We start from the raw sequence: 113,685 nt of genomic DNA, 5'->3' as shown, positions 1-113,685 counted from the left end.
CAGACCGGCGTCGCGCAGCAGATCGCGTCGATTCGACAGGGCTCGCCGCCGCCGGGCAGCGACGGCGACGTGCACGTCACGACCTCCGTCACCGTCAGCGGGACGACGCTCTACGTGAGCGTCGGCTCGTCGTGCAACGCCTGCACCGAGATCGACCCCACGCGCGCGACGGTGCAGAAGATGGGGCTCGACGGCAGCGGGATGACGACGCAGGCGACGCAGATCCGCAACGCGATCGCGATCACCACCGATCCGAGCACCGGCAACGTGTGGGCCGGCGGCGCCGGGCAAGACGATCTGCCCGAGTATCATCCGTACGAGTACATGGATCCGGTCTCGACGCATGCGGCGCCGGCCAACTACGGCTGGCCCGCATGCGAGGAAGATCACGTCGCCTACACCAGCGGCGCGAACTGCGCCAACGAGGTCGTGCCGGCGCTCGAGTTCCCGGCCTACTCGACGCTGATCGGCGCCGCGTTCTACCCCGCCTCGCAGAGCGGGCCGTACGCGTTCCCGAGCCCGTGGAACGGCGGCTTGTTCGTGAGCGCGCACGGCTCGTGGCACGCCGACAGCAACAACGTGCCAATCGATCCGCCGCACGTCGCGTTCGTGCCGTTCACCGGCGCGCTGCCGACGACGGCGGTCAATTGGAACGATCCGACCGTGCAGTGGCACGACTTCTTCACCGGCTTCCAGAACGCCGGCGGTGCGCGCGTCGGCCGGACGGCCGGCGTCGCGGTCGGCCCGAACGGCAGCTTGTTCGTCGCCGACGACCAAGACGGCGTCGTGTACCGCATCCGGCCGGTCGGCACGGGGACGCAGGCGAAGCGGCGAATCCGCTGAGCGCCATGCGCTTCACCGCCCTCGTCCCCGCTTTGGCGCTCGCGCTGCTCGGCGCGAGCGTCCCGCCCGGCTTCACGCTCGAACCGATCGCGCACGTCGCCGGCGCGCGCGAGCTGACCGTCGCACCGAACGGCGACCTGTTCGTCGGCACGTCCGGCAGCGACGTCTACGTCGTGCCCGACGCGCAAGGTCACGCCGGCGCGCCGCAGGTGTTCGCGACGCTTCCCGATCACCCGGTCGCGGGGGTCGCGCTGGCCGGCGATTGGCTCTACGTCGGCGCGCAGTTCGGGGTCTACCGCATCCCGTACCGCAGCGGCGATCGCACCGCGCGCGGCAAGCCGGAGAAGATCGCGTCGGTCCGCACCAGCGGCATCTCGCGCGATCACGTCACCACGACCGTCGCGCTGACGAAGGGCATGCTGTTCGCGTCGGTCGGATCGTCGTGCAACGTCTGCGACCCCGAGCTCGACGCGACCCGCGCGACGATCCAGCAGATGGCGCCCGACGGCGCGGGGATGAAGCCGCGCGCGACCGATATCCGCAACGCGATCGCGCTGGCGGTCCAGCCGGACAGCGAGGACCTGTGGGCCGGCGTCGCCGGCCGCGACGACCTCGAGCACGGCCAGCCCTACGAGATCTTCGACGACGTCAGCGCGCACCCGGGCGTCCCCGACTACGGCTGGCGGCGCTGTTACGACGACCATCGCCCGATCGGCAACGCCGGCTGTGCGGGCGTCGTGATCCCCCTGGTCGTCTTCCCGGCCTACGACACCCCGATCGGCGCCGCGTTCTACCCGACCGCGCCCGGCGGGCGCTATGCCTTCCCGGCCCCGTACCGCGGCGGCGCCTTCGTGGCGCTGCACGGCTCGTGGCACCAGCCGCCGGTCCCGCCCCGGGTCGCCTTCGTTCCCTTCGCCGGCCGCAAGCCGGCCAAGGCGGTGGACTGGAACGACCCGGGCGCCCAGTGGCACGAGTTCCTGAGCGGCTGCCAGGCCGCCGACGGGAGCCGCAGCTGCCGCCCGACCGGGGTCGCGGTCGGGACCGACGGCTCGCTGTTCGTCAGCGAGGACGCGGGCGGAACGGTCTGGCGCATCCGCCCCAGCGGGCGTTAAGCGCCGCGCATCACCCGGCGCGCCACCGGCAGCACGACCGAGGTGGTCGTGTTCCCGGCCTCGCGGCGGACCTGCAGGTCGTTACCGAAGGTAGCGATCAGGAACAGCCCGCGGCGCGTCTCGGACAGGTTCTCGGGCAAGCGGACCTCTTCGATCTGGTACCCCGGACCGTGATCGATCACTTCGAGGATGGCGCGCGGCCCGTTCCAGCGCAGCCGCACGTCGACCGGCCCCGGCGCGTGGCGCGCGACGTTGCCCAGCAGCTCCCCGAAAATCAGTTCGGCGGCGTAGAGGTCCGAGCCGGGCTCGACCTGGGCGGCGAGATACGCCCCGAAGATGCGCCGGGCGTTGTGCGCCAGCGCGGCGTCGACGATGCGAAAGGAAAAGCCGCGGTGGTCCGCACGGAGGGACCACGCGCCACTCGTCACCGCCGGGTCATCACCCATTCGGTCGTTGTCGCGCACGCTGCTGGGGGCCCTATTCCCCGATCGAGCACTTCAATCGCTCTTCTGCTGAAGCTGCTCGCAACCGTGGCAGTGTTAGGCCACTCGGATGACGCTGTGGTCGAAACTCGGTGAGGCGCTGCTGTTGGCGGCGGGGATGGCGTGGCAGGTCGGCTGGAGCCTGATCCTCGGCTTCGCGGCCTCGGCGGTGATCCAAGCCGTCGTCTCCAAGGAGCGGATGCAAGCGCTGCTGGGCCGCGACGGAATCCGCGAGATCGCCCTCGCGACCGGCTTCGGCGCCGCGTCCTCGAGCTGCTCGTACGCGGCCGCCGCCATGAGCAAGACGCTCTTCAAGCAGGGCGCCGCGCTGATCCCGAGCCTGGCCTTTCTGTTCAGCTCGACCAACCTCGTCGTCGAATTGGGCCTGGTGCTGTGGTTGCTGCTGGGCTGGCAGTTCACCGCCGCCGAATGGATCGGCGGTCTGGTGCTCATCGCGATCATGGCCGTGCTGGTGAAATTCACCTATCCGCGCGCGCTGGTCGAGGAAGCCCGGCGGCGACTGGACGCGGGGGGCGGTCACGACCACGGCTCGATGGAAGGCGCGGGCGCGACGGTCTGGGCGCGGCTGCGCGAACCCGCCACCCGCGTCGCGATCGCGCAGAACTTCGCGATGGATCTCTCGATGCTGTGGGTCGACCTGCTCGGCGGGTTCCTGATCGCGGGCGCGCTGGCTGCCTTCGTGTCCGACGGCGTCTGGCGCGCGGTGTTCTTCAACGGCGCGAACCCGGTGGTGCGCACGCTCGGCGACGCCGTGCTCGGCCCCCTGGTCGCGGTGGTGACGTTCGTCTGCTCGATCGGCAACGTGCCGATGGCCGCGATCTTGTGGACCAGCGGGATCTCGTTCGGCGGCGTGCTGGCCTTCCTGTACGCCGATCTGATCGTGCTGCCGCTGCTCGACGTCTACCGCAAGTACTACGGCTGGCGGATGATGCTCTACATCGCCGGCGTGTTCTTCGTGACGATGGTGCTCGCCGCGCTGGCGATCGACGGGGCGTTCCACGCGCTGCACCTGGTGCCGCGCCCGAACCCCCACCTGCGCGTCGCGCTGACGACCTTCTCGCTCGACGCGACGTTCTGGTTGAACCTCGTCTTCGGCGCGCTCGCCGTCTGGCTGCTCGTCGTCTCGAAGCGGCACCCGATGGAGCACGGCTGCCACCACCACGACGACGCGCACGACGAGCATGCCGTGCACGACCACGTCGTGCACGACGCCGCCGGTTAGACTTCGGTCAGCGAACCCTTGGTCGAGGGGATCTCGCGCGAGCCGGTCTGCTGTTTCGCTTGGGCGAAGGCGCGGGCGAAGGACTTGAAGGCGGCTTCGCAGAGGTGATGGTTGTTGGTGCCGGCCCAGCGCAGCAGGTGCAAGTTGAACTTGCCGTGGTCGACCACGCTGCGGAAGAAGTGCGGCACCAGCTCGGTCGGCAGCGCGCCGAGCACCGGGACCGAGAGCGGGACGTCGTAGTTCAGGTACGGCCGGCCGCTCAGATCGACCGCGCACTGCACCAGCGCGTCGTCGAGCGGAATCGCGATCGAACCGAAGCGCGCGATCCCGCGTTTGTCGCCCAGCGCTTCGTCGATGGCGGCGCCCAACGCGATGCCGACGTCCTCGACGAGATGATGATGATCCATCCCGTCGCCGCGCGCTTCGAGCTGCAAGCCGACGCCCGCGTGCGTCGCGAACGCGTTGAGCATGTGGTCGAAGAAGTCGACGTCCGTCGCGACCGAGACCGGCCCGCCGTCGAGCGCGAGACGCAGGTCGATCCGCGTCTCCTTCGTTTCGCGTTTGCGGTGCGCGACGCGCTCGGTCAGCGCACGGCTCCGGTCGCGGCGGCGTTGCCGTTGGCGGAGAGATCGTGCGCCGGGCGCTCGGCCAGCGGCTCGAGCGGGTGCACCGCCGGACCGACGTAGGCGGCCTGCGGCCGAATCAAACGGTTGTGCGCGTACTGCTCGAGCACGTGCGCCGACCAGCCGGCGACGCGGCTGCAGGCGAAGACGCAGGTGAACTCGTCCTTCGGCCAGCCCAGATCCGCCAGCAGCGGCGCGGTGTAGAAGTCGACGTTCGCGTAAATGCGCTTGCCGGGCTTCTCTTCTTGCAGCACCTTGTTGGCGGCGCCCTCGAGCGCGACGGCCAGCTCGTACCACTGCGAGCCGGTCTGCTCGCCGACTTCCTTCGCGTTGCGGTCGAGCTCGGCGGCGCGCGGATCGCGCACCTTGTACTCGCGGTGGCCCATCCCCATCACGCGTTTGCCGCGCCCGAGCAGCGCGCGCACGTACGCCTCGGCTTTGTCGGGCGTCTGGATCGCTTCGAGCGTGTCCATCACCTGCGAGGGCGCGCCGCCGTGCAGCTCGCCGGTCAGCGTCGCGACCGCCGCGGTGATCGAGCACCACAGGTCGGCGTTGGTCGAGGCGGTGACGCGCGCGCTGAAGGTCGAGGCGTTGTACGAGTGATCGGCCAGCAGCACGAAGTACGCGTCGATCGCCTTGGCCTGTTCGGGGGTCGGCGTGCGGTCGGCGCACATCGCGTAGAAGTTGGCGGCGTGGCGCAGGTCGGCGCGCGGGGCGATCGGCTCCAGGCCGCGGCGCAGCCGGTTCCAGGCGGCGACGACGGTCGCGGTCTTGGCGATCAGCCCGAGCGCGGCATCGACGTCGGAGACGTGCGCGCCGGAGGGCTCGTGCGGCAGCCCGTGCGAGAGCGTCGAGATGCCGGTGCGAAGCACGTCCATCGGCCACGCGTCGCGCGGAATCTTGCGCAGGATCTCGAGCGTCGTCGGCGGCAGCGCCCGCAGCCCGGCCAGCTTGGCGGCGAAGGCGTCCAGCTCGCTCTGCGAGGGCAGCACGCCGTAGAACAGGAGGTGCACCACCTCTTCGTACGTGACGTTCGGCGCCAGATCGTGGATGTCGTAGCCGCGATAGGTGAGCCGGCCGAGCTCGCCCTCGACGTTGCTGAGGACGGTCTCGCCGACGACGATGCCTTCGAGACCCGGGTTGACGACCATGGACGCCATGACATCCGAGACTTCTCGCTGGGGGGCGGTTCTCCCCACGATAGGCATGGCTGATCGACCGATCGAGGAACGTCCGACTTTTGTCGAAGGAGGCACCATGGCGCTCACCGCTACCCCGCTCCACCAGCACTTCGTCGGCGAGCTCCGCGGCGTCGACCTGCGCGAGCTGGACGGCCCGGCGCTCGCCGAGATCCGCGCCCAGCTCGACCGCTTTGCCGTCCTGGTGGTACGCGACCAGCCGTTCGCGGACGAGGAGCAGATCGCGTTCGCCCAGCGGCTCGACGGCGAGTTGGTGACGCTGGTCGCCCGCAGCATGGTCGAAGGGACGCGGCGGCTCCCGCACGCGGCGATGACCGATATCTCGAACCTCGACGAGAACGGCCAGCCGTTCGCGCGCGAGGACCGGCGGCGGATGTACTCGCTGGGCAACCGCCTCTGGCACACCGACGCCTCGTTCCAGAACCCGTCGGCGCGCTACTCGATGCTCTCGGCGCGCAGCGTCCCCGGCAGCGGCGGCGAGACCGAATACGCCGACATGCGCGCCGCCTACGACGCCCTGCCGGACGCGCTGCGCGCGCAGATCGCCGGGCTGCGCGCGTTCCACTCGATCCTCTACTCGCGCGAGACGATCGGCTTCACCGACTTCTCCGACGCCGAGCGCGCGCAGTTCCCCGGCGCGGAGCAGCCGCTGGTGCGCGTCCATCCCGGCTCCGGGCGCAGCTCGCTCTACCTGGCCTCGCACGCCTCGCACGTCGTCGGCTGGCCGGTGGCCGAAGGGCGCATCCTGTTGCGCGAGCTGATGGCGCTGGCGACGCAGCCCCAGTTCGTGTATCGCCACGCCTGGCGCCGGCACGATGTGGTGATCTGGGACAACCGCTGCACGATGCACCGCGGCCTGGCCTTCGACGAAACCCAAACCCGCGATCTGCGCCGCGTCACGACGCTCGATCTCCCGGTCCGAGAAGCGGCCGCGCTCTAGTCACGGGACAGTTGGCCTGAGGGGCCGGCTCGCGCCGAGCCGAAGCAATCGCGATGGTGACGCAAAGTCTCGAGGTCGACACCACCGCGCCACTGCGGGCGCGGGTCACGATGCTCGGGCGCGTGGTCGGCGACGTGCTGCGTTCGCACGCTCGGCCCACCACGTACGCGTTGGTCGAACGCTTGCGTGCGGCCACCCGGGCGCGGCGCGCGACGCCCGATCCGCGGTTCGACGCCGAGATCGACGCCGTTCTGAGCGCGCTCGCGCTCGACGACGCGATCGACGTGCTGCGCGCCTTCGGGCTGTACTTCCAGATGGTGAACCTGGCCGAGCAGCTGCACCGCGAGCGCCGCCGGCGCGAGCGCGCGCGCAGCGGTCAGCCGCCGCTGGCGGGTTCGCTCGAGACGCTCACCCCGGCCGCCGCGGCGCAGCTCGACCGGGTCGCGGTCACGCTGGTCTTCACCGCGCACCCGACCGAAGTGCTGCGGCGCACGACCAGCGAGAAGCTGGCCACGATCGCGCACCTCTTGCGCGACCTCGACGAGCGCGTGCTGACCGACGAGGAGACGCGCGCGATCGAAGCCGAGCTGCACGCGCAGATCGTGCTGCTCTGGCAGAGCAACGAGCTGTATCGCACCGCGCCGACGGTGCACGACGAGGTGCGCAACCTGGTCGCGCGCTTCCGCGAGTCGCTGTTCGACGAGGCGACGCTGCTGTTCGAGCGGCTCGAGGAACGCGTCGGTGCACCGGTGCGCACGGTGCTGGCGTTCGGCAGCTGGATCGGCGGCGACCGTGACGGCAACCCCAACGTGGCGCCCGACGCGATCGCCGAAGCGCACGAGCAAGCGCGGCGCTTCGTGCTCGAACGCTACGTGGAGGGCGTCGAGGAGCTGCAGGCGCGCTTCTCGCAGGACGTCGCGCGCGGCGGCGCCTCGGCCGCGCTGCTGGACTCGGTCGATCGCGAGCTGCACCTGTTGCCCGACGTGCGCTACGCGATCGGACCGCGGCAAGACGCCGAGCCGTACCGCCGCAAGCTCGCGTTCATGCACCGCCGGCTGCGGCTGACGCTGGCCGACGCCGAGGGCGGCTATCCCGACCCGGCCGCGCTGCTGGCCGACCTCGATCTCGTGCTCGAGAGCGTGCAAGCGCACAGCGGTGCCGACGTCGCGCGGCCGGCGGCGCGGCTGCGCCGCGCGGTCGCGCTGTTCGGCTTCCACCTGTGCGCGCTCGAGTGGCGGCAGCACCGCGACCGCGTCGTGCGCGCGCTCGACGAGATCGTGCTGGCCGTCGAGCCCGAGCTGCCGCCGCTCTCGCAGCGCGACCCGGACGCGCGCCGGGCGTGGTTCGCGCGCGAGCTCGTGACCGCGCGGCCGCTGGTCCCCACCGACGCGACGTTCTCGACGGACGCGCAGGACGTCATCGCCTCGGTGCGCGCGGTCGCCGCGCTGCGCGCGCGACGCGGTGCGAGCGCGGTGGTGAGCTTCATCTTGGCGGGAACGGAATCGGTCGACGACGTGCTCAGCCTGCACGCGTTCGTGCGCGCCTGCGGCGGGCTGGCCGCTGGGCCGGCGCAGATCGTCCCGCTGCTCGAGAGCGCGAGCGCGCTGGCGAACGCCGAGGCGCTGTGCGACGAGCTGCTCGCCTTCGCGCCGTTCCGCGCGCTCGTCGGCTCGAACGGCGAGCGCTGGGAGATCATGCTCGGGTACTCCGACACGACCAAGGTCGCCGGCGTCGTCGCGAGCATGTGGGCGCTGTACCGCGCCCAGCTCACCATCGCTGCGGTCGCCGCGCGGTACGGCGTCACGCCGCGCTTCTTCCACGGCCGCGGCGGTTCGGTCGGGCGCGGTGCCGCGACGGCGCGCGAAGCCGTCGACGCGCAACCGCCGCAGGCGCACACCGGCGAGCTGAAGGTGACCGAGCAGGGCGAGGTCATCGGCGCGCGTTACGGCCTGCCATCGCTGGCGCGGCGCAACCTCGAGCTGGCCGTCACCTCCGTCGCGGCGTCGCTGGTGGCGCCGGCCGTCGCGACGCCGCCGGACTGGTTCGCGCTGCTCGACCGGCTCGCGCGCGACGCGCGCGCGGCGTATCTCGCGCTGATCGACGACCCGGCGTTCCTGGTCTACTTCGCGGCCGCGACGCCGGTCGACGAGATCGGCGACCTGCAGATCAGCTCGCGCCCCGGCCGCCGCGGCGCCCGCCGCTCGATCGAGGACCTGCGCGCGATTCCATGGGCGTTCGCCTGGACGCAGACGCGCGGGATGCTGCCGGGCTGGTACGGTTTCGGCACCGCGATCGCGGCCGCCGGCGACGCGCTGCCGACGCTGCAAACGATGGCGCGCGAGTTCCCGTTCTTCACCACGCTGCTGCGCGCGATCGAGCGCGCGCTGGCGGTGGCCGACCTGACGATCTGCGAGCGCTACGCCGAAGCGCTGGTCGACGACGCCGCGCTGCGCGCGCAGTTCACCTCGCGCATCCGCGCCGAGTACGACGCGTCGGTCGCGGCGCTGCTGCGCATCCTGGGGGCCGACGCACTCTTGGCCGACGACCCGACGCTGGCGCGCAGCATCGCGCTGCGCAATCCCTACGTCGACCCGATGTCGTTCCTGCAGATCCGTCTGTTGCGGGCGTACCGCGAGGACCCCGACCCCGCGCTGCGCGATGCGATCCGTCTCAGCGTCAACGGGATCGCGGCCGGGCTACGGGTGACGGGCTGAGCTTGCCGGAGGGTGCTCGATTCTCCGCTCACGTGTAGCACCTTTCTGGGGCGCCGTTCTGTGGCTGGCGACCGTTCTCGCCGACGCGTCGTTCGCCTCGGCGACGCCGTCGCCGCCCGCCGCACGGACGTTGGGCGCGCTCGGCGACGCGGCGATGACGACGCTACGCGCCCGCCTCGTGGTGCCGCAGGGCCGCTGGCAGCTATGCGCGCGCCTCCCGTGCGGCGCGAGCGACAGCGACTGGGGCGCCGACAGCCTGACCGCGGTGCTGGCGCTGCGCTGGCACGCGACGCACGCGCCGGCACTGCGCGCGTATGCGCGCGCGCTCGAACGAGGTGCGCCGGCCTATCGCGTGTGCCGCGGCCGCGGCTGTACCGGATGGAGCGACGTCCCGCTGTGGGACGCGGTCTCGGCGATGCGACGCTACGGCGTGACCGACGAGCCGCTCGCGCTCGCCCACGCGCGCGCCGCCTACGCGAGCGTCGCGCGGACCGACCTCTACGCACGCGGCGCGTGTCCGGAGATCGACTATCAGCGGCCGTTCGGCGGCGGCGGCGGGCTCAAGACCCTCGAGACGGACGCCAACCGCGTCCTCGCCGCCGCGCTGCTGGCGCGCCGGACGGGCGACGCCGCGTACCTCGCCGACGCGCGCCGCCACTATGCGGCGATCCGCCACTGGTTCTTCGACCGGCGCGCCGGCCTCTACACGGTGTACGTGTTCGACGACGGTCACGCGTGCCGCCCGTTGCGGCATCGCTTTTTCGCTTCGGTCAACGGCATCATGATCGACGCGGGCCGCGCGCTCGCGCACCTGACCGGTGATCTCGGCTACGCGCGCGACGCTCGGGACACCGCGCGCGCGACGGCGCAGCTCGACGACGCGCGCGGGATCTTCGTCGACCTGCAGGCCGGCAACGACGTCGTCGAGCCGCTCGTGCGCGCGCTGGCCGGTCTGGCCGACGCCGGCGACGGGTGGTCGCGCCGGTGGCTGATTCGCAACGCGCTCGCCGCCGCGCACGCGCGCGGCGCCGACGGCGAGTACGATCGGTTCTTCGATGGTCCGCCGCCGGCCGGCCCGGTCACCGCGTGGCAGACCAGCGGCGGCCTCGCGCTCGCCGTCGCCGCGGGCGCGCTCGCGCCGGCCGTGCGCGTCACGCCCGACTCCGCCTGGCGACGAGCGCGGCCGCACCCGGTCGCGATCGACCACGTCCCAGCCACGTTGCGCTTTTCCGGCTCGGGGATCGCGCTGCTCGGCGCGATCGGCGAACGCTGCTGCGAAGCCGGCCGTGCACGGGTGGCGATCGACGGCCGGCCGACGTTCGACGCGACGGGCATCTGGCAGAACAAATCGAGCGCGGGCCGCACGCTGCCGCACAGCGTCTTGTTCGCATGGCGCTGGCCGCGTGCCGGGCAACACGTGCTGCGCTTCGAACCGGGGACGCCGAACGCGAAGGAGGGCGGCGCGTTCCTGCACGTCACGGAGGCGTGGATCGTGCCCTGAGCCAACTCCCGGCCGCATGGCGATTCCGCAAGCCGGTATCTTCGCGATCGGCGAACCCGCGCACATCTTCCTCGAGCTCGCCGTCGCGCCCGGCGTCGATGCCGCGGCGGTGGCGAAGGCGGTCGCCGACGTGCACGAGCCGCGCACGACGGTCGGCGGCATCAACTTCGTCGCCGGCTTCCGTCCCGAGCTGTGGCGTGCGATCGCGCCCGACGACACGCCCGCCGCGCTGACCGGATTCAACGCGCCGCTGCAGGGCACCGGGTCGTATTCGATGCCGGCAACCCAGACCGACGTGTGGCTATGGTTCGCCGGGGCCTCGTACGACGTCGTCTTCGACGCGGCGACGGACGCTTTGCACGACTTGACGGGCGTGCTCACGATCGAGCGCGAGCAGAGCGGCTGGTCGTATCGTCACAGCCGCGATCTGACCGGCTTCGAGGACGGCACCGAGAACCCGTCGTTGATGCAGGCGCCGCTGGTCGCCTGCGTTCCCGACGGTTCGCCGGGCGCGGGCGGCAGCGTGCTGCTGTTCCAGAAGTGGCGTCACGACGGACACCTCTTCGTCGACTTGCCGGTCCCCGAGCAAGAGAAGGTCATCGGCCGCACCAAGCTCGACAGCGTCGAGCTGCCCGAAGCCACGATGCCCAAGGACGCGCACGTCCCGCGCACCACGGTCGACGTCGACGGCAAAGAGCTGGACATCTTCCGCCGCAACGTCCCGTACGGCACCGTCGTCGACCACGGCACGGTGTTCATCGGCTTCTCGCAGGACCAGCTCCGGCTCGACAAGATGCTGCGCCAGATGGCCGGCAGCGACGACGGCATTCGCGACGCCCTCACCCGCTACACGACGCCGCTCACCGGCGCGTACTACTTCGTCCCCTCGCTCGACGGCCTACGCCGCTTCGCCACGCCCGAAGACGACGACTGACCGCTACTTCAGATGCTGGTCCATCCAGCTTACCCACAGCGTGTAGACGTCGGCTTGCCGGACCGGGTCGCCCGGGAAATGACCGCTGACCGGGATGCCGACGAAACGGACCGGGATGTGGTTGTCGGCCAGCGCGTGGTACATCGCGTAGCTCTGCGCGATCGGCACCCGCACGTCGCCGGTGTCGGAGATGATGAGCACCGGGCAGCGCGTCTGCGCGGCGTACGTGATCGGGCTCTGCGCGACGTAGTCGCGCATGTTGCCGCCCACGTAGGGTGAGCCTTTGAACGAGAAGCCGATCTGGTAGTTGGCGTCGCCCAGGTCGTACATCGCCACGAAGTCGTTGACGGCGGCGCCGGAGATGGCGGTCTTCCAGACGTGATAGTGCGACATCAGCCACGAGGTCATGTAGCCGCCGTAGCTCCAGCCGCTCACGCCGATGCGCGCGGTGTCGACGATCCCCATACCCTCGACCTTCGCCAGGCCCGCCATCACGTCGCGCCCGGGGCCGGCGCCGGCGTCCATGTAGATCGCCCGCTCGTAGGCGTTGCCGCCGTTGTCGCTGCCGCGGTAGTTCGGCTCGAAGACGAGGTAGCCGTGCGCCGCCAGCAGCTGGTCGAGCAGGTTGAACTGCGCAACCGACGCGGCCTGCGGGCCGCCGTGCGGCAGCACCACCAACGGATACTTCTTGCCGGCCGTATAGCCGACCGGATACGTGAGCACGCCGTCCTCGTCGTAGCCTTCGTTCGTCCAGGTCACCGTCTCCATCTTGCCGAGCTGCAGGCTCGCCGTCGCACCGTTCACGTCGCTCAGACGGCGCGGGGCGGCGGCACCCGGCGCGAGCACCCACAGCTCCGTCGGCCGTTCGATCTGCGAGCCAGGAAACGCGATCGTACCGTTCTTCGCGATCGCGGCGTCGATCCAGAACGACCACGCAGGGTTCACGTCGCCGGTCTCCAGGCGCGTGAAGCTGCCGTCGAGCGCCAACCGGTAGAGCACCGTGCGCGTGCCCTCGTGCGAGCCCACCAGCAGCGACTTGCCGTCGGGATACCACTGCACGCGATAGATCGCGCGGTCGAGCTTCCGGCTGACGTCGACGCCCGCGCCGCCCGCCGCATCGGTGACGAAGACGTCGTTCTCGTTGTTCGGGTCGCCGTCGCGCGAGTAGAGATACGCGATCTTCGCGCCGTCCGGCGAGTACTGCGCGAACCCTTCGAAGCGGTCGTGACCGGTCACCGGGACGATCTTGCCGCTCGCGACGTCCAGGCGCTCGATCTGCGAGCGGTACGCGTCGCCGTCGCGCGTGTTGGGCACGCGCGTGAACAGGATCTCCTTGCCGTCCGGCGACCACGAGAGCGGCGATGCCGGCGGCGAGGGCGGGTACGCGGTGGCGAAGCTCCAGCCGCCCGCGGTGAGCCGATGCGCGTGCGACCCGTCGCGATCGACCAGCCACAGGTGCGAGGCCGGCGTGTACGAGGTCGTCAGGTAGTCGTCGTCGGCGAGGTCGACCTCGTCGTGGTGCGCGTCGATGGCCTTCTTGCGCGGGTCGGGATCCTGCGTGACGTAGGCGATCGTCGCCCCGTTCGGACGCCACGCGAACTGCTGCACGCCCTGGGCCGTCGCCGTCACCGCCTTCGCATCGCCGCCGTCGAGCGGCAGCACGTAGACCTGGCCGTGGTGCTTCTCGTCCTGCGCGAGGAACGCCAGCGACGTACCGTCGGGCGCGAACTGCGGCGCCGCCACCCCGGCGCGGTCGACCGTCAGCGACCGCTGCGCGCCGGTGGCGAGGTCGGTGAGCACGATGGTCCCCTCGCGGCGATCCTTCGCGACCGCGACGTGCCGCCGCACCGACGCGATCGTCGTTCCGTTCGGCGAGAAGACGACGTCGCTGACGGAGACCAGCTTATAGAGGTCGTCCGGCTGCAGCGGCCGCGCCGACGCGGCGAGCGGAATCGCGACGAACGCGGCGAGCAACGAAAACGCGAAGCGCGGCATGGGCCCGCGCTTCGTGCCGGCCGCTTGCGTCCCTGCGACGCGCCGGCCCTGGCCGAGCAGGTGCCGGACGGTTCGCGGCGACAAAGGTGGCGACGCATGGACGGCCGCACGCTGGCCCGCCTCGGCCGCGAGACGTACGCGAAGTGGAGCGCCGACGACGGCTGGCTCTATGCGGCGGCGATGGCCGCGTTCGGCGCGTTGGCACTGGCGCCGCTGTTGCTGATCACGTTGCGCATCGCCGAGGCGTTGGGGACGGAACGGGTGGTCCTGCACGGCTTGGCGCTGGTGATCGATCCGATCGTCGGCCACGGCGGCGTGCGCGCGCTCGACCTCGACATCAGCAGCCACGGCATGGCGCAACGCGTCGTGCCGACGGTCGTCGCGGCGGTGATCGCGCTGTTCGGCGGAACGCGCCTGTTCTACGCGGTGCAGCGCGCGCTGCACGCGATGTGGGAAACACCCCTGCGCCGCAGCCCGTCGCTGCCGGCGACGATCGTGGCGTTCATCGCCGCCGGCGCGCTCTCGGTGGTCGTCATCGGCGGCCTGACAGTGCTGGTGTTCGGCAGCGCGGCCGCGGCCGCCGCCGTGCACGCGATCGGCGCGCACGGCGAGCTGGCCGCGCTCGGCGTGCGCGCGGCGATCGTCGTCATCGGCGCGCTGATCCTCTTCCCGATCGTCGCCGCGCTCTTCCGCTGGCTGCCGGGCACCTCACTGACCTGGGGTGACGTTGCCATCGGCGCCGCGGCGACGACGATCGGCTTCTCGCTGGCCCAGTTCGCGATCGGCGAGTACCTGCACCGCGTCAACCTGCCGTGGACCTACGGCAGCGCCGCCTCCGTGATCCTGATCCTGCTGTGGCTGTACTACTCGTCGTACCTGTTCTTGCTCGGTGCCGAGTTCACGTACGTCTACGCCCGCGAATACGGCTCGCAACGCCGCAACGGCCGCGCGCGCTAGGGGGTCGCGGACTCGAGCTGACGGCCCAACGCGTAGTGGACGAGGCGATCGACCAGCGCTTCGTACGAAACGCCGATCTGCGCGGCTTCGTCGGGGACGAGGCTGGTCGGCGTCATCCCCGGCAGCGCGTTGATCTCCAGGATCGTCGGACGGCCTTCTTTGGTGACGATGAAATCCGTGCGCGAGATGTCGCGCAAGCCCAGCAGACGGTGGACGGTGAGCGCGAGGTTCTGCAACCGCGCGGTCAAGTCGTGGTCGATCGGCGCGGGGACCAGATGGCGCGAACCGCCGGGCTTGTACTTCGCGTCGTAGCTGTAGAACTCGTCCGTCGAGACGATCTCGACGACCGGCAGCGCCTCCTCGCCCAGGACGCCGCACGAGAACTCGCGGCCGGCGACGTATTCCTCGGCGATGACCTCGGGCATCCGCTCCGCCGCATCGACCATCGCCTTCGACCACGCTTCGTGCGTGCGCACGATCGAGACGCCGGCGCTCGAGCCGCTCGATCGCGGCTTCACGACCAGCGGCAAGTTCAGCGAACCGGGCAGCAGCGGCAGCGTTCCGCCGGTGAGATCGAACACGTCCCAGGCCGGCGTCGGCAGCCCTTCGGCCGCCAACAGCTTCTTGGTCAGGTGCTTGTCCATCGCCAGCGCGCACGCACACAGGCCGCTGCCCGTGTACGGGATGCGCAGCCAATCGAGGATGCCTTGGATCTGGCCGTCCTCGCCGCCGGTGCCGTGCAGCGCGTTGAAGACGACGTCGGGCTCGATCTCGCGGATCGCGTCGACGAAGCGCGCGTCGAAGTCGAGCGAACGCGCGTCGTAGCCGAGCGACGCCAGCGCGCGCATCACGCCGGTCCCGGATTGGATCGAGACGTCGCGCTCCGCGCTGGGACCGCCCATGACGACAGCGACTCGCAGTGGCATCAGTTGGCCGTGAACTCTCCGACGAGGTGGACTTCGAGGTGGAGGGCGACGCCGAACCGTTCGTCGACGGCCCGGCGGACCCGGGCCAGCAGCGTGGCGACGTCGCATGCCGACGCGCCGCCGGTGTTGACGATGAAGTTGGCGTGCAAGGGGGACACTTCGGCCCCGCCTTCGCGCCAGCCCTTGGCCCCGACTGCTTCGATCAGCCGGCCGGCGTGATCGCCGGGCGGGTTGCGGAAGCACGAGCCCGAGTTGGGGATCGCGACCGGCTGGGTCGCCTTGCGGCGGACGAGCCGGGACTGCAGCCGCTCCCGCACCGCCGCCGGGTCGCCGCGCTCGAAGCGCAGCGTGGCTCGGGCGACGATCGCGTCGAGCGGAATCGAGGTCTCGCGGTACTTCCAGCCGACCGGAATCGCGTGCGGCTGCGGCTGCGCCGGCGTCTGCACCACGACCTCGCGGGCGAACTCGCCGATCTCGCGGTCGGTCCCGGCGTTCATCCGGATCGCGCCGCCGACGCTGGCCGGGATCCCCGCCAGGCCGTCGACGCCGACGCCGCCGAGGCCGGCGACCTGGGCGCACAGCGCCGGGAGCGAGGCGCTTCCGCCGGCGGCGACCGTGACGCCGTCGCCGTCGGCGCGAACGTCGAGCGCGGCGAAGGCGCCACCGAGCCGCAGCACGACCCCGCGAATCCCGCCGTCACCGATCAGCAGATTCGACCCTGCGCCGAGCACGAACATCGGCAGCCGGCGCCGCCGCACGTGCGCGAGCACGACCGCCAGCTCGTCGCTGGTCTCGACGTCGAGCAGCGCGTCGGCGGGACCCCCGATCTTCCACCACGTGTAGTCGGCCAGCGACGCGTCGAACCGCGCGCGCTCACCGAACGTCGCGCGCAACGCGTCGCGATCGGCCTCGTCGAGCAGCGGGACCGTCTTCACCGCGCGAACGCGGCGTCGACCCGCTCGCCCAACCGGTGCGCGACCGCGGAGATCGAACCGGCGCCGAGCATCAGCACGAGCGCACCGTCGGGCGCCTCGCGGGGAATCGCGTCCAGCAGCGCGTCGACCTCGTCGACGTACGCGACCGGCGTGCCGCCCGCCGCCAGCGGTTCGCCGATCGAGCGCGCGCTCACGCCGGCGATCGGCGCTTCGGAGGCGGCGTAGATGGGCGCCAGCACGACGCGGTCGGCGGTCGCGAGCGCCGCCGCGAAATCGTCCTTGAGGTAGGTCGTGCGGCTGTAGCGATGCGGTTGAAAGGCGACGATGATCGGTTTGTTGTGCGCGAAGCGGCGCGCCGCCGCGATCGTCTCGCGAATCGCCGTCGGATGGTGCGCGTAGTCGTCGACGACGGTCAGCGCGCCGCGGCCGACGATCTCGAAGCGCCGCTGCACGCCGTGGAAACCGGCCAGCGCGCGCGCGACCGCGTCGAACGGGATCCCGGCCGCACGCGCCGCGCCCATCGCCGCCAGCGCGTTCTGGACGTTGATCTCGCCGGGCACGAGCAGCTCCAGCTCGCCCAGCGGCGCGCCCAGCTCGCAGACGGTGAAGCGCGAGCCCAGGTCGACGTACCGCACGTCGGTGACCGTCAAATCGGCCTCGGCGCGCGTGGCGAACGTCGTCACCGGCGCGCGCGCCTGTTTGCCGACCACGACGCTGCCGCGGTTGTCGTTGCCGACCAGCACGCGGCCGTGCGCGGGCACTTTGTTGGCGAACAGCACGAATTGCTCGAGCAGCTTGGGCAGCTCGGCGTCCGAGGCGATGTGATCGTTCTCGACGTTGGTGACGATCGCGATGGTCGGGCTCAGGTGCAGGAACGAGCCGTCGGACTCGTCGCTCTCGGTGACGAACCATTGTCCGGCGCCGGCGCGCGCGTTGTCGCCGGTGTCGACGCGAATCCCGCCGACCACGACGGTCGGGTCGTAGCCGGCCTGCTCGAAGATCGACGCCAGCATCGCGGTCGTCGTCGTCTTGCCGTGCGTGCCGCCGACGGCGACGAGCTTCTGTCCTTGCGCCAGCTCGGCCAGCATCGCACCGCGGGTCACGATCCGCAGCCGGCGGTCGACGGCGGCGACGAACTCGGGATTGTCGCGCGCGATCGCCGACGAGACGACGACCGTCGGCGCGTCGCCGAGGTTCTCTTCGCGATGGCCGATGGCGATCTGCACGCCTTCGCTTTCGAGCGCTTCGATCAGCGGCGTGCGACGAACGTCGGAACCGCTCACGTGCGCGCCGCGCGCGCGCAACAGCCGCGCGATCGCGCTCATTCCGATCCCGCCGACGCCGACGAGATGGTACGCGGCTTCCTTCACGACTCGGCCTCGTTCGCGGCGGCCGTGCCGGCCACCCGCGCGGGAATCGCTCGCTCGATGCGGGCCACGATCGCATCGGCCGCGTTGCGCGGTGCCAGCGAGCGCGCGGCCGTCCGCATGGTGCGCAGCCGGTCGGTCTCGAGGATGTCCCGCAGCGCCCACCACAGCCGGTCGCCGTCGAGCTCGGCGTCGGGGATGACGATCGCCGCGCCCTGTTCGGCGAACAGCGCGGCGTTGTGCGCCTGGTGCCCGTCGGCGGCGTGCGGATACGGGATCAAGATCGCCGGCGTCCCGGTCACGGCCAGCTCCGCCAGCGTCGAGGCGCCCGAACGGGTGATCGCGACGTCGGCGGCGGCATACGCATCGGCGGGATCGGCCAGATAGGGCACGAGCACGACCCGGTTGCCCGGCGCCGGTTCACGCTCTTCGGCCTGCATGTATTCGTAGTCGCGTTCGCCGCTGACGTGCAGCACCTGCCAGCGATCGCCCAGGGTGCGCCTCGTCACCAGCGCCGCGACCGCCTCGTTGATCGAGCGCGCGCCTAGGCTGCCGCCCATCACGACGATCGTCGTGCCGTCGGGATCGAGTCCGAGCCGGTCGCGCGCGCTGGGCGCGTCCTTGACCTGCTGCAGCGACGCGCGCACCGGCGCGCCGGTCTGGATCGCCTTGCGTCCGAACCACGCCTCCGAGGCGGCGTAGGTGGTCCACACCTCGTCGACCAGCGGCGCCAACAGCCGGTTGGTCAAGCCGGGCGTGACGTTGATCTCGAGCAGCGCGATCCCGCAGCGCAGCACGCGCAGCGTGCGCAGGATGCGCGCCGCGACGACGACCGGAAAGCAGACGAAGCCGCCGGTGGCGACCACCATCAGCGGCCGGAAGCGCGCCAGCGCACCGAGCGCGACGACGATCCCGGCGACGTTGAGCGCGAGCGTGCGCAGCATCCCCAGCGAGAAGCGGCGCTGCAGCGGCGCGCTCGGGACGAAGGTGATCGGCATCGCCGTCACCAGCTGCGCCTCGATGCGGTCGCGGTTGCCGAAGAAGTGCGCCTGGTACGCGTCGGGCCGGTACTGCGCGCGCAGCACGTCGTCGATCGCCAGCGCCGGATAGACATGCCCGCCCGTGCCGCCGCCGGCGAATGCGACCCGCAGCGCCGGCCCGACGCGTCCCATCGTCAGCGGGTGCGGTACCGGCCGACGTTCGCGATCAAGCCGACGGCGATCAGCGAGACGATCAGCGAGGTGCCGCCGAAGGAGATGAACGGGAGCGGGACGCCGGTGACCGGCCACGACGACGTCACCACGCCGATGTTGATGAAGGCCTGGAGGACGATCAGGAACGTGCAGCCCATCGCCAGCAGCATCCCGAAACGATCGGGCGCGCGCAGCGCGAGAACGGTCGCGCGGACCGCGAAGACGACGAACAGGGCCAGCACGACGATCGCGCCGAGCATTCCCAGCTCCTCGCCGAGCACGGCGAAGATGAAGTCGGTGTGCGCTTCGGGGAGATAGAAGTACTTTTGGCGCGAGTGCCCGAGCCCCAAGCCGAAGATCCCGCCGCTGCCCAGCGCCAGCAGCGACTGCACGATGTGGAAGCCGGTGTTCTGCGCGTCCTTCCACGGGTCGAGAAACGCGAACACGCGCGCGCGCTTGTAGGCCGACGAGCCGACGGCGAGAATCGCCGGCGGAATCATCACGAACGCCGCCAACAGCAGGTGCTCGATCCGCGCACCGGCCGTGAACAGCATCGCGAAGGCGGTGAAGATCAGCAGCGAGGCCGTCCCCATGTCGGGCTCGGCGAGGATCGGGACGCCCAGCAGCAGCACCGCGACCAGCAGCGCCGGGACGACGCCCTTCGAGAGCGAGCGCACGTTCTCGCCCAACGACGAGAGCTTGGCGGCCAGGAACAGCACCAGCGCCAGCTTCGCCAGCTCCGAGGGCTGGAAGGAAAGCGCGCGCAAGCCGAGCCAGCGGCGCGCGCCGCCCGAGGCGAAGCCGACGTGCGGGATCAGCGTGAGCACCAGCAGCACGCAGGTCGCCATGACCAGGCCCGGCGCGATCCCCTTGAGCTTCCGGTAGTCGACGCGGTACGCCGCGTACGCCAGCGCGAGCCCGACGATCAGATAGACGAACTGGCGCTTGAGGTAATAGGCGGTGTCGTGATAGATCGCGTACGCCGTCGCGCTCGAGGCGCTGAACACCATGACCAAACCCAGCGCGACCAGGAACGCGACCGAGCCGAGCAGCAGCGCGTCGGCCGGGTGCGTCGCACGCGGCAGCACCTGCTCGCGCGGCGCCCGCGCGCGGCGCGCGGGCGCGCCGGCCGCGATGCTCCTAACGTGCACGGGCGACCGGGTCGGTGCCGCGCACGGCGTCGGCGAACGCGTCGCCGCGGTGCTCGGCCGAACGGAACATGTCGAACGAGGCGCAGCCCGGCGAGAGCAGCACGACGTCGCCCGAGTCGGCCAGCGCGCGCGCACGTTCGACCGCTTCGTCCATCGAGTCGGCACGCTCGATCTGCGCGCGCTTGACGACCGCGGCGATCGTGTCCGCGGCCTCGCCGATCAGCACGACGGCCTTGGCGCGCGAGCTGATGACCTTGCCCATCTCGGCGAAGTCGGTGCCCTTCGCCTTGCCGCCGGCGATCAGCACGATCGGCTTCTCGAACGAGCGCAGCGCCGCGATGACCGCGCCGGGATTGGTCGCCTTCGAGTCGTCGACGAACTGCACGCCGTTGATCTCGGCGACCGGCTCGAGCCGATGGCCGAGCGGACGGAACGCGCGCACGCCCTCGCGGATCGCCGCGACGTCGATCCCGGCCGCCAGCGCCACCAGGATCGCGCCCATCACGTTCTCGACGTTGTGGCGGCCGAACAGCGGGATCTCGCTGACCGGCATGATGTCGACCGGCCGCGGGTCGCCGGTCGGCGGGGCGTAGACGATCGTCTTGCCGCCGCGCAGGTAGAGCGCGGTGTTGCGGTGCGGCTCGCCGGCGAACCACAGTTGGCGCGCTTTGATGCGGTTGTTGTCCTCGCCGGGCGCCTGCGTGACGAGCGGGTCGTCGAGGTTGCCGACGAACCAGTCCTGCGGTCCTTGGTTGGCGAAGATGCGGAACTTCGCTTCGGCGTACTCGTCCATCGAGTGGTAGCGGTCGAGATGATCCGGCGTGATGTTGGTGATCAGCGAGATGCGCGGTTTGAACGAGCGGATCGACTCGAGCTGGAACGAGCTGACCTCGGCGACGACCCAATCTCCGGGCGCGGCGAAGGCCGTTTCGCGGATCAGCGCGTTGCCGATGTTGCCGCCGACGTGCGCGGTCTTGCCGCCCGCCGTCAGCAGCGCGCCGATCAGCGCGGTCGTGGTCGTCTTGCCTTTGGTCCCGGTGACGGCGATCAGCGGCGCCTTGCCGATGCGGTACGCCACCTCGACCTCGCTGAACACCGGCACGCCGGCGGCCTGCACCCGGCGCACCAGCGCGCCGTTGAGCGGGATGCCCGGCGAGAGGACGGCGACGGTCGTCTTCGGCAGCACCTCGGCCAGCTGCTCGGGCGCGACGAACGGGACGTGCGCCGCGTCGAGCTCCGCCAGCGCTTCGCCCAACCGCTCGGGCGGCGCTTCGTCGGTGGCGACGATCGAGCCGACGCGGCCGCGCAGCACCTCGACGCTCGCCCGCCCGCTGCGACCGAGGCCGATGACCAGGACGTGATCGGTGCGGTCGAAGTGACCGCTGGTTCCCATAGCGTTCATGCGGTGCGCGCGATCAGGGCGAAGCCCAGCAGCGAGAGGACGAGCGAAGCCAGCCAGAACGAGGTCGTCACGCGCGTCTCCGGCCAGCCGCCCTCTTCGAAGTGGTGGTGCAGCGGGCTCTTGCGGAAGACGCGGCGGCGCGTCGTCTTGTACGATGCGACTTGCACGATGACGCTCAAGGTTTCGGCTGCGAAGACGCCGCCGATGACGAGCAGCAACAAGTGTGCGCCGCACAGAATCGCACCGCCGGCGAGCGCGCCGCCGAGGGCCAGCGAACCGGTGTCGCCCATGAAAACGCGCGCCGGGTGACGGTTGTAGAGCAAGAAGCCGAGCACCGCGCCGAGCGTGGCCAGATCGAACGCGGCGACGTCGCCGATCTGCAGGCGCCAGGCCAAGACCGCCAGCACGATCAGCGGCGGCACGATCGTGCCGCTGGCCAGCCCGTCGAGCCCGTCGGTCAGGTTGACGGCGTGGGTGGTCGCCAGCACGACGCACACCGAGAGCACGTACCACAGCCAGACCGGCACGACGCCGATACCCAACAGTACCGGCGGCTGCGGTCCGGCGACGGCGAGGAAGACGACCGCGGCCAGCGCGGTTAGCGCGAACTTCGGCAGCGCGCGCAAGCCGCGGTTTTTCTGCTTGCGGATCGACGCGACGTCGTCGACGGCGCCGATCGCCATGCAGGCGACGACCAGCACGGTGAGCGCCAACACGCGCCGGTCGGGCGCGAACAGCAGCGCCGCCAGCGGCGCGGCCAGGAACAGGACGCCGCCCATCGTCGGCGTGCCGGCCTTCGCGCGGTGCGTTTGCGGCGCCAGCTCGTAGACCGTCTGTCCGAACGCAAGCCCGCGCAGCCGGGCGATCAGCGTCGGCGCGACCAGCGCGACGACGATCAGCGCGACCAGGAACGCTTCGAGCAGCCGGATCATGCGCGCACCAGCGGATGCGGGCCCGCGCCGCGCCAGGTCAGCACGACCAGCGGCGTCTGCTCGTCGCCGTTGCCGTGCGGGTTGCCGAGCAGCGCGCGCTCGACGCGCTCGCGCTCGAGGGCGGGCGAAGCGCCCAGCGTCTTGGCGCGACGCAGGTCGTTGGCGTCGACGATCGCGATGTGGACGCCCAGCGCCTCGGCCACGGCGCAGGCCACGCGGTCGGGCTCGGCCGGCCCGAGCACGATCGCGCGCTCGTAGGGCGGCAGCGTGCCGGTGTAGCCGTCGATGGTGGCGATCTCCTCGCCGAGGATCTCGTAGAACGCGCCGCGTTTGCCGCGCAGCACGCCCAGCACGTGCGCGATCCCGGCCCAGATGACTTTGGCGACGCCGGCCTGATCGATGACCAGCTGCAGCGACTCGGGCTGGTTGACGGTCGCGAGCGCGCCGGCGTGGCGGCAGAGCGTGCGCGCCAGCCACGAAGGCCGGATGTACTCGGCCGGGATGAAGCGCGACTGCGCGATCGCGACGGCGGTCTCGGCGACGGCGACGACGTCGCCGGGACGCGCGATCCCCTGGATCGCCTCGCCGATCAGCGCGACGAGATCGTCGCCCGGAACGATCAGCCGCGTGCGCACCGGAATCGCGACCAGCCCGTCGGGGACGCCGGCCTCGCGAATCGCAACCGGAATCACGCAAACACCTCGGCACCCAGGCCGCGGGCGATCTCCTCCATCTTGTACATGCGCGAGCCCTTGAGCAGGACCGCGTCGCCGGCGCGCACGTTGGCGCGCAGCCAGCGCGTCGCCTCGTCGTTGTCGGCGTAGCGCACGACGGTCCCGCCTTCGGCTTCGACGCCGCGCGCGACGTCGTCGCGGAATCGCCCGCCGGCCAACACGAGATCGAGCCGCGCCGCCAGCGCGCCGATGCGTTCGTGCATCGCCGGCGCGTCGTCGCCCAGCTCGGCCATCGAGCCGAGCACCGCGATGCGGCGCCGTGCCGGCTGCCGGCCGAAGGTCGCCAGCGTGGCCAGCGTCCCCGACAGCGAGGCGTTGTACGCGTCGAACACCAAGGTGATCGCGCCCGGCAGCTCGACCACCTCGTAGCGCCCGTGCGGCAGGGCCAACTGCGCGACGGCCGTCGCCAGCGCGGCCGGCTGCGCGCCGCACAGCACCGCGGCGGCGAACGCGCCGGCCAGGTTGCGGCGGTTGTGGTCGCCGGGGAAGCCGATCCGGATGCGGTGCGTCTCGGTCGTGCCGTCCGCGGCGACGCACCACACGGCCTCGGTCTCGACGACGATCGCGCGTTGGCCTCGCGGCGGCCGTTCGCCGTCGATGCCGTACCACAGCGGCGGCGCCGCCAGCGTGTCGGCGCGGGCGCGCGACGCCTCGTCGCCCAGGTTGAGGACCGCGTGCCGCGCGCCGGCCGGCAGCGCCCACTTCGTCTCGGCGATCCGTTCGCGCGTCCCCATGATCTCCAGGTGCGCTTCGCCGACGTTGGTGAGCACGCCGACGTCGGGGCGCGCCGCCGCGACCAAGACGTCGAGGTCGCGATACTTGCGCGCGCCCATCTCGACGACCGCGACGCGGAGATCTCCGGCCTCCAGGCCGCACAGGAACTTGGCGACGCCGACCTCGTTGTTCTCGTTCTCGGGCGTCGCCGCCGCGTCGACGCCCGCGCCGCGCAACAGGCCGAGCAAGAACTGCTTGGTGGTCGTCTTGCCGGTGCTGCCGGTGATCGCGACGACCGGCCCGCGCAGTGCCGTGCGCGCCAAGCCGGCGAGATCGAGATAGGCTTGCAGCGTGTCGGCGACGACCAGCGCCGGCCGGCCGACGGGCACCACGGCGGCGTCGTCGACGATCGCGCAGACCGCGCCGCCTCGGAACGCCTGCGCGACGTACTGATGACCGTCGAAGCGCTCGCCGCGCAAGGCGAGGAACGTGCTGCCCAACGAGAGCGCGCGCGTATCGGTTTCCACCAGCAGCGTGGGTGGCAACGCATCGGGCACGAGCGCCTGCGCGTTGGTCGCCTCGATGGCCGCCGCCGTATCGAGCAGCATCAGGCTCGCAGGCCCTGCGCGCGTGCGTCGAAGGCCATGCGCACTTCGTCGCGGTCGTCGAACGGGCGCGACTTCGTGCCGACGATCTGGTACGTCTCGTGGCCCTTGCCGGCGATGACGACGGTGTCGCCGGGGCGCGCGTCGCCGATCGCGCGGCGAATCGCCGCGCGGCGGTCGAGCTCGATCTCGGCCTCGATCCCGCGCGCGATCGCCTGCGCGATTGCCAGCGGGTCTTCGGTGCGCGGGTTGTCCGACGTCACGATGACGCGGTCGGCCAGCTGGGCCGCGATCTCGCCCATCTCGGCGCGTTTGCCCGGGTCGCGGTCACCGCCGCAGCCGAACACGACGATCAGCTGCCGCCGAGTCGTCTCGCGCGCGGCGCGCAGCACGTTCTCGAGCGCGTCGGGCGTGTGCGCGTAGTCGACGATCGCGTCGATGCCGAAGGCGCCGATCCGCTCCATCCGCCCCGGGACGGCGCGTGTCGCGGCCAGGCCGCGCGCGATGGTCGCCCGGTCGATCCCCAGCGCGACGCCGATCCCGAACGCCGCCAGCGCGTTGCGCACGTTGAAGCGGCCGGGCAGCGCGATCGAGACGGCGGCGCCGTCGATCAAGAAGCTCGAGCCGTCGCCTTCGAGCTGCAGCTCGGTCGCGTGCAGCGTGGCGTTGCGGTCGTCGACCGCGTAGGTGAGCGCGTCGGGCAGCGCGGCCGCGAACGTGCGGCCGGTCTCGTCGTCGAGGTTGAGCACCGCTTTGGGGGCGAGATCGAACAGGTGACGCTTGGCGGCGATGTAGCGTTCCATGGTGCCGTGGAAGTCGAGGTGGTCGCGGGTGATGTTGGTCAGCGCCGCGACCACGAAGCGCACGTCGTCGACGCGGTCGAGCGCCAGCGCGTGCGAGGAGACCTCCATCGCGACCGCGCGCGCGCCCGCGTCGCGCTGCGCGGCGAGGAGCGCGTGCAGCTCGATCGCCAGCGGCGTCGTGTTCGTCAGCGGCCAGCTGCGCTCGCCGAACGAGCCGCCCAGCGTCCCGACCAAACCGCACGGGATGCCGGCCGCCTCGAGCACGTCGCGCACGAGGTGCGTGGTCGTCGTCTTGCCGTTGGTGCCGGTGACGCCGACGATCGTGAGCGCTCGCGAGGGATGATCGTAGAACGCGTCGGCCAGCTGCGAGGCCGCGCGCCGCGTGTCCGGTACGACAATGGTCGGCACGTCGGTTTCGACCTCGCGCTCGACGACCAGCGCGGCCGCGCCGCGCCGCACCGCATCGCCGACGTACGCATGGCCGTCGCTGCGTTGACCGCGCAGTGCCACGAACAACGTTCCGGGCCGAACGGCGCGCGAATCGCTCGCGAGCGCGTCCACCGCCGACGGGAGCGTCCCGACGACGCGTGCCTCCTCGAGGGAAGCGACGAGTCCGGCCATCTCTCGCATCAGCGCTTCGCTTTCGACGCCGCCGCGTGGCGGACCAAGCGAGGAGGCGCGGCCGGCATGATCCCGGCATGGAACATCGCGTCGCGCGCCAGTTGCGCGAACACCGGCGCGGCGACGGTGCCGCCGTAGTACGCGCCGCGCGGCCGGTCGATTTTGACCAGGATGACGTAGCGCGGCGACTCGGCCGGGATCATGCCGATGAACGACGCGACGTAGGCGCCCGGCTCGTACACGCCGTGTTCCTCGATCTGCGCGGTTCCGGTCTTGCCGGCCGTCGTCCAGCCAGGCACGCGAGCGGTCGGATTGCCGGTGCCGCGCACGACGACCGCGCGCAGAAAACCGCGCAGGATCGCCGCGGTGTGTTCGCTGATGACGCGCCGCTCGATCTCCGGACCGTACGTATAGATGGTATCGCCCTTCGCGTTCTCGAACGCGTGCACGATGCGCGGCCGCAGCAGCAGCCCGCCGTTCGCGATCGCGCAGTACGCGCGGATCAGCGCCAGCGGCTCGACCGAGATCCCCTGGCCGAACGCGATCGTCGCCAGCGACGAACCGCTCCAATCGGCCAGCGGCGGCACGATGCCGGGGTTCTCGCCGGGCAGCTCGACCTGCGTCGGGTCGCCGAAGCCGAAGCGCGCGATCTCGTCGGCCATTGCGTGCGCGCCGATCTTGAGCGCGATCTCGGCCGCGCCGACGTTGTGCGAGTACGCGATGACGTCTTCCATCGACTCGTTCGACGACGTACCCGCCAAGAAGCCGTCCTCGGCGTTGTGAATGGTATGGCCGCCGACCGTGATCTGGTCGTGCGTGGGGAAGCGCGACGCGGTGGTGACCTTCCCGCTCTCGAGCGCCGCGGCGGCCGTGATCAGCTTGAACGTCGAGCCCGGCTCGTAGGCGTCGCTGATCGCCCGGTCGCGCCACGTGTCCGACGAGGACCGGGCGAAGTGGGAGGGGTCGAAGTCGGGGACGTTCGCCATCGCCAGGAGCTCGCCGGTCCACGGGTCCATGACGACGACGGAGCCGCTGGCGGCGTGCCACTGCTTGACGTCGGCGGCCAGCAGCCGTTCCGCTTCGTATTGAAGGTAGGGATCGAGCGTGGTGACGACCGTCGTCCCCGGGACGGCGCGCTCGATGACCTGCGTCTCGCCGAACGGGATGGCGTGGCCGAACTCGTCGGCTTCGATCCGCTCGCGTCCGGGCGTCCCGCGCAAGACTTTGTCGAGCGAGTACTCCAGGCCGTCCAAGCCGTTCTCGTCGGTGCCGGTGAACCCGATGACGGTCGAGGCGAGGCGGCCGGCGGCGACGAACCGGATCCCCGTCTCTTCGGGCTCCGTCGCGATGCCGGTCAGCCCCAGCGCGCGCACCTGCTCGGCGACCTCGTGCGGCACCTTGCGCGCCAGCCAGCGAAATTGCCCGTCACCCTGCAGGTCCGCTTCGACCGCGGCGACCGGACGATGCAGCAACGGCGCCAGCGCGACCGCGCTCTCGTGCTTGTTCGTGACGGCGTCGGGGACGGCGTAGATCGATTCGGACGGCAGCGAGCGCACCAGCACGCCGCCGTCGCGGTCGAGGATCGCACCGCGCCGGGCGAACGTCTCGTGCGTCTCGTCGTGCTGCGCGAGCGCCTTGCGCGCCAGCGCCGGCCCTTCGCGGATCTGCACGTCGGCGAGCCGCGCGACCAGGCCGAGCGCGAGCAGCAGCACGATCGCCAGCGACACCTTCGCGCGCACGGGGGCGACGCGCGCAAACGCACGCGCCGCCATCAGTGACCGCTAATCCACCCGAAGAACGCGAGCCCCGACGGGGAGGGCTGCACCTTCGGCTCGGGGAGGCGCACGACCGCGTAGACGTGCGGATCGTGCAGGTGCAGTTTGGCGGCCATTGCCGCCAGCCGGTCGGGCGACTCGAGCCGCGCGATGCGGTCGTCGAGCCGCTGCGTCTCGTCGGCCAGCGCGCTGCGGTCGTGCTCGACGCGCGCCAGCGAAAAGCTCAGCGAGGTGACGTTCGCGCACAGCGCGACGTAGCCCATCAACGGAAGCAGGACGGCGACGGCCAGCCCGACGACGGCGAGGGCCGGCGCGTGGAAACGGCGCCGTTTGCGCCGCGTGCGCCGCTGAGTCGCCTCGCGAATGCGCTCGGAACGCCGCGGGCCTTCCTCGAGGATGCGTTGCGGGGCGATCATGCCGCCACCTCGACGCGCTCGGCGACGCGCAGCTTGGCGCTGCGCGCGCGCGGGTTGATCGCCAGCTCCTCGTCGCCGGCGACGATCGGCTTGCGCGCGACGGGCCGCACGCGCGGGTCCTCGCGGAAGGTGTGCTTCACGATGCGGTCCTCGAGCGAGTGAAAGCTGATCGCCGCGATGCGCCCGCCGATCGCGACCAGGTCGAAGGCGGCGTCGAGCCCGGCGCGCAGCGCGCCCAGCTCGTCGTTGACGGCGATGCGCAGCGCCTGGAAGGTGCGCGTCGCGGGATGGATGCGGCCCGAGCGCGGCACGACCCGCGCCACCACGGTCGCCAAGTCGACGGTGTCGCGCACGGGCGTGCCGGCGTCGCGCAACGCGACGATCGAGCGCGCGATGCGGCGCGAGGCGCGCTCCTCGCCGTACTGATAGATCGCGTCGGCGATCTCGCGCTCGTCGTGCGCGTCGAGCCACTCGGCGGCGCTGAGCCCGGTCGTCGGATCGAGCCGCATGTCGAGCGGTGCCGCGGTGCGGAACGAGAAGCCGCGCTCGCCCTCATCGAGCTGCATCGAGCTCACTCCCAAATCGAACAGCACCCCGTCGAGCGTGCTGATCCCGAGCGCCGACAGCCGTTCGCGCAGCTCGCGAAAGTTCGCGTGCAGCAGGGTGAAGCGGGGGTCGTCCGGGACGCGCTCCGCGGCACTCGGATCGAGGTCGAACGCCACCAGCCGGCCCGACGGCCCGAGCGCAGCCAGGATCAACGCCGAATGGCCGCCGGCGCCGAAAGTCGCATCGACGTACGTCCCATCGGGCCGAATCGCCAGCGCGTCGATCGTCTCGCGCGGCATGACGGGCAGATGCGCGGGCTGCATGTCTAACGGCGCTCCGCCCACGGCTGCGCGCCCCCCACGCGCTTCGCGCGCGGGTCCCCCCGACGAGGCGCGGCAGAACGAAAGGGAACGGGGCGCGGTCCCCCGTGGGCCGCGCCGCGAACACAACCTCGCCTGGCACGATGGCGATCGCTCCGCGATCGATCAAACGGAACGTCAAAATAGCCCCAGCTCGGTGGCGAAGTCGGGGAGGTCGCCGCGGTCGCGCACGTGCTTGGCGTGCTGATCCTTGGCCCAGACCTCGACCCGGGTCAGCGACCCGATCGAGACGACGTCCTTCTCGATGCCGGCGTAGCTCCGCAGCGCGGCCGGGATGACCAGGCGGCCCTGCGCGTCGCAGCTCAACTCTTCGGTGTGCGCGAACAGGTGGCGCACGTAGCTGCGGTAGCGCGCATCCTTCACCGGCGCCGCTTCCAGCCGGGCGCAGACCTCGGCCCAGGCGCCGGCGGGATAGAGCGCCAGGCACGGATCGGGCTCGGCGATGGTCAGGAAGAACCCGGCGCCCAACCGTTCGCGGAAGCGGGCGGGCACGACGAGGCGACCCTTGTCGTCAAGGCTGTGGTCGACCGAACCGGTGAACAGCGGACGATCCCCCACAGGGAATCCCACTAGACCCCACACTCATCCACTGTCACCCACTATATCCCACCACATGCCATGCGGCAACCGTCATGGGATACGAACATCTGTTCGGTCACGTGCGAAGCTGGTGAGGGAGCGCTGCGCTAGGAAGTCGGCCGCCGGCTGACGCTCATCGCGAGCCAAACTCCTGGCGGACGCCCATCGCTTGCATGAAGCGGTCGCGGATCTGCGGCGGGTCGCGGTCGGGTTGACCGACCGCGGCGCTGCCGTCGATTTTGGCGGCGATCAGCGCGGGTCCGTCGGCGTCGAGCGCCTCGCGGACCAGGCGCGCGAAGGCGTCCTCGTCGTCGGCCCAGCTGCTGCGCGCGATGCCGGCACCGCGCGCCAGCGCGACGAAGTCGGCGCCGCTCGCGCTCGCGCTGGGCTGGCCGCCAGTGATCTGGTAGGAGCTGTTGTCCATCACCAGCAGCGTGAGGTTCGCGGGCGCCACCATCCCGATCGTCGCCAGGCAGCCGAGGTTCATCAGCAGCGAGCCGTCGCCGTCGATCCCGATGACGCGGCGCTGCGGCTGCGCCAGGGCGACGCCGAGCGCGATCGGGAACGCCAGCCCCATGCTGCCCAACATGTAGAAGTTCTGCTTGCGGTGGCCGGCCGCGAACAGGTCGAAGTTCGTGTTGCCGATCCCGCCGATCACCGCCTCGTCGCCGAGCGTCGCGACGAGCCGGCGCATCAGGTCGATGCGGCGCAGCCGCGCGCTCACGCCGCGAACACCTTGCCGCCGGTCAGCAGCGGCGAGAGCACCAGCGCCGCCGGCTGCTGCGTCGCCCAGGCCTGTTTGATGGTGCGGTCGAGGATGAAGCCGACGTCCGCGGCGCGCTCGATCACGTGGTGCGGCACGCCCAGCGCGTAGCAGACCGGCTCGACGACGCGGCTCGACCAGACCTGGCCGACGTTGAACTCGCCCAGCGAACCGCGCTCGGAGATCAGCAGCACGACCGGGATCTGATACGCGACCGCCAGCGACGCGAGGGCGTTGGGCACGTTGCCGAAGCCGCTGGTCTGCATCATCAGCACGCTGCGCATCCCGCCCAGCCACGCGCCCGCGCAGATCCCGAGCGCTTCTTCCTCGCGCGTGGCGGAGAAGGCGGTGAAGAACGGGTCGGCGTGCGCGCCCTCGATCAGCGGAATGAGGATCTTGTCGGGCACGTAGGTGACCAGCCGCACGTCGTTGGCCTTGAGCGTCGCCAGGACGACGTCGGACCAGCGCTCAGTGCTTGCGGAGGGCATCTTCGATCACGCTCTTGGCGACCAGGCTGTCGTAGGGGTACTCTTGCGTGATGAGGCCCTCGGCCAGGTGGAACTTGATCGCCTTCTCGTAGCCTTGGCGGTCGGGAATCGGCGAGCTCGGCACGGCGCGCAAGCGGAAGACCTGGAACGTCAGCTCGAGCGCGCGCGGCTCCATCCCCGGGTAGAAGCTCGTGAGCACCTCGCGCGCCTTGACCGGCTCGTTGATGATCGTCGAGCACGCGCGCGCGTAGCCGCGGATGAAGCCTTCGATCGCCTCGCGCTTGTGGTCGATGACGTCTTGCGTCGCGTAGATGACGCCGTGCATCTGGTGGTCCATCGCCGGCACGTCGCCGCGCGCCGGGCTGATCAGCGTCTCACCGATGCCTTCGACTTGCGCCTGTTGGCCCAGCGGCCAGGCGAACGAGACGGCGTCGATGCGGTTGGTGCGCAGCGCCGCCAGCACCGAGGCGATGTTGGCGCCGACGTTGATCAGCTGGACGTCGCGGGTCGGGTCGATCTTCTGCGTCTCGAGCAAGTACTTCACCAGCGCCTCGGTCCCGCTGCCGGGCCCGGTGATGCCGATGTTCTTGCCGCGCAGCGCGCGCACTTTGTCCTCGAGCGGGCTGTCGGTGCGCAGGTTCGCGCTCTGCATGAGCTTGGTCGACGCGATCAGGTCGACGTAGAAAGCCGCCATCGAGACCGCGATGATCTTCGCCGAACGGCCCGCCTTCGCGAGCGAGAACACGTCGGTGATCGGTGAGGACCCGACGTCGATACTGCCCGAGGTGACCGCGGTGCCGACCAGTGCGCCGGTCGAAAGCTCCGTCGGCTTGCCGATGTCGACGCCGTTCTGGCCGAAATAGCCCTCCTGCTGGGCCAGATAGAGCGCGAAGTGCGCCATCGAGTGGCCGATGGTGCCGACGTTCAAGCGCGTGGTGGCCGCCAAGGCAGGCACGCCGCCGGCACCGGCGAGCAGCGACGCCGCGGTCGCGGAGCGAACGAAATCCCGGCGCGAAACGAATGGCATCGTGATGAACCTCAGTTCGGGCGCAGCGTAAGGTTGGCTTCGGTCTTCCAGCGGGACGTGTAGCGGTCGATGACGTCGACCAGCGCGTTGAGCAGCGTCGCCAGGATCGTCAGCGTGATCAGCGCGGCGAAGACGCCGGCGGTGTCGAATCCGCTGGCGGCCGAGGAGATCAGGTAGCCGATGCCGCGGTTGCTGGCGATCAGCTCCCCGATCACCGCGCCGATCAGCGCGTAGGGGATCGCGATGCGCGCGCCGGTCAGCGCCGAGCTCATCGCGTGCGGGACGATGACCTTGAACAAGATCGTGCGCGACGACCCGCCCATCAGCCAGACCGCGTTGACCAGGTCCGCGTCGACGTTGCGCACGCCGGCGACCGTGTTGAAGAACACGATGAAGAAGACGGTCACCGTCGCCAAGATGATCTTCATGCTCAGGCCGACGCCGAACCAGACGATGAAGAGCGGCGCCAGCGCGACCTTGGGGATCGAGTAGACGGCGATGATGAACGGGTCGAGCACCGCACCCAGCTCGCGGCGCGGTCCGATCAAGAAGCCGAGCACGATCCCGCTGATCGCGCCGCACAGAAAGCCGGCGACGGTCTCCTCGACGGTGATCGAGGTGTGGAACCAGAGCGAGCCGTCGACCGCCCACTGCCACTCGCGCGCGCCGATCGCGCTCGGGCTGCTGACGTAAAAGCTGACCGCCTTCGAGGTGCCGACGAGCTGCCAGACCGCGAGCGTCACGACCAGCAGCACCAGGCGCCAGAGCGTGATCCGTGTCAAGCGACGGACTCCGGCGCGCGCGCCGTCATCAGCGCCTCCCAGAGGTGCTCTTCGATGGCGCGGTACTCCGGGGTGCGCCGGACCGCGACCGCGTCGCGCGGACGCGCGAGCGCGATCGTCTCGTCGCGCCGCACGCTGCCGCCCGGCCCCAGCACGACGACCCGGTCGCCGAGCACGATCGCTTCGTCGAGGTCGTGCGTGACGAAGACGACGGTGCGGCCCGTTCCGTACCACAGGCGCCCCAGCTCGTTCTGCATCTCCAGCCGCAGCTGCGCGTCGAGCGCGGAGAACGGTTCGTCGAGCAGCAGCAAGTCCGGCTGCGCGATCAGCATGCGCGCCAGCGAGGCGCGGCGCGCCATCCCGCCCGAGAGCTCGCGCGGATACGCGCGCTCGCGCCCGCCCAACCCGACGCGCTCGATCAGCTCCGCGGCCCGGCGCTCGCGCTCCGCGCGCTCGACCCCGCGAATCTCCAGCGGCAGCGCGATGTTCTGCAGCACGTCGCGCCACGGCAAGAGCGTGTCCTTCTGGGTCAGATAGCCGACGTTCATCCGCGGGCCCGCCACGACCGCGCCGGCGTGCACGACGCGCCCGCTGTTCGGCGCGATCAGCCCGGCGATCAGGTTGAGCAAGGTCGACTTGCCGCAGCCGCTCGGCCCGACCAGCGAGACGAAGCTGCCGCCCTCGATCGTCAGCGAGACACCGTCGAGCGCGCGCTGGGTGCCACCTCCGCGCGTGAACGTACGCGTCACGTCCTCGACCGCGACCAGCGTGCTCATCGGCGCCCGGAGCTCAACGCACCAGCTTGCGCGTGTTGACGACCGTCATCGTGTGGATCTCTTGCGGCGTGAACCCGGCCGCCAGCATCTTGTCGGCCATCAGCGCCATCCCGTCCTCACACGGCGGGTTTCCGAGCTGGCCCAGATCGGTCGAGACGTAGGAGTGCTCGACGCCGACGCCGCGGATGTTCTCGAACATCGTCTCCCACGAGACCTTGCCGGTGTGGGCGGTCGTGAAGCAGCGTTCGAGCAGCACGCCGTCGGCCGCTAGGGCGCGCTGGTCGGCAAGCCCGATGTTCTGCGAGGGAAACTCGGGGTGCGTGATCGCGATGCGCTTGACGCCGGCTTCCTTGGCGCCGCGCACGAGGGTGAAGATCTCGTCGCGCGAGAGGTGGCCGGTCGCCAGCACCAGATCGTGGCGCGCGATGACGCGCAGCACGTCATGGACCTCCGGCAGCAGCGCGCCGTGCTCGTCGACGACGCGCACCGGCTCGGGGCGGAAGCCTTGATCGCGCAGCTCGTGCTGCATCTTCGCCCATACCGGGACCGGAACGCCCGGCTTCGCCGCCGTGCGCCCGAGCGGCTCGTTCTCGGCGTCGAAGGTCGGGAACCACACGATGCGGGCGTGCTCGCGCGCCGCGATCTCGACCGCCAGCGCGTTCATCCCGCCGACCGGCGCGTTGAGCGTGATCGCGCCGATGACGTCCAGACCCGTGAGCTGGCTGACCAGCGTCGCCCGCTCGGCGGTCGGCGTGTAGTGCGACTTGAGCGCGAAGCCGCTCAGCGCGCGCTCGCGGTGTCCTTGCGCCAGCGCCATGTCGTCGATGCGGCGTTCGATGACGTCGGGGTTGATGTGCACGTGCAGGTCGTAGGCGCCGCGCACGATCTCGGCCGCCTGCGCCGAGGGTCGCGGCTCCGGCCCGGCCAGGCCGCTGGGCGCCGCAGGCGCGCACATCAGGCGTTCACCCCGTCACGTGCCAACTGCTCGAGCGTCTGCGCGGCAGCCTGTGAGACCGGCCCCGGCAAGCCGTACTCGTGCAAGAGCGCGACGACCTCGTGCATCTCGTGCGCGCGGCGCACCGCATGGGTGCGACTCCCTTCGACGAGGCGGTCGACCAGCGCGGCATTGGCCGCTTCGAACGTTTTGGCGATGTCGGCGTACATCCAGTCGTAGATTCCTCCGGCGCGTGCCGCCTCCAGGCTCTCGCACACCGCCGCGGCCATTCCTTTGAAGAAGACGCTGCGCACCAGCTTCCGTGCGGCGGCCGCCCCGGGCTGCTCGCCGACGATCTCGATCGGCATCCCGTACGGACGAAAGACGTCGGCGAAGCGCCGCGCGCCGCTGCCGGCGACGAAGACCGGGACCCGCACGCCCAGCGGCGGGACCGGCGACATCATCGCGACGTCGGCGAACGCGCAGCCGGCCGGCTCGACGATGGCGGCCAAGCGCGCCTTGAGCGTCGGACCGGAGGTGTTGTGGTCCGCGTACAGGGCGCCGCGTTTGATCCGGGGCAGGGCCTCCCGCGCGACGTCTTCCGCGACGCTGGCCCAGTTGACGCTCACGATCACGTCGGCGCCGTCGATCGCGGCGGCGAAGCCGGCGGCCAACGGGATCTCGTCGATCGCGCCGTGCGGGTTCGGATCCCAGCCGACGACGTCCGCACCGGCGCGCACGAGGTCCGTCGCGATCAAGGAACCGGCTTCACCCAAACCAAGTACGGCGATTCTCATGTTTGACACGGTCACGAAAATTGTACGACAATAATGTCGGACAAAATGGAGATTTCCTTCCCGCACCTGTTCGTGGGCGGCGCGTGGGTCGAGCCCCACTCCGGCCGCGCGATCGACTCGATCGATCCCGCGACGGAAGAGGTTTGGGCGCAGGTCGCCGAGGCCGACGAGGTCGACGTCGATCGCGCGGTCGCGGCCGCGCGTGCGGCGCTCAAGGGACCCTGGGCGAAGCTCACGCCGAGCGCGCGCGGGGCGCTCATCCACCAGCTCGGCACGCTGATCCGCCGTGACGCGCAGCGGCTGGCGACCGTCGAGAGCCGCGACAACGGCAAGCCGTTGCGCGACACGCTCGGCGAGATGCAGCGCGCCGCCGACTGGCTGATCTTCTTCGCCGGCGCCGCCGACAAGGTCTACGGCGACGTGATTCCCTATCGGCCCGACGCGCACGCGTTCACGCGGCGCGAGCCGGTCGGCGTCGTCGGCGCGATCCTGCCGTGGAACTCGCCGATCAGCCTCTACGCGTGGAAGCTCGGGCCCGCGCTGGCGGCCGGCTGCACCGTCGTGCTCAAGCCGGCGGAGCTGACGCCCGTCAGCGCGATCGAGCTCGCGAAGCTGGTCGCCGAAGCGGGCTTCCCGGCCGGCGTCGTCAACGTCGTCCCCGGCTACGGCCACCTCGCCGGCGCGGCACTCGCCGCGCACCCGGACGTCGACAAGATCACGTTCACGGGCGAGCACCGCACCGCGCAGGAGATCATGCGCGCCGCCGCCGTCAACCTCAAGCGCATCGCGTTCGAATGCGGCGGCAAGTCGCCGCACATCATCTTCGCCGACGCCGACGTCGAGCGGGCCGCGACGGTCGCGACCCACAGCGCGTTTCGTTCCACCGGACAATCGTGCTCGCTCGGCTCGCGGCTGCTCGTGCAGCGCTCGATCTACGCGCGGGTCGTCGAGATATTGCTCGAGCGCACGGCGCGCATCCGCGTCGGCCTGCCGCTCGACGACCGCACGCACATCGGACCGCACACCTCGGCCGAGCAACTCGCGAAGACGAATCGTTATATCCAGCTCGGCCGCGACGAAGGCTACCGGCTGCTCTACGGCGGCTCGCGACCGGCCGGCTTCGAGCGCGGCTACTTCGTCGAGCCGACGATCTTCGGCGAGGTCGACAACCGCTCGCGGCTGGCGCAGGAAGAGATCTTCGGTCCGGTGCTGGCGCTGATCCCGTTCGACGACGAAGCCGAAGCGATCGCGATCGCCAACGACGTGCAGTACGGCCTGGTCGCCGGGCTGTGGACGCGCGACGTCGCGCGCGCGCACCGCGTCGCCGCGCAGCTCGAAGCGGGGCTGGTGTCGGTCAACACCTATCGTCCCGTGCACTGGATGCTGCCGTACGGCGGCTTCAAGATGAGCGGCATCGGCCGCGAGAACGGCCTGGAAGCGATCGACGCGTACCTCGAGACGAAGACGGTCGTCGTCGACCTCTCGGAGGCGCCGCCGCCCGATCCGTTCGCGGACTGACCGCCCGGTTGGGTCGGTTCGGGACTGCACGCTGCCGTCCAGGTAGGACCCGGACCCGGGCATGGCCCCCCGGGTACCGCGGCGAACCGTGAGGAGACGTGTCTCCCCGCGCCGCTTGGTTGACGTTGTGTTTCGTCGTCGCTGGCCTCTCCGGCTGCAGCGGCAACAGCTTTGTGCCCGGCGGCGCGCACCAGATGGCGTCCGACCAGCTGCAGGCGTTGATTCGCAACGCCTCCTCGGCGAACTCGGTCGACCCGAAACTCGTTGCCGCGGTAATCGATGCGGAGTCTGGGGGCGATCCCAGCGCCGTCTCCCGCGTTGGAGCGCAAGGGTTGATGCAGCTGATGCCGGACACGTGGACGCAATACGGCGTAGGAAACCCCTTCGATCCCGTCGCCAACATCGACGGCGGGACACGGTACCTGCACGACCTCCTGCATCGGTACCGGGGGAACGTCAAGCTCGCGGTCGCGGCGTACAATGCCGGTCCGGGAGCGGTCGACGCGGCGCACGGCATCCCGCGCTTCGCCGAGACCCGCGCCTACGTCGAGCGCGTCGTCGCCGCTCTTCGGTAGCCACGTGGCGACGTACCCCGGCGCGCGTCCCGCGGTGATCGCGCGCTCGCCGTGGCCGAAGATCGGCCTGCCGATCCTCGACGCCTATCTCATGCGCGAAGTCGCCGGACCGTTCACGTTCGGACTGGCGGCGTTCTTCCTGTTCTGGTTCGCGAACATCTTCGTGCTCGCGGCCGACTACCTCGTCAACAAGGGCGCGCCGGTCTTTCTCGTGCTGCGCTTCCTGGTGTTCCGCGTGCCACAGGCCACGCCGTTCGCGTTCCCCTTCGCCTGCCTGTTCGGCACGCTGCTCGGCTTCGGCCGACTGGCCGCCGACAACGAGATCTCCGCGCTGCGCACGTCGGGCATCTCGTTCTGGCGGATCGTGCGGCTGCCGCTGATCGCCGGCATCCTGGTCGCCATCGCGTCGTTCGAGATCAACGAGAACATCGCGCCGGTCACCACCGATCTCTCGACCCGCAGCTTCTACCAGATCCTCTACAAGTCGCAGACGCTGCCGATCGAGCCCAACATCTTCCGCTCCGATCCCACCACCGGCGACACGTTCTACATCAGCTCGGTCTCTCCGGACGGCAAGACGATGCAGAACATCGAGATCTGGCAGCCGCAACACAACAGCCCCTTCCAAACGTTGCTCACGGCAAAGACCGCGCGCATCGAGGGGACCGACATCGTCTTGGAGCACGCCGTCCGCACACAGGTCAACGCCGACGGGACCGTCGGCAGCGTGGTGGTCCTGGCACAGGAGCTCAAGCTCTCGCTGCCGATGGGCGACAATGGTCAGAACTTCCTGAGCAGCTCCTTCAACGACACCTACACGATGAATACGAAGCGGCTGGCGCAAGACATCAAGTTCCGCAAGGAGACCGGACAAGGCGGTGCCGATCTGGCCTCGCGTGAGCTCACGCTGGGCAGCAAGTACGCCTACCCGTTCGCCTCGTTCATCGCGGTCATCATCGCGTTGCCGATGGCCGTGCGTTTCGGCAAGCGCGGCCGCACGCTGGGCATCGTGCTCTCGGTGATGCTGCTGTTCGTCTACTACGCGATCAGCGCGCTGGCCGGTGCCCTCGGCCGCGCCGGCACGCTGGACCCGTACCTCGCCGCCTGGCTGGCCAACATCTTGGCCGCCGTCGCCGGCAGCTGGATGATCTGGCGCGTCGATCGGTGAGGGAGCTCTGCCGCCGGATCGGCGTGACGTGCATCGCGCTCGCGCTGGTTTTGGTCGAGTTGCCCGGTGCCGCCCAGGCCGCCCCCCCGCAGGCCGACGGCGCGCACGCGCTCGCGCTGCTGAACAACGGCTGTGGCGCCAGCCCCGACGTCGCCGTCTCGCGGACCGGCGCCGCACGCGCCGCCTCGGCCGCCGCGCAGGCCGCGACCGCCGAGTACGCCGCCGATCCCGGTCCGGCCGTCGTCGCGCAGGACGAGAGCCCCAGCCCCGAGCCGACCGAGTCCGCCGCGGCCGGTCCGACCGCGACCCCGACCGCGACGCCGACGCCGCTGGTCGGACGCCCGTTCGCGCCGTCGGGTCCGCAGCAGCTGCTGCCGCCGCCGCTGCCGACCCCGGCCGTGCCGACCGTCCCGCCGGTTCCGACCCCGACGCCCTCGCCGGGCTCGCCGCCGCCGGCCGCGGTCCAGCAGTACACCGCGCCGCCGTCGATGTCGCCGATCCCGTTCGCGAACCCCAGCAGCGGGCCGGTCAGGCCGACCCCGACCGCCTCGCCCACGCCGGTCCCCGAGGAGACACTGGGTCCCAGCGACTACGCGATCCTGGGCGACAAGCTGACCGGCACCGACAAGCCCGGCAAACCGTACGACCTCGACGGCCACGTCACCCTGGTCTACCAGGACGGCGTCGTCGGCGGCGATCACGCGCACTACGACGGCGTGCGCTACATCGACATCACCGGCAACACGTTCGTGCGCAACCGCGAGAGCGACACGGTCCTGTATGCCGACGCGATCCGCTTCGACACCCTGACCGAGCGCACGACGCTGATCCACGGCCGCGGCGAGTCCACGCAAGGCGTGCAGAGCGGCAAGCTCCACTTCACCGGCTCGAACATGGTGACGACCAGCGACGGCGTCACCCACGTCGAGCGCGCCAACTTCACCACGTGTGAGAACCCGCGCGGCGGGTATCACATGGAGTCGAAGACGCTCGACATCTATCCCGGCAACAAGGCCGTCGCGAAGTCCGACGTCCTGTATCTGGGTGCGCTGGCGGTGCTGTGGCTGCCGATCGTCGTCATCTCGCTAGCGCCCGACCGCGGCGACCGCCGCCACCAAGCGCGCTTCATTCCGCTGATCGGCTACGACGCGACCGAAGGCTTCTGGATCAAGGCGCAGATCGGCTTCGCGCCCAGCCAGAACTACTTCGGCTACTACCGCGTCGAATACTATACGAAAGTCGGGCTGGGCCTCGGGTACGTCGCCACCATCCGCAAGAAAGACGGCCGGCGACAGACCGACATCAACTTCTTCAACCAGCAGAACCGGTTGCAGGGCGGGAACCAAACCAACTTCCAGCTGCAGGACCAGGAAGCGTTCTCGCGCACGACGCGTGCGCAAGTCCAGCTCAACTATCAAGGCAACTACGGTCCGCTGGTGACGCTGCCGGCCGAAGAGCAGATCACCGCGGCCGTCGATCACGGCGACGCCAAGGGCGACCGCGAGGACTACAGCTTCAACCGCACCTCGAACGGGTCGGTCGACGTCAACGACGACTACGGGTTCACCGACCATCGCCAGTTCTCGCAGAACTTCACCAACGACCTGACGCTCTCGTACACGACCAGCTCCTCGAGCGGCCTGTTCGGCGGCACGACCAGCGACACGCTGCACTTCGAAGACCTGCTCGACGACCGCACCCCGTACGCCGACTACAGCCTGACCTTCGACAAGTACGACGGCGCCGGCGCGGGCAGCATCGACAAGGAGCCGGAGCTGCTGGTGCGGCCGATCGCCGACCTCTTCCCGCACATCAACTGGCTTCCCGTGACCGGCCAGTACACGGCCGGGTACTACTACGACACCGAAGCGGATCTGGCCACCGGGCGCATGGACGGCAAGTTCCAGGCCGGTCCGGTACTGGCCCACTTCTTCGACAGCGACTTCTCCGGCGAGGTCACCGTCGAGCAAGACCTCTACGCGACCGGCGACGAAAAGGCGAACATCCAGCAGCAGTTCTCGCTGACGACGCCGATTTGGGGTCACATCGTCAACGAGATCCAGTACACCGAGTCGCACGTCAACGGCCCGTTGGCCGAGCCGTTCCAAGAGCTGGACGTCTTCGCGCAGGGCCTCAAGCAGGCCAGCGACGTGCTGCGCATCTTCAACGACAGCGTCTACACCGTCTCGCTGACCGGTTCGACCTACTTCAACCGGCAAGCGCAGTCGGTCGGGTATCAGGTCACCATGCAGCCCTCACCGCGTTCGGTGCTGCTGCTGGGCGGCGATTTCGAACCCGGGCCGGGCGAGGGCTTCGACCGCACCAGCGTGCAGATGGCGACGCCGTTCGGGCGCGACAGCGAGCTGCAGATCTCGACCTTCATCGACTGGCGCAACCACATGCGGCTCGAGGACAAGGACATCTACTATCGCCACATCGTCGGGAACTGCTACGAGATCCAGATCGACTACAATCAGGACCTCAAACAAGTCAGCCTGAGCATCTCGCTGTTGGCCTTCCCGACCGAGGGAGCGAACTTCGGGATCGGTCAGGCACCTTCGCTCAACGGCATCATCCCGCAGAGCTTCAGCTCCTCCACCGGCTTCACCGGCGGCGCCGCCGGCGCCGGCATCTAACCGCAAATCAGGAGCGGCACGATGGAAGAAAGGTACACCCAGCCCTGCGAGTACGAACTGTGCAAGTGCCAGGTCACCGGTGGCCTGGAAGGCGCGGCGTACTGCAGCGACGTCTGCGAGTCACGCGACTCGAGCGACGAAGAGTACGAGGATGCCTGCGAGTGCGGGCATCCTCCGTGCGATTCGCCCTGAGCCGATCAGGGCGTGCTGTAGACCTGGATGCCGGCGATCTCGCCCGCGGCGCCTTGCTGCACCGGCGTGATGTTCGCTTTCTCTTGATACGACCCGCTGGTGATCAGCTGCCCGGTATTGATCGTGAACGTCACCGAGGTATCGCTGGGCCCGTTGTTGCCCAGCGAGTCGACGACCGTGCCGGTGTTGTCGACGGTGAAGATGTTGATCGCCCACGCCTGGTTGATGAACACGAAGGGCGGGCAGATCGAGGCGGGGTTCGGCGAAGGCTGCGGGCTCGTCGTCGGATTCGGGAGATCGAGCAGGCAGCGGTTGAACTCCACCGCGAAGCCGTTCTGGAACAAGCCGCCGCTGAGCGAGCGCAGGACCAGCGAGTTGGTCGGGTACACCACCGCCCGCGTCGCGTAACCGACCGATACCGACGGATCCGTATAGAACTGATAGAGCAGCGGCGAGCTGACGAACGCGGAACCGCCGGTGAAGCCGGGGTTCGATCCGCCGACCTGGATCACGTACGACCAGTTCGTGTAGTTGGAGTTCGAGCCGAGCGCGTAGGGCTCGTTCTGATTGCCCTGCGTGTTGAGGACGATCAAGTAACTGAAAAGCTGCGGGTTGATCTGCGCCTCGGTCCCGAAGATGATCTCGGTCTCCCCGCTGGGGACCAGCCCGCCGCTCTTGCCGAGCCCGGTGACCTGGCGGCCGCACGCCGCTAGAGAGATCGTCGTGATCGCCAAGGCCGCGCCGACGACCGTCAGCGCGCGCAGCAGGTTGGTCGCCTTCGTCATCGCAAAGTTCTTCTCGCTAGGATACATGCTCCACCTGGACGCCGGCACTACGCTGTCCGGCGTTCGCTAGGGTTACCATCATCATCGCCGCAACGACGGCGGCCAGCACGCGCCGCACCCCGCTCTCGTCCGTCACCGCCCGGGCCACGGCGCTTTCGATCCTCGCCGTGCTGGCGTTGCATTTGGCGTTCCCGTTGACGGATTGGTGGTGGATCGCGCCGTTCGCGCTCGCGGGGCTGTTCGCGTCGTGGTGCATCGTCGAACCATGGCCGGCCGTCCTCGTCGGGTTCGTGAGCGGGCTCGTGTTCTTCACCTGGGGTTTCTCATGGTTCGGTCAAACTGCTGGGACGCTGCTGGGACCGTTCGCGTGGGTGCTCAGCGTGGGCCCAGCAATTTTGGTAGGTTTCGCGTTCCCGCTCGCGGCGGTGCTGACGTCGTTGGCCGCGCGGCGCTGCGATGCGCGCGCGGTCCCGCTGGTCGCGGCGGCGGCGTTCGCGCTGGCCGAAGAGCTGCGCTCGGTCGGCGTGATGGGGAACCCGTTCTCGCAGCTCGGTGTTGCCGAAATCGACTCACCGCTGCGCGCGCTGGCCGCGTACGGCGGCGGCTACGCGATCACGTTCGCGACCGCGCTGCTGGGCGCGTCGCTGGGCTGGTGGCTGCTCGCGACGCGCGATCGTACGCGTGCCCTGACCGCGCTGACGGCGTGGGCCGCGGTCGCGTTGCTCGCGCTGGGCGCTTGGGCGGCGTGGCCGGCGCGCCACCATGCGCCGCCGACGCGACGCGTCGCGGCGGTGCAAGGCGGCATCTCGCAATCGCTCAAGATGAGCGCGAACGGCGTCGCGCTCGCCGTCGACCGCTACACGGCGCTGACGCGCACGCTGCGCGGCGCGCACGTAACGCTGGTGCTCTGGCCCGAGACGGTGATCCCGACCGACCTCCTCGACGCGCCCGGACTGCGCTCGCAGTTCGCGCAGCTGGCGAACCAGGTCGGCGCGCCGCTGTGGGTCGGCGCGTGGGGCGACGACCGCGAGCAGTGGCCCGACGACCAGCCGCGCTCGTGGACGAACGCGTTGTACCTGTTCCGCCCCGGCGTGCCGGGCGGTGTGCCGAGCGCGATGTACGCCAAGGCGCACTTGGTGCCGTTCGCCGAGTACCTGCCCGGACCGCGCTGGCTGCGCGCGCTGCCCTTCGCGGACCAGATCGGACACTTCGCGCCGGGCGTGAACGCGCGTACGACGTTCGACGGCGCGACGCCGTTGATCTGTTGGGAGTCGCTGTTCGGCGACATCGCGCACGCGCGGCTCGCCGACGATCCGAGCTTGCTGATGATCGCGACCGACGATGCGTGGTTCGGCGACACGCAAGGCCCGTACGAGCACGCGCAAGCGGCGACGCTGCGCGCGGTCGAGACGGGGCGCTGGGTGCTGCGCGCGGGCGCGACGGGGATCAGCGGCATCATCGCGCCGGACGGGACGTGGACGCGGCGCACGACGCTCGGCACGAGCGCGGTCGTCGTCGGCGAGGTCGGCGCGCCCGCGCCCGGCCCGTACGCGCGCATCGGACCGGCGCCGGTCGGCATCGCGCTCGCCGCGTTGATCGCGCTCCCGTTCTGGCGGCGGCGCCGGTGACGTTCCCGTGGCGCACCCTGCTCGCGCTCGCGGGCCTGGGCGTGCTGGCCTGGATCGGTTTCGAGATCGGCATCGCCGGCACCGACGTCACGCCGCCGCGCTTCACCGGACCGGCGACGCTCGACAAAGGCGTCATCTCGGGGCGGCGCATCGACGGCAAGGACTGGTCGCTCGACTACGACACGGTGACGATGAGTCCGGACGGCAGCTTCGTCTCGATCGCGCACGTGCGCGACGGCCGGCTGCACCAGCGCGGGAAGCCCGACGTGACGATGCAGGCCGACGGCGTCACGTACAACCTCTCGACCAACGATCTGTCGGTGACCGGGCCCGTGCGTTTCCGCCAAGACGACGGACACGGGCACGTGCGAACCTTCCGCAGCACCGGCGCGGAGTACCTGGGCGCGTCGAAGACGCTGGTGCTGGCCAAGCCCTCGACGATCACCGACGGCGGCGCGGTGATCCACGTCTCGCGGATCGAGATCAACTTCTCGACCGGGCAGACCAACTTCGGACGGATCACCGGGATCAAACCGGGAACGTCCTAGCGATGCTCGCTCCGTTGCTGCTGACCGCCGTCGTCGTCCTGGCGGACGCCAGCCCGCCGCCGACCACGCTGGCGCGCCGCGGCTTCCAGACGACCTTCCCGGTCGCCGTGCGCGCGATCCGCTTCCGCCCGTTCATGCCGGACCGCCCGCTGACGGACGTGGCGCTGCTGACCCCGTTCCACGGCGAGTCCATCTCGCAGAACGAGGGCGTCGGGCTCGAGTACGAGCGCGACGGGCGGGCCTGGATCCTCTCGGAGTGGCCGCGCAACGGCGGGACCCTGGCGGCCTTTCAGCCCTGGCCGGGCATGGCGTCCTGTGCGGACGTTCACGCCGTGGGCGGACGGAACCAACCGCGGGGCGTCGTCTGGTCGACGCCGCACGGGCTGGTCCTCTCACTCACTCCGGACGGCAGCGCGTCGCCGGGCACCATCGCGGCGGAGTTTCGCCGCCTGGTGAACCTCGGCGCGTGCCGTTAGGTCTCCGGCTTCGTCTCTTCTTGGGCGTTGCGTTTCGCGTCAGCGATCAGCTTTTTGACTTTTTGTCCGCCCTTGTGACCGATCTGTTCGTAGAACTCCGGGCCGTACTTGTCTTTGACGACCTTGCCGCCTTTTTGCCCGATGGACTCGTAGAACTCGGCCCCGTGACGTTCACGCGTGGCCTGTCCACCTTTGCGGCCGATCTCTTCGTAGAACCCGGAGCCGTACCGATCTCGGACGGTGTCGCCGCCCTTTTTCCCGGCCTCACGAACCGACATTTCGCCGTCGACCTTCTCCACCCGCGGCTTCGCCGCGGGCTTTTTCGGGTCGGCCATGCTCTAGCCGGCCGTCTTGGTCGAGCGTTTCAGCTTCTGGCCGCCTTTGGCTCCGATTTCCTCGTAGAACGAAGGGCCGTACTTGCTCTTCGTGGCCTCGCCGCCTTTGCGGCCGATCGCCTCGTAGAACTCCGACCCGTACTTCGCCTTCACACGGTCTCCGCCGCGCTTCCCGGCCTCGCGGACGCTCATGCCCCCGCCGTTCGTCGTCGTCACGTTGTCGTTGGTCGCCATGTTGGAAATAGTCCCCCTGAGCTGTCAGCCCACCGTTCGCCCTGTACCCAGCGAAAGCTAGGTTAAACGCTGTTCTGGTCGATCTTCGAGAGCCCGCTGGTCCACGACGGACGCGGTGGAGCACCATTTACCACGGACGTCGCGGTCGCCGAGGGCCGGGTCGCTGCCGTTGGAGATCTCTCCGACCGCGACGCCTTCGAGCGTATTCCGTGCGCCGGTCATGTACTTGCGCCGGGCTTCATCGATGTCCATTCCCATTCCGATGAACTCTGGCTCATCGACGGACGTTGCGAAGGAAAGATTCGTCAAGGTGTGACGACCGAGATCGGCGGGAATTGCGGTACATCTGTATCACCGCTGCTGGGGGAAGCCCTGGCGGCGAAGCGCGCCGACGCGCGCGCGTACCGCTTCGACGTCCAATGGACGACCTTCGACGCGTTCTTCACGCTGGTCGAGCGCGAAGGCGTGGCGCTCAACGTCGCCTCGCTGGTCGGCTTGGGGACGACGCGCCGTTGCGTCGCCGGCGACGATGTGCGTCCGCTCACGCGCGAGCAGCTGACGGCGCAAGAGCGCCTGATCCGCGGCGCGATCGAAGAAGGCGCGCTCGGCGTCTCGAGCGGGCTGATCTACGAGCCGGGCCGCCACGCGGGCCTGGACGAGCTGGTCGCGTGCGCGAGCGCCGCCGCCGCCGCCGGCGCGCCGCGCTACGCGACGCACCTGCGCAGCGAAGGCGATGCGCTCGAAGACGCGGTGATCGAGGCGCTGACCGTCGGCGAGCGCGCCGGCGCGGCGGTGCAGTTCTCGCACCACAAGGCCGCCGGACGGCGCAACTGGGGCAAGGTGCACCGCACGCTCGAGATGATCGATCGCGCGCGCGGCCGTGGGATCGACGCCGCGTGCGACGCGTATCCGTACGTCGCGTCGTGGACGCAGCTCGACACGCTGCTGCCCGACGCGCTGCGCGACGGCGGCGCCGCCGCGACGCTCGAGCGGCTGCGCGAGCCCGCGCAGGCGACCGCGACCGCGCTGGCGCTCGAGCTGGCGCGCGATCCCGCCTACGGCGGCGACGGCTGGGACACGATCCTCATCACCGGCGTCGGCAGCGAACGCAACGCCGAGCTGGCCGGCGTGCGCATGGACGCGCTGGCACGCCGTTGGGGGATGAATCCCGCGCACGCCGCGATCCGCTTGCTGGTCGACGAAGCGCTGCGCGTCGAGTGCGCGTTCTTCTCGATGCGCGAGGACGACGTCGCCACCGTCTTCGGCGCCGGCTTCTGCTGCGTTGGCAGCGACGCGTCGGCGCGCGCATACGAGGGGATCACCGTGCAAGGCGTCCCGCATCCGCGCACTTACGGCACCTTTCCGCGCGTCTTCGGCCGCTATGCGCGCGGGCTGCGCGTCTTCGATCTGGGCGAGGCGATCCGGCGCATGACCGCGCTGCCGGCCGAGCGTTTCGGCCTGCGCGAGCGTGGCGTCGTCGCGCCGGGGATGCACGCCGACCTGGTCGTGTTCGATCCGGAGCGCGTCGTCGATCGCGCCACCTACGAGCATCCGTGCGTCCCGCCGGAGGGAATCCGCGACGTGTTCGTCAACGGGCGCGCCGTGGTACGAAACGGCGAGCGCACGGGCGCGCGACCCGGGCGCGTCCTGCGGGGCGGCCGATGACGCGGGCGGGCTTCCTGGCCGGGGGCGCGTTGGCGTTCGTCGCCCCGCGGCCCTCCGCCACGCGCGGCGTCACCGCCGAGGTCACCCTCACCCGCGAGGGGACGGCGCTGCTGACGCCCTTCACGGTCACGATCGTGCTGCACAATCCGACCGGCCACGTCGTGCAGCTGGTCTTCCCGACCGCCGATCTGTTCCGCGTCGACGTGCTGCGCGACGATTTGCCGGTCTGGTCGTCGGTCAACGGCCACAAACCGATCCCGATCACGCGCCAGATCGACGTCGCGCCGGGCACGCTGCGGCTCGCGGCGATGATCGTCGACTCGACGACGATCGACCGCCGCGCGTTCGAGCCCGGCCGCTACGTCGTGCGCGTCTCGATGCTCGGCACCGACTTCGGGACCGTCGTCGACAAACCGATCGTGTTCGATCCGCCGGCGACCGTCGCGCAAGCACTGGCCGCCAAAGCGGGCTCGGTGATCACGATCGCCGGCGTGCCGTACGAGGACGGCAGCATTCCGCGGCTGCGCGACGACACCGGCTCGATCCGGCTCTCACACCCGCTGGCGTTGCGCCCGAGCGGTGTCTACGTCGTGCGCGGTTTCCTCGACGCGATCGGTGACGAGCGCGTCTTCGACGTCGGGCGCAGCGCGCCGGCCTTCGACAACCCGCCCCTAGCTCCAGCGCAATAGGAGCCCGCACTCGACCAGACCGCCGCCGAAGCCGTACAGCAGCACGCGGTCGCCCGCGCGCACGCGACCGTCGGCCAGGGCCGGCGCGAGCGCCAGCGGGATCGACGCCGACGAGGTGTTGCCGCACAGCTCGTAGCTGGTCAGCGTCCGCTCGAGCGGGATCCCGCTGCGCTTGCAGATCGACTCGATCATGCGTCCGTTGGCGCTGTGCGGCACGAACCAGTCGACGTCGTCGGCGCGCAGTCCGGCTTGGGTCAGCAGCTCGGCGATGCCGCCGCTCACGTGCGTGACCGCCCATTCGTAGACGGCGCGTCCGTTCTGGCGCAGCCTGCGGGCCGGATCGACGATCCCGCTAATCTCCGGACGCAGCCCCGTGCAGTACAGCTCTTTGCCGGCCTCGCCGTCGGCGTCGACGCGGCGCGCCAAGAGCGTCGAGCTCGCGGCGTCGCTCTGCGTCACCAGCGCCGCGGCCGCGCCGTCGCCGAACAGCACGCAGGTCGTGCGATCGGTGTAGTCCGTGATCTTGGTCAGCGTCTCACCGGCCACCACCAGCACGGTGCGCGCGCGACCCGAACCGATCAGCGCGTCGGCGAGGTCGAGCGCGTAGACGAATCCCGCGCAGGCCGCGCCGACGTCGATCGCGCCGACGCCGTGCAAGCCCAGCCGGCGCTGCACCTGCGTCGCGACGCTGGGAAAATAGTAGTCCGGCGTGATCGTGCACGCGATCACGTAGTCGACCTCGTCGAGCGAGCCGCCGCGCCGGCGGAGATCCTCCACCGCGGCCACGCACAGGTCGCTGGTGTACTCGTCTTCACGCGAGATGCGCCGCTCGCGCATCCCGGTCCGCGAGACGATCCACTCCTCGCTCGTATCGACCATCTTCGCGAAGTCGGCGTTGGTCAGGCGCCGCTCGGGCAGATACGTGCCCAGCGCCGCGATGCGCAGCGAGGACCGCACGGTCCGTAGCGCAACGGGGGACGCCAGTGCTTGCTCCATCGTTCAGCCTTCGGCGCGCCCGGGCGCAACCTCTGTCGGCAGGGCCACGCCCGGTTGCCCAGGGTCCGCATGCTCGGCGAGTCCGCGCAGCGACCGGTACATGCCGGTCAGACCGATCGCGAAGAACCCGTAATAGGCGATGTTCAGCAGGAACGCGAGCGCGATGCACGCGCCGCCGACCACGAGCAGCGTCACGGGGGGCATCTGTGGCGGCACGCCCGAGCTGGGCCCGTATCCGAAGAGGCCGAACGCGAGCGAGAACGGCGCGAACACCAGCGAGATCGCGTATTGCAGCGCGACCAGGATGAGGATCGTGAGCGCGGACTGTCCCGGCCAGCGACGAACCAGCGCGAACGACTCTCTGAACGCCTCGATGCCGTTGCGATCCGCCGTCACCGCGGGGATGACGTAGATCGAGAAGAGCAAGAGCGCCCACACCGACGCCGTCAGGGTCGGAATGGCGAGCACGAGCGCGAGGATCTCGAGCACGACGAAACAGACGCTCGCGACGATGAGGTGACCGATGCGCCGCAGCGTCGTCGAGACGCCCGCGCCGACCGACGCCGCGCCGCGCGTCCAGAGCGCGTTCGCCATCGCGAACGCCGCCGCCGTCCCCAAGCAGCACAGGAGCACCGTGACGGCTGCGCCGAGCACGCACGCCAGCACCAACCCGGCGGCGTAGTCGTCCAATTGCGCCTTCGGGTGCGCCACGGCCCAGGTCAGGAGCAACGCGAACGGCACCATCAGCGGGATGACGAGCAAGAACGGCACGGCGATCGGGACGAGGATCGTCGGGTTCGCGCGAAACAGGCGCCACGAGCCGCCCAGCAGCGCGTCGATCGAGAGCGGTTGCGGCGCGGTGGGGTTCATCGCAGAGCGTCCTCTTCTTCGTCGAGATCGTGCAGGAGCGCGCCGTAGACGCTCGCGCTGCGGGCTTGCAGCTGCGCGAGGTCGCCGTCGTTCTCGATGACGTAGTCGGCCATGACGCGCGCACGCTCCGGATCGATCTGGGCCGCCATCCGGCGCTCGACCGCCTCGCGCTCGGTCGCATCGCGCGCGATGACGCGCGCGATGCGCACGTCGTGCGGCGCGACGACCAGCACGGTGCGATCGCACGCGCGCCAGAAGTCGCCTTCGAACAAGAGCGGGACGACGTGCACGACGACGCCGGGGGGCGCTTCGCGCTCGCGCAGGTCGCCGAGCGCGCGCACCAGCGGGTGGGTGATCGCGTTGAGCGCGGCGCGCGCGGACTCGTCGGCGAACACGATCGCGGCGAGGGCCGGGCGGTCGAGCGCGCCGTCGGCACGAACGACCTGCGGCCAGCGCGCCGCGATCGCCCGCAAACCGGGGCTGCCGGGCGCGACGACGTCGCGCGCCAACACGTCGGCGTCGACGATCGTCGCGCCGAGCTCGCCGAACGCGGTCGCGACGGCGCTCTTTCCGGAGCCGATTCCACCGGTCAGGCCGACGCGCAGCTTCCTCGCCCGCACGGGCCAACGTTTGACGGACGACCGTCCGTTCGCTCCTCGGCTCGTAAAAACGAAGATTTTAGGCCGGCTCGCTCGTCCCGAGAGTAGTGACACGGTGCGTGCCGAAGGGCGTCCGAACATCATGGATCAGTCGACCCCCATCGCCGCCGCCGAACCGCCCGTCCCTGAACCGGTCGGGCGGGACCCGATCGCCTCGGACGTCGCCGCGGTGACGGACGTCGAGCCCGAGCCGAGCGAGGTGCTCGCGGTGACCGACGTCGCGACGCCGCTCGCGGCGGCCGAACCGGCGCTGACCGACGTCGCGGCGGACGCTCCGCCCGAGCCCGCACTGAGCGACGTCGCGCCGGTCGCCGAGCTCGAGGTCACCGTCCCGGTCGCGCCGGCCGAGGCCGCGCCGGTCGAGGCCGCGCCGGCCGAAGCCGCCGAACCGGCGGTCGAGGGTGCCGCGCCGGCGCCGGCCGACGGTGCCGCGCCCGCGGCGCCCGCGAAGAAGCCCGGCGACGAGCAGCGGCGGTTGCGGGCCCAACAGGCGTGGGATCGCGTGGTGGCGGCCAAGGCGAACAACGACGTGCTGACCGGCACGGTGACCGTCGCCGTCAAGGGCGGCCTGCTGGTCGACGTCGGCGGCATCCGCGGCTTCTTGCCGGCCTCGCAAGTACGCGTCGTGCCGGGCGCGGCGATCGAGACGCTGGTGCGGACCAAGGTGCCGCTGCGCGTCATCGACGTCGACAACGACCGGCGCCGCATCGTCGTCTCGCACCGCCGCGCCGTGGAGGACGAGCGCCGCGCCAAGCGCGCCGAGGTGCTCAAGTCGCTGGCCGTCGGCCAGGTGCGCGAAGGCATCGTCGCCCGCATCGCCGACTTCGGCGCGTTCATCGATCTGGGCGGCATCGACGGCCTGGTGCCGGTGCGCGAGCTGGCCTTCGAGCGCGTCGACAAACCGTCGGACGTCGTGCAGATCGGCGAGACGATTCAGGTCGAGGTCCTGCGCATCGAAGAGAACGGCAAGAAGATCTCGCTCTCGCGCAAGAACGCGCTGCCCGATCCGCTGCGCGACCACGCGGCGCTGCTCAAGCCGGGCAACGTCATCGAAGGGACCGTGGTCGCGAAGGAGCCGGGCCTGCGCGTCGAGATCGCGCCCGGCGTGGTCGGCGGCGTGCGCGAGAGCGACGCCAATCCCGAGGACTACGAGCTCGGCGAGAAGATCGAGGTCGCGGTGCGCTTCGTCGACCGCCGCACGCGCCGCATCAGCCTGACGATGCCGCATCTGCAGCGCGAGAACGTCCAGCAGCAGCAGACCTACGCGACCTCGAGCGGCTTCGCGCCGCTGGGCGTCGAGCTGAGCACGCGCGGCAACCGCCGCTGAGTGGCTTCGGGCTTCGCCCGATCCGCCCGGTCGAAAAACGAGAACGGGGAGGCATCGCTGCCTCCCCGTTCTTTTCGTCCGCGCGAGCGGTCAGGCGATCAAACCTGGCCGAGCTCCACGCCGAGCGAGCCGAAGCCGTCCTCGACCGGGAACTCACCGATGTCCTCGAGCGGCACGTCGGCGACGTGCTGGATCGAGCCGGTGATGCGGCGCGTGCCGTTGTTGATCGTGAGCAGCGTGACCTCGACCTCTTGGCCGGGGCTGTACTGCACGGTGGCGTCGAACTCGCCCTTCGGCACCATCGCCAGCACGCCCGGGACGATCTCGACGAGGAGATAGTTCGGGGTGACCTTGACGATCTGCGCGATGAGCTTGTTGCCTTCCCACAGCTTGTCGGCGTGCTCGACCCACGGGTCGGGCAGCGCGTGCTTGAGGGAGAGCGAGACCTTCTTCGCCTCGGGATCGAACTTCATGACTTCGACCGAGACGGTGTCGCCGATCTTGACGACCTCGGACGGGTGCTTGATGCGCGCGTACGAGAGCTCGCTGTTGTGGATGAGGCCGTCGATGCCGCCGAGGTCGACGAACGCACCGAACTCCGCCAGACGCACGACGACGCCGTCGCGAATCTGACCGACCTGCAGCGTGCCGAGCAGCTCTTGCTTCTTCGCGTTGAGCTCTTCCTCGAGCACTTGGCGCTGCGAGAGCACCACGCGGTGGCGCTTGTGGTCGAGGTCGATGACCTTCAGGCGCAGCTTCTTGCCGACCAGCTCGTCGAGATTGCCGACGGGCTGACGACGGATCTGCGAGGCCGGAACGAACCCGCGCATGCCGAGGTCGACGAGCACGCCGCCCTTGACGACCTGCGTGACGGTCGCTTCGATCACTTCGTCGTTCTCGTGCGCTTCGATGACCTTTTCCCAGGTCTTCAGCGCGCGCGCGCGACGCTCGCTCAGATACAGCTGACCGTCCTGCTCATCGATCCGGTGGATCATGACTTCCAGGGTGTCGCCGACCTTGAGTTCCTTCGGCTCGATCGCGAGCGAGAGCTCACGAAATGGAAGGATGCCTTCGGACTTGCCGCCGATGTCGACCAGGAGCTCGTCCTGATACTTGGCGACGATGACGCCCGTGAGGACTTGGCCCTCGTCGAGGACCTTCAAGGACTCTTCGTACAAGCGCTGCTCGAGCGCGAGTTGGTCTTCTTCTTCGTTCACCGCCGGCACCGGCGGATCGATCGTGGTGGAAATGAGTGTTGACTTCCTTCGTCTATATTTTTATTTTTGGCAGCCTCGGCACCACCAGGTACCGCGCTGACCGAGGACCGTGCGTACGATGGGTTTCCCGCAGCGATGGCACGGTTCGCCGAGGCGACCGTAAACGGCGAGCTGATTTTGAAACCCGCCGCGCAGCCCCTCAGCGTCGACGTAATCGTCGACGCTGGTCCCGCGGGCCGTGATGGCACGCTGGAGAACGTCTCGGATTGCGCCATGGAGCCGGCGCCTGGCCGGCTTGCTGATCGAATGGGACGGTCGGCTCGGCCGGATCCCCGCTTCCCATAAGGCCTCGCACGCGTAGATGTTGCCAACCCCCGCAATACGCGATTGGTCGAGCAAGAACGCCTTGATCGGCGTGCGACGCCCGTCCAGCATACTCACAAAGGCCTCGCTGGTAAACCCCTCAGAAAGCGGCTCGATCCCGCCGTCGGCGTCCCAGGCGTCCCCGGCAGCAAGCAAGCGCATGCGGCCGAAGGTGCGGGCGTCGGCGAACGCCAGGCGCGTCCCGTCGGTGAACGTGACCAGGACGTGCGTGTGTGGGTATGGCTCGGTCGCCCCTTCCGGCTGAACGATCAAGCGTCCGGTCATCCGGAGGTGGACGGCCAAGCGCCGGCCCGAGGCCAGCTCCATGACCACGTACTTGCCGCGCCGGCCGACCGCGGTGATCGTCTCTGCGGCCAGGGCCTTGGCGAAGTCCTCGCCCGCCGGGGCAACGACGATCCGCGGCAGCGTCACCCGCACGGACGCCACCGTCTTGCCGGCGACCGCGCCGGCGAGGCCGCGCGCGATCGTCTCGACTTCCGGAAGCTCTGGCACCTCGTACCAGAACCACCGGCTGGCCGCGGCCGTTGCGGCGCGCTACTCGGCCGACAGGTGCGGGAGCGCCAGCTTCACGCCGGGGGTGATGCCCAGCCGGTCGGCTTCGCCGGACGCCAACTCGATCACGTAGGCGCCGCTGCCGCCGCGGCGCGGGATCTGGGCGTCGGGCGTCTGCGGCGTGGTGGACGGCACGTTGGCGGCGATCGACGAGACCGTCCCGTCCTGCTTGACGAACACCATGTCGAGCGGCGTGATCGTGTTCTTCATCCAAAACTGCAGCGGCTGATCGCCGCCGGCGAACACGAACAGCATCCCTTCCTTGGCCGGCACGTCTTTGACGAACATCAGTCCCTGCTCGCGCAGCTTGCCGCTGGTGACGACGGCGAGCTTCATGGTGTCGCGCGGCGCCTTGACCGCGAGCGGCGCGCAGCCGCTGGACGGCAGCGGGATCTGCACGCAATAGGGCACGTTCAGGTGCGCTTGCGCGGTGGCGAGCGGGAGCAGCAGCAGCGCGGAAGCGAGACGGAGCGGCGTTCGCACAGCCGGCCCTTCGCCAATTGGCCAAGAGGGCTCCCGCCCGGCTCACGAAAGTTTCAGCGATGCTGACGGATGCCGAGCGCGACAAGCTCTTGTTGAGCTACGCCGCCGAGCTGGCGTGGCGGCGACGCGGTCGCGGCTTGCGGCTGAACTACCCGGAGGCCGTCGCGGTGCTCAGCTCGTTCGTGCTCGAAGGCGCGCGCGACGGCGCGACCGTGGCCGACCTGATGGACCGCGGCCGCACGCTGCTCTCACGCGAGGACGTCATGGACGGCATCCCCGAGATACTGACCGAGGTGCAAGTGGAAGCGACCTTTCCCGACGGCACGAAGCTCGTCACCATCCACGAGCCGATCCCGTGATCCCGGGCGAGATCGTCACCGCCGAGGGCACGATCGCGCTGCGCGCCGGGCGCGCGCGGACGCGCGTGCTGGTCAACAACTCGGGTGACCGGCCGATCCAGGTCGGCTCGCACCTGCACTTCGCCGACGTGAACGACGCGCTGATCTTCGACCGCGACGCGGCACGGGGGATGGCGCTCGACGTTCCCGCCGGAACGGCGGTGCGCTTCGAGCCGGGGATCGAAAAAGAAGTCGGGCTGGTCGCGCTGGGCGGCGAGCGGCGCGTCGTCGGGATCCGGTTGCGGTGAACATCGATCGGGCGGCCTACGCGCGTTTGTACGGACCGACGGTCGGCGACCGCATGCGACTCGCCGACACCGATCTGTGGATCGAGATCGAACGCGACTACGCCGTCTACGGCGACGAGATCGTGTTCGGCGGCGGCAAGGTCATTCGCGACGGGATGGGACAGCACCCGACCGCCACGCGCGCCGGCGACGGCGTGCTCGACACCGTCATCACCAACGTCGTCGTCGTCGACGCGGTGCTCGGGATCGTCAAGTGCGACGTCGGCGTGCGCGACGGACGCATCGCCGGGATCGGCAAGGCCGGCAACCCGCTGCTGCAGGACGGCGTGACACCCGGCATGATCGTCGGCGCCTCGACCGAGGCGATCGCCGGCGAGGGGATGATCCTGACCGCCGGCGCGATCGACGCGCACATCCACCTGATCTGCCCGCAGCTGGTCGACGCCGCGATCTCGAGCGGGGTGACGACGATGCTCGGCGGCGGCACCGGGCCGGCGTCCGGCACGGCCGCGACGACCTGCACGCCCGGCGCGTGGCACCTGCAGACGATGTTCGCGGCCACCGACGCGTTACCGGTCAACGTCGCCTTTCTGGGCAAGGGCAACGCCTCGGGGGCCGACGCCTTGCGCGAGCAGGTGCGCGCCGGCGCCTGCGGCCTCAAGCTGCACGAGGACTGGGGCTCGACGCCGGCCGCGATCGACACGGCGTTGCGCGTCGCCGACGAGCTCGACGTCCAGATCGCGATCCACACCGACACGCTCAACGAGACGGGCTTCGTCGAGGAGACGCTGCGCGCGATCGCCGGGCGCACCATCCACACCTACCACACCGAAGGCGCCGGCGGCGGCCACGCGCCGGACATCATTCGCGTCGCCGGCGAGCCGAACGTGCTGCCGTCGTCGACGAATCCGACTCGGCCGTACACCGTCAACACGCTGGCCGAGCACCTCGACATGCTGATGGTCTGTCACCACCTCGATCCGGCGATCCCCGAGGACGTCGCCTTCGCCGACTCGCGCATCCGCGGCGAGACGATCGCCGCCGAGGACATCCTGCACGACCTGGGCGCGATCAGCATGATCAGCTCGGACTCGCAAGCGATGGGGCGCGTCGCCGAGGTGATCATGCGCACCTGGCAAACCGCGCACAAGATGAAACTGCAACGCGGCTCGTTGGCGGGCGACGGCGAGCGGCGCGACAACGAGCGCGTGAAGCGCTACGTCGCCAAGTACACGATCAACCCCGCCATCACGCACGGCTTCTCCGACCACCTCGGCTCGGTCGAGGTCGGCAAGCTGGCCGATCTGGTGCTGTGGAACCCGGCGTTCTTCGGCTTCCGGCCCGAGCTGGTGCTCAAGGGCGGCATGATCGCGTGGGCCGCGATGGGCGATCCGGCGGCCTCGATCCCGACGCCGCAGCCGCGCCGCATGCGGCCGATGTGGGGCGCGTACGGCCGCGCGCCGCAAGCGATCGCGCTGACCTTCGTCTCGCAGGCGGCGCTCGACGACGGCCTGCCGGAGCGCTCGGCCGGCGGGCGCCGCTTCGTCGCGGTGCAGCGCACCCGCGCCATCGGCAAGACGGCCATGATCCGCAACGACGCGCTGCCGCACATCGAGGTCGACCCGCGCACCTACGACGTGCGCGCGGACGGCGAGCTGCTGCGCTGTGAGCCGCTGGCCGTACTGCCGCTCGCGCAGCGCTACGCGCTGTTCTGATGCTGGCGCTGCTCGAAGCCCCACTGGGCAATCTGGCAACCTTCCCGCTCGGCGCGCGCGCGCTCGAACGGGTCCCGGTGCGCAGCGACGACTGCGCGAAGCGGCTGCTGCGCTTGGCGTGGAGCGGCGGGGAGATCGGCTTGCGCTTCGGCGGCGAGCGTCGCCTGCACGACGGCGACATCGTCCACGCCGACGAACGGCTGGTCGTCGCGGTCGCGGTCGAGGCCGACGACGTGCTGGTCGGACGGCCGCCGACGATCGCCGCGGCGCTGGCGCTCGCGCACGCGCTCGGCAATCGTCACCTGCCCGTGCAGGTGGTCGACGACGCGATCGTGGTGCGGTACGACCCGCTGTTGACCGCGCTGTTCGGCGAGCACGGCGTGCCGGTCGTGCGCGAAGCGCGCGTGGTGCCGCCGTTCCGCCATGCGCACGCGCCGCACGGTCACGACGACGACCATGACTGAGCTGACGGCGCTCTTGCAGCTGGCGGACGCGGCCTTTCCGGCCGGCGCGTTCGCGCACTCGTTCGGCCTGGAGACGGCGATCGCCGACGGACGCGTCGGCGACGAAGCCGCGCTGCGGGCCTGGATCGCGGACTACCTGCGTGGCATCGTCGCGCCGCTCGACGGCGCGGCGTTCGTCTTGGCGCTGCGCGACGGCGTCGCGATCGCGGCGCTCGACGAGCGATTGGCGGCCGCGCAGGCCAACGCCGAGCTGCGCCGCGGCAACGCGCACCTCGCGCGCGCGACGCTGGCCAGCTACGCGGCGATGGAGCTGCGCTCGCCGGCCCTGAGCGCCTACGCCGACGCCTTGGCCGCGCAGCGCTGCGCCGGCCAGCACGTCCTGGCGGCCGCCCTGGGCTACGCCGCCTGCGGCATCGGCTGGCAGACCGGGCTCACGGCGCACGTGACGACGACGGTGGCGACGCTGGCGTCGGTCGCGGCGCGTGCCGTTCCGCTCGGTCAGCGCGCGGTCGCGCACGCGCGCTGGGCGCTGCGCGCCCAGATCGACGACGCCGTCGCGCGGGCGGCGCGGGTCCGTTCGCTCGACGAGCTGGCGATCGGCGCGCCCGCGCTCGAAATCGACGGCTTGCGCCACCGCCGCCTCCACGGCCGGCTGTTCGCGTCGTGAGCGCCGCACGCGTCGGAATCGGCGGCCCGGTCGGTGCCGGCAAGACCGCGCTCGTCGAAGCGTTGGCACGGCGCCTCTATCCGCGCGTCGACCTGGCGGTGGTGACCAACGACATCTACACGCAAGAGGACCGCGACATCCTCGTGCGCAGCGGCTGCTTGCCGCCCGAGCGGATCGTCGGCGTCGAGACCGGCGGCTGCCCGCACACCGCGATCCGCGAGGACGCGTCGATGAACTTGCAGGCGATCGCCGACCTCGAGCGCCGCTTTCCCGCGTTGGCGCTGACGATCGTCGAGAGCGGCGGCGACAATCTGGCCGCCACCTTCAGCCCCGACCTCGCCGACGTGACGATCTACGTGATCGACGTCGCCGGCGGCGACAAGATTCCGGCCAAGGGCGGTCCGGGGATCAGCCGCGCCGACCTGCTGGTCATCAACAAGATCGACCTCGCGCCGCACGTCGGCGCCAGCCTCGAGCGGATGCGGCGCGACGCCGCCGCGGCGCGCGGCACGCGCCCGTTCGTCTTCACCGATCTGCGCCACGGCGTCGGCGTCGACGACGTCGTCGCGTTCGTCGAACGCGCGGCGTTGCTCGACGCCGCGCGGTGAGCGCGAACCGGCTGCTGCTCGAAGCGCGCGCCGCGGGCGGGCGCACGCTGGTCTCGCGCATTCGCGCCGACGGCTTGCTGCGCGCCAGCCGGCCGTTCCGTGAGGGAACGGCCAGCCGCGTCGTCGTCGCGCACTTGGGACCCGGGATGATCCGCGGCGACGCGTTCGCGATCGGCGGCGAGGTCGCGCCCGGCGCGCACCTGGTCGTCGCCGGACAGATGGCGACGCGCGTGCTCTCGGGACCGGAGCCCGCGACGCACGACGCACGCTGGCACGTTCACGCCGGCGCACGACTCGAGCTCCGACCCGAGCCGGTGCTGGTCAGCGGGGGCGCGGCCTACGTCGGAACGACGACGCTCGTGCTCGAGGACGGCGCGAGCGCGACGGTCAGCGAGATCGTGCTGCGCGAACGCGGCGCGGCGGTCCGCACGACGATCGTCGTGCGACGCGCGACGCGCCTCGCGCTCGTCGACGCGCTCGCGATCGACGCGGAGGCGCCCGCGGCGCCGGCGGTCGGCACGCTGCTCTTCCTCGCCGACGTCGACGTGGGGGCGCTCGATGCGTGCGCCGACGCGATGCCGGACGTGCGCGTCGGCATCGGCACGTTTCGCGAGGGGGACGTGCTCCTGCGGGTCACCGGGGCCGGCGTGCGTGAAATCGACGCGGCGCTCCGTGTCTTGCGCGCCATGGCTCAAAAGGGCTAGAACACGCCTGCTTTGTACGGCTACGTACGCCAGCGGTGGTATGCCACAGATGCGACCTACGTCGCATCTTCATATTCCTCCCACCAAGCCTGGGAGCGGGCGCAGGAATCCTTAACGCTAATCAAACATTGTGCGGCACGCCTCGCTGACCCGGCATAAGTTTGGTGGCAGGGGCGTTGCTGCGCGCCCTATTCGGGCGGCGGAGGCTTTGAGCAGGGTGTCTTTCATTCGAACACTGCGACGTTCTGCACGCGCTGTCGCACCAATGCTGGTGGTTTCACTAGCGCTGTCTGCTTGCGGCGGGCGGATGGGATCGTTGCCCTCGGCTGGTACGCCGAGCGGGACGAACCCCGATGCGACCATGCGCACCGCGGCGTCGATCTCGGTTCCCCACACGTTTGGGTCCCTTGCCTTCACTGACGCTGGCCGGCGCGCGGCAAGCGCTCCCACCTCCATCGCGATCACGCTCCAGTACAACCACCAGGCGGAGCTGGACGCTTTCGTCGCGGCGGTCAGCGACCCGCACTCGCCGCAATACCACCAGTTCCTCACCCAGGCGCAGTTCAACGCGATGTACGCGCCGACGCCCGAGCAGGAACAAGCGGTCCTGAGCGATCTGCAAAAGGCCGGCTTCACGATCACCAAGCGCTATCCGAACCGCACCGTCATCGACGCGACCGCGCCGAGCTCGACGGTGGAGCACTACTTCAACACCCAGATGCACACGGTGCAGCAAGGCAAATACGGCACGCGCTTCGCGAACCTGACGGCCGCCACCGTGCCGAGCACGATCGCGAGCCTGGTGAACACGGTCTCGCTGAGCAACGTCGTCATCGCGCGCACGCAAGTCGAAGCGGCGCAAGACGCGTTGGCGCAGGCCAACCGCACCGCGATCGCGCCGCAGCGCACCGTCAGCGCCGCCTCCGTGCGCAAGCCGATGGCGATCGGCAAGAACGCGACCAACGTCGTGCAGGATCCGGGCTTCGAGTCCGGCGGGTTCACGTACTGGTCGCAGTGCGGCAACGTCAACGCCAAGATCTCGACCGCCAACCCGCACACCGGCAAGTACTCGGAGCTGAGCGGGTCGACGACCTCGGAGCCGAACGGCGACGCGGGCGTCTGCCAAGCCGTGACGATTCCCTCGAGCGGCGTGCTCTCGTTCTGGGTCTGGCAAGAGACGAACGAAGTCAACACCGAGTACTCGTGGCAGGAAGCCGACCTGCTCAACTCGAGCGGCGATATCGTTCACAACTTCTACACGACCGTCAACAACACCAAGACCTGGACGCAGCTGAGCTACAACGTCTCGGCCTACGCCGGACAGACGCTGTACCTGTACTTCGGCGTCCACGGCGATCCGGACGGCACGCTCTACCAGAACTTGCAGTACGTCGACGACGTCTCGCTGACCAGCGGCTCCGCGACGCCGACGCCGACGCCGGCTCCGACCGCCACCCCGACCGCGACGCCGACGGCCACCCCGACGCCGAAGCCGACCGCGACGCCGACGCCGGGCGGTTCGCCGACGCCGACGCCCAAGCCGACGGCCACCCCGACCGCGACGCCGGTCCCGACGGCCACGCCGACCGCGACGCCGACGCCGACCAGCGGCTGCAACGGCTCCGCCGCCGACAACGGTCCGCTCACGAACTCGAGCGGCACGCTCGCGACGGGTGTCGCCAAGGCGTTCGACTTCCCGGTCCAGCACGGCTGCAACGGCGCCGGCTACACCGCGGCCGTCATCATCGACGACCCGGTGAACACCAGCTACGTCGCGAGCTACCTGAGCGCGGCGCAAGTCACGCAGACCGGCACCATCACCAACGAAGCCGTCGACGGCGGCGGCAGCGGTGACGATGCCGAGACCGACCTCGACGTGCAGACCATCTCGGGCCTGGCGCCGGGTGCGAACATCATCGTCTACGACATGGGCTCGCTCGCCGACCAGAACATCGAAGACGCCTACAACCAGGCGCTCAGCGATGGCAAGGCCAGCGTCGTGAACTCGTCGTTCGGTGGCTGCGAGTCGAGCGACACCTCGTTCGAGAGCGCGACCAACTCGATCGCCGAACAAGGCGCGTCCGAAGGCGTCACCTTCGCCGCGTCGGCCGGTGACTCGGGCAGCAACGAGTGCGGCAGCGACGACAACGCCAAGGGCGTCAGCGCCCCGGCCGGCGACCCGTACTTCGTATCGGTCGGTGGGCTGAACTTCACCGAAACCTCGGCGGGCGTCCTCGAGACGGTCACGATGGGCAGCGAGAGCGGCTACTCGGGTGGTGGCGGTGTCTCGACGGTCGTCGCGCTGCCGAGCTACCAGAGCGGCATCACCGGCATGATCACGACGGGCCGCAACCAGCCGGACATCTCGCTCCCGTTCGACCCGGTCGCGGTCTACACGGGCGGCGCGTTCGGCGACTACCTGGGCACCTCGTGGTCCTCGCCGCAGTTCGTCGCCCTGATGGTCACGGCGAACCAGGAACACGGCTCCAAGCTGGGCTGGGTGAACCCGACCCTCTACAGCCTGTTCAAGTCGACCGGCTACAGCGACTACTTCACCCCGTGCACGTCCGGCAGCAACGGAGCGTACTCGTGCAGCGCCACCGAGTACAATCAGGCCGCCGGTATCGGGGCCCCGAAGGGCTGGGCGCTCGCGCAAGCCCTCTGATCCGAATCGCCGCGGCGGGTGTCGCGGCGAGCGCGGAAACGCGGGCGGGGTCGTGCTACGGCACGGCCCCGCTTCGCTTTTCAGCCGAGCTCAGCCGACGGTCTCCTCGATCGCCTCGTCGACGTCGTAGCTCTCGACGTCGTACCAATTGGCGCCGCTCTTGAGCGTCGCCTCGATCGGAACGCTCAGCTCGAGCGCGTGCTCCATCTCGTAGCGGACGAGCCGCGCGACGGCGTCCAGATCGCGCTCGCCGACCTCGAAGATCAGCTCGTCGTGGATCTGCAGCAGCATGATCGCGTCCAAGCCTTCTTCGCGCAGTCGCCGGTCGACGCGTACCATGGCCAGCTTCATGAGGTCCGCGGCCGAGCCTTGCAGCGGCGCGTTGGTCGCCTCGCGCTCGGCGGCGGCGCGCAGCATGTAGTTCTTCGCGCGCAGGTCGGGCATGTAGCGCCGGCGGCCCAGGATCGTCTCGACGTAGCCGCGCTCGCGCGCTTCGTCGAGCGAACGCTCGATGTAGTCGCGCACGCTGGGGAAGCGCGCGAAGTACGCCGTCGTCATCTCCTTGGCTTGCGCGCGCTCGATCTCGAGCCGCTGCGCCAGACCGAAGTCCGACATCCCGTAGAGCAGGCCGAAGTTGACCGACTTGGCCATGCGGCGCTGGTTGCCGTCGACCTCGGCGAAGGGGCCGACGTCGAAGATCTGCCGCGCGGTGAAGTCGTGGATGTCCTGACCTTCGAGGAAGGCCTGTCGCATCGCCGGATCGCCGCTCAGGTGCGCCATCAGGCGCAGCTCGATCTGCGAGTAGTCGGCGGCCAGCAGCACGCGGCCGGGCGGCGCGACGAAGGCCTTGCGGATGCGCCGGCCGATCTCGCTGCGCACCGGGATGTTCTGCAGGTTGGGGTTGGTCGAGCTGAGCCGCCCGGTCGCGGTGGCCGTTTGGCGGAAGACCGTGTGCAGCCGTCCATTCGCGTCGACCAGCTCGGGGAAGACGTCGATGTAGGTGTTCTTGAGCTTGGAGACCTCGCGGAACTCTTGCAGCAGGCGCGCGATCGGGAAGCCGCGCAGCCGCTGCAGCTCGGCGTCGTCGGTCGACCAGCCGGTCTTGTTCTTCTTGCCGGCCGGCAGGTTGAGCTTATCGAACAGGATGCGGCCGAGCTGCTGCGTGCTGCCCAGGTTGAACTCTTCACCGGCCAGCTCGTAGATCTCGGCGCGCAGACGGTCGACCGCGGCGTCGACCTCGACCGCGATCTCGCGCAAGGCGGACGGGTCGAGCGCGATCCCGACTCGTTCCAGTCCGGCCAGCACGCTCGCCAGCGGCAGCTCGACGTCGGCGTACAGCGCGAGCTGATTGCGGCGCTCGAGCTCCTCGCGCGTGGTGCGCGCCAAGAGGCCCGCCGCATCGGCCGCCGCCGCCGGTTCCTCCGGCAGCACGCGGTCGAGAAACTCGCTGGACGCTTGCGCCTCGTCGACGAACGCGCGCGAGGGGTTGAGCAGATGGGCCGCCAGCATCGGATCGTCGCCGAGCGCGCGGATCGGCAGCCCGAGCGCGCCGATCATCGCCTTGGCGTCGTACGCCACCAGCTGCGGCACGTTCTCCCACAGCCGGGTGAACGCGGCCCGCACTCCGCCGACCTCGAGCGTGGAGCGCAGGAACGCGAACGCCTCATGGTCGTCGGTCGAGACCGCGATCGCATCGCCGCGCAGTGCGAGCGCGACCCGCTCGCGCCGCGCCGCCGCGTCGAGCAGGGTCGCGATCCGCGTCGCGTCGGCCGGTTCGGTGACCGCGGTGTAGCTCTCGTATCTTCCCGCCAGCAGCTCGTCGGACGCGATCGGCACCGGCTCCGCGGGCGGCTCGAGCTTGGCCAGCAGCGTCTTGAACTCCAGCTCGCGGTAGAGCTCGTAGAGGGCGTCGTTGCCGGGCTGCACGTAGCGCGCGGCGTCCCAGTCCAGCGCGATCGGCAGGTCGCGCTTGATGCGTGAGACGTCGCGGCAGACGCGCGCCGTCTCGCCGTGCTCTTCGATCGCGGCGATCAGCTTGGGCGTCCCCGCCAGCGCGGGGTTCGCCAACAGCGCGTCGAGCGAGCCGGCCGCTTTGATCAGCTTGATCGCGGTCTTCTCACCGATGCCGGGGATGCCGGGCAAGTTGTCCGACGGATCGCCCTTGAGGCCGCGGTAGTCGGGCAGCTGGCGCGGCTCGAGCTCGAAGCGCGCGCGCACCGCCTCTTCGTCGTATCGGCCCAGCTCGGTGATCCCGCGCCGCGTCGTCAGCACGGTCGTGCGCGCGTCGACGACCTGCAGCAGGTCGAGATCGCCGGTGACGACCAGCACCTGTTGGCCCTGTTCTTCCGCCTGCTGCGCGAGCGTCGCGATGACGTCGTCGGCTTCCTCGCCGTCCATCTCGACGACCGGAATGCCGTACACGGCCAGGATCTTGCGTACCAGCGCGAACTGCGAACGCAGCTCGTCCGGCGTCTCGGTCCGCTGCGCCTTGTACTGATCGTAGAGCGCCAGCCGCGCCGCCGGCAGCCCCTTGTCGAAGGCGGCGATCACGTGCGTCGGCTTCTCGTCGTTGATGATCTTGGTCACCATCATGGTGAAGCCGTAGGCGGCGTTGATCGGCACGCCGCGCGTTGTCGTAAGCGAGGGCAGCGCGAAGAACGCGCGATAGACCAAGCCGTAGGTGTCGAGCAGCATCAGCCGCGCGCCTTCCGCGGAGAGTCCCAGCTGCTCGGCCTTCGCCATCACTGCACCTCCAGCGCCAGCGTCGCCGCGCCGACGTCGCCGTCGTCGGACACCTTCAGCACCGAGACGACGTAGCGGCCGGGATCGGTCGGCAGCGTGAGGTCGAAGCCCTCGCGATCCGAGCGGTCGATGCGCCACACCAGCGCGCGTTCGGCGGCCGCGCCCAGCACCTGCGCGCTCTGCTCGCCGCGTTCGCTGGCGGCTTGGTCGAGCGCGGTCGAGCTGCGCGGCGTCACCGAGCCGTGCCAGGCCGGATCGGGTGAGGCCGGATTCTGCGTCGTCGTGCCGGTGCCGGCCAGCACCTGCGGCGCGTCCTCGAACGACGCCCCGCCCGACGCGCGCGCATCCGCCAGCCGGATCGCCAACGTCGCGCCCGCGTGCTCGCCGTTGTCTTCGATCGCGACGTGCGCGACCGCACCCGGCGCGTAGGACGTCTGCGCGGTGGTCAGCGTCGTCGCGCGTGCGTGGCCGGGGCCGTCGATCGCGATGCGGTGGGTGGCGAACTCGAGTGCGCCGTCGCGCACGAACGCGACGCCGACCGCCGCGTCGCCGACCGTTTCCGGCACGACGAACGACGCGCCGGCGTGGCCGCCGCTCGCGGAGACCGTCTGTTCGCCCATCGACCGGGCGCCTTCGAGGTCGATGAACGCGTCGCCCACCGCGCCGCTGAGCGAGGCCTGCACGGTCACCCGCTCGCCGACGGTGTAGCGCTGCTTGTCGGTGACGATCGACGTCTCGACGCTGCTCTGCGAGCCGGCGTCGCCGAGCAGCGCTTGCGGCGCGACCGTGACGGCCGCGACGTCGAGCGCCGACGCCGCGCCCACCGTCGCGCGCGCGTACACGAGGTTCGTGCCCGGCACGATGTTGCGGAAGATGGCGTGGCCCTTGCCCTCGGCGTCGAGCGTGATGTGCTGCTCCTGCTGCATCGGTCCGTGCGCGATCTCCACCGTCACCGCGAGGCCGGCGATCGGCCGGCCGTCGGCGGCGTCGAAGCCGCGCACGTCGATCGCGGCTGGCTCGTCGAGCGCGAGCTGCGCGCGCTCGGCGCTGACCGCGAGCGCGAACGGGGCCGTCGGCGTGACCACGCGCCCCGAGGCGCTCGCCGCGCCGCTGGTCGCCAGGATGCCGTAGGTCGACGCCAAGCCGTCGCTGGGCGCGGGGATCGTCGCTTGCGCCACGCCCGCGGCGTCGGTCTTCACGTGCAGGTCCGCGATCTGCGTGGTCGCCCAGCCGCCGGCGTTCTGGGGCGTGCCCGGCGCCGCGACGTGCGGTGAACGCACGACCTGGACGCGCACGTCGCGCCCGGCGATCGGCGTGCCGTCGGGATGCTTCGCGGTGATCGCGATCGGAATCGGCGAGGCGGCCGGACAGGGGCCGCCGCACGCCGGCGCGATCGCCAGCACGACGTCGGCTCCGACGCCGTCGACGTGCACGGCCGCGCCGCCGCTCGCGCCGGCGACGGTGGCGAGCACGGCGGCGTCACCGGCCGGCGCGTCACCCGGCACGACGAGATCGACCGCGAACGCGCCGGCCGCGTCGAGGTGCGCGTTCGCCGCGGCCAGCGAGCGGCCGCGCACGAGCAGCGAGACGCGCGCCTCGCCGGCGGCCGGCCGATACGCGGTGCCGACGCGGTGCCGCGCGAAGCCGACCACGCGCAACGAGTCGCCCGCGCGCACGTCGCCGCGATCGGTTCGCACGCCGACCAGCGTCGCCGGGACGGGCGCCTGCGGCAAGAACGAGACGAACGTCTTGCTGCGCCCCCATTCGGCCAGCGCGAAGCGCGGCCGCTGCGAGCCGCTCCAGCGCGCGATCCCGTGCGCGTCGGTCTTGCCGTACTGGAACGCATTGCCGACCAGATAGGTGATGCGCATGCCGCTCAGCGCGCGGCCGGTGCCCAGGTCCACGCCGTAGAGCAGAATGCCGCCCGGCGACTCCTTCGTCAGCAAGCCGACGCGGGTGACGTCGAGCCACGTCTGCTGCACCGCGGCGCCGCGACGCGCTTCGATCACGAAGAAGCCTTCGTGATTCTGCAGCGGCACGTCGACGTCGTTGGGCGTGTACCGCTGCCCGGCCGGCGGCGTGAAGCGCCAGCGCGCGACCGGCGTGCGGTGGGTGGTGTCGAGCGGCCGCGAGCGCGAGCCGCCCGCGATCAGCACTTCGGCCGGGTCGACGTCGTAGGCGGCGAAGTCGACCGGGGCGCCGCTGTAGGTGTCCAGCCGTACCGAGATGCGCTTCCACGGCACGCTGACGTCGCGCGCGTACAGCGCGAAGGTGCGATCCCACTGACCCGAGTCGGGTAACGGCCGCGCCGCGCGCACCGGAGCGATCGCCGAAGCGATCAGCAGCAGCGCCAGCAGCGCACTCAGTCGCGCGCGCATGCTACGGATCGTACTCGATCGTCCCGGACAGGCTCGGATCGGTGGTGCGGAATCCGAGCACGTACTCGCGCTTCTCGTTCACCAGCAGTCGCTGGCGCGAGTTGCTGATGCCCAGCAGGGCCGACGAGCCGGTGTCGGTCGCCTGATAGCGGTTGCCGGCGCGATCGATCAGGAAGAAGTGCGCGATCTGCGGGGTGAGGTCGTGGCCCAGATCGTTGGTCAGCTCGACGCGCGCGACGACGTAATCGAGCGTGCCCCCGCCGGTCTGTGCCGAGGCGTCGGTGCTGGGGACGACGTGGGTCTCGATCACCCGGACGTCGCCCAGGCCGCGAAACGGCGGCGCCACCGGGGGTGCGCTGGGCTTGCCGACGGCGAGCATGGCGAGGGACGCCACCAGCGCCGCCACGCGGGAAAGGGACATCGCGCTCGCGGCGTTCGGCGGCTCGCCGGAACCGTCCCGCGCCGAGGTAGTCCTCGCCGAATCCGGGAACACAGTGACGGTGGCCGATGACACCTCGGCGGGGAACCAGACCTCGACCCGCTGCCGTTCTTGCGGTACCGCCGATACGGACCGTCGCTCGCTCGACTTGGACGAGCACGGGACGACGTTCCAAGTGATCGTCGCCTGCGCGTCCTGCGGCGCCGTCTTCGCGGCCCTCTCGAGGAACTAAAAGCAACACCCGTGCGTATCGTCCTTCTCTCCCTCGCGCTGCTCGTCGCGACCGCCGCCGCGGCGCCGGCGGCCACGCCCGCTCCCGCGCCGAAGCGCATCAACGTCGAGGCGCTGCAGCCGCGTTCGCTGCTGCCGAAGAAGCCGCTCCACACCGAGTTCGTCGTCGAGGTGAACAAGTACGGTCAGGTGACGCGCGTGCGCTCGGGCAAGGCCAGCAGCGATGCCGCCTACAACTCGCACACCTACGGCAACGCGCTGCAGATGTTCATCCGCACCGACGACGGTCGCGCGATCTCGGGCCTCTACCGCGTCACCTACGACTACAACCCCAAGACCGCGCGCATCCGGCGCAACGTGACGATCGTGCGCGCCGGCGGCACCGACCCCAACGCGATCGGCGCCGCCAACGCGATGATGGCGGTCGCCCGCAAGTACGGCCAGAAGGCGAAGAACGCACCGACGGTGCAGGCGACGCCCGTGCCGCTGATGACGATCAATCCCAAGCGGCTGCCCGACTTGCCGCAGGTCATGAAAACGCCCGCGCCCTAGCAGAGCGACGATGACGGCGGCGGAGGGGACGGGCTGATGGGGCGCCGGTACCGACCGCAAAAGACGCGCGGGTCGGCCGCCGACGACCTGATGGCGTGGTACCTCAAGGACCGCGCCCGCACCGACGCGCGCATCGACGCCGATCTCGAACGCTCGTGCACCTCGAAGCAGCAGTATGCGAGCGAGGCGGACGCGCACGCCCACGCGCTGATGAACGGCATGGGCAACGTGCTGTACTCCTACGAGTGCCGCTACTGCGGCTTCTGGCACCTCACCCGGCGACCGACGTGACGCCGCTGCGCGTCGCCGCGCTGCTCGCGATCGTGGCCGCGCTGGGCTGCGTCGCCGAGCCGGCGGCGCCGCCGGAACGCCCCGCCGCCGATCCGGCCGCGAGCGCCGACGCGACCCGCGCGCTGGGCGGCAAGACCTCGCTGCGCTTCCACGTCGCGCGCGCCTGGTATCTCGACGCGCACGCCGAGGAGTTCGACGCGATGCGCGAGTTTCGCGCCGCCATCGCCGCCGGCGAGGCGATGCCGCCGGCGCGCGTCGACGGCTATGCCCGCCTGCCGCTGAGCGTACGACTCTACCGCGCCGGCGACGTCGCCGGGGCGCGCGCGCAGTGGCAGATCTCGCTCGGCGACGCGGTCGCCTACGACGAGGGCGAACCGGCGACGCAGGCGCCGTGTCCGCCGGCGCAGGTGCTCGCCGCACGCGCGGCCGGCAAGCGCAGCGACGTCGAGCGGACGCGGGACGCGTGGCTGACCGTGCTCGATCTCGACGAGCACGGCCGCGTCGCGCCGTGGCGCGCCGAAGCGCTGCGCGCGTTACTTCGGCTCACGGCGGACCGCGCCGACGCCGCTAACTCGGTGCGGTCGTCTTGACCTTGTCGGCGTTGGCGGGGTCGAACGTCCACCGGTCGTCGACCTCGAAGATCTCGAACCAATTGCGCAGCTGCGGGTACTCGTTGAGGACCGGATAGCGCGGGAGCACCTGCGCGAAGTGCTCGTCGTCGCGGATCGCGCGCACCCGCAGCCGTTCGTTGATCTCCGTGAAACGCGTCACGTCGACGCGAGCGACCAGCCAGGCCAGCACCTCCTCGTCGCTCGACGCGTCGCGCACGGCGGCGGTGAACTCGTCCTCGGTGATGCCGAGCCACTCGAACAGGTAACCCGAGATCCCGGGCGCGACCTTGTAGTAGCCCAGCGTCCCTTGCAGCTTCGCCCGCACCTTGTCGATCGTGCGCGGGAGAAACAGCAATCCGCCCAGTTCCGCGCGCGGACTGCGCGGCGGATGCGTGCGCAGGTCCGCGTCGGGATACGGCAGCGCGATCTCCGCGTTCACGGCGCCTCTTGCTCGCTGCGATAGGCGCCGATCGCGCGCAGCACCGGTGCGTCGTCGAAGCGGAACAGGTACGCGTCGGTGGCCGGCGTGTGCTGGTACCGCGTCCAGGCCGGGACGCAGAACGTGTCGCCGCGCTCCCAGCGCAGCGTCGTCTCGCCGACCTTGGTCGTGCCGTGCCCCTCGTAGACGTGATACACGACGCCGGCCGTCTCACGGCGGAGCGGAGAGCTGGTCTTGCCCGACAGACGTTCCGCGGCCGCGCCGATGACGCTCGAGATGGCGCCGCCGCGATCGCGGTGGCGGTACTCGGCGTACCCGAACGGCCCCGGCTGCTCGTCGAGCACGGCCTGCATCTCCGCCCACGGGTACTTGAGGTGCGAGTCGCCCGCCGCGGGCGTGGACGGATACTGCTCGGATGAGTACGGCTGCGCGAAGTTGGCCGGGAAGAACTGGTAGACCGGCAGGTCGAGGCCGTCGAGCCAGATCATCGGCGTCTTGCCCTCGTGACCGTGGTCGTGGAAATCCCACTGCGGCGTGAGGATGACGTCGCCGCGCGCCATGGTGACCTTCTCGCCGCCGACCGCGGTGAACGCACCGTCGCCTTCGATGATGAAGCGCAGCGCGAACGCGACGTGGCGGTGCGCGCGCGCGATCTCACCCGGCAGGATCAGCTGCAAGCCCGCGTACAGCGTGTCGGTCGTCTGCGGCGCTTTCAGCGCCGGGTTGACGAGCATGAAGACGCGGCGTTCGGCGTCCTTGGTGCCGACCAGCCGGCCCGAGCGTTCGAGCAGCGGCCGCATCTCGGCGTAGCGCCACAGGTGCGGGACCGCCTTCGGTTCGGGGAACGGCGGCACCATGGATTCCATCTGGGTCCACAGCGGCTGCGCGTCCTGACCGGCCGCATCGGTGAAGAGTTGGTCGAGCGAATCGGTGGCGATCATGGTGTGCTCCTGCGGGATGAAGCGAGCGCGAGCGGAAGCGGGCCTGGGTGTCGAGTGTTCCCGAACAGCCGCGCCGACGAGCGGGGGTGCAGTCGGTCGAGGTGGGTGCCGCGCTGCTGCGCGCGCTGGCCGACGCCGACGGACCCGTACCGCTGGGCGCGCTCGCGCGCGCGGCCGGGATGTCTTCGGCGAAGGCGCACCGGTACTTGGTGAGCTTCGTGCAAGCGGGGTTGGTCGTGCAGAGCGAGCGCAGCGCCGCCTACGATCTGGGGCCGCTGGCGGTACACCTGGGCTTGGCCGCTATCGAGCGCTTCGACGTCATTCGCGCGGCCGGCGAGCGGCTGGGCGCCCTGCGCGACGAGCTCGACCGCACCGTCTCGCTGGCCCTGTGGACCGACGCCGGACCGGCCGTGGCGCGGATCGAGCTGAGCCGCCGACCGGTGACGCTGGCCGTGCGGGTCGGGACGACCTATCCGCTGCGCACGACGGCGACCGGGCGCATCTTCCTGGCCTACTCGCGGGCGGCCGAGGCGGTCGCCCTGGCCGAGACCCCCGGCGAGGCCGGCGCGATCGCGGCGCTCCAGGAGGAGGTGCGCGCCAACGGCGTCGCAACCGCGGTCGAGTCGTTCCTGGTCGGCGTGTGCGCGATGGCGCTCCCCCTGTTCGGTCACGACGGCACCATGGCAGGCGCGGTCACGGTCGTCGGCTGGCCCGGCGAGCTCGATCTGGCCCCCGGTGGGACGACGGCGAGCACGCTGCGCCGCTTCGCCGCCGCCGCGGGGGCAGGGCCACGGTGACCGTGGTGGCGGAGGGGCTGTCCGCTTCCGCATCGCAAGACGAATTTCGCAATCCGTAGTCGGAGGTCCCTGCTGTGCGTCTCGTCTCCTTCAGCACCCCCTCGTCCGGCCCGCGGCCGGGCATCCTCGAGGGCGACTCGATCCGGCCGCTGGTCTCGGTCGAGTCGCTCGACGCCCTGGTGCGCCTGGGTCCCGAGCAGCGCGCCGCCGCGCTCGGCGTGACCGGGCCGGCGGTCCCGCTCGCCGATGCCACGCTGCACGCGCCGCTCCACCCCCACAAGAACGTCTTTTGCATCGGCCGCAACTACCTCGCGCACGCCGAGGAAGGCGCCCGCGCGCGCGGCGAGGAGCTCAAGCTCCCGCCCGTCCCCGACATCTTCACCAAGGCGCCGACGGCCATCGCCGATCCGGACCAGGTGCTGCGCCTGAGCTCGACCGTCTCGCAGAAGTACGACTGGGAGGCCGAGCTGGCGATCGTCATCGGCAAGCCGTGCAAGGACGTCGCGCAAGCCGACGCGCTGGACGTGATCTTCGGCTACACGTGCCTCAACGACGTCACCGCGCGCGACCTGCAGCGCGCGTCGACGCAGTGGTTCAAAGGCAAGACGCTCGACGACACCTGTCCGCTCGGGCCGTGGATCGTCACCCCCGACGAGATCGGCGACGCGCAGAACCTCGAGGTGACGCTGCGCCTCAACGGCGTCGTCAAACAGCACGCCAACACGTCGTCCATGATCTTCAAGATCCCGAAGATCATCGAGTACCTCTCGGCGGGGCTCACCCTCGAGCCGGGCGACATCATCGCGACCGGCACGCCGGAAGGCGTCGGCTTCGCGCGCACGCCGCCCGAGTTCATGAAGGACGGCGACGTGATGGAGGTCGAGATCGAGAAGATCGGCATCCTGCGCAACACGCTGAGCATCACCGCCCCCGTGGGAGCGGCGCACTGAGTGCCGCCGTGACGCGACGCCGCTTCGTGAGCGGCGTCGCGGCCGGCGCGCTGGCCGTGGGCGTGCCCGTCGTCGCGCGCGCCGAGGCGACGCCGTTGACGATCGGCTACGTGCCCTCCACGCTCTTCGCGCCCGTCTTCCTCGCCGCGGAGCGCGGCTATCTGCACGACGCCGGCTTCAACCCGACGCTCACCCCGATCGTCGCCGGTCAGGATGCGATGGCGCTGGTCTCACAGAGCCAGCTCGACCTCGCCGCCGGCGCGCTCTCGGCCGCGTTCTTCAACGCCGTGCAACGCGGTCTGGAGGTCAAGTACGTCGCCTCGACCGCCTATCAGCCGGCGAAGGGCCGGCCCTCGGCGCTCGAAGTGCGCCAAGACCTGTGGGACGGCGGACTGCGCTCGCTCACCGCCTTGCGCGGGAAGAAGATCGGCTGGATCGGCGGCAACGGCGCCGCGTCCGCCTATTACGTCGCACGCATCCTGCGCGGTGCGGGGATGCGGCTCTCCGAGATCGAGGCCGTCAACGTCGCGACGCCGGATCAAGAAGTCGCGCTGCAACGCAAGGCCATCGACGCCGTCTTCACCTCGGCGCCGTTCACCGAGCTGTTCGTGACGCGCAAAGAGGCCAGCATCCTGGCCTCGCCGCCGCCCGGAATCGCCGCCTCGGGGATCTTCTTCGGGCCCGCGCTGCTGCACGACAGCGGCCGTGCGCGCGCCGTGTTGGGCGCGCTGCGGCGAGCCGCCGGCGAGCTGGCCGGTGCGGGCTGGTACGCGCCCGCGAGCCTGGCGGCGTGCGCGAAGTACACGCAACAGCCGCCCGAGATGATCGCGAAATCGCCGCGCTACGAGGTGCGTTCCGACCTGCGCCCCGACCGTGAAACCGCGCTCGACATGCAGCGCGAGTTCATCGCCGACGGCTTCCTCTCGTACACGACGCCGCTCCCCGAGCCGCGCTTGATCGCGACCTTCTGACACCAGCCCGGCCGCCCGCGCGAGGGCCCCGGCCCGGGGCCCGCCAAGGACCGGCCATGGGTCTGGCGCGGGGCGGCCGCATCGCGACGATCGACGGCCTGCGTGGGATCGCGATCCTGCTGGTCGTCTGGTTTCACTACTGGCAGATCAGCTGGCAGTCGCTCGTCCTGCCCGTGGTGCACGACGCGCCGCAGTGGCTGGCCGAGACCGGCTACCTGGGCGTCGCGCTGTTCTTCTTCATCTCGGGCTTCGTGATCGCGCTGCCGTTCGTCGAGGCGCACGCGGTCGGCGCGCCGCCGCCGACCTGGCGGCACTTCTACACGCGCCGGCTGCTCAAGATCGTGCCGTCGTACGTGCTGGTCATCGCGGTGCTGATCGCGATCGGCTTCCAGACCTATCCGAACCTGCCGGCCGGAGCGAAGGACGTCGGCATCCACTTGCTGTTCGTCCACGATTGGTTCCCGGCGTACAACTCGTCGATCGACGGCGTGATGTGGTCGCTGGGCGTCGAAGTGCAGTTCTACCTGCTCTTCCCGCTGTTCTGCTTCGCGTTCTTGCGCTGGCCGCGGGCGACCGTGCTGGTCATGTTCGCGATCGCGAACGCCTGGCGGCTGTGGAGCTACCACGGCGATCACTACTACCTCGAGCAGAAGCTGGCGCAGTTGCCCGGCTACCTCGATTTCTTCGCCGCCGGGATGTTCGGCGCGTTCGCGTACGTCTCGACCGCGTTGCGCCCGCAAGCGGCGGCGCGCCGGTGGCTCTTCACCCTGATGGCGTTGGCCGGCGTCGTGCTCTACGTCGCGTTGTCGCGCGACTGCTACCTGCACCGCTTCGATCCCGAGTGGCCGCAGCTGTGGGTCGTGCGCTGGCGCTCGGCGATCGCGGTGGCCTGCTTCCTGACCGCCGTCGGCTCGCTGTTCGCGTTCCGGCGCGCGCAGTACGCGCTGGCAAACCCGCTGCTGCTGTACCTGGCGGCGATCTCGTACAACCTCTACCTGTGGCACGTGCCGATCGCGCGCGAGCTGCAGACGTGGCGCATCCCGCCGTACGCCGGCGACCCGCACACCGATCATCGCTGGATGCTGACCTTCCCGCTGATCGCGATTCCGGTCGCGCTGGCCGTGTCCACCGCCGTGACCTACGGCTTCGAGCGCCCGATCCTGCGCTGGCGCCCACGGCGGCGCCGGCTTCCCGCCACGGAGGGACCCGAGGCTCGAACTGCGATAACAGTCGGCTCATGAGGATCGCCGTCCCCACCGAACGCGCACCCGGCGAACGACGCGTCGCGCTCGTCCCGGAGATCGTCGCGAAGTTCGTCAAGGACGGCCACACGGTCGCGGTCGAGCGCGGCGCCGGCAACGACGCGTTCTACAGCGACGCGGCGTACGCGGCGGCCGGCGCGCAGGTCGTCGACGGCGACGAGCTCTACCACGGCGCCGAGATCGTCACTCGCGTCGCCAAGCCGAGCGATGCCGAGGTCGACCTGATCCCGCGCGGCGCGACGCTGATCGGCTTCCTCTCGCCGCTCGGCGATCCGCGTTCGGTCGAGCGGTACGCCGACCACGGGCTCTCGGCGATCGCGATGGAGCTGATCCCGCGCACGACGCTGGCGCAAGCGATGGACGCGCTCTCCTCGCAAGCCTCGATCGCCGGCTACAAGGCCGTGCTGCTCGCCGCCGCCGCCCTGCCGAAGTATTTCCCGATGCTCACCACCGCGGCCGGCACGGTGAAGCCGGCGCGCGCGCTGATCATCGGCGCGGGCGTCGCCGGATTGCAAGCGATCGGCACCGCGCGCCGGCTGGGCGCGCAGGTCACCGGCTACGACGCGCGCGCGGCCGTCAAGGAACAAGTGCAGTCGCTGGGCGCGAAGTTTCTCGAGATCGCGGGCGTCGAAGCGACCGGGCAAGGCGGGTACGCGCGCGAGCTCACCGCCGAGGAGATCGCGATCCAGCGCGCCGCGATGGTCAAGGCGATCGGCGCGTCGGACGTGGTCGTCACGACGGCCGCGGTCCCCGGGCGCAAGGCGCCGGTGCTGGTGACGGCCGAGGCGATCGCCGCGATGGAGGCGGGCAGCGTCATCGTCGACCTGGCCGCCGAGACGGGCGGGAACTCCGAGCTGACCGTGGCCGGCAAAACGGTCGTCAGCCCGAACGGCGTGAGCATCATCGGCGCCGTCAACCTGCCGGCGACGGTGCCGACCCACGCCAGCCAGCTCTACGCGCGCAACGTCCAGGCGCTGATCACCTATCTCGTGCGCGACGGCAAGCTCACGCTCGACCCGGACGACGAGATCGCGCGCGGCGCGACGATCGTGCGCGACGGCGAGATCGTCCACGAGCCGACCCGCGCGGCCCTCGCCGCCACCTGACCCCGCACCGCGAATCGGAGACGACGTGACCGCACATCTGCTCACCGAGCTCACGATCTTCATCTTGGCCGTGTTCCTCGGACTCGAAGTCATCTCGAAGGTCCCGACGACCTTGCACACGCCGCTGATGTCGGCGACCAACGCCATCCACGGCATCGTGCTGGTCGGCGCGATCCTGGTCGCCGGCGTGGTCGACACGCCGTACAACGCGATCCTGGGCTTCATCCTGGTCGTGCTCGCCTCGCTCAACGTCTTCGGCGGCTACACGGTGACGGAACGCATGCTGCAGATGTTCAAGCCGCGAGCGGCGGCGCCCAAGCGCGAGGACAACGCGTGAGCGCCTCCGACACCGCGCTGGCCAACCCGGTCGACATCGCCTACCTGATCACCGGGATCTGCTTCATCGTCGGCCTGCGCTACCTGAGCTCGCCGAAGACCGCGCGCTTGGGCAACCGCATCAGCGCGCTCGGGATGCTGATCGCGGTCGTCGCGGTGCTCACGCAGGGGATCGTCAACTGGATCGTCGTCGCCTCGGCGCTGATCGTCGGTGCCGCGGTCGGCATCATCTCAGCGCAGCGCGTCAAGATGACCGCGATGCCGCAGATGGTCGCGATCTTCAACGGCGCGGGCGGCGGCGCCGCCGCGCTGGTCGCCGCCGGCGAGCTGCTCAAGCTGTATCAGGCCGGCACCGTCCCGACGCCCGACGTCTCGTTCACCAGCGTGCTCTCGGCCGTGATCGGCGCGCTCTCGTTCGCCGGGTCGATCATCGCTTTCCTCAAGCTGCAAGAGGTGATGTCGGGCCGCCCGATCACCTACCCCGGCCAGCAAGTCGTCAACGCGGCGCTGCTGCTGGCGATCCTGGTCTCGTGGGGCTTCGTAGTCGCCGACAATCCGAACGCGCTCTCGTTCTTCTGGGTCGCGCTGGGGTGTGCGTTCGTCCTCGGCATCTTGTTCGTGCTGCCGATCGGCGGCGCCGACATGCCGGTGGTCATCTCGCTGCTCAACTCGTTCACCGGCCTGGCCGCGGCGGCCACCGGCTTCGTGCTCGGCAACAGCGTGCTGATCATCGCCGGCGCGCTGGTCGGCGCATCCGGCACGCTGCTGACCGTCCTGATGGGCCGCGCGATGAACCGCTCGATCACCAACGTCCTCTTCGGCGCCTTCGGCGCGGTCACGACCAGCACCGCGACGGGCGGCGCGAAGCAGCACACCGTGCGCAGCGTCAGCGCCGACGACGTCGCCGCGATGCTGGCCTACGCGAACGAAGTGATCGTCGTCCCCGGCTACGGCATGGCCGTCGCGCAGGCGCAGCACTCGATCCGCGAGCTTGAGGACCAGCTCGAGAAGCGCGGCGTCGAGGTCAAGTACGCCATCCATCCGGTCGCGGGCCGCATGCCCGGCCACATGAACGTGCTGCTGGCGGAAGCCAACGTGCCGTACACCTCGCTGTACGACATGGACGACATCAACCCCGAGTTCGAGCGCGCCGACGTCGCGCTGGTCGTCGGTGCCAACGACGTCACCAACCCCGCCGCGCGCACCGACAAGTCGAGCCCGATCTACGGGATGCCGATCCTCGACGTCGACAAGGCCGCCAACGTGGTCGTCCTCAAACGCTCGATGAACTCCGGCTTCGCCGGCATCGACAACCCGCTCTTCGACGACCCCAAGACCGTCATGCTCTTCGGCGACGCGAAGAAGTCGATCGACGGCGTCGTCGCAGGCGTCAAGGCGCTCAGCTGACGCCTGTGCGAAGGTGACGCCGTAACGGATAGGGACTCACGATCGCCGCTCGTTTTGACCGGGAGGCCGCGCCTCCCGCTCGAATTGCGGGGAATGCTAGTCTCCCACGTCGACCTGCGCGTGCGCGATCGCGTCCAGGCCACCGCGTTCTACGACGCCATCCTCAATCTGCTGGGCGCCGTCAAACACGAAGGCGCGACGTTCACCACGTGGGCGATCCCCGATGAGAGCGCGCCCGACCGCCGTCCCAACGAGTGGTTCGGCATCACCGAGGACCCCGAGATGTCACCTGGCCCGGGCCGGGTCGCGTTCCTGGCGCCCTCGCGCGGCACCGTCGACGCGATCGCGACCTATCTGCCGGCGATCGGTGCCCGCTCGATCGAGATGCCGCAGGAAGCATACGGCCCGACCTACTACGCCTGTTTCTTCGAAGACCCCGACGGCAACCGGCTCGAAGTCATCGCGCAGCGCTGACCGGCGTCAGCCGGCGCGGCGGTCCAGATACGTCGAGACGAGCGAAACGACCACCAGCGCCAGCATGATCGCGATGCCGAGCGGCTGCGCGCCGTAGTGCAGCACCGCCGCGCCGACCAGCGCGATCGCCGCGAGCAGCGTTAGCACCTTGGAGCGACGCGAAAACGCCGCCGCCGCGCGCGGCCGCGACATCGCGAGATAGAACAGAAAGTAGATCAGCCCGGCGATCTCGTAGGGAATGCCGGACGCGAGCAGCGCGTTCACGTCAGCTGCTCGTTCGGCGCCAGCGCCAGGCGTCCCACGTCGGGGTGAAGGCGTTGGGGAAGAAGCCGTGCAGCGACGTACGATACGCGTACGAGTAGGACGGATCGAACAAGAACACGATCGGCACGGCGTCGGCGACGCGGCGCTCGATCTGCCCGTAGAGCCGGGCGCGCTCGGCGCGATCGGGCGCGACTTGTGCGCGCCGCTCGAGCGCGTCGACCTGCGGGTCGCACCAGCGCGCGTAGTTGGCGAAGCCGTCGCACGCGAGCAAGAACGCGTCGTCGGGGTCGGCGCCCATGGGCCAAGGCACGTAGGCGAGATCGAAGCGGCCGGTGGCGAGGGTTCCGCCCTCGGCCTTCGGCAAGAACAGCTGCGCGTTCGAGAGCGACTTGATGGTGAGGTCGATGCCGCGCGCTTGCAGCTCGCGCTGCACGACCACGGCGACGCGGACGCCGGTCTGCGACTCGGGAAACTGCACGTACGTGAGCGCGAGCGGCTTGCCGCCCTTCGCGCGCATGCCGCCCGAACCGCGCCGCCAGCCGGCGGCGTCGAGCAGTCGGTCCGCGACGGCGGGATCGAAGCCCGGCTCGCGCACCGACGGATCGCGCGCCCACGAACCGAGCGGCTGCGCGGTGTCGACGACCGGATAGCGGCCGTCGGTGATCGTGCGCGAGATGCCGGCCCGATCGATCGACGCGGCGATCGCGCGGCGCACCCGTACGTCGTCGAGCGGCGCGTGCCGCGTCTGCAGCGCCAGCCCGACCACCATCGCCAGCGGGACGGTGCGGTATGCGATCCCCGGCGCATCGCCGAGCGAGGCGCGCTGCGCCGGCGAGAGCAGGTTCCAATCCAGGCCGCCGCTGCGCAGCAGCGTGAAGTTGGTGCCGGGATCGGGGACGACGTCGACCTCGAGCCGTGCGATCGCCGGCCGGCCGCGCCAGTAGGTCGGATTCGCGGCGTAGACGAGTCGCTCGCCGCGCGACCACGACACCAGACGATACGGCCCGTCGCCGACCGGCTGCGCGCCGAAGCCGGCGGTCGCGAGATCGCGCACGTTCGCCAACAGGTGTGCCGGCAGCACGTACTGCGGTGAGGGCCCGTCGCCGAACAACGTCGCGACCGCCGGTGCCCAGGCCGATCGCAAGCGCACGCGCACCGTCCACGGGTCGAGCGCCTGGATCGACGCGATGCGCTCGTAGCCCGCCCGCGAGGCGACCGGGTTGCGGTTGTCGAGGATCGCGTGCACCGTCCAGACGACGTCGCGCGCGGTGACCTCGACGCCGTCCTGCCAGCGCACGTTGCGCCGCAGCCGATACGTGATCGTCCGGCCGTCGCGCGAGAGGTCGCCGTTGGCGAGGCTCGGGATGCGGGTCAGCAGCACCGGTACCGGGTGCCCGCGCTCGTCGACGTCGACGAACGGCTCGAACGCGAGCCGGTTCAGCTGTTGCTCGACGTTGTTCGCGTCGGTGTGCGCGAAGAGCGGGTCGAGCGTGCGCGGGTCGGCCGCGACCGCGAAGCGCGCGCTCCCGGCGGCCGCCGCGGGGCCGCCAGCGCGCACGCAGCCCGCCAGCATCACGGCGAGCAGCAATCCGGCCAAGAGACGAGGGGCGCGCACCGCGGGCATCGCGGCTCGTTCCGCGCCCGGCGGTCAGTCGCCCTCGGCGCTCGCCGTCGTCGGCGTCAGCAAGACGGCCGGCTCATCCCGTGCGTAGGCGCGCAGGCAGCCGCAGCGGCGCGTCGACTCCGCGGTCTCCGGGAAGGCGCCCAGGTACGCGGCGCAGCCGAAGGCGTCGTGGAGATCCGCCTCGTGCCCACACGCACACGGCTGACGAGAATCCATCGTCCGGCTATCGTAGCGGTCCAGGTTTTCGCCGGTCGGTACGGAAGCGGACAGTTGGCCGGATCGTGGTACGGCCGTACCGATCCGAGGAGCGCGAGCGGCCGGCGAAGAAATCACGCCCACATGACCGCCAAGCCCGAATCGATCGACGCTCGACCGGGTCGGATGCCCGCTGGACATCCGGAGCTCGACCGTATCGACCTGCGCTTGCTCGAAGCGTTGCAGCGCAACGCCCGTTCGACGTATGCCGAGCTCGGCGCCCTGGTCGGCCTCAAGCCGCCGGCCGTGCACGACCGCGTCAAGCGGCTCGAGCAGCGCGGCTTCGTCATCGGCTACGCCGCGCAGCTCGACGCGCGCCGCGTCGGGTACGACCTGACCGCGTTCGTGAGCGCCTACTGCGCGCCCGACCTCGACTACGACGCGTTCACGTTGGCCGTCCAGACGTTCCCCGAGATCCTCGAGATCCACAGCGTCGCCGGCGACGAGACCTTCTTGCTCAAGGTGGTCACGCGCTCGACCGTCCACCTCGACGACTTCCTCACCCGGCTCAAGCGCATTCGCGGCGTCGCGCGTACGCGCACGACGATCGTCCTGACGACCCCGTTCGAACGCGGCGGGCTTCCGGTCGAAGCGCTCGGATGAGCGCGGCCGTGCTCGGCGCAGCGTGCGCGCTGGGGTCTCATCGTGTCCTCGACCCGTCCGGCGAGCTGCCGCAAGCGGCGTGGCGGTTGGACAGCTCGCCGGTCATTCACGCCAACGAGATCCTGTGCGCGGTCGAGACGCTCAACGTCGACTCGGCGTCGTTCGCGCAGATCCGCGAGGTCTGCGGTAGCGACGCCGACGCGATCGCCGCGCACATCCTGGCGACGGTGGAAGCGCGCGGCAAGCAGCACAATCCGGTGACGGGCAGCGGCGGGATGTTCGTCGGCGAGGTGCTCGAGGTCGGTCCGGCGCTCGCGCACCGCCGCGATCTCGCCGTCGGCGACCGCATCGCCTCGCTGGTCTCGCTCACCCTCACGCCACTGCGCCTGGCGGGGATCGACCACGTCGACCTCGCGACGGGCCAAGTGCGCGTGCGCGGCACCGCCGTGCTGTTCGAGAGCGGCCTGTACGCGCAGTTGCCGGCCGATCTGCCGACCACGGTCGCGCTGGCCGTGCTCGACGTCGCCGGCGCACCCGCGCAAGTCAGCCGCTTGGCGAAGCCGGGCACGAGCGTCTGCGTGATCGGCGCCGACGGCAAGTCGGGGATGCTCGCCTGCGCCGCCGCGCGCAACGCCGTCGGCACGGAGGGCCGCGTCATCGGCGTCGTGCCCAGCGCCACGACGTCGGGCGCGCGCTTGCTGCTCGAGCACGGACTGGTCGACGCGCTGGTGACGGCCGACGCCCGCAAGCCGCTCGACGTGCGTGACCTGTGCCAGGAGGCGCTGCCGCAGCTGGCCGACCTGGTCGTCAACTGCGTCAACGTGGCCGGAACCGAGCTCGCTTCGGTGCTGTGCTGCAAGGACGAGGGTACGGTCTATTTCTTCTCGATGGCGACGTCGTTCACGGCCGCCGCGCTGGGGGCCGAAGGCGCGGGCAAAGACGTGCAGATGATGATCGGCAACGGGTACGCCAAGGGCCACGCGGCGCTCGCGCTCGATACCCTGCGCAACCATCCCGCCCTGCTGGCCCATTTCGTTTCCCGGTACGCCTGTTCATGATCCCCGGAGAGTCCGTGCAGCACCACGTCAAACCACCCGTCGACCCGGCCTTGCTCGAACACCGAAACCTGCGGACGGGCGAGTTCTGGCGCACGGTGCCGGCGTACGAGCAGATCGACGAGCCGACGTTCCTCGACCACATCTGGCAAGGCCGTCACTCGGTGAAGACGGCCGAAGAGCTGTTCGAGACGATCGGCGGGATCGTCGATCCGACGTTCCTCGAGGACGCGCGCGAAGGGTTCCGGCTGGCGCCGATGGCCGTGCGGGTCTCGCCGTACATGCTGGCGTCGATCGACTGGACGCGGCCGTACGAAGATCCGATTCGCCGCCAGTTCATCCCGGTCGCCTCGCGCCTGTTGCCCGATCATCCGCGCTTGACGCTGGACTCGCTGCACGAGCAGGAAGACGCGCCGGTGCAGGGCCTCACCCACCGCTACGTCGACAAGGCGCTGTTTCTGCCGCTCCAGACGTGCCCGGTCTACTGCCGCTTCTGCACCCGCTCGTACGCGATCGGTCCCGACACCGAGCTGGTCGAGGAGAAGGCCGCGTTGGCGAAGACGCCCGCGCTGTGGGAACACGCGTTCGAGTACATCGCCGCGCGTCCCGAGATCGAGGACGTGGTGATCTCGGGGGGCGACACCTACCAGTTGGCACCCAAGAACATCACGCACATCGGCGAGGCGCTGCTGGCGATCCCGCACATCCGGCGCATGCGCTTCGCGACCAAAGGCCCGGCGGTGATGCCGATGAAGATCCTCACCGATCAGGCGTGGACCGACGCGCTGGTCGGCGTCGTCGACAAGGGCCGAGCGCTGGGCAAAGACGTCGTGCTGCACACGCACTTCAACTCGCCCAGCGAGATCTCGTGGATCACGCAGCAGGCGATGGACGTCCTGTTCCGCCGCGGCGTCACCGTGCGCAACCAGAGCGTGCTGATCCGTGGGGTCAACGACGATCCGGCCACGATGACGCTGCTGGTCAAGCGCCTCTCGTGGCTCAACGTCCACCCGTACTACGTCTACATGCACGACCTGGTCAAGGGCGTCGAGGAGATGCGCACGTCGATCGCCACCGCGGTCGCGATCGAGAAGGCGGTCCGCGGCGCGACCGCCGGGTTCAACACCCCGCTGTTCATCTGCGACGCGCCGGGCGGCGGCGGCAAGCGCGACGTGCACAGCTACGAGTACTACGATCGCGAGAACGGCATCGCCGTCTACCGCGCGCCGAGCGTCAAGCCGGGCCAGTCGTTCCTCTACTTCGACCCGATCGACACGCTCTCGCCGGCGGCGCAAGCGCGCTGGGCGGTGCCGGCGCTGCAAGAGGCGATGATCCGCGACGCGCTGGCGCGCGCGGACGGCAAGGTGACGGCCCTAGCCTAGTCCAAGCGGCGGGGATGCTGGTCCAAGCGGTCATCTACACGTTTCCGGCCGACAAGGCCGACCAGGCCGAGGAGCACCTGCGCGCGTTGGCCGCCGCCTCGATCCAAGAGGCGGGCTGCCACGGCTTTCTCGTCACGCGCGGGATCTCCGATCCCACCACCTTCGTGCTCTACGAGACCTGGGCGGACCAGGCGGCCATCGACCTGCACTACGCGACCGCGCACTTCCAGACGCACGGCGTCAACGGCATTCGCGTCCTCGCGGCCTCCCGGACAGCCATCCTCGGACGACCCGTCGCCCAGTAGATGCGCGTCTGCGTCTATTGCGGCGCGTCGCCCGGCAACGATCCGCGCTACGCCGCGACGGCGCGCGCGTTCGGCGCCGCGCTGGCGCGCGCCGGCTTCGGCGTCGTCTACGGCGGCGGCCGCGTCGGGCTGATGGGGGCGCTCGCCGACGGCGCGCTCGAGGCGGGCGGCGAGGTCATCGGCATCATCCCGCGCTTCCTCGAGGAGCGCGAGGTCGCGCACCGCGGCGTCGACCTGCACGTCGTGCAGTCGATGCACGAGCGCAAGGCGCTGATGGCCGAGTACGCCGATGCGTTCGTCGCGTTGCCCGGAGGGTTCGGCACCTTCGAAGAGTTCTTCGAGATCGTCACCTGGGTGCAGCTGGGGCTGGCCGACGCGCCGTGCGTGCTGGCCAACCTCGACGGGTACTTCGACGCGCTGCTGGCGCTGATCGACGGCGGTCGCGCCAAGGGCTTCATCAGCGCGGGCAATCGCGCGATCGTCGAGGCGTTCCCGACGATCGAGCTGGTGCTGGCACGGCTCACCGAGCTGCGCGCTCAGGACGGAGCGTCGCTCTGATGCTGCGCGTAGGTGTGCGGGTCGAAGTACCAGGCCGGTAGCGACGCCGGAAAGGCGATGTCGCGGAACTGGTAGTCCACGTCCCGCCCGTCGCCGTCGTACTGGTTGCCGTCGCTGTCCTTGCCGACGACCCCGTGCAGATCGGTCACCACCGGATAGCCCTGCACGTTGCCCATCGTGTAGGTGAAGATCACCGCGTAGACGTGGGTGGCGACGCCGCCGCCTTCGACGAACAGCTTGTCGGTCGCGACCAGCTTGCGCAGCTCGAGCGTGTGCTTGTCGCACCAGATCTCGCGCAAGCGGTTGCGCTCGACGTCGCGGATCGGCTCGATGTGTAGGTGCAGCTGCTCGCCGACCGTTTCGACCGACGTGACGGTGTAGTCGTACTCGACCAAGAAGCGCACGCCGCCGATCAGCGGCGGCGCGGTGAAGTTCGGCTCGGGCGTGTAGACTTCGCTGACCGGATGCGGGCGCAGCGGCGCCGGCTCGAACACGTCGGCGGTCGGCGGGCCCGGATCGCGATCCTCGTTGAACGCCGGACGGTCGAAGTTCAGGTCGCCGCGCGCGTCGTCGCGGAACACGTACCGCGAGAGCGCGGCGCGATCGCTGTTGCGAATCCAGAAGTGCTTCGTGTACGACTCGGCCAGATCCGGAAAGCCGTTGGTGGCGAGCTGCTTGCGGATCAGCGTGTAGGTCTCGAACGGCGGCGGCGGCCGGTGCGAGCGGAACTGCGCGCGGATCGCGCCGAGCAGGTGCGTCGGCGTGAGCGACGGGAGCGGGGTGGGATTGGGTGCCGCCGCCGGAGCCGGCGTCGTGAGCAGCACCGCCAAGAACATGACGAGAGCCAGCATTCCAGCGGGGATACGGCACGACCGGGACGGCGGCCCGCCGTCCTCGCCAGCGGGCGGAAGGAAGCCTCAGCTCTCCGCAAAGGCCACCCGCTCGCGCACGCCGAGCACGACCCAGGCCAGATTCGCCAGCGTCAGGGCGCCGAAGGTCAGGAACACGGCCGGAAAGCCGAAGCGCGCGGCCAACACGCCGCCCAGCAGCGGTCCGGCGAACATCCCCAGAAACGTCGCGCTGGCGACCACGCCGTAGACCTGGCCGCGCCGCTCGACCGGGAACATCGTGCCGATCCACGCGTTGGCGGTCGGCAGCACGCCGCCCAAGAACACGCCGACGCCGAAGCGCAGCGCCAAGAACGCCCAGATCGAGTGGACGAAGGCCTGCGGGATGGTGAAGCCGGCGACGCCGGCCAGCGAGATGGTGAGCACCCGGCGATAGCCGATGACGTCGCTGCGCTTGCCCAGGAACGGCGAGGCGATCAGGTCGGCCAAGCCCGTCACCGCGAAAGCGGCCCCGGCCGCGGTCGCGAGCCACGGCGCGTCGCCGACCAAGTCGCGCACGAACAGCGGAACGATCGGCTGCACGCCCAGCGCCGCCACCTGCGCCAGCAGCACGACCGCGAACATCGGCGCCAGCTGCGGATGGCGGACCAGCTCGCCGAACTCGCGCCAGATCGGGCCGCGCACGCCTTTGCCGGCGTCGGGCCGGGTGAAGCGCTCGCGCACCGCAAGCGTGCACAGCAGCGTCGCGCACAGCGCGACGCCCGACGTCCAGAAGAAGACCTCGCGGTAGTCGTGCAGCCAGTCGGCCAGCACGCCGCCGGCGAGCGGGCCGATCAGACCGCCGACGAGCTGTCCCGTCGCCATCCAGCCGAGCGAGAAGCCCAGCATCCCTTCGGGCACCTGCGTCCCCACCAGCGCCGTCGCCGCCGCGGAGAAGCCGCTGAAGACCCCCATGCAGGCCCGGGCGAGGAACAGGACCAGCACGTTGGGCGCCAGGCCCATCGCCGCGGTGAACAAGCAGACCGCGGTCGAGGACCGCACGACCATCGCCTTGCGCCCCACCCGGTCGGCCAAGCTGCCCCAGATCGGCGAGAAGATCGCCGCCAGCAGGAAGTTGACCGAGGCGATCGCGCCGGCCCACAGGTCGACCTTCGCGATCGGATGGACGCCCAACTCGAGCACGTACAGGGGCAGGAAGGGCGCCGAGATCGAGAACGCCAGCGACATGGTCGCCTGCACGGCGACCATCATCCACAGGGTGCGGCGCCACGCGCCGGACGGGGCCCGCACCGTCAGCGGGCGCGCATCGCCGGGCCGAGATGGAAGCCGCCGTCGACCTGGAGGATCTCGCCGGTCGTGGCCGGTGCGCGCAGCAGCAGCCAGCACACCGCGTCGGCGACGTCGTCGGGGGTCAGGATCCGGCCCAGCGGCGCGGCGGCCTCCCAGGCCGCGACGCGGCGGGCCGCCGCCTCGGGTCCCAGGGCCGCGGCGGTCCAGCGCGTCTCGACCAGGCCGGGGCAGACGGCGTTGACGCGGATTTCGGGAGCCAAAGCCCGCGCCAGCGAGAGGGTGAGCGTGTTGAGGGCACCCTTCGAGGCGGCGTACGCGATCGAGGATCCCTCGCCGGTCAGTCCCGCCATCGAGGAAACGTTGACGACCGCACCATGCCGTGCGCGCAGCGCGGGCACCACGGCCCGCGTCATCTGGTACGTGCCGACGACGTTGACGGCGTAGAGCCGCTGAAAGGCCGCCGCGTCGAGCGCGTCGAGGTCACGGTGAGACGCGAAGACGGTCGTCCCGGCGTTGTTGACCAGGCCGTCGATGCGCCCCCAACGCGCGAGGGCGGCGTCCGCCATCGACCGACAAGCGGCATCGTCGGACACGTCGGCCCGCACCAGCAACGCTTCGCCGCCGGCGTCGGCACAGGCCGTCGCGACGGCGCGCGCCTCGGCCTCGCTGGTCGTATAGTTGACGACCACCGCCGCGCCGGCGGCGGCCAGTCGCCGAACGCACGCGGCGCCGATCCCCGCCGCCGACCCGGTAACCACGTAGACGGCGCGCTCGCTGGACATCTGCCCTCCGAACAAAAACCTTATGACCGCCTTAAGCGGCGCCCGCGGAACGAAATGTCGCCGGGGGCCGTTGCGAGGCTGCGAAGGAAACTTGCGGTCGTCTCCGCAAAGCGCCTTCAGCCATGCCGTTCCAGAGGTTTTCTAGGGACGGCGTGTCTCAAAGCCGTTCTCAAGAGGAGGGCGTTCCCATTCAGAAGCTAGCCCACTTGACGCGGCGCCTTTTGCCGCGCCGCATCGACACCGTGCTCACGGTGGCCAGCGTGGTGGTTGCTCTTTCGGTCGGTGCCGTTGCTCAGGCGCAGGCGCAGACCGTTCCCGCTACCAACCCCGCACCCGCCGCCGCGAACGCGCAATCCCCCATGATCGCCCCGACGACGCCGGACCTGTCGACGCAGCAAGTCTCGCAGGCAACGGGCGCTCCGGGCATTTCCCACACCGGGTTCAACGTCTCGCACTATCCGGTGATCGACATCATCCCGATCTACACCGAAGAGACGCTCCAGAACAGCCACCCGGGCTACACCTATCAGAACTTCGACGTCGGTGGCTCGGTGCGTATTCCGATCTCGACGAAGTGGTCCGTGTCGTTCGACCGCAACGTCGGCGGCAACCTGAACACCGCGCCGGAGCGCACCCTCAGCCCGACGACCGGCGCGCCGACGTACAACGCGGTTTCGCGTGACGCCGTCCTCGTCTACCGCACCGACTGGCAGTTCAGCCCGAACTGGCTGCTCGAGGGCGGCTTGCAGTTCCGTCACCGCCTCTACGCCGGTTGCTTCGTCAACGGCTGCCCCCTCAACGCGGCGGGCAACAGCCAGAACTCCGGTATCTCGGCGGTGCCGTTCCCGTACTCGAACAACTCCACCGAAGCGCACTGGGGCTACCTCGGCCTGACGTACACGACGCCGGCCATCCACGAGCTGCACGGCACGCGCTTCTCGTTCAACATCACCGGCGACGAGCAGAACGCCGACCAGAACGTCGCCGAACTCTGCAGCTCGGCGACGGCCTTCTACGGCTGCGGCGCTCCGGGTATGCTGCACCACATCATCTACCTCCCGGAAGGCGCGCTCAACACGAACGCCGTCGGCCCGCTGTGCACCGTCACGCCCACGGGGACGACGAAGTACAACTCCGTGCCGACGTACTCCAACTGCCCGAAGTCCTACACCGAGAGCACGCAGTATGTGGCGGCGGTCGTCCCGGTCGACCGGCACATCACGGCGGTGGTGAACTTCACCTGGGGCACGCTGAACTACTACGAGAACCAAGAGTTCCCGTGGCGTTGGGCCGATGGCTGGACCTACGCGGTCACCGATCGCTTCAACCCGTTCGTCGCGTTCTCGATCCGCTGGCAGAACAAGCACGAGGACATGATCGACATCCCGTACGCGTCGCCGAACGTCAACCACGTCGGCAACTTCGACGCGTACTTCACCTTCCACGTCGATACCGGGAACTGGTTCCACTAAGAACCAACGGTTTCGGTTGAGTGAGAGGCGGTCCGGACGGACCGCCTCTTTCTTTTTGCGAAGAAGGCCGCCATGTTCGCCCTGCTGATGCTCGCCCCGTGGCTGTTCGTCAGCGACGTCCACCTGGATCCGCGCGCGCTGGGCACCCAGCCGGTGACCGCCAAGAAGGACACCAACGCCGCGCTCCTGCGCTCGGCGCTCGACGAGATGCGGCGCGTCGACCCGGACCCGCCGGTCGTCGTCATCGCCGGCGACTTCCTGGCCCATGACATCCGCCGCGAGGACGCGGTCAAGACCGAAGCGCTGGTCGCGAACGCGTTCGACGAAGCCTTTCCGCACGCGCAATTCCTGGTCACGCTCGGCAACGAGGACTCCGACTGCGGCGACTACCGGATCGGCCCGGGCGCCACGTTCCTGCGCGCCTTCGCGGGGGTCTGGGAACCGCTGGTCAACCGCGGCGGCGCGGCGCCCGGGTTTCAGGAGACGTTTTCGCGCGAGGGCTTCTACACCGCGCGGTTGCCGCTGCGGGGCGTGCGGGCCGTCGTCGCCGACGACGTCGCCGGATCGCTGCGCTTCCGCCCGTGCGGCGTGCCCGACGGCGCGGCCGACGCGCTCCGCGACCTGCGCGCAGCGCTCGCGCCGCACGGTGAGCGCTCGTGGGTGCTGTTCCACATCCCGCCCGGCATCGACGCGTACTCGACGATCCGCTTGGCGCACGGGCTGGTCGTCGTTCCGCTGCTGACCCCGCAGTGGCGCGCCGGCGTGGTGACGCTGCTCGACGATCCCGCTCGCAACGTCGGGCTGGTGATCGCGGGCCACGTGCACCGCTTCTCGTTCCGGCTGCTGCGCGCGGGCGACGCGGCGCCGGTTCCGCTGCTGACGATTCCGGCAATCTCGCCGATCTACGGCAACACGCCGAGCTTCTTGACCGTCGACGTCGCGTCCGACGGCACGATCGACGCCGCGCAAGAGCATTCGCTGCTCGACGGCCGCTGGCAGATCGTCGGCGGGACGCGCACTCTCGGCCTCGCGCGCGTCGACGGGCCGTCGCTCGCGGCGCTGCAGACGCGGCTGGCGCACGATGCGGGCCTGCGAGCAATCTGGTCGCGGCTGTACGACGGCGCGGCGCCCGCGGAGATCACTCAGCGCAGCTGGCGCGCCTACTGGTGCGTCGCGACCGCATTGACCGCGAGCGCCTACCGCGGCTGCCTGCGCGAGGGCGGCTACAGCGTGTTCACGACGCGCGGCATCCTGCTCGCCGCCGTCGCACTGCTGGTGCTGGCCGCACTCGCCCTGGGCGCCGCGCGGCTGGTGGTCCGCAGGACGCGGCTGCCGCGCAACCGCGTCCCCTGATCCGCGCTCAGCGCTCGGTCAGCGCCTCGCGCACGATGCGCTCCTGCTCGACCGCGTGGGCGCCCGGATACCCCTCCGAGGGGCTGGCACGGTACGGGCGGCCGACGTAGCCGATGTCGACCAGGCCGCCGGGCAGCTTCTCGACCAGCCGTCGCCGCACGTGCGCGCGCGCGCCCATGTTCTTCGGCTCCTCTTGCACCCAAACGGCTTCGCTTGCGTTCGGGTAGCTGGCGATCAGCTGCACGACCTCGGCGACGGGGAACGGCGAGAGCATCTCGACCCGGACGATCGCGGTCTTGGTCGTCTGCGCGTAGAGCGGGCTGGCGATCAGGTCGTAGTAGATGTGACCGCTGCAGAGCAGCACGCGCTCGACCTTCGACTTGTCGCCGCCGGCGAAGCGCGGATCGTCGATCGCTTCGCGGAACGTTCCGTTCGCGAGCTCGTCGATCGTCCCGTACGCGGCGCGGTTGCGCAGCAGCGACTTGGGGGTCATGACGACCAGCGGATAGGCCTGCTCGGCCTTCGCCTGCGCGCGCAGCAGGTGGAAGTACTGCGCGGCGGTCGAGCAGTTCGCGACCCGGATGTTGCCTTCGGCCGACAGCTGCAGGAAGCGTTCGAGCCGCGCGCTCGAGTGCTCGGGGCCCGCGCCTTCGTAGCCGTGCGGCAGCAGCAGCGTCAGGCGTGTCGTCTGACCCCATTTGGCCGCGCCGGCCGCGATGAACTGATCGATGATGATCTGCGCGCCGTTGTTGAAGTCGCCGAACTGCGCTTCCCACAGCACCAGCGCGTTGGGCGTCTCGACGCCGTAGCCGTACTCGAAGCCCAGGCACGCGTATTCCGAGAGCGGCGAGTTGTGGATCTCGAACGACGCCTTGGCGTCGGGGAGATGCTGCAGCGGGACGTACTTCTCGTTGGTGCGCGCGTCGTGCAGGACGGCGTGGCGGTGCGAGAACGTCCCGCGCTCGGTGTCCTGACCGGTCAAACGCACCGGCGTTCCGTCGCTGATCAGGGAGGCGAAGGCCAACGCCTCGGCGGTCCCCCAGTCGACTTCGCCGTTCTCCTTGAGCGCCTGCGCGCGCTTGGCGAACTGCTGCTGCAGCTTCTTGTTGGGGACGAAACCGTCCGGCACGGCGACGACCTCGTCGCTCCAGCGCAACAGCCGTCCCTTGTCGACCGCGGTCGCGGGCGCGGGCTGCGGACGATGCGCGCGGCGCGCGGTCTCGTGCTCTTCCTTGAAGGCGCCGCTCTTGACGTTCTTGTGCGCGTCGGTGATGCGCAGCGTCGCGGCGTCTTGCAGCTCTTTGACTTGGTCGCTGGTCAGAATCCCCTGCGCGACCAGCTCGGACGCGTAGAGCTCGCGCACGGTCGGGTGCGACTTGATCAGCTCGTACATCTGCGGCTGCGTGTACGCCGGCTCGTCCTGCTCGTTGTGACCGAAGCGGCGGTAGCCGATCAGGTCGACGACGACGTCGCGCCCGAACTTGCGGCGGTAGTCGATGGCCAGGTGAACGGCCGCGATGCACGCGTCGACGTCGTCGGCGTTGACGTGCACGATCGGCAGGTCGTAGCCCTTGGCCAGGTCCGAGGCGTAGCGCGTCGAGCGCGCTTCGGACGGATCGGTGGTGAAGCCGACCTGGTTGTTGGAGATGATGTGGATTGTACCGCCGGTCGAGTAGCCGGCCAGGCCCTGCAGGTTGAGGACTTCGGCGACGATCCCTTGCGCGGCGAACGCCGCGTCGCCGTGGATGAGGATCGGCGCGGCGATCTCGACGTCGCGGGTGGGCGGGTTCTCGGCGTGGTCGGTCTGCAGCGCGCGCGTCATCCCTTCGACGACGCCGTCGACCGCCTCGAGGTGCGAGGGGTTGTGCGCCAGCTCGACGGTGATCTGCGTTCCGACCGGCGTCGTGTAGATCCCGGTCGCGCCGTGGTGGTACTTGACGTCGCCGGTGACGTCGTCGGCCACCGAGTCGGGCACCGGGACTTCCTCGCGCGTCGCCGCGTTCTCGAACTCGGAGAGCAGCTCTTCGTACGGCCGATTGACCACGTGCGCGATGGTCGAGAGGCGGCCGCGGTGCGCCATGCCGATGACGGCCGTCTTCGTCCCGTCCTCGGCCAGCATCGAGATCGTCTCTTCGAGCATCGGGACCATCACGTCGAGCCCTTCGATCGAGAAGGTCTTCTGCGACATGAACTGCTTGCGGAAGTAGCGCTCCATCGTCTCGACCTTGGTCAGGCGCTGGAGAACCTGCACGCGGCGCTGCGGCGTGAGCGGACGGCGATGCATCCCCGTCTCGATGTACTCGCGCAGCCACTCGCGCTGCTGCGTGTTCGAGATGTGCTCGATCTCGTAGGCGACGGTCGAGCTGTACGTCTCCTTCAGTTTGGGCAGCACGTCGGCCAACGTGTTGCCGGGGACCTTGACCCGCAAGATCGAGGCCGGGATCGCACGCATCATCGCGGGCGTGAGGCCGTAGGACGCGGGGTCGAGCGACGGATCCTCGGGCGGCGTCGTGCGCAGCGGATCGAGCGAGGCGCCCAGATGGCCGTGCCGGCGGTAGGCCGAGACGATCGCCATCCCGGCTGCGATCGCGCGCAGCATCTCCTCGGAGGGCACGCCCGGCAGCTCCGCGATCGGCGCCGCCGCTTCGCGCGCGGGCGTCGGCGGCGTGCCGTTGGCGCTGGTCGAGGTCCCGCGCACGGCGGCGGCGACGCCGAGCTGCGCGAAGAGCGTCTCGTAGAAGCCGTCGGCGCCCGCCAACAGCTCGTCGATGCGGCGCAGGAACTCGCCGGACTGCGCGCCTTGGATGACGCGGTGGTCGTAGGTCGAGGTCATCGTCATGATCTTCTCGACGCCGAGCTGCTCGAGCGTCGCGCGCGTCGCGTGCGCGAAGCCCGGCGGATAGGTGATCGCACCGGTCGCGATGATGCAGCCCTGGCCGATCATCAGGCGCGGCACCGAAGCGACGGTGCCGATTCCGCCGGGATTGGTCAACGTGAACGTCGCGCCGGTCTGCTCTTCGACGGACAGCTTGTTGTCGCGCGCCTTGGCGACGAGATCTTCGTAGGCGGCGCGGAACTGCGCGAAGTCGAGCGCGGCGGCGTTCTTGAGCACCGGCACGACTAGGAAACGCGAGCCGTCCTTACGCTGCGCGTCGACCGCCAGACCGAGGTGGATGCCGGCTTCGACACGCTGCGGCTTGCCCTCGACGCGGCGGAACGACGCGGTCATGCCGGGCTGGTCGCTCGCGGCGCGCGCCAGCGCGAACGCGATGATGTGCGTGAACGAGATCTTCTCGTTGCGGCCGGCCTGCTTGAGCGCGGCATTCAGCTCGGCGCGGCGCTGCTCGAGCGTGCCGACGTGCAGCGTGCGGAACGAGGTCGCGACCGGGATGGTCAGCGACTGGTCCATGTACGACGCGAGCGTCGCGACGGAGCCCTTGAGGTCGACGACCTTCGACTCGGCCGGCAGCGGCGGGTATTGGATCGCGGGCGGGGCCGACGCCGCGCCCAAACCGCCGGAGAACGCGATCGTGCCCGAAGCGACCGCCGCTTCGACGTCCTCGCGCAGGATGAGGCCGTCGGGACCGCTGCCGCGCAGCTTGGCGGGATCGATGTGCAGGCGCTCGACCAGCCGGCGCGCGTGGTGGGAGAGAACGCCGCCGGCCTTGCCGTTGCCGTCGGCGCGCTCGGCCGGCGGGCTCGCCGAACCGGCGGCGCCGTAGCTGCTCGGGGTCACCAGCTCGGGCTCGCTGGGCTTCGCGACCGGCGTCGGGGTCGGGGCGCCAGGCGTCGCGGCGCCGCCCGCCGGCTTGGCCGCGGTCGTATCGATCTCGGCCAGCACCGAGCCGACCGAGACGGTCGCGCCCTCATCGCCGTGCAGCGCGGTGATCACCCCGCTCGCGGTCGAGGGAACCTCGACGTCGACCTTGTCGGTCGTCACGTCGACGATGGTGTCGCCCTCGTCGACCCAGTCACCGACTTTCTTGCGCCACTCGACGATCGAGCCTTCGCTGACCGACTCGCCCATCTCGGGCAGGGTGACGTTCACGAGCGTTTGCACTGCGGTTGGACTTCTCCGAAAAATCTCGCGCGGGACCGGCCATCCTTCGGGCTCGCCCAAAGCGTCGGCCTGCACCCCTCTTCCCTATGATACGAGCCGCACGACCGGATGGGAAATACGCCCCGCCGATAGGAGCTATCTGAACCGACCACACGCTCGCTTCGAGGCTTGGAACGAGCGCGGGGGGCCCGAGCCTCCTCCGGTGCCAGTACACGGCGGCGGATGCGGCGAACGACGCGTGATGGAGCTGCGCGATCTGCGCTCGTTCGTGGCGGTGGCGCAGCAACGCAACTTCAGCCGCGCCGCGGAAGCCCTGCACGTCTCGCAGCCGGCGCTGAGCGAGCAGATCCGCAAGCTCGAAGACGAGTTGGGCGCGGTGCTGTTCGAGCGTACCAGCCGCGGCGCGACGCTGACCGACGCCGGCGAGGCCTTCTTCCCGCAGGCGCGAGCGGTCCTCGCCCAAGCCGACGTCGCGGTCGAAGCGGTGCGCCTGGTCGCCCGGGGGCTGGCCGGGACGCTCACGCTGGGCTTCATCGACTCGGCCGCGCTGGGGCTGCTGCCGCCGCTGATCCGCCGCTTCTCGGCGCGCCATCCCGAAGTGAAGCTGCAGCTGCGCGAGTTGGGGACCCGCTCGCAGCTCGAGGCACTCGAAGCCGGCGAGATCGACGTCGGCATCGTGCGCGGTCCGGTCTGGAACGCGGGCATCACCGGCGTGCCGCTCGCCACGGAAGCGCTGCTGCTCGCGATGCCGGCGCAGCACCGTCTGGCGGAGCGCGAAACGGTCCGCGTCGCCGAGCTGCGCGACGAAGGGCTGATCACGTTTCCGGCCGACCGCGGCGCCGGGCTCTACGACGAGACGCTGCGCCTGTGTCACGCGGCCGGCTTCGACCCCCGCATCGTCCAGGAGGCCAGCGAGATCGCGACGATCGTCGCGCTGGCGGCGGCCGGCCTGGGCGTCGCGGTCGTCCCCGCCTCGGCCGCGGCGATCGTGCTCGAAGGCCTGGTTCACCGCCCGATCGCGGACCCGGACGCGCACCTGGAACGCTGGGCGGTGTGGCGCGACGGTCCCGCGGCGCTAGTGCGCGCCTTCGCCGAGACCCTCGAAGCCCCGGTCTAGGGCGAGGGCTCCGGGCTCGGCGCCGGTGCGGGCAACTCCGGGTTCGGGGTCGGGGCGAAGGTCGGTTCCTGCGTCCAATCGCCGCTCGGGCTCGGCGCCGGCTCGGGCGCCTCGACGGCCGGCGCGGGCGATGGTTCGGCGGTCGGCTCGGGCGGGATCGGCAACGCCGGCCCGTCGGGCGGCGGCGGCGTCATCCGGCACGATCCGTTGGCGTCGCCGTCGCCGAGCACGACCAGCATGCGGGTGGCGCGCGGAACGGTCACGTCGGTGCCATGGTGCAGGTAGCCGTACGGGCTGGTCAGGTAGCCCGAGAACGGGATCAGGTTCACCAGGCCCGGGAGGTTGCGCGAGAGCCCGCTGGCGGTGGCATGGCCGGCGGCGTCCCAATCGATCGTGGCCGGGATGTGCTCGCCGTGCGGCCCCTCGACGTAGCGCACGTCGAGGACGAGATAGCCGCCCTTCCCGCCGCGGTCCGCGTGTTGGGCGATCGCCACCACGCCGCCGCCGCGCGAGGCCTCGGGGATGATGACGCCGCCGGGCCCGTACGCGCGCTCGACGGTCTCGACCTCGAACGGATCGCCCGCGCGGGCCGTCGCGGTCGAGACGTCGCGCAGCAGGGTGACGGTGACTTGGGGACAGGGGGGAGCCATGCCGATGGCGCGCGCGGGCGGCGACCCGGACAGGGCCGCGCACGCGACGACGCCGCCGGCGAGCAAGGCGGCAAGCCGCCCGGACGCAGACGAGGACATCGTTCACAGGAAACGCGCGCGGGGCGCTGGGCATTCCGCCGCGTGCGCCGAATGGCGACAAGGTGACGGAGACGCCCGCCGACGTCGGCCGCCAAGGTGACGAGCGCCATCCGGGCTGGTCGCTTCGGCACGCACTGCGCGTCGAATCGCGCCGTCTGACGCTGATCGCGGTCGCGACGATCGTCATCGCCGTTGGCCTGGTGGTCGCGTTCTCGTGGGTGCTGCCGACGCTCGAAGTGCGGCGTCCGGTCGTGTCGGTGAAAGACTACGTCCTCACCCACGGCAAGGACTACCTGCGCTTCAAGCTGATCGTCCAGCATCCGCGCTCGCTGCGCGTCAACGATTCCGCGCTGCTCACCATCGCGCTGGCCGCGAAAGACGGCGACATCCGCAACGCGATCTCGCACCTGCACGCGCCCGACACCGCGAACCCGCGCGACGTCCGTGCGCTCGTCGCGCAAGTCGTGCACGCGGAAGAAGACGCGCACGCGACGGTCCTGTGGCAAAACGTTTCGGTGCTGCCCATTCCGCCCAGCGGACCACCGCCGGGCGTGACCATCGAGAAGTTGGCGGTCACCAACGCGCACGCGCTCGGCATCGTGAACATTCCCCCCGATTATCACGCGATTCGCGTGTGGCAATACCTCATCACCTCGGACCGCGCCGGCGTGCGTTCGCTGGTCGAGGATTGGCATTTCTTGGGCCAAGAGACGACCTCGGTGCAGCACATCACGTTCACGCAGCCGTGGATCTCGCCGGAGAACGTCCCGACGGTGCTCGCCGTCATCACCGGCATCGTCGGTTTGGCGACCACCGTGTACGCGGCGCGTCGCCCGCTGTAGCTCCGACGCACCGCTCGCCTGGAAACACGCCGGGATGAGAAATTGTGCCTGGTCAGGTGTGCGCAATTGCCCGAATTGGGTAGCATTTGCGTCACCATGAGCACTCTCCACACTGTACTCAAGACCGCCCGGCCGGTTGCTCTCGGTGTTGCACTCTTCGCGGCCGGCGGCACGCTTGCCGCTGCGCAAGACACGACCACCTACACGACCTTCGACCCGCAGTACAACACGATCACGACTTGGCAAACGACGTGGGACGCCGGGAACTACGATCGTCATCACGTGCTGATCGGCACCGTCGCCGACAGCAAACCCTATCGCCTCCTGCTCTCGCCCGCCGATCCCACCGACCACGAAACGATGGTAGACCTCAAGGACGGCACCGTCATCCGCCCCGACGGCACGACGCTGGTTCCCGGTATGCGCGTCGCCGTGATGGGCTACTGGAGCAAAGGCACGTTCATCGCCAACCGCGTCATCCTGCGCGGCACCGGCATGTAAGTTCGTCCCCGGCATCTTCGGAAGAACAACAGGGACGCGACCCACGAACGTCCTCGCTCCGGCGGGGACGTTCTTCGTGTCCCGCGCATAGAGTCGCCATGCTCGCCGATGCGCTCGTTCTGACCGGCCGCCACGTGCGGCTCGAGCCGCTCGGCCTGCAGCACGTCGACGGGCTCTTGGCCGCGCGAGCGGAAGACCCGTCGATCTATCGCTGGAGCCCGACACCGCACACGCGCGCGGACGCCGAGCGCTACGTCCAAACCGCCGCGGCCTGGCGCGCAGCCGGGACCGCCGCGCCGTTCGCGACGGTCCGGCTCGCCGACGGCATCGTGATCGGCTCGACCCGCTTCTTCGACCTCGAGCGCTGGGCGTGGCCGGCCGATCATCCGCGCGCCGCGCGCGCGACACCCGACGTCGGCGAGATCGGCTACACCTGGCTCGCGCGCAGCGCGACCCGCACCGCCGCCAACACCGAAGCGAAGCTGCTGATGCTCACGCTCGCCTTCGAGGAATGGGACATGCTGCGCGTCTGCCTGCATACCGACGCGCGCAACACGACCTCACGGACGGCGATCGAACGCATCGGCGGTCGCTTCGAGGGGATCCTGCGCGCGCATCGCCTCGCCGTCGACCTCACCCCGCGCGACTCCGCCCGCTACGCGATCACCGCCGACGAGTGGCCCGCGCTCAAAGCTCGTCTCGAGCGCCGCGCAAATGGCTCGTCGTCATGAGCCACTTCGGCGGATCGTAGGCCACTAGGAGAGCTCGGCGAGAAACTGCGCGGCCAGTTTCGGCTCGCCGGGGACATTGCTGCCGCGCATGGCCCGATACGCGAGGTAGCGTCCGACGAGCGGGTCCGGGTCTGCAAAACCGAGCTCTTCGCGGAGCTGCGTTATCTCATCAGCCAAGGCGAGGAGCTCGCGCGCGTCGGCTGACGTCAACCGGCGGGCGACGTTGCCGAGCCGTTTGTCCGCGAGGTCGTTCTGCCCGAACATGCCGTACGAGCCGCCGGCACATGCCTTGAGCGCACGGAGCAAAACACTCCGAAATTCCGCGACCCGAGCTTCAAGGCGCGCCTCGAGCGAGGCGCGACGGCTCGCTCGACTCATGCTCGTTCCGTTGCGTCGGCAGCGAGGCGGCGTTCGGCCATCGCGCAGTAGTCGGCGTTGAGCTCGACGCCGAGGTAGCGGCGGCCGAGGCGTTTGGCGACCAGCGCCGTCGTCCCCGAGCCCAGGAACGGGTCGAGCACGAGGTCGCCGGGCCGGCTCGTCGCCAGGATGCACGGTGTGATCAGACCTTCGGGGAAGACCGCGAAATGCGCGCCGCGGAATTTGCTCAGCGGCACGCTCCACACGGTGCGCTTGTTGCGCCCCTTGGGATGAAAGGCGGTGTCCCAGGCGCCGCTGTGCAGTCCTTGCCGGCCGGCGAACTTGCCGTTCGCCGGCGTACGCCCGCCGGGCTCTAAGTGCGCGCGGCCGCCGCGCATCTTCGACTCCGGCGAGAACGTCTTGTGCGGCTCGCGGATCGCGTCGGCGTCGTAGTAGTATTGCGCGCTCGCGCCGAGCAGAAACACGTACTCGTGGTCGACCGTCGGACGGCGCGTGCTCGACGAAGGCATCGCGTTGGGCTTGTGCCAGATGACGTCGGAGATCAGCCGCCAGCCATCGGCGACGAGCGCGAGCGCGACGCGCCACGGCAGCCCGAGCAGCCCCGCGTCCGTCGAGACGTCGCCGAGGTTCAACCACAACGTCCCATCGTCTCGCAGCGCCGGACGCAACCGCCGGAACACCTCGACGAGGTGCTCGACGTACCGGTCCGGGCTGGTCTCGGAACCGAGCTGCCCGTTCGTACCGTAGTCGCGCAGGCGAAAGTAGGGCGGGCTGGTGACGACGGTCTGGACGTGCCCGCGCGGGAGCGTCGCCGCCAGCGCGAGGATGTCGGCGCAGTGGATCTCGTCGCTGAACGTCGCCGGCGTCGTCCGCGCGGTCCGCATCGTCGCGCTGTTCCACCGCTCCGCGGCCGACTCTTCCGGAAAAGAAAAACGCCGGCGTTGCCGGCGTCATCGTCTTGGTGCCCAGGAAGGGACTCGAACCCCCACGACCTCGCGATCACTAATACCTGAAACTAGCGCGTCTACCAATTCCGCCACCTGGGCGCGGACCGACTCCGGTTCCGTACCCGCGGGCCGGAGCCCTGCGGCCGGCGGTCAGCCGTAGGCGCCCAGCTCGACCAGGTTGCCGTCGGGATCGCGCACGTAGTGCGAGGTGATCGGCCCGCGGGCGCCCGTCTTCGGGACCGGGCCGAGCTCGATCGGCACCCCGGCGGCTTCGAGCCGCGCCCGCACCTCGTCGGGCCCGACCGCGGCGACCAGGCAATAGTCGGCCGAGCCGGCGGTCGGCACGGCGGCCAACGGCGACCATCGGTTGCCCAGCTGATGCAGGTTGATCTTCTGCGGGCCGAAGCGCAGTGCGCGGCGGCCTTCGCCGAAATGCACCAGCTCCGCGCCCAGCGCGTCGACGTAGAACGCGATCGTGCGCTCGACGTCGGTGCAGTTGAGCACGAGATGGTCGAGGCCGCCGGCGAGCGTCGCGCTCGGATCCGGCTCGCCGTAGGTCGCGACGGCGCGCACGATGTGGCCGTGCACGTCGTACACGTTGGCGTCGGCGACCAGCGCGCCCGTTTCGCGCCGGTAGAGGACCGTCGTCTCGGCCACGCCGCGCAGCACGTCCTGCAGCGTGAAGCGCAGGTTCGGCGCGGTGATGCCGCGCGCGAAGTGCTCGCGCAGCGCGTCGCGGCCGCGCAACGTTCCGTCCGCGTGTCCCCAGCGCGTGACGACGGTGGGCGACGTGAAGACGACGTCGGCGGCGTAGTGGCTCATCACCGCATCGAGGTCACGGCGGTTCCAGGCCTCGCACCACGCCTGCGCCGTGCGGCGCGGGTCGCGCTCGCCCTCGGAGACGACTCCCGACATGCTCATGCCGGAGCCTACGCGTGCTTCGGCAGCAGCGCCTTCACGTAGGTGCCGAATACCGGCAAGCGGCGGATGGTGACGTCGGCCGCCAGCGCCGCGACCAGGAACAGCCCACGGCCGGATTCCGACCAGATGTCGCCCGGCAGCGAGGGGAGACCCTCGAAGCCGACACCGTCGTCCATCACGTGGAGCCACACGCCGCGCTCGTCGACGGAGAGGGCCAGGCTCAGCCGGCCCGGCGCGTAGCGCAACACGTTGCCGACCAGCTCGCTGAAGATCAGCTCGCAGGCTTCGAGATTCGCCGACGGCCCGTACTCCTCGCGAATGGCGGCGACGAAGTCACGCTTGATCGCGTAGGCGGCGGCCGAATCGCTGACGTCGAACGCCCAGCGGCGCGTCCGCCCCACCGCCATCGAGAGGATCGCGACGTCGTCGCGCGCTTGCCGCAAGGTGACCAGACGATTGACGAACCGGGCCGGGTTCGCGGCGTGCAGTGCCTCGTCGCCGGCGAGCAGCGCCTCGACGGCGTCCTGGCCGGCGATCGGATCGCGGTCGACCTCGGTCAGCCCGTCCGTATAGCCGACCAGCAGCGCGACCTCGTCGAGCGGAGTCTCGAGGGAAACGTATTCGCTGTCGGACGCGATGCCCAGCGGCACGCAGCTCGCGGCCGGCAGTGGGAACGGCGCGCCGACGTGCGGCTTGACGATCGGCGGCGGGTGTCCCGCGGACGCGTAGCGGATCGTGCGCCCTGCCTCGTCGACGACGGCCACGAACGCGGTCGCCAGCTCGTCACGGCCCTCGCCGATCATCGCGCGGTTGAGCAGTCGTAACATTCCGGCCGGATCCATCGTGACGACCGCGGCGAGACGAATCCACTGCCGCAGCTGCACCATCAGGCGCGCCGCCTCGATGCCCTTGCCGGTGACGTCGCCGATCGTGAGCACGATGCGTCCATCGCTCACGAACGCGTCGTACCAGTCGCCGCCGAGCGCGCTGTCGACGTGCGCGGGCTGATAGATCGCATTGAATTGCAAGCGTGCCGTCTGCGGCAGCTCGTCGTTGAGGAACGTGCGCTGCAACGTTTCGGCGACGTGCTGCTCGCGGCGATAGCGCTTCGCGTTGGCGACGGCCAGCCCCGCACGGCGCCCCAACTCCTGCGCCGCTTCCAGGTCGCCCACTTCGAACGGATCGGTGCAGTCGGTGCGTACGAACGTGAGCGCACCGAAGATCGCTTCTTCGGCGACGACCGGCACGACGATCTTCGAACGATAGCCCATCAGCCGCATGAAGGCTTCGTGCGGATCGGACGAGGCGTGCTCGAGCAACGTGCGCTCGTCGAAGACGGGGACGAAGAACGAGTCGCCGGTGCTCGCGACGTAGCGCGCCGGATGAACGCCGCGCGTCTCCGACTGCAAGAGAGGCGTCACCATCGCCTTGAGCGAGGACTCGATCTCGGGGTCGCGGTGGGCGCCGACGCTGACGTAGAGGCGGCCCGTCTTCTCGTCGATCAGATCGAACAGGCACAGTTCCGCGAACGACTCGACCGCGGTATGCGCCACGTTGGAGAGCGTCTCGTCGAGATCGAGGGAGCGATGAAAGAGCTCCCCGGCGCGCACCAGCATCGCCAGGCGGCGCTGGATGGCATCAGTGGCGAGCCCGGAGGCCACGGTCACGTTGTTCGAAATCGTACCCAGATTCGGCGCCTCTTACGACCGGGTCGCCCCGGGAACCGAGCGCTGCACCAGGGTGATGCCGGCAGCCACGGCCAGCAGGCCGATCAGGTCGCGCCAGTAGACCGGTTCGTGCAGCAGCAGCGCCGAGAGCGCCAGGCCGAAGACCGGGGTCAAGAAGTAGTAGGCGCTTACACGCGACGCCTCGCCGTGGGTGAGCAGCCAGAACCACAGCAGCGAGGCGCCGATCGACATCACCAGCACGACGTAGACGAACGAGACGATCAGCTGCCAGGACCAGTGCGCATGCGGCGCGCCCTCGGTCAGCACCGCCAGCGGTAGGACGACGACGCCGGCCGCCAGCAGCTGTAGACCGGTGACGGCGCGCAGGTCGAGCGCGGTCGTCCAGCGCTTGTAGACGATCGTCGCCGCGACGCTGGCCAGCACGCCGACGAACGCCAGCGCGACGTCGCGCGGCTCGGCCGTCCCGCTGCCGGCCCGCACCAGCACGATGGCCAGCACGCCGCCGAATCCGAGCACCAGTCCCGCGACTTTCCCGACCGAGAGCGGCTCGCGCAGCGCCCACGGCGCGACCAGCGCCAGTACGAGCGGGTTCGTCGAAGCGACGATCGCGCCGAGGCCTGAAGCCAGGTGGCGCAGCGCTTCGTACGTGCAGCCCAGGTAGATCGCGTTGCCGAGCACCCCCAAGACGACCACCGTCAGCCAGGCGCGTCGGGTCCGCGGGAACGGCGCGCGCAGCGCCAGCGCCAGCAGGACCGCGAGCGAACCGGCCGTCGCGAAGCGCACGACCAAGAACCACAGCGGCGAGGAGCCCAGGACGCCGACCTTGCTCGGCACGTACGCCGACGCCCAGAGGAAGATGTAGAACAGCGCCGCGAGGGTGCCGAGCGGTCGGCTCACCCGCGTATGGTACGCCGCCGGCACCGGACTGGCGCCGACTCCGGTCTCAGCGGCGTCGGACGATCAGCCGCAGACTAGACGTCCGTTGCTGTTGACGATGTTCGCGCCGCGGCAGCGCCGCGGGTCGATCTGCGAGCGCCGTAGGCCCCCGCCGGCGCGGTTGCACATCGCGACCAGCAAGCCGTTCTCCATGTGCGCGTTCTGGCAGCTCTGCTGATACGAGCCCGGCGGGACGTAGCCCACCGCGCCGCCGCCGCAGACCAGCCGGCCGTTGTTGTTGGCGACGGGTCCGCCGCCGCAGCGTCCGAGCGGGATGGTGCTGCGCACGACGGCGCCGTTGGCGGCCGTACAGTGCGCCACCAGCAGGCCGTTGCGGACGTGGATCCCCGTGCACGAGGCTTGGTACGAGCCGGGCGGATACGGCTGCGCGACGGCGGGACCGAACGACGCCGCGATGAGCGTCAACGCCGCAAGGGCGCCGGTAAGAATGCTTTTCATGTCCACCACCTTTCCGAGAGCTCTCTTGCCCAGCCCGCGGTTCCGTCATACCTGGCCTGAAACCGGCCTGGCGCCGCCTCCGGTCTTAGGCACGCACCATGCCCCAGGTTCTCCCGCTCAACGCCGTCGACGAGCCGGTCGACGGCTACTCCACGACCGTGACCGCGGTCGTCGACAAGGTCGCACCCGCGGTCGTCTCGATCGAGGTCCGCACCAACGGCCGCCGCTCCGGCAGCGGTTCCGGCTTCGTCGTCACCACCGACGGCTTCGTGTTCACCAACTCGCACGTCGTCCACGGCGCGCGCGAGATCGAGGTCGCGTTGCTCGACGGCCGGCGCTACCGCGCGATGCTGATCGGCGACGACCCCGATAGCGACCTAGCGGTCGTCCGCATCGCCGCGCCCGATCTGGTCCCGGTCGAGATCGCCGACTCCGCGCAGCTGCGGGTCGGCCAGCTGGCGATCGCGCTCGGCAACCCGTTCGGTTTGCAATGCGCGGTGACGGCCGGCGTCGTCTCCGCCCTCGGCCGCTCGCTGCGCTCGCAGTCGGGCCGTTTGATCGACAACGTCATCCAGACCGATGCCGCGCTCAACCCCGGCAACAGCGGTGGCCCGCTGGTCGACGCGCGCGGCCGCGTCATCGGCATCAACACCGCGATCGTCTCCGGCGGCCAAGGCATCTGCTTCGCGATCGCCTCGAACACCGCGACGCGACTGGCCGGTCTGCTGATCCGCGACGGGAAGATCACGCGCGCCTACGTCGGCGTCGCGGGTGCCGACGTCGAGGTTCCGCGCCACCTGCAGCGCTTGCACGAGCTCACCCAGACGCACGGCGTGCTCGTGCACGGCGTGGAGGACCACAGCCCGGCCGCGCGGGCTGGCGTCGAGGAGGGCGACGTGCTGATCGCGCTCGGCGACGAGGAGATCACCAGCGTCGACGGGCTCCACAAACTGCTGACCGACCGGCACGTCGACGCGCCGACGAAGGTCACGCTGCTGCGCCGTAACGAGCGCGTGACGCGCACGATCATCCCCGCCGAGGCGCGCCCCCGCACGTAGTCGCGGGACTCAGCGGGGCTGCGCCGCGTACCGGAACTGTCCCGGCATCCAGGCGCACACGCTGCCGTCCTTCATCACGAACGACTCGCTGCCGTCGACCTCGGGGTTGAAGTCGGCGTTGCGCGCCTTGGTGGCGCTCCAGTCCACGGCCGGCTCGTTGCGCGCCGCCGCGCGCGCCTTGGTATACGAGAACTGCGGGTTCTTGGCCAGGGCGTTGAGCGCGTTGGCCAGCCGTCGGGCATCGTCCATGCGAGGGGGTTCTCCTGCTCCAAGCGTGGCGGTTCCTCGACGCGAACCGCGCTGGCATACCAGGCCGCCTGCGAACGCGAAAAATTCCTCGCGCCGGGTGTCACCATCGGACGTTCGACACGGTCTGTGGAAGGAGCCGTGGGGAGAGAAGGCAGGCGGACGAGCGTGACCGACGAGGTGCTCTTTTACGAACGATTCCTGGCCGACGTGCGTCGCTGCGCCCCCGGCCGGCGGGCGGCCGTCCTCGAGGTCGCGCGGCGCCTGCGCGCGGCACTGCGCGCGCCGGCCCCGGAACGTGATCGCCGCTGGTCGTTCGTCGTGCTCGCGATCCGCGATCTGCTCGTCGTCGTCGCGGACCGCAACAGCGGCGCAGCGCGGCGCCTGTGCGATTTCGTCCGCGAGAACGCGGACCTGAACCTGCCGCGCGACGTCGCGCTGACCGATTTCACTCCCCGGCTCGTCCCCGCCGGCGTCCTGGTCGGCACGCGCGGGCGCTATCTGCTGTTGGCGCCGCGCGTGCGCACGAGCCGGCCGCCGCGTCCCCGACCCGCGCGGGCGCGCGCGGCCGCCGTCTGCGGCACCGGCCTGCTGAGCACCGTCGTCTTCTGGCTCGCCGTCGCGCTGCCGCGATGACGCGCGCGCCGGTTCTCGTCACCGGCGCATCCACCGGGATCGGCGCGGCGACGGTACGCACCCTGCTGGCGCAGGGCTTTCGGGTCTGGGCGGGCGTCCGCGACGAGGCGTCCGCCGACGCCCTGGCCGCGCTCGGCGAACGCTGCACGCCGCTCACGCTCGAGGTCACCAACGCGGAGCACATCGCCGCGGCGGCCGAACGGATCGCCGCCGACGGCGGCCTCTACGGCCTGGTGAACAACGCCGGCATCGCGGTCGGCGGCCCGCTCGAGGCACTGCCCGTCGACGACCTGCGTCGTCAGCTCGAGGTCAACGCCGTCGCGCCGATCGCGCTCGCGCAAGCGATGTTGCCGATGCTGCGGCGCACGCTGGGACGCATCGTGATGATCTCGTCGGTCGGCGGCCGCATCGCGTTGCCGTTCGTCGGCCCCTATGCGGCCTCGAAGCACGCGCTCGAAGCGCTCTCGGACGCGCTGCGCGCCGAGCTGCTGCCCAGCGGCGTCGACGTGATCCTGGTCGAGCCGGGCGCGGTGAAGACGCCGATCTGGGAACGCGGCGCGCGCGCCGGCGAGGCGATGGCGGCGGGCTTCGATCCGCTCACGCAAGCGCGTTATGCCGCCGACGTCGCCATGATGCTCAAGGTCTCGCACGCGATGGACGCACGCGGGATCCCGGCCGAACGGGTCGCGGACGTCGTCGCCCGCGCGCTGACCGCGCGCCGGCCGCGCACGCGCTACTTGGTCGGGAACGACGCGAAGCTGCGCGTGCTGCTGCGCCGGTTCGTCCCCGACCGCCCGCGCGATCGACTGCTGCGCGCGGCGATGCGACGACTCGGCTCGTGATCCTTCGGCTGCTGCCGATCCTCGGTATCACGTTCATCGACATCTTCGGGTTCAGCATGCTGCTCCCGCTGCTGCCGTTCTTCGTCAAGCACTTCGGCGCCGCCGACGTCGTGGTCGGCATCGTCGCCGCGACGTACTTGCTGGCGCAGCTGATCGCCGGCCCCCTGTGGGGAAACCTCAGCGATCGCGTCGGCCGCAAAGCGGTGCTGATCGTCTCGCAGATCGGCGCCACCATCGGGTGGACGATGCTCGGGTTCGCGCCGACGATCGGCTGGGTGATCGCCGCGCGCGCGGTCGAAGGACTCAGCGGCGGCAACTTGGGCGTCACGCAAGCGTACGTGAGCGACCTCGTCCCGCCCGAGCAGCGCGGACGCGCGTTCGCATGGCTGGGCGCCTCGTTCAGCATGGGCTTCGTGTTCGGCCCCGCGCTGGCGGGCTGGCTCAACGCCGCGTACGGCTTCTCGACGCCGTTCTTCGTCGCCGCCGGCTTGCAGGCGCTGACCCTCCTGCTGACGATCGTGCTGCTGCCGGAGTCGCGCAGCGGTGCGACCGATGAAGCGAAGAACGCGGCGACGCCGCATGCGATCGCGGAGTCGTTCGGCGACCGGCGTGTCGCGCCGGTGCTCTGGTTGCGACTGGTCTTCGTCTTGGGGCTGTACGGCTGGTTCGGGATGATGGCGCTGATCCTCAACCGTCAGCTCGGCTGGGGTGCCAGCGATCTGGCGTGGGTGTTCACCTGCTTCGCGCTGTTCCAGGTCGTGCTGCAAGTCTTCGCGGTCGGGCGCAGCGTCGAGCGCAGCGGCAATCGCGCCGCGACGAATCGTGGTTTCGCGCTCTTGATCGCGGCCTTCGCGCTGGTGCCCTTGGCGAGCCACGTCGGCGTCGCGATCGTCGTGCTGGTGCTGTTCGGCATCGGGATGAGCTTGGTGAACGCGGCCTTCCCGGCACTCGCGTCCGAGGTCGCACCCGACGATCGGCGCGGTACCGTGCTGGGCGTCGTCTCCGGCCTCGACAGCCTGGCGGGCTTCCTCATGCCGCCGCTCACCACCGGCGTGCTGGGTGCGTTCGGCGTCGTCCCGGCCGACGTGATCGTCGTCGCGCTCGTCGCGACCGCGCTGGTCATCGGCATCGCCCAAGCACGGGGCCTGCACGTACCCGCGCCGGCGCCAGCGGAATGAGTCCTCGCGCGGGCGAACCGCGCGGTGATGGTGCTGTTCGGACGAGCGATCCGACGCTGGCGCGCCGGCGCGGAGTTTCGCGTCGCCGAGGACCCGCGTTTCAGCGAGGTCGCGCGCACGATCGCCTTGCGCAGCGACGCGTTCGCCGACGGTGGGCCGATGCCGCGCTCGCATGCGTCGCCGCACTTGGCGTGGAGCGGCGCCCCGCCCGAGACGCAGACGCTCGCGCTGGTGGTCGAGGACGTCGACGTTCCGTTCCCGCGTCCGTTCGTGCACGCGGTTGCGTATGACATCGAACCGAGCACGTGCGAGCTCGCGAGCGGCGCGCTGGAGTCGACGCGCACGACGATGGGCTTCAACGGCGTGCAGCGCCGCGCGTACATCTGGCCCTCGCCGATCCCCGGCCACGGCGCACACCGCTACGTCTTCACGCTGCTGGCCGTCGACTTCGTCCCCCGGTTCGACCAGCCGCCGACGCGCGGCCGGCTGCTCGACGCGATCGCTGGGCACGTCGTCGCGCTCGGCGAGCTGACCGGGACGGACGAGCGATAGCGCTCCGAGCGAGCGCGGCCTAGCAAAACCCGTACCCACTGTCAGTCGTGGGAGGGGTTGGGTCAGGAGGCGAAAAAGCCGGTCGGCCGCACCCGAGATCGGCCCGCCGATCGCGGTGCGGTTCTTCTCGATCCCGGGGACGCGCGATGCTGTTTTCTCTCACGCGCACGTCGCCGCTGCTGCGTCAGTCGGCGATCTGTGTTTTGCTCGTGCTCCTCGCGGGCTGCGGAGGCGGCGGGGGCGCCACTCCGCCGGCGGGACGTGCGCCGAGCGGCGGTCATCGCAGCACGACGGTGATCGTGAAGCTCGACACGCCGGCTCCCGCGGCGTCGTCGGCCCGACGCAGGCCGCGCTTCATCTCGCCGTCGACCGCGTCCATCGTCTATACGGTCACCGATGCCGGCGGCAACGTGGTGAGCGGCGGCCAGGGGTACGCCAACATCACCTCTCCCTCGACGTACTGCTCGCAAGCCGGCGTCGGCGCGCCGCTGGTTTGCACCGACACCCTGACGCTGGAAATCTCCGCCGGCGGGACCTACACGTTCGACGTCGCGGCGTACGACCAAGCGCAGACGCAGAACTGCACGCCCAGCGGGACGCCGGCCTGCGCCGGCGACGTGCTCGCAGACGCTCGTACCGGAAACGATCACGCTCGGTGCGACGAACACGATCTCGCTCACGATGAGCGCGCTGCCGGCGTCGATACTCATCACGACCTATCCGGGCCAGACCTCCCTCTACACCAATGGGAGCGGCGCGCAGTTCATCTCCGGTGCGACGGCGTTCCTGGTCGACGCGCTCGACGCCGACCAGAATCCGATCGTCGGTCCCGGCGCACCGACCTTCACCATCGCGGCGACGAACGGCACGATCGCGGCACAACCGACCAATGCGCAGCCGAACAAGGTCACGATCACTCCGTCGGCGGCCGGCACGCTGACCGTCAACGCGACGGCTTCGCTCCCGAGCGGGAGCGGCGCGACCTGCGGCAGCGGCGGCGTCGTCTGCACGGCCTCGGCGAGCTTCAACGCGTTCACCGTGCCGCTGGTCGCGATCGGCTTCGAGACGAGCAATACCGTCCAACTCGTCGAGGACAACGGCGATGGTTTTGGGTCTGTGATCGCAACCGTTCCGACCGCGCAACCGCCGTACTTCATCGCACTGTGCCCCAACGGACAGCTGCTGGCCGCGGGCACCGGCGAGCTCACCGTCTCGTCGCCCCCCTACACGTCGACCGCGACGATGACCTTTCCGAGCAGCGGCGGGCTGGGCGGCAGCGGCGACATCGCCGGGGTTGCCTGCGACGCGAAGAGCACCGTCTACGTCGCGGACGCGAGCACGATCTACACGTACGCGGGCCCGCTCGTGCCCGCCTCGAACCCGACGGCGACGACGATTTCGCTGGGCAGCGGGATCGACGCGATCCCCTACGGCGGGGGATTCGACACGAACGGCTTCGTGAACGGTGCGCTCGCCGTCGCACCGAACAGCACGATCTTCGTCACGACCTTCAACACGTCGACAGCCCATCAGGCGGTGCTCTCGCTGGCGACGCACGCGGCGGTTTTCGTGCCGGGAGGCACGTACTACAGCTCCACCGCGCTGAGCGTGGACGCGGCTTCCGATCTCTTCATCACCGACGGCGAGGACGGCGAGGTGGCCGAAGTCCAGCCGCCGGCGTCCAACGCGTCTCCGATCGTCGAAGCGAATCTCGGGTCGCCGTTCGACCCGGCCGGCGGGCTGGCGATCAACGGTGAGTTCTACCTGGCGAACTCGACCGGCGTGCTCTACCAGTGGACGACGCCGCTGGCGAGCGACACGCTCGCCGGCGGCGCCGTACCGAACTACCCGGAAGGCCAGACGGCGCAGGCAGGGGGACCGATGGCCGCCGACATCTACGGCGACCTATTCGTCCCGTACTACGTCGGTCCCGGGAGCTACATCGACGGCACGTATCAAGTGTATCCGGTGCGGCCGTCACCGTTCGCGTTCGACAACTCGTACTATCCGATCGGCGGCAGCACGAACGTCATCACCTCGGTGGCAACGTTCCCGTGATCGGCGCGCGCAGGCAAAGGATTGTGATGACGATGTTCGGCTCCCGCCGGCGCTGGGCGGCTCGGGCGGCGTGCGCGCTGGTGGCGCTGCTGAGTGCTTGCGACGGCGGCGGATCGACGAACGTTCTCCCGACGCCAACCGCGCCGCTGCAAGCGACACGCGTCGTGGTCACGCTGGACGCGCCGGCGCCGGCCACGGCGGCGGCAAACCGTCGCGCGCCGAAGTACATCTCGGCCGAGACCGCCTCGATCGTCTACACGGTGACGAATAGCAGCGGCACCGTCGTCTCCGGCGGTCAAGGCTACGTCAACCTCGGGACCTCGCCCTACGGCTACTGCACGCAGTCCGGCGTCGCCGCACCGTTGGTGTGCACGGACTCGCTCTCGCTCGAGCTCTCGTCGAGCGGACCCTACACCTTCGCGGTCGGGGCGTACGACCAGCCGCAAACGGCGAACTGCGTGCCGGGGAGCGCGACGGCGTGCGCCGGGCACGCGCTCTCGCAGACGATCGTCCAGCAGACGCTCACCGTCGGTTCGGCCAACACGGTGTCCCTCACGCTGATCGGCTTGCCCGCGACGATCTCCGTCGCGCTCGCGCCCGGACAGAGCAGCGTTCGGACGAGCGCGCAGGGCGAGCAATTCGTCTTCGGCGCGACGCGCTTCGTGCTCACGGCGCTCGACGCGGACGGCAACGTAATCGTCGGGCCGGGCGCCCCGTCGTTTTCCGTTTCCACCACCAACGGCACCGTCTCACAACCGACCACGGCGCAGCCGAACCTCGCCACGGTCACGGCCTCCACGACCGGAGCGATGACGGTGAGCGCGAGCACGCAACTCGCGACCGCCGCGGGTACCTCGTGTGGTCCCTCCGGCGCGACCTGCAGCGGGAGCCTCACCGTGAACGCCGTCGCCGCGACACTGATCGCGGTCGGGTACGAGACGGGCAACGTCGTCGACGTGTTCCAAGACGGCGGCTCGGCACCGGTCCGTCTTGCCGCGATGCAACTCTCGCAGCAGCCGGACTTCGTCACGTTCTGCGCCGACGGGACCTTGGTCGCGGCCGGCCCTTCGCAGCAGCTGACGTTTGCGGCGCCGCCCTACACCAGCACCTCGTCTTTGACTGTTCCCGGAACGGGAAACATCGCCGGCCTCGCGTGCCGGCAGGGAACGCTGTACGTCGCCGCCGGCAGCAGCATCTACGAGTTCGCGAGCCCGCTGACCGGTGCGTCGACGCCCACCACGACCCTCGCGCTCGGAAGCTACACCGCCTCGCCGACCTTCTCGCCGCTCGACCCGAGCAGCTTCATGAACGGTGCCCTCGCCGTCGCGCCGAACGGGACCGTCTACGCGATCGGGTCCGGCGCCGGCGGCTTGTGGCTCCTCTCGCCCGGACAACCCCCGATCGCGAGCATCGCGTCGACGACCGGCGGGAACAGCGACGCGCTGACGACCGATGCCGCCGGCGATCTCTTCATGACTAACCCCGACTACGACACGGTGACCGAGATCCCGGCCGGCGGGACGAGCTCGACGACGGTCAGCGTACCCGTGACGCCGTTCGGCGGCATCGCGTACGCCGGCGCACTCTACTTCGGCACCGGCACGAACGGCGCGCTCGACGCGCTGACGATACCGCTGACGGCCGGCGAGACCGTGACCACGGGTGCGTCACTCGTTCCGCCGGGCTCCGCTCAAAACACGGCGGTGGCTTCGACCGACGCGGTGGACTGGAACGGCAACGTCGTCGTCGCGACCGAAGCGTCGTATCCCGGCGTCTACTCCCCGAATCCGCACTACGAAGCGAGCGAAGTCGACGTCTCAAATTGGACGATCCCGTATCAGCCGTACGACGACTCGACCAACCTCGGCAACGTGGTGACGTCGGTGGCTACCTTCCCGTAGTCGACGTTCCGACGTCTGCGCCCCGGTCGAGCGCGCGCTCCACACCGTGGAGCTTGTCGGGATTGCGGGTCGTGTAGATCGCGGCGATGCGCGTGCCGTCCAGCTCGAGCGCCAGCGTCTGGGTGACGGTGCCGTCGTGCTCGACGGCCACGAAGCCGAGCAGGCCGTTGATCGTGGCTCGTCGCCCGAGCAGCGTCGGGGGAAACTTGCGTGCGACACCCTGCAAGAAACGGCCGACGCGGTCCTGACCGGTCAGCACGTTGCGGGCCGCGCTGGCCTTGCCGCCGCCGTCGGAGATCAGGCGGACGTCCTGCGTGAGCAGCGCCTGAATGCCACCGAGGTCGCCGGCGCGCAGCGCGGCGACGAAGGCGTCGCGCACGCGCACCGCTTCTTCGCGCGGGACGATCGCACGCGGCCGGCTCGAGCGCACGTGCTCGCGGCCGCGCGCCGCCAGTTGGCGCACCGCGGGCTCACTGCGCTCGAGGATGGTGGCGATCTCGGCGAACGGCACGTCGAGCGCGTCGTGCAGCAAGAACGCCGCACGCTCGAGCGGCGAGAGGCGTTCCAGCGCCAGCAGCAGGGCGAACGAGACATCGTCGGCGATCGTCGCCGCCGTCGCGGGATCGGCCGCCGGATCGTCGAGCACCGGCTCGGGCAGCCACGGTCCGACGTACACTTCGCGCCGCGCGCGTGCCGAGCGCAGGCGGTTGATGCACAAACGGGTCACCGTCGCGCGCAAGAACGCGCGGTCGTCGTGCACGGGTGCCCGCCGCAGCGCGTCGTCCCACCGCAGATAGCTCTCCTGCACGGCGTCCTCGGCTTCGGCGCGCTCGCCGAGCATGCGGTACGCGTGCCGCAGCAACGAGGTCCGGTGCGGCTCGAAGCGGGACGCGGCGTCGGCGCTCATGTGCTCCTCCCTCGGCCGCCCGGCGGCGGCCTCGTTCTCTATCGACGCCGCGGCGGGTCGAAACGTGACGCGCCGGGACTCATTCGACCCAGCGCACCAGCTCGTCGAACGCCTCCATCACCTGCGGCCAGCCGGGCCGCAGGCGTGGATAGTCGGGATCCTCCGACCACGCGTCGACGTGCTGCGCGTCGGGCAGCAGACGGCCCCGGTAGCGCTCGGCGCGGCCCGCGCCACGCACCAGCGCGGCGTACGGCGCGAAGTGCTCGGCCGGCGGGATCAGGTGGTCGAGCTCGGAGGCCAAGTCGATCAGCTTGCACCGGATCGCGCCGGTGTTGGCGAAGCCGGCGATCCGCGCGGCGATGCGCGGGTCGCGGTCGAGCCGCCAGTCGCCGATGCGCGTCGCCCACGCGTCGGCCGGTTCGGGCGTTACGACGTCGCCGTACGCGATCGACGTCTGCGGGTCGAGGTGCACCGCGTGCAGCCACGCGGTGAGGTACCAGTAGGCGACCAGGTTCTTCGCGTACAGCGAGCCGCCGCGCAGGCCGGCGACGTCGGGCGGAAAGCCGAGCCCGACCAGTCGTTCCGGTGTGCCCGCTTCCATCGCCGCGATCGCGGGCGGCAACTGCCGCAAGACGTTGTGCTCGGGCGTCCACAGGACGGCGTTCCAGGTCAGCGCGCCCGCGAAGCGATCGCTCGACTCGATCGCGCGCCGTACCTCGTAGCCGCCGTTGGAAAGTCCGACCGCATACACCCATTCGGGTGTAGTGCGATGTACCTGCGCGACGATCTCGTGCGCGACGTCGGTCACCGCCAGCAGCTCCGCGGCCCAGCGCTCCATCGTCTTGCCGGGCGCGTGCTGCCACAGGCTCAGCGCGGCGCCGCCGGGCAGCGGGAAGCGCGGCAGCGTGACGCCGTCGAGCGCGAAGGTCGCGCCGGGAGCGAGCAGCACGACGCCGTCGCCGACGCCTTTGTTGCCGGCGGCGTACGCGTAGCCGCGCGCCAGCAACGGATCGGCGAAGAGCCGGTCGCAGGCGAACTCCGAGCGCTGCGCGGGCGTCCCCGCGACCACGAGGCGGCCGTTCCAGCGACGCGGGACGCGCACGCTGAAGCGTTCGTCGGCGCCGAACGAGCCGCTCGCGCGCCAGCCGGCGATCGGCTCAGGCGGCGACGGTACCGATGCGGGCGTGATCGCACGCGCGTCGGCGGCCGCGTAGGCCGGCGATCCGATCGGGACGCCCGGTCCGAACGCGCCGCTCGTGCCGGGCGGCAGCGAACGCGCCGGCGCGTACGACGGCATCGCGGCCGATCGTAGATCGTCGACCTCGGTGAGGACGAGCGTGCGCTCCATCCCGGTGAAGATTCGTTTCGTTGCATCGCCGCTCCCGGAGGGGGATTCGTTCGGCCGCGGCGTAGCGCGCACTGCATTCGTTTTCGTGGAGGAAGTCAATGGCTAGACGCTTCGCTCTTGCGCGCATCGCTGCACTCGCGCTCGTCCTCGCGCTCGGATCGAGCGCCGGCCTCGCGCCGGCGAAGGCCGCCGGGAGCGACGTGACCGTGGGCGTGATCTACTCGAAGACCGGGTTCTTGGGCAGCTACGGCCAGCAGTACATGGACGGCTTCCAGGCCGGGCTGGATTACGCGACGCACGGCACCGGGATGGCCGCC

The 113,685-nt window shown here is 70.4% G+C and carries 113 protein-coding genes and 1 tRNA gene (1 of these 114 only partly in view); 56 read left to right on the top strand and 58 right to left on the bottom strand.

Annotation, left to right across the window (positions count from 1 at the left end; genetic code table 11):
- Together VMD91_10245 and VMD91_10240 are read left to right on the top strand one after the other, a co-directional pair.
- Positions 1–843: the 3' portion of a hypothetical protein gene (locus tag VMD91_10245; GenBank protein ID HTW84437.1), read on the top strand. The gene continues 483 nt to the left of window position 1, outside the view; 843 of the gene's 1,326 nt are visible here — the last part of the coding sequence; its start codon lies off the left edge, out of view; its stop codon occupies positions 841–843.
- A 5-nt stretch (positions 844–848) separates the two neighbouring features.
- Positions 849–1,955, top strand: coding sequence for a hypothetical protein (locus VMD91_10240; protein ID HTW84436.1), 1,107 nt, complete (start codon positions 849–851; stop codon positions 1,953–1,955).
- On the opposite strand, the gene VMD91_10235 is transcribed toward VMD91_10240, so the two are convergent.
- Positions 1,952–2,383: an ATP-binding protein gene (locus VMD91_10235; GenBank protein ID HTW84435.1), complete on the bottom strand. Its 432-nt coding sequence runs from the start codon at positions 2,381–2,383 to the stop codon at positions 1,952–1,954. The two genes, VMD91_10240 and VMD91_10235, sit on opposite strands and share 4 nt — an antisense overlap.
- A gap of 124 nt (positions 2,384–2,507) precedes the next feature.
- Here VMD91_10235 and VMD91_10230 point away from each other — a divergent pair, with 124 nt between their 5' ends.
- Positions 2,508–3,680 (top strand): permease, encoded by a 1,173-nt coding sequence (locus VMD91_10230; protein ID HTW84434.1) that lies wholly within the window; start codon positions 2,508–2,510, stop codon positions 3,678–3,680.
- On the opposite strand, the gene hisB is transcribed toward VMD91_10230, so the two are convergent.
- Both hisB and VMD91_10220 read right to left on the bottom strand, forming a co-directional pair.
- Positions 3,677–4,267 carry an imidazoleglycerol-phosphate dehydratase HisB gene (gene hisB, locus VMD91_10225; GenBank protein HTW84433.1) on the bottom strand — a complete coding sequence of 197 codons (591 nt, stop codon included), beginning with the start codon at positions 4,265–4,267 and terminating at the stop codon, positions 3,677–3,679. The two genes, VMD91_10230 and hisB, sit on opposite strands and share 4 nt — an antisense overlap.
- Positions 4,264–5,463, bottom strand: coding sequence for a citrate/2-methylcitrate synthase (locus VMD91_10220; protein ID HTW84432.1), 1,200 nt, complete (start codon positions 5,461–5,463; stop codon positions 4,264–4,266). Before VMD91_10220 ends, hisB begins: the two co-directional genes overlap by 4 nt.
- 97 nt (positions 5,464–5,560) lie before the next feature.
- On the opposite strand from VMD91_10220, the gene VMD91_10215 reads away from it, so the two are divergent.
- From VMD91_10215 to VMD91_10200, 4 genes are all read left to right on the top strand, one after another.
- Positions 5,561–6,442, top strand: a complete 882-nt coding sequence (locus tag VMD91_10215; GenBank protein HTW84431.1) for a TauD/TfdA family dioxygenase — start codon at positions 5,561–5,563, stop codon at positions 6,440–6,442.
- Positions 6,443–6,495: 53 nt separating this feature from the next.
- Complete coding sequence (locus VMD91_10210) at positions 6,496–9,156, top strand: phosphoenolpyruvate carboxylase (protein ID HTW84430.1); 2,661 nt, start codon at positions 6,496–6,498, stop codon at positions 9,154–9,156.
- A 154-nt stretch (positions 9,157–9,310) separates the two neighbouring features.
- Positions 9,311–10,657, top strand: a complete 1,347-nt coding sequence (locus VMD91_10205) for a hypothetical protein (GenBank protein ID HTW84429.1) — start codon at positions 9,311–9,313, stop codon at positions 10,655–10,657.
- Between the two features lie 16 nt (positions 10,658–10,673).
- Positions 10,674–11,591, top strand: a complete 918-nt coding sequence (locus VMD91_10200) for a Dyp-type peroxidase (protein ID HTW84428.1) — start codon at positions 10,674–10,676, stop codon at positions 11,589–11,591.
- A gap of 3 nt (positions 11,592–11,594) precedes the next feature.
- Here the strand turns inward: VMD91_10200 and VMD91_10195 are convergent, their stop codons facing one another.
- On the bottom strand, positions 11,595–13,586 hold the full coding sequence (locus VMD91_10195) for a S9 family peptidase (GenBank protein ID HTW84427.1): 1,992 nt from the start codon (positions 13,584–13,586) through the stop codon (positions 11,595–11,597).
- 96 nt (positions 13,587–13,682) lie between these two features.
- On the opposite strand from VMD91_10195, the gene VMD91_10190 reads away from it, so the two are divergent.
- Entirely contained in the window at positions 13,683–14,543 is an 861-nt protein-coding gene (locus VMD91_10190; protein HTW84426.1) for a YhjD/YihY/BrkB family envelope integrity protein, read from the top strand.
- Here VMD91_10190 and VMD91_10185 read toward each other — a convergent pair.
- From VMD91_10185 to VMD91_10085, 21 genes are all read right to left on the bottom strand, one after another.
- Positions 14,540–15,469 carry a D-alanine--D-alanine ligase gene (locus tag VMD91_10185; GenBank protein ID HTW84425.1) on the bottom strand — a complete coding sequence of 310 codons (930 nt, stop codon included), beginning with the start codon at positions 15,467–15,469 and terminating at the stop codon, positions 14,540–14,542. The genes VMD91_10190 and VMD91_10185 overlap by 4 nt on opposite strands.
- Complete coding sequence (gene murB / locus VMD91_10180) at positions 15,469–16,404, bottom strand: UDP-N-acetylmuramate dehydrogenase (protein ID HTW84424.1); 936 nt, start codon at positions 16,402–16,404, stop codon at positions 15,469–15,471. Before murB ends, VMD91_10185 begins: the two co-directional genes overlap by 1 nt.
- Entirely contained in the window at positions 16,401–17,774 is a 1,374-nt protein-coding gene (gene murC, locus VMD91_10175) for a UDP-N-acetylmuramate--L-alanine ligase (GenBank protein ID HTW84423.1), read from the bottom strand. Before murC ends, murB begins: the two co-directional genes overlap by 4 nt.
- Positions 17,771–18,943: a UDP-N-acetylglucosamine--N-acetylmuramyl-(pentapeptide) pyrophosphoryl-undecaprenol N-acetylglucosamine transferase gene (locus VMD91_10170; GenBank protein HTW84422.1), complete on the bottom strand. Its 1,173-nt coding sequence runs from the start codon at positions 18,941–18,943 to the stop codon at positions 17,771–17,773. The genes murC and VMD91_10170 overlap by 4 nt, the downstream gene beginning before the upstream one ends.
- A gap of 2 nt (positions 18,944–18,945) precedes the next feature.
- Positions 18,946–20,115 (bottom strand): putative lipid II flippase FtsW, encoded by a 1,170-nt coding sequence (ftsW, locus tag VMD91_10165; protein ID HTW84421.1) that lies wholly within the window; start codon positions 20,113–20,115, stop codon positions 18,946–18,948.
- Entirely contained in the window at positions 20,105–21,517 is a 1,413-nt protein-coding gene (gene murD / locus VMD91_10160; GenBank protein HTW84420.1) for a UDP-N-acetylmuramoyl-L-alanine--D-glutamate ligase, read from the bottom strand. Before murD ends, ftsW begins: the two co-directional genes overlap by 11 nt.
- A complete protein-coding gene (gene mraY, locus VMD91_10155) occupies positions 21,514–22,449 on the bottom strand; it encodes a phospho-N-acetylmuramoyl-pentapeptide-transferase (GenBank protein HTW84419.1) in 936 nt (311 codons plus the stop codon). The genes murD and mraY overlap by 4 nt, the downstream gene beginning before the upstream one ends.
- Entirely contained in the window at positions 22,446–23,141 is a 696-nt protein-coding gene (locus tag VMD91_10150; GenBank protein HTW84418.1) for a coenzyme F420-0:L-glutamate ligase, read from the bottom strand. The genes mraY and VMD91_10150 overlap by 4 nt, the downstream gene beginning before the upstream one ends.
- Positions 23,138–24,505, bottom strand: coding sequence for a UDP-N-acetylmuramoyl-tripeptide--D-alanyl-D-alanine ligase (murF, locus tag VMD91_10145; protein ID HTW84417.1), 1,368 nt, complete (start codon positions 24,503–24,505; stop codon positions 23,138–23,140). The genes VMD91_10150 and murF overlap by 4 nt, the downstream gene beginning before the upstream one ends.
- Positions 24,505–25,935 carry a UDP-N-acetylmuramoyl-L-alanyl-D-glutamate--2,6-diaminopimelate ligase gene (locus VMD91_10140; GenBank protein ID HTW84416.1) on the bottom strand — a complete coding sequence of 477 codons (1,431 nt, stop codon included), beginning with the start codon at positions 25,933–25,935 and terminating at the stop codon, positions 24,505–24,507. Before VMD91_10140 ends, murF begins: the two co-directional genes overlap by 1 nt.
- Positions 25,935–27,698: a penicillin-binding protein 2 gene (locus tag VMD91_10135; GenBank protein ID HTW84415.1), complete on the bottom strand. Its 1,764-nt coding sequence runs from the start codon at positions 27,696–27,698 to the stop codon at positions 25,935–25,937. Before VMD91_10135 ends, VMD91_10140 begins: the two co-directional genes overlap by 1 nt.
- Positions 27,698–28,117 (bottom strand): hypothetical protein, encoded by a 420-nt coding sequence (locus tag VMD91_10130; GenBank protein HTW84414.1) that lies wholly within the window; start codon positions 28,115–28,117, stop codon positions 27,698–27,700. Before VMD91_10130 ends, VMD91_10135 begins: the two co-directional genes overlap by 1 nt.
- Positions 28,114–28,986, bottom strand: coding sequence for a 16S rRNA (cytosine(1402)-N(4))-methyltransferase RsmH (gene rsmH / locus VMD91_10125; GenBank protein HTW84413.1), 873 nt, complete (start codon positions 28,984–28,986; stop codon positions 28,114–28,116). Before rsmH ends, VMD91_10130 begins: the two co-directional genes overlap by 4 nt.
- A 174-nt stretch (positions 28,987–29,160) precedes the next feature.
- The gene (gene mraZ / locus VMD91_10120) at positions 29,161–29,601 is read right to left on the bottom strand and encodes a division/cell wall cluster transcriptional repressor MraZ (GenBank protein HTW84412.1); all 441 of its coding nucleotides are present in this window, start codon (positions 29,599–29,601) and stop codon (positions 29,161–29,163) included.
- Positions 29,602–29,755: 154 nt separating this feature from the next.
- The gene (locus VMD91_10115) at positions 29,756–30,346 is read right to left on the bottom strand and encodes a thiamine pyrophosphate-dependent enzyme (GenBank protein ID HTW84411.1); all 591 of its coding nucleotides are present in this window, start codon (positions 30,344–30,346) and stop codon (positions 29,756–29,758) included.
- Positions 30,343–30,873 (bottom strand): thiamine pyrophosphate-binding protein, encoded by a 531-nt coding sequence (locus VMD91_10110; protein HTW84410.1) that lies wholly within the window; start codon positions 30,871–30,873, stop codon positions 30,343–30,345. Before VMD91_10110 ends, VMD91_10115 begins: the two co-directional genes overlap by 4 nt.
- Positions 30,854–31,900: an ABC transporter substrate-binding protein gene (locus tag VMD91_10105; protein ID HTW84409.1), complete on the bottom strand. Its 1,047-nt coding sequence runs from the start codon at positions 31,898–31,900 to the stop codon at positions 30,854–30,856. The genes VMD91_10110 and VMD91_10105 overlap by 20 nt, the downstream gene beginning before the upstream one ends.
- Before the next feature lie 11 nt (positions 31,901–31,911).
- On the bottom strand, positions 31,912–32,682 hold the full coding sequence (locus VMD91_10100) for an ABC transporter permease (protein ID HTW84408.1): 771 nt from the start codon (positions 32,680–32,682) through the stop codon (positions 31,912–31,914).
- Positions 32,679–33,458, bottom strand: coding sequence for an ABC transporter ATP-binding protein (locus tag VMD91_10095; GenBank protein HTW84407.1), 780 nt, complete (start codon positions 33,456–33,458; stop codon positions 32,679–32,681). The genes VMD91_10100 and VMD91_10095 overlap by 4 nt, the downstream gene beginning before the upstream one ends.
- Before the next feature lie 13 nt (positions 33,459–33,471).
- Positions 33,472–34,413 carry a DUF6282 family protein gene (locus VMD91_10090; GenBank protein ID HTW84406.1) on the bottom strand — a complete coding sequence of 314 codons (942 nt, stop codon included), beginning with the start codon at positions 34,411–34,413 and terminating at the stop codon, positions 33,472–33,474.
- Positions 34,413–35,189 carry a DUF1932 domain-containing protein gene (locus VMD91_10085; protein HTW84405.1) on the bottom strand — a complete coding sequence of 259 codons (777 nt, stop codon included), beginning with the start codon at positions 35,187–35,189 and terminating at the stop codon, positions 34,413–34,415. The genes VMD91_10090 and VMD91_10085 overlap by 1 nt, the downstream gene beginning before the upstream one ends.
- 45 nt (positions 35,190–35,234) lie before the next feature.
- Between VMD91_10085 and VMD91_10080 the strand changes: the two genes are divergently transcribed.
- From VMD91_10080 to VMD91_10065, 4 genes are all read left to right on the top strand, one after another.
- Positions 35,235–36,707: an aldehyde dehydrogenase gene (locus VMD91_10080; GenBank protein HTW84404.1), complete on the top strand. Its 1,473-nt coding sequence runs from the start codon at positions 35,235–35,237 to the stop codon at positions 36,705–36,707.
- A 173-nt stretch (positions 36,708–36,880) separates the two neighbouring features.
- Complete coding sequence (locus VMD91_10075) at positions 36,881–37,282, top strand: lytic transglycosylase domain-containing protein (GenBank protein HTW84403.1); 402 nt, start codon at positions 36,881–36,883, stop codon at positions 37,280–37,282.
- Positions 37,283–37,286: 4 nt separating this feature from the next.
- A complete protein-coding gene (locus VMD91_10070) occupies positions 37,287–38,450 on the top strand; it encodes an LptF/LptG family permease (GenBank protein ID HTW84402.1) in 1,164 nt (387 codons plus the stop codon).
- Positions 38,447–41,086, top strand: a complete 2,640-nt coding sequence (locus VMD91_10065; protein ID HTW84401.1) for a hypothetical protein — start codon at positions 38,447–38,449, stop codon at positions 41,084–41,086. Before VMD91_10070 ends, VMD91_10065 begins: the two co-directional genes overlap by 4 nt.
- A 197-nt stretch (positions 41,087–41,283) precedes the next feature.
- On the opposite strand, the gene VMD91_10060 is transcribed toward VMD91_10065, so the two are convergent.
- On the bottom strand, positions 41,284–42,063 hold the full coding sequence (locus VMD91_10060) for a hypothetical protein (GenBank protein ID HTW84400.1): 780 nt from the start codon (positions 42,061–42,063) through the stop codon (positions 41,284–41,286).
- A gap of 167 nt (positions 42,064–42,230) precedes the next feature.
- Here VMD91_10060 and lnt point away from each other — a divergent pair, with 167 nt between their 5' ends.
- From lnt to VMD91_10045, 3 genes are read left to right on the top strand one after another with little or no spacing between them, the layout of a single operon-like run.
- On the top strand, positions 42,231–43,691 hold the full coding sequence (gene lnt / locus VMD91_10055) for an apolipoprotein N-acyltransferase (GenBank protein HTW84399.1): 1,461 nt from the start codon (positions 42,231–42,233) through the stop codon (positions 43,689–43,691).
- On the top strand, positions 43,688–44,239 hold the full coding sequence (locus VMD91_10050) for a hypothetical protein (GenBank protein ID HTW84398.1): 552 nt from the start codon (positions 43,688–43,690) through the stop codon (positions 44,237–44,239). Before lnt ends, VMD91_10050 begins: the two co-directional genes overlap by 4 nt.
- A 2-nt stretch (positions 44,240–44,241) precedes the next feature.
- Positions 44,242–44,715 carry a hypothetical protein gene (locus VMD91_10045; protein HTW84397.1) on the top strand — a complete coding sequence of 158 codons (474 nt, stop codon included), beginning with the start codon at positions 44,242–44,244 and terminating at the stop codon, positions 44,713–44,715.
- Here the strand turns inward: VMD91_10045 and VMD91_10040 are convergent.
- The 3 genes from VMD91_10040 to VMD91_10030 all read right to left on the bottom strand — a co-directional run bounded on the left by VMD91_10040 (position 44,712) and on the right by VMD91_10030 (position 45,593).
- Complete coding sequence (locus VMD91_10040) at positions 44,712–45,050, bottom strand: hypothetical protein (GenBank protein ID HTW84396.1); 339 nt, start codon at positions 45,048–45,050, stop codon at positions 44,712–44,714. The two genes, VMD91_10045 and VMD91_10040, sit on opposite strands and share 4 nt — an antisense overlap.
- Positions 45,051–45,053: 3 nt before the next feature.
- The gene (locus VMD91_10035) at positions 45,054–45,266 is read right to left on the bottom strand and encodes a hypothetical protein (GenBank protein HTW84395.1); all 213 of its coding nucleotides are present in this window, start codon (positions 45,264–45,266) and stop codon (positions 45,054–45,056) included.
- A 75-nt stretch (positions 45,267–45,341) separates the two neighbouring features.
- Complete coding sequence (locus tag VMD91_10030) at positions 45,342–45,593, bottom strand: hypothetical protein (GenBank protein HTW84394.1); 252 nt, start codon at positions 45,591–45,593, stop codon at positions 45,342–45,344.
- On the opposite strand from VMD91_10030, the gene VMD91_10025 reads away from it, so the two are divergent.
- Positions 45,489–46,949: an amidohydrolase family protein gene (locus VMD91_10025; GenBank protein ID HTW84393.1), complete on the top strand. Its 1,461-nt coding sequence runs from the start codon at positions 45,489–45,491 to the stop codon at positions 46,947–46,949. The two genes, VMD91_10030 and VMD91_10025, sit on opposite strands and share 105 nt — an antisense overlap.
- A complete protein-coding gene (locus VMD91_10020) occupies positions 46,946–47,638 on the top strand; it encodes a hypothetical protein (GenBank protein ID HTW84392.1) in 693 nt (230 codons plus the stop codon). Before VMD91_10025 ends, VMD91_10020 begins: the two co-directional genes overlap by 4 nt.
- On the opposite strand, the gene VMD91_10015 is transcribed toward VMD91_10020, so the two are convergent.
- Genes VMD91_10015 through coaE form a run of 3 tightly spaced genes read right to left on the bottom strand, consistent with a single transcriptional unit; the run spans position 47,621 to position 50,124 of the window.
- Entirely contained in the window at positions 47,621–48,634 is a 1,014-nt protein-coding gene (locus VMD91_10015) for a ketoacyl-ACP synthase III (GenBank protein HTW84391.1), read from the bottom strand. The two genes, VMD91_10020 and VMD91_10015, sit on opposite strands and share 18 nt — an antisense overlap.
- Before the next feature lie 3 nt (positions 48,635–48,637).
- Positions 48,638–49,504, bottom strand: coding sequence for a hypothetical protein (locus tag VMD91_10010; GenBank protein HTW84390.1), 867 nt, complete (start codon positions 49,502–49,504; stop codon positions 48,638–48,640).
- Positions 49,501–50,124, bottom strand: a complete 624-nt coding sequence (gene coaE / locus VMD91_10005) for a dephospho-CoA kinase (GenBank protein HTW84389.1) — start codon at positions 50,122–50,124, stop codon at positions 49,501–49,503. Before coaE ends, VMD91_10010 begins: the two co-directional genes overlap by 4 nt.
- Before the next feature lie 94 nt (positions 50,125–50,218).
- Here coaE and VMD91_10000 point away from each other — a divergent pair, with 94 nt between their 5' ends.
- The gene (locus VMD91_10000; GenBank protein HTW84388.1) at positions 50,219–51,490 is read left to right on the top strand and encodes a S1 RNA-binding domain-containing protein; all 1,272 of its coding nucleotides are present in this window, start codon (positions 50,219–50,221) and stop codon (positions 51,488–51,490) included.
- A 98-nt stretch (positions 51,491–51,588) separates the two neighbouring features.
- Here the strand turns inward: VMD91_10000 and VMD91_09995 are convergent, their stop codons facing one another.
- From VMD91_09995 to VMD91_09985, 3 genes are read right to left on the bottom strand one after another with little or no spacing between them, the layout of a single operon-like run.
- A complete protein-coding gene (locus tag VMD91_09995; protein HTW84387.1) occupies positions 51,589–52,716 on the bottom strand; it encodes a S1 RNA-binding domain-containing protein in 1,128 nt (375 codons plus the stop codon).
- Positions 52,717–52,767: 51 nt separating this feature from the next.
- On the bottom strand, positions 52,768–53,583 hold the full coding sequence (gene mutM / locus VMD91_09990) for a bifunctional DNA-formamidopyrimidine glycosylase/DNA-(apurinic or apyrimidinic site) lyase (protein HTW84386.1): 816 nt from the start codon (positions 53,581–53,583) through the stop codon (positions 52,768–52,770).
- A 42-nt stretch (positions 53,584–53,625) separates the two neighbouring features.
- A complete protein-coding gene (locus VMD91_09985) occupies positions 53,626–54,126 on the bottom strand; it encodes a DUF192 domain-containing protein (GenBank protein HTW84385.1) in 501 nt (166 codons plus the stop codon).
- Between the two features lie 59 nt (positions 54,127–54,185).
- Here VMD91_09985 and VMD91_09980 point away from each other — a divergent pair, with 59 nt between their 5' ends.
- From VMD91_09980 to VMD91_09945, 8 genes are all read left to right on the top strand, one after another.
- On the top strand, positions 54,186–54,485 hold the full coding sequence (locus VMD91_09980; protein ID HTW84384.1) for an urease subunit gamma: 300 nt from the start codon (positions 54,186–54,188) through the stop codon (positions 54,483–54,485).
- On the top strand, positions 54,482–54,772 hold the full coding sequence (locus tag VMD91_09975) for an urease subunit beta (protein HTW84383.1): 291 nt from the start codon (positions 54,482–54,484) through the stop codon (positions 54,770–54,772). The genes VMD91_09980 and VMD91_09975 overlap by 4 nt, the downstream gene beginning before the upstream one ends.
- Positions 54,769–56,487: an urease subunit alpha gene (ureC, locus tag VMD91_09970; protein HTW84382.1), complete on the top strand. Its 1,719-nt coding sequence runs from the start codon at positions 54,769–54,771 to the stop codon at positions 56,485–56,487. Before VMD91_09975 ends, ureC begins: the two co-directional genes overlap by 4 nt.
- The gene (locus VMD91_09965) at positions 56,487–56,951 is read left to right on the top strand and encodes a hypothetical protein (GenBank protein HTW84381.1); all 465 of its coding nucleotides are present in this window, start codon (positions 56,487–56,489) and stop codon (positions 56,949–56,951) included. Before ureC ends, VMD91_09965 begins: the two co-directional genes overlap by 1 nt.
- Entirely contained in the window at positions 56,944–57,618 is a 675-nt protein-coding gene (locus VMD91_09960; GenBank protein ID HTW84380.1) for an urease accessory UreF family protein, read from the top strand. Before VMD91_09965 ends, VMD91_09960 begins: the two co-directional genes overlap by 8 nt.
- The gene (ureG, locus tag VMD91_09955; GenBank protein HTW84379.1) at positions 57,615–58,226 is read left to right on the top strand and encodes an urease accessory protein UreG; all 612 of its coding nucleotides are present in this window, start codon (positions 57,615–57,617) and stop codon (positions 58,224–58,226) included. The genes VMD91_09960 and ureG overlap by 4 nt, the downstream gene beginning before the upstream one ends.
- Positions 58,223–58,930, top strand: a complete 708-nt coding sequence (locus VMD91_09950) for an urease accessory protein UreD (GenBank protein ID HTW84378.1) — start codon at positions 58,223–58,225, stop codon at positions 58,928–58,930. The genes ureG and VMD91_09950 overlap by 4 nt, the downstream gene beginning before the upstream one ends.
- A gap of 307 nt (positions 58,931–59,237) precedes the next feature.
- Positions 59,238–61,595 carry a S53 family serine peptidase gene (locus VMD91_09945; protein HTW84377.1) on the top strand — a complete coding sequence of 786 codons (2,358 nt, stop codon included), beginning with the start codon at positions 59,238–59,240 and terminating at the stop codon, positions 61,593–61,595.
- Between the two features lie 90 nt (positions 61,596–61,685).
- On the opposite strand, the gene polA is transcribed toward VMD91_09945, so the two are convergent.
- From polA to VMD91_09930, 3 genes are read right to left on the bottom strand one after another with little or no spacing between them, the layout of a single operon-like run.
- Positions 61,686–64,337, bottom strand: a complete 2,652-nt coding sequence (gene polA / locus VMD91_09940; GenBank protein ID HTW84376.1) for a DNA polymerase I — start codon at positions 64,335–64,337, stop codon at positions 61,686–61,688.
- A complete protein-coding gene (locus VMD91_09935; GenBank protein ID HTW84375.1) occupies positions 64,337–66,715 on the bottom strand; it encodes a hypothetical protein in 2,379 nt (792 codons plus the stop codon). Before VMD91_09935 ends, polA begins: the two co-directional genes overlap by 1 nt.
- A gap of 1 nt (position 66,716) precedes the next feature.
- Positions 66,717–67,136: a hypothetical protein gene (locus VMD91_09930; protein HTW84374.1), complete on the bottom strand. Its 420-nt coding sequence runs from the start codon at positions 67,134–67,136 to the stop codon at positions 66,717–66,719.
- Positions 67,137–67,397: 261 nt separating this feature from the next.
- Between VMD91_09930 and VMD91_09925 the strand changes: the two genes are divergently transcribed.
- Genes VMD91_09925 through VMD91_09915 form a run of 3 tightly spaced genes read left to right on the top strand, consistent with a single transcriptional unit; the run spans position 67,398 to position 68,818 of the window.
- On the top strand, positions 67,398–67,937 hold the full coding sequence (locus VMD91_09925) for a hypothetical protein (GenBank protein HTW84373.1): 540 nt from the start codon (positions 67,398–67,400) through the stop codon (positions 67,935–67,937).
- 36 nt (positions 67,938–67,973) lie between these two features.
- Positions 67,974–68,228 carry a hypothetical protein gene (locus VMD91_09920; protein HTW84372.1) on the top strand — a complete coding sequence of 85 codons (255 nt, stop codon included), beginning with the start codon at positions 67,974–67,976 and terminating at the stop codon, positions 68,226–68,228.
- Positions 68,225–68,818, top strand: a complete 594-nt coding sequence (locus VMD91_09915; GenBank protein ID HTW84371.1) for a hypothetical protein — start codon at positions 68,225–68,227, stop codon at positions 68,816–68,818. The genes VMD91_09920 and VMD91_09915 overlap by 4 nt, the downstream gene beginning before the upstream one ends.
- Here the strand turns inward: VMD91_09915 and VMD91_09910 are convergent.
- Both VMD91_09910 and VMD91_09905 read right to left on the bottom strand, forming a co-directional pair.
- Complete coding sequence (locus tag VMD91_09910; protein HTW84370.1) at positions 68,796–69,278, bottom strand: DUF5069 domain-containing protein; 483 nt, start codon at positions 69,276–69,278, stop codon at positions 68,796–68,798. The two genes, VMD91_09915 and VMD91_09910, sit on opposite strands and share 23 nt — an antisense overlap.
- Entirely contained in the window at positions 69,275–70,219 is a 945-nt protein-coding gene (locus VMD91_09905; GenBank protein ID HTW84369.1) for a cupin domain-containing protein, read from the bottom strand. The genes VMD91_09910 and VMD91_09905 overlap by 4 nt, the downstream gene beginning before the upstream one ends.
- 86 nt (positions 70,220–70,305) lie before the next feature.
- On the opposite strand from VMD91_09905, the gene VMD91_09900 reads away from it, so the two are divergent.
- The 8 genes from VMD91_09900 (at position 70,306) to VMD91_09865 (ending at position 77,522) form a co-directional block, all read left to right on the top strand.
- The gene (locus VMD91_09900) at positions 70,306–71,016 is read left to right on the top strand and encodes a helix-turn-helix domain-containing protein (GenBank protein ID HTW84368.1); all 711 of its coding nucleotides are present in this window, start codon (positions 70,306–70,308) and stop codon (positions 71,014–71,016) included.
- Positions 71,017–71,090: 74 nt separating this feature from the next.
- Positions 71,091–71,966 carry a fumarylacetoacetate hydrolase family protein gene (locus tag VMD91_09895; protein HTW84367.1) on the top strand — a complete coding sequence of 292 codons (876 nt, stop codon included), beginning with the start codon at positions 71,091–71,093 and terminating at the stop codon, positions 71,964–71,966.
- Positions 71,967–71,974: 8 nt separating this feature from the next.
- Entirely contained in the window at positions 71,975–72,937 is a 963-nt protein-coding gene (locus VMD91_09890; protein HTW84366.1) for an ABC transporter substrate-binding protein, read from the top strand.
- Between the two features lie 56 nt (positions 72,938–72,993).
- On the top strand, positions 72,994–74,178 hold the full coding sequence (locus tag VMD91_09885; protein ID HTW84365.1) for an acyltransferase: 1,185 nt from the start codon (positions 72,994–72,996) through the stop codon (positions 74,176–74,178).
- Entirely contained in the window at positions 74,175–75,305 is a 1,131-nt protein-coding gene (locus VMD91_09880; GenBank protein ID HTW84364.1) for a Re/Si-specific NAD(P)(+) transhydrogenase subunit alpha, read from the top strand. The genes VMD91_09885 and VMD91_09880 overlap by 4 nt, the downstream gene beginning before the upstream one ends.
- Before the next feature lie 25 nt (positions 75,306–75,330).
- Positions 75,331–75,642 carry an NAD(P) transhydrogenase subunit alpha gene (locus tag VMD91_09875; protein ID HTW84363.1) on the top strand — a complete coding sequence of 104 codons (312 nt, stop codon included), beginning with the start codon at positions 75,331–75,333 and terminating at the stop codon, positions 75,640–75,642.
- The gene (locus VMD91_09870; protein ID HTW84362.1) at positions 75,639–77,048 is read left to right on the top strand and encodes an NAD(P)(+) transhydrogenase (Re/Si-specific) subunit beta; all 1,410 of its coding nucleotides are present in this window, start codon (positions 75,639–75,641) and stop codon (positions 77,046–77,048) included. Before VMD91_09875 ends, VMD91_09870 begins: the two co-directional genes overlap by 4 nt.
- A 93-nt stretch (positions 77,049–77,141) precedes the next feature.
- Positions 77,142–77,522 carry a VOC family protein gene (locus VMD91_09865; protein HTW84361.1) on the top strand — a complete coding sequence of 127 codons (381 nt, stop codon included), beginning with the start codon at positions 77,142–77,144 and terminating at the stop codon, positions 77,520–77,522.
- A gap of 6 nt (positions 77,523–77,528) precedes the next feature.
- On the opposite strand, the gene VMD91_09860 is transcribed toward VMD91_09865, so the two are convergent.
- From VMD91_09860 to VMD91_09850, 3 genes are read right to left on the bottom strand one after another with little or no spacing between them, the layout of a single operon-like run.
- On the bottom strand, positions 77,529–77,786 hold the full coding sequence (locus VMD91_09860; protein HTW84360.1) for a hypothetical protein: 258 nt from the start codon (positions 77,784–77,786) through the stop codon (positions 77,529–77,531).
- Position 77,787: 1 nt separating this feature from the next.
- On the bottom strand, positions 77,788–79,410 hold the full coding sequence (locus tag VMD91_09855) for a peptide ABC transporter substrate-binding protein (GenBank protein ID HTW84359.1): 1,623 nt from the start codon (positions 79,408–79,410) through the stop codon (positions 77,788–77,790).
- 24 nt (positions 79,411–79,434) lie between these two features.
- Complete coding sequence (locus VMD91_09850) at positions 79,435–79,626, bottom strand: hypothetical protein (protein HTW84358.1); 192 nt, start codon at positions 79,624–79,626, stop codon at positions 79,435–79,437.
- A gap of 123 nt (positions 79,627–79,749) precedes the next feature.
- Here VMD91_09850 and VMD91_09845 point away from each other — a divergent pair, with 123 nt between their 5' ends.
- From VMD91_09845 to VMD91_09825, 5 genes are read left to right on the top strand one after another with little or no spacing between them, the layout of a single operon-like run.
- Positions 79,750–80,268: an Lrp/AsnC family transcriptional regulator gene (locus VMD91_09845; GenBank protein HTW84357.1), complete on the top strand. Its 519-nt coding sequence runs from the start codon at positions 79,750–79,752 to the stop codon at positions 80,266–80,268.
- A complete protein-coding gene (locus VMD91_09840) occupies positions 80,265–81,326 on the top strand; it encodes an L-erythro-3,5-diaminohexanoate dehydrogenase (protein HTW84356.1) in 1,062 nt (353 codons plus the stop codon). Before VMD91_09845 ends, VMD91_09840 begins: the two co-directional genes overlap by 4 nt.
- The gene (locus VMD91_09835) at positions 81,323–82,705 is read left to right on the top strand and encodes a KamA family radical SAM protein (protein ID HTW84355.1); all 1,383 of its coding nucleotides are present in this window, start codon (positions 81,323–81,325) and stop codon (positions 82,703–82,705) included. The genes VMD91_09840 and VMD91_09835 overlap by 4 nt, the downstream gene beginning before the upstream one ends.
- Positions 82,706–82,719: 14 nt before the next feature.
- Positions 82,720–83,010, top strand: a complete 291-nt coding sequence (locus VMD91_09830) for a putative quinol monooxygenase (GenBank protein HTW84354.1) — start codon at positions 82,720–82,722, stop codon at positions 83,008–83,010.
- Positions 83,011–83,568, top strand: coding sequence for a TIGR00730 family Rossman fold protein (locus tag VMD91_09825; GenBank protein ID HTW84353.1), 558 nt, complete (start codon positions 83,011–83,013; stop codon positions 83,566–83,568). It begins immediately after the preceding gene.
- Here the strand turns inward: VMD91_09825 and VMD91_09820 are convergent.
- From VMD91_09820 to VMD91_09810, 3 genes are all read right to left on the bottom strand, one after another.
- Positions 83,547–84,419 carry a hypothetical protein gene (locus VMD91_09820; GenBank protein HTW84352.1) on the bottom strand — a complete coding sequence of 291 codons (873 nt, stop codon included), beginning with the start codon at positions 84,417–84,419 and terminating at the stop codon, positions 83,547–83,549. The two genes, VMD91_09825 and VMD91_09820, sit on opposite strands and share 22 nt — an antisense overlap.
- Positions 84,420–84,485: 66 nt before the next feature.
- The gene (locus VMD91_09815) at positions 84,486–85,706 is read right to left on the bottom strand and encodes an MFS transporter (protein ID HTW84351.1); all 1,221 of its coding nucleotides are present in this window, start codon (positions 85,704–85,706) and stop codon (positions 84,486–84,488) included.
- Positions 85,707–85,708: 2 nt separating this feature from the next.
- On the bottom strand, positions 85,709–86,488 hold the full coding sequence (locus VMD91_09810; GenBank protein ID HTW84350.1) for a glucose 1-dehydrogenase: 780 nt from the start codon (positions 86,486–86,488) through the stop codon (positions 85,709–85,711).
- A 206-nt stretch (positions 86,489–86,694) separates the two neighbouring features.
- On the opposite strand from VMD91_09810, the gene VMD91_09805 reads away from it, so the two are divergent.
- Positions 86,695–87,960 (top strand): hypothetical protein, encoded by a 1,266-nt coding sequence (locus VMD91_09805; GenBank protein HTW84349.1) that lies wholly within the window; start codon positions 86,695–86,697, stop codon positions 87,958–87,960.
- Between the two features lie 72 nt (positions 87,961–88,032).
- Complete coding sequence (locus tag VMD91_09800; protein HTW84348.1) at positions 88,033–89,313, top strand: metallophosphoesterase; 1,281 nt, start codon at positions 88,033–88,035, stop codon at positions 89,311–89,313.
- Positions 89,314–89,320: 7 nt separating this feature from the next.
- Here the strand turns inward: VMD91_09800 and VMD91_09795 are convergent, their stop codons facing one another.
- Positions 89,321–93,373, bottom strand: a complete 4,053-nt coding sequence (locus VMD91_09795; GenBank protein ID HTW84347.1) for a multifunctional oxoglutarate decarboxylase/oxoglutarate dehydrogenase thiamine pyrophosphate-binding subunit/dihydrolipoyllysine-residue succinyltransferase subunit — start codon at positions 93,371–93,373, stop codon at positions 89,321–89,323.
- A 241-nt stretch (positions 93,374–93,614) separates the two neighbouring features.
- Between VMD91_09795 and VMD91_09790 the strand changes: the two genes are divergently transcribed.
- Positions 93,615–94,490, top strand: a complete 876-nt coding sequence (locus VMD91_09790; protein ID HTW84346.1) for a LysR substrate-binding domain-containing protein — start codon at positions 93,615–93,617, stop codon at positions 94,488–94,490.
- Here the strand turns inward: VMD91_09790 and VMD91_09785 are convergent.
- Positions 94,487–95,239 carry a hypothetical protein gene (locus VMD91_09785; protein HTW84345.1) on the bottom strand — a complete coding sequence of 251 codons (753 nt, stop codon included), beginning with the start codon at positions 95,237–95,239 and terminating at the stop codon, positions 94,487–94,489. The genes VMD91_09790 and VMD91_09785 overlap by 4 nt on opposite strands.
- 62 nt (positions 95,240–95,301) lie before the next feature.
- Between VMD91_09785 and VMD91_09780 the strand changes: the two genes are divergently transcribed.
- From VMD91_09780 to VMD91_09770, 3 genes are all read left to right on the top strand, one after another.
- Positions 95,302–96,081 (top strand): hypothetical protein, encoded by a 780-nt coding sequence (locus VMD91_09780; protein HTW84344.1) that lies wholly within the window; start codon positions 95,302–95,304, stop codon positions 96,079–96,081.
- 96 nt (positions 96,082–96,177) lie between these two features.
- Entirely contained in the window at positions 96,178–96,582 is a 405-nt protein-coding gene (locus VMD91_09775; GenBank protein ID HTW84343.1) for a hypothetical protein, read from the top strand.
- Between the two features lie 98 nt (positions 96,583–96,680).
- Positions 96,681–97,313 carry a GNAT family protein gene (locus tag VMD91_09770; protein ID HTW84342.1) on the top strand — a complete coding sequence of 211 codons (633 nt, stop codon included), beginning with the start codon at positions 96,681–96,683 and terminating at the stop codon, positions 97,311–97,313.
- 24 nt (positions 97,314–97,337) lie between these two features.
- Here VMD91_09770 and VMD91_09765 read toward each other — a convergent pair whose 3' ends face one another.
- From VMD91_09765 to VMD91_09735, 7 genes are all read right to left on the bottom strand, one after another.
- Positions 97,338–97,691, bottom strand: a complete 354-nt coding sequence (locus VMD91_09765) for a hypothetical protein (GenBank protein ID HTW84341.1) — start codon at positions 97,689–97,691, stop codon at positions 97,338–97,340.
- On the bottom strand, positions 97,688–98,575 hold the full coding sequence (locus VMD91_09760) for a site-specific DNA-methyltransferase (protein ID HTW84340.1): 888 nt from the start codon (positions 98,573–98,575) through the stop codon (positions 97,688–97,690). Before VMD91_09760 ends, VMD91_09765 begins: the two co-directional genes overlap by 4 nt.
- A gap of 75 nt (positions 98,576–98,650) precedes the next feature.
- Positions 98,651–98,737, bottom strand: a tRNA-Leu gene (locus VMD91_09755).
- A gap of 51 nt (positions 98,738–98,788) precedes the next feature.
- Positions 98,789–99,559, bottom strand: coding sequence for a nuclear transport factor 2 family protein (locus VMD91_09750; protein HTW84339.1), 771 nt, complete (start codon positions 99,557–99,559; stop codon positions 98,789–98,791).
- An 8-nt stretch (positions 99,560–99,567) separates the two neighbouring features.
- The gene (locus VMD91_09745; protein HTW84338.1) at positions 99,568–101,220 is read right to left on the bottom strand and encodes a SpoIIE family protein phosphatase; all 1,653 of its coding nucleotides are present in this window, start codon (positions 101,218–101,220) and stop codon (positions 99,568–99,570) included.
- Between the two features lie 39 nt (positions 101,221–101,259).
- Positions 101,260–102,144 (bottom strand): DMT family transporter, encoded by an 885-nt coding sequence (locus tag VMD91_09740; GenBank protein HTW84337.1) that lies wholly within the window; start codon positions 102,142–102,144, stop codon positions 101,260–101,262.
- A 63-nt stretch (positions 102,145–102,207) separates the two neighbouring features.
- Entirely contained in the window at positions 102,208–102,642 is a 435-nt protein-coding gene (locus VMD91_09735) for a CVNH domain-containing protein (protein ID HTW84336.1), read from the bottom strand.
- A 98-nt stretch (positions 102,643–102,740) separates the two neighbouring features.
- Here VMD91_09735 and VMD91_09730 point away from each other — a divergent pair, with 98 nt between their 5' ends.
- The gene (locus VMD91_09730) at positions 102,741–103,700 is read left to right on the top strand and encodes a trypsin-like peptidase domain-containing protein (protein ID HTW84335.1); all 960 of its coding nucleotides are present in this window, start codon (positions 102,741–102,743) and stop codon (positions 103,698–103,700) included.
- Positions 103,701–103,709: 9 nt separating this feature from the next.
- On the opposite strand, the gene VMD91_09725 is transcribed toward VMD91_09730, so the two are convergent.
- Positions 103,710–103,949, bottom strand: a complete 240-nt coding sequence (locus VMD91_09725) for a hypothetical protein (GenBank protein ID HTW84334.1) — start codon at positions 103,947–103,949, stop codon at positions 103,710–103,712.
- Positions 103,950–104,114: 165 nt separating this feature from the next.
- Here VMD91_09725 and VMD91_09720 point away from each other — a divergent pair, with 165 nt between their 5' ends.
- From VMD91_09720 to VMD91_09695, 6 genes are all read left to right on the top strand, one after another.
- Entirely contained in the window at positions 104,115–104,582 is a 468-nt protein-coding gene (locus VMD91_09720) for a hypothetical protein (GenBank protein HTW84333.1), read from the top strand.
- On the top strand, positions 104,579–105,424 hold the full coding sequence (locus VMD91_09715; GenBank protein ID HTW84332.1) for an SDR family oxidoreductase: 846 nt from the start codon (positions 104,579–104,581) through the stop codon (positions 105,422–105,424). Before VMD91_09720 ends, VMD91_09715 begins: the two co-directional genes overlap by 4 nt.
- Positions 105,421–106,602, top strand: coding sequence for an MFS transporter (locus VMD91_09710; GenBank protein HTW84331.1), 1,182 nt, complete (start codon positions 105,421–105,423; stop codon positions 106,600–106,602). Before VMD91_09715 ends, VMD91_09710 begins: the two co-directional genes overlap by 4 nt.
- A 27-nt stretch (positions 106,603–106,629) precedes the next feature.
- Entirely contained in the window at positions 106,630–107,154 is a 525-nt protein-coding gene (locus VMD91_09705) for a YbhB/YbcL family Raf kinase inhibitor-like protein (protein ID HTW84330.1), read from the top strand.
- 681 nt (positions 107,155–107,835) lie between these two features.
- Positions 107,836–109,212, top strand: coding sequence for a hypothetical protein (locus VMD91_09700; protein ID HTW84329.1), 1,377 nt, complete (start codon positions 107,836–107,838; stop codon positions 109,210–109,212).
- A gap of 32 nt (positions 109,213–109,244) precedes the next feature.
- Complete coding sequence (locus VMD91_09695) at positions 109,245–111,113, top strand: hypothetical protein (GenBank protein ID HTW84328.1); 1,869 nt, start codon at positions 109,245–109,247, stop codon at positions 111,111–111,113.
- Here the strand turns inward: VMD91_09695 and sigJ are convergent.
- Both sigJ and VMD91_09685 read right to left on the bottom strand, forming a co-directional pair.
- On the bottom strand, positions 111,100–112,020 hold the full coding sequence (sigJ, locus tag VMD91_09690) for an RNA polymerase sigma factor SigJ (GenBank protein HTW84327.1): 921 nt from the start codon (positions 112,018–112,020) through the stop codon (positions 111,100–111,102). The two genes, VMD91_09695 and sigJ, sit on opposite strands and share 14 nt — an antisense overlap.
- A gap of 79 nt (positions 112,021–112,099) precedes the next feature.
- Positions 112,100–113,368, bottom strand: coding sequence for a hypothetical protein (locus VMD91_09685; protein HTW84326.1), 1,269 nt, complete (start codon positions 113,366–113,368; stop codon positions 112,100–112,102).
- A gap of 98 nt (positions 113,369–113,466) precedes the next feature.
- On the opposite strand from VMD91_09685, the gene VMD91_09680 reads away from it, so the two are divergent.
- Positions 113,467–113,685: hypothetical protein (locus tag VMD91_09680; protein ID HTW84325.1), on the top strand; the 219-nt coding region annotated here is incomplete at its 3' end.

It is taken from the genome of Candidatus Sulfotelmatobacter sp. (assembly GCA_035504415.1).
In the GTDB taxonomy this organism is placed as follows: Bacteria; Vulcanimicrobiota; Vulcanimicrobiia; order Vulcanimicrobiales; family Vulcanimicrobiaceae; genus Vulcanimicrobium.
The sequence above is the reverse complement of the archived record's forward strand: the minus strand, read 5'-3'. Positions and strand labels throughout refer to the sequence as shown.

Excerpts from the sequence above, each read along its gene's own strand:
- VMD91_09880 (HTW84364.1), top strand. The coding sequence starts at position 74,175 with ATGAGGATCGCCGTCCCCACCGAACGCGCACCCGGCGAACGACGCGTC.
- VMD91_10090 (HTW84406.1), bottom strand. The coding sequence starts at position 34,413 with ATGTGCGCGCCTGCGGCGCCCAGCGGCCTGGCCGGGCCGGAGCCGCGA.
- VMD91_09785 (HTW84345.1), bottom strand. The coding sequence starts at position 95,239 with ATGTCCTCGTCTGCGTCCGGGCGGCTTGCCGCCTTGCTCGCCGGCGGC.
- VMD91_09700 (HTW84329.1), top strand. The coding sequence starts at position 107,836 with ATGAGCGCGCTGCCGGCGTCGATACTCATCACGACCTATCCGGGCCAG.
- VMD91_10080 (HTW84404.1), top strand. The coding sequence starts at position 35,235 with ATGGAGATTTCCTTCCCGCACCTGTTCGTGGGCGGCGCGTGGGTCGAG.
- VMD91_09775 (HTW84343.1), top strand. The coding sequence starts at position 96,178 with ATGAGCACTCTCCACACTGTACTCAAGACCGCCCGGCCGGTTGCTCTC.
- VMD91_09905 (HTW84369.1), bottom strand. The coding sequence starts at position 70,219 with ATGATCGCCACCGATTCGCTCGACCAACTCTTCACCGATGCGGCCGGT.
- VMD91_10105 (HTW84409.1), bottom strand. The coding sequence starts at position 31,900 with ATGCCATTCGTTTCGCGCCGGGATTTCGTTCGCTCCGCGACCGCGGCG.
- VMD91_09705 (HTW84330.1), top strand. The coding sequence starts at position 106,630 with ATGGTGCTGTTCGGACGAGCGATCCGACGCTGGCGCGCCGGCGCGGAG.
- VMD91_09760 (HTW84340.1), bottom strand. The coding sequence starts at position 98,575 with ATGCGGACCGCGCGGACGACGCCGGCGACGTTCAGCGACGAGATCCAC.
- VMD91_10220 (HTW84432.1), bottom strand. The coding sequence starts at position 5,463 with ATGGCGTCCATGGTCGTCAACCCGGGTCTCGAAGGCATCGTCGTCGGC.
- VMD91_09825 (HTW84353.1), top strand. The coding sequence starts at position 83,011 with ATGCGCGTCTGCGTCTATTGCGGCGCGTCGCCCGGCAACGATCCGCGC.
- VMD91_09750 (HTW84339.1), bottom strand. The coding sequence starts at position 99,559 with ATGAGCATGTCGGGAGTCGTCTCCGAGGGCGAGCGCGACCCGCGCCGC.
- VMD91_10010 (HTW84390.1), bottom strand. The coding sequence starts at position 49,504 with ATGAACCCCACCGCGCCGCAACCGCTCTCGATCGACGCGCTGCTGGGC.
- VMD91_09840 (HTW84356.1), top strand. The coding sequence starts at position 80,265 with ATGAGCGCGGCCGTGCTCGGCGCAGCGTGCGCGCTGGGGTCTCATCGT.
- VMD91_09820 (HTW84352.1), bottom strand. The coding sequence starts at position 84,419 with ATGCTGGCTCTCGTCATGTTCTTGGCGGTGCTGCTCACGACGCCGGCT.
- VMD91_09800 (HTW84348.1), top strand. The coding sequence starts at position 88,033 with ATGTTCGCCCTGCTGATGCTCGCCCCGTGGCTGTTCGTCAGCGACGTC.
- VMD91_10060 (HTW84400.1), bottom strand. The coding sequence starts at position 42,063 with ATGACGAAGGCGACCAACCTGCTGCGCGCGCTGACGGTCGTCGGCGCG.
- VMD91_09810 (HTW84350.1), bottom strand. The coding sequence starts at position 86,488 with ATGTCCAGCGAGCGCGCCGTCTACGTGGTTACCGGGTCGGCGGCGGGG.
- VMD91_10130 (HTW84414.1), bottom strand. The coding sequence starts at position 28,117 with ATGATCGCCCCGCAACGCATCCTCGAGGAAGGCCCGCGGCGTTCCGAG.
- VMD91_09845 (HTW84357.1), top strand. The coding sequence starts at position 79,750 with ATGACCGCCAAGCCCGAATCGATCGACGCTCGACCGGGTCGGATGCCC.
- VMD91_10045 (HTW84397.1), top strand. The coding sequence starts at position 44,242 with ATGCTCGCTCCGTTGCTGCTGACCGCCGTCGTCGTCCTGGCGGACGCC.
- VMD91_09790 (HTW84346.1), top strand. The coding sequence starts at position 93,615 with ATGGAGCTGCGCGATCTGCGCTCGTTCGTGGCGGTGGCGCAGCAACGC.
- VMD91_09865 (HTW84361.1), top strand. The coding sequence starts at position 77,142 with ATGCTAGTCTCCCACGTCGACCTGCGCGTGCGCGATCGCGTCCAGGCC.
- mraY (HTW84419.1), bottom strand. The coding sequence starts at position 22,449 with ATGATCCGGCTGCTCGAAGCGTTCCTGGTCGCGCTGATCGTCGTCGCG.
- VMD91_10170 (HTW84422.1), bottom strand. The coding sequence starts at position 18,943 with ATGGGACGCGTCGGGCCGGCGCTGCGGGTCGCATTCGCCGGCGGCGGC.
- VMD91_09885 (HTW84365.1), top strand. The coding sequence starts at position 72,994 with ATGGGTCTGGCGCGGGGCGGCCGCATCGCGACGATCGACGGCCTGCGT.
- VMD91_09685 (HTW84326.1), bottom strand. The coding sequence starts at position 113,368 with ATGGAGCGCACGCTCGTCCTCACCGAGGTCGACGATCTACGATCGGCC.
- VMD91_09730 (HTW84335.1), top strand. The coding sequence starts at position 102,741 with ATGCCCCAGGTTCTCCCGCTCAACGCCGTCGACGAGCCGGTCGACGGC.
- sigJ (HTW84327.1), bottom strand. The coding sequence starts at position 112,020 with ATGAGCGCCGACGCCGCGTCCCGCTTCGAGCCGCACCGGACCTCGTTG.
- VMD91_10240 (HTW84436.1), top strand. The coding sequence starts at position 849 with ATGCGCTTCACCGCCCTCGTCCCCGCTTTGGCGCTCGCGCTGCTCGGC.
- polA (HTW84376.1), bottom strand. The coding sequence starts at position 64,337 with ATGGCGAAGGCCGAGCAGCTGGGACTCTCCGCGGAAGGCGCGCGGCTG.
- VMD91_10015 (HTW84391.1), bottom strand. The coding sequence starts at position 48,634 with ATGGAGCAAGCACTGGCGTCCCCCGTTGCGCTACGGACCGTGCGGTCC.
- VMD91_10205 (HTW84429.1), top strand. The coding sequence starts at position 9,311 with ATGACGACGCTACGCGCCCGCCTCGTGGTGCCGCAGGGCCGCTGGCAG.
- VMD91_09855 (HTW84359.1), bottom strand. The coding sequence starts at position 79,410 with ATGCCCGCGGTGCGCGCCCCTCGTCTCTTGGCCGGATTGCTGCTCGCC.
- VMD91_09850 (HTW84358.1), bottom strand. The coding sequence starts at position 79,626 with ATGGATTCTCGTCAGCCGTGTGCGTGTGGGCACGAGGCGGATCTCCAC.
- VMD91_09830 (HTW84354.1), top strand. The coding sequence starts at position 82,720 with ATGCTGGTCCAAGCGGTCATCTACACGTTTCCGGCCGACAAGGCCGAC.
- VMD91_10135 (HTW84415.1), bottom strand. The coding sequence starts at position 27,698 with ATGGCGGCGCGTGCGTTTGCGCGCGTCGCCCCCGTGCGCGCGAAGGTG.
- VMD91_10110 (HTW84410.1), bottom strand. The coding sequence starts at position 30,873 with ATGCCCTCCGCAAGCACTGAGCGCTGGTCCGACGTCGTCCTGGCGACG.
- VMD91_09930 (HTW84374.1), bottom strand. The coding sequence starts at position 67,136 with ATGTCCCTTTCCCGCGTGGCGGCGCTGGTGGCGTCCCTCGCCATGCTC.
- VMD91_10195 (HTW84427.1), bottom strand. The coding sequence starts at position 13,586 with ATGCCGCGCTTCGCGTTTTCGTTGCTCGCCGCGTTCGTCGCGATTCCG.
- VMD91_10230 (HTW84434.1), top strand. The coding sequence starts at position 2,508 with ATGACGCTGTGGTCGAAACTCGGTGAGGCGCTGCTGTTGGCGGCGGGG.
- VMD91_09920 (HTW84372.1), top strand. The coding sequence starts at position 67,974 with ATGGGGCGCCGGTACCGACCGCAAAAGACGCGCGGGTCGGCCGCCGAC.
- VMD91_10210 (HTW84430.1), top strand. The coding sequence starts at position 6,496 with ATGGTGACGCAAAGTCTCGAGGTCGACACCACCGCGCCACTGCGGGCG.
- VMD91_09835 (HTW84355.1), top strand. The coding sequence starts at position 81,323 with ATGATCCCCGGAGAGTCCGTGCAGCACCACGTCAAACCACCCGTCGAC.
- VMD91_09935 (HTW84375.1), bottom strand. The coding sequence starts at position 66,715 with ATGCGCGCGCGACTGAGTGCGCTGCTGGCGCTGCTGCTGATCGCTTCG.
- VMD91_10020 (HTW84392.1), top strand. The coding sequence starts at position 46,946 with ATGACGCGGGCGGGCTTCCTGGCCGGGGGCGCGTTGGCGTTCGTCGCC.
- VMD91_09725 (HTW84334.1), bottom strand. The coding sequence starts at position 103,949 with ATGGACGATGCCCGACGGCTGGCCAACGCGCTCAACGCCCTGGCCAAG.
- VMD91_09980 (HTW84384.1), top strand. The coding sequence starts at position 54,186 with ATGCTGACGGATGCCGAGCGCGACAAGCTCTTGTTGAGCTACGCCGCC.
- VMD91_09695 (HTW84328.1), top strand. The coding sequence starts at position 109,245 with ATGTTCGGCTCCCGCCGGCGCTGGGCGGCTCGGGCGGCGTGCGCGCTG.
- VMD91_10215 (HTW84431.1), top strand. The coding sequence starts at position 5,561 with ATGGCGCTCACCGCTACCCCGCTCCACCAGCACTTCGTCGGCGAGCTC.
- VMD91_10185 (HTW84425.1), bottom strand. The coding sequence starts at position 15,469 with ATGCCACTGCGAGTCGCTGTCGTCATGGGCGGTCCCAGCGCGGAGCGC.
- VMD91_09960 (HTW84380.1), top strand. The coding sequence starts at position 56,944 with ATGACTGAGCTGACGGCGCTCTTGCAGCTGGCGGACGCGGCCTTTCCG.
- VMD91_09735 (HTW84336.1), bottom strand. The coding sequence starts at position 102,642 with ATGAAAAGCATTCTTACCGGCGCCCTTGCGGCGTTGACGCTCATCGCG.
- rsmH (HTW84413.1), bottom strand. The coding sequence starts at position 28,986 with ATGCAGCCCGCGCATCTGCCCGTCATGCCGCGCGAGACGATCGACGCG.
- VMD91_10190 (HTW84426.1), top strand. The coding sequence starts at position 13,683 with ATGGACGGCCGCACGCTGGCCCGCCTCGGCCGCGAGACGTACGCGAAG.
- murD (HTW84420.1), bottom strand. The coding sequence starts at position 21,517 with ATGAACGCTATGGGAACCAGCGGTCACTTCGACCGCACCGATCACGTC.
- VMD91_10140 (HTW84416.1), bottom strand. The coding sequence starts at position 25,935 with ATGCGAGAGATGGCCGGACTCGTCGCTTCCCTCGAGGAGGCACGCGTC.
- VMD91_09765 (HTW84341.1), bottom strand. The coding sequence starts at position 97,691 with ATGAGTCGAGCGAGCCGTCGCGCCTCGCTCGAGGCGCGCCTTGAAGCT.
- VMD91_09770 (HTW84342.1), top strand. The coding sequence starts at position 96,681 with ATGCTCGCCGATGCGCTCGTTCTGACCGGCCGCCACGTGCGGCTCGAG.
- VMD91_10040 (HTW84396.1), bottom strand. The coding sequence starts at position 45,050 with ATGGCCGACCCGAAAAAGCCCGCGGCGAAGCCGCGGGTGGAGAAGGTC.
- VMD91_10200 (HTW84428.1), top strand. The coding sequence starts at position 10,674 with ATGGCGATTCCGCAAGCCGGTATCTTCGCGATCGGCGAACCCGCGCAC.
- VMD91_10095 (HTW84407.1), bottom strand. The coding sequence starts at position 33,458 with ATGAGCACGCTGGTCGCGGTCGAGGACGTGACGCGTACGTTCACGCGC.
- VMD91_09965 (HTW84381.1), top strand. The coding sequence starts at position 56,487 with ATGCTGGCGCTGCTCGAAGCCCCACTGGGCAATCTGGCAACCTTCCCG.
- VMD91_09715 (HTW84332.1), top strand. The coding sequence starts at position 104,579 with ATGACGCGCGCGCCGGTTCTCGTCACCGGCGCATCCACCGGGATCGGC.
- VMD91_10085 (HTW84405.1), bottom strand. The coding sequence starts at position 35,189 with ATGAGAATCGCCGTACTTGGTTTGGGTGAAGCCGGTTCCTTGATCGCG.
- murF (HTW84417.1), bottom strand. The coding sequence starts at position 24,505 with ATGCTGCTCGATACGGCGGCGGCCATCGAGGCGACCAACGCGCAGGCG.
- VMD91_09945 (HTW84377.1), top strand. The coding sequence starts at position 59,238 with ATGGGATCGTTGCCCTCGGCTGGTACGCCGAGCGGGACGAACCCCGAT.